The organism is Ideonella sp. FW305-24 (genome assembly GCF_058788035.1).
In genome coordinates this window covers 55,447-170,789 of the sequence record NZ_JBYTAI010000007.1, presented here as the reverse complement: position 1 = coordinate 170,789, position 115,343 = coordinate 55,447, and the positions used below count along the sequence as shown (strand labels likewise).

88 protein-coding genes (2 of these 88 only partly in view) are annotated in these 115,343 nt (G+C 68.1%); 46 read left to right on the top strand and 42 right to left on the bottom strand.

Features of this window, described 5'->3' with window-relative positions; all coding sequences use genetic code 11:
* From AC3WR5_RS19750 to AC3WR5_RS19730, 5 genes are all read left to right on the top strand, one after another.
* Nucleotides 1-1,897, top strand: partial view of a two-partner secretion domain-containing protein gene (locus AC3WR5_RS19750; protein ID WP_492486517.1) — the end only. The gene continues 3,263 nt to the left of window position 1, outside the view; 1,897 of the gene's 5,160 nt are visible here — the last part of the coding sequence; its start codon lies beyond the left edge, outside the window; it ends in the stop codon at nucleotides 1,895-1,897.
* A gap of 29 nt (nucleotides 1,898-1,926) precedes the next feature.
* Nucleotides 1,927-3,585 carry a ShlB/FhaC/HecB family hemolysin secretion/activation protein gene (locus AC3WR5_RS19745; RefSeq protein ID WP_492486516.1) on the top strand — a complete coding sequence of 553 codons (1,659 nt, stop codon included), beginning with the start codon at nucleotides 1,927-1,929 and terminating at the stop codon, nucleotides 3,583-3,585.
* 204 nt (nucleotides 3,586-3,789) lie between these two features.
* Nucleotides 3,790-4,401 carry a hypothetical protein gene (locus tag AC3WR5_RS19740; RefSeq protein WP_492486514.1) on the top strand — a complete coding sequence of 204 codons (612 nt, stop codon included), beginning with the start codon at nucleotides 3,790-3,792 and terminating at the stop codon, nucleotides 4,399-4,401.
* Between the two features lie 51 nt (nucleotides 4,402-4,452).
* A complete protein-coding gene (locus AC3WR5_RS19735; protein ID WP_141287605.1) occupies nucleotides 4,453-4,737 on the top strand; it encodes a hypothetical protein in 285 nt (94 codons plus the stop codon).
* A gap of 203 nt (nucleotides 4,738-4,940) precedes the next feature.
* Entirely contained in the window at nucleotides 4,941-5,282 is a 342-nt protein-coding gene (locus tag AC3WR5_RS19730; RefSeq protein ID WP_492486512.1) for a hypothetical protein, read from the top strand.
* 275 nt (nucleotides 5,283-5,557) lie between these two features.
* On the opposite strand, the gene AC3WR5_RS19725 is transcribed toward AC3WR5_RS19730, so the two are convergent.
* The 8 genes from AC3WR5_RS19725 to AC3WR5_RS19690 all read right to left on the bottom strand — a co-directional run bounded on the left by AC3WR5_RS19725 (nucleotide 5,558) and on the right by AC3WR5_RS19690 (nucleotide 14,257).
* A complete protein-coding gene (locus tag AC3WR5_RS19725) occupies nucleotides 5,558-6,145 on the bottom strand; it encodes a superoxide dismutase family protein (RefSeq protein ID WP_492486510.1) in 588 nt (195 codons plus the stop codon).
* Nucleotides 6,146-6,290: 145 nt separating this feature from the next.
* The gene (locus AC3WR5_RS19720; RefSeq protein ID WP_141287602.1) at nucleotides 6,291-7,013 is read right to left on the bottom strand and encodes an ABC transporter ATP-binding protein; all 723 of its coding nucleotides are present in this window, start codon (nucleotides 7,011-7,013) and stop codon (nucleotides 6,291-6,293) included.
* An 11-nt stretch (nucleotides 7,014-7,024) separates the two neighbouring features.
* Entirely contained in the window at nucleotides 7,025-8,953 is a 1,929-nt protein-coding gene (locus AC3WR5_RS19715) for a branched-chain amino acid ABC transporter ATP-binding protein/permease (protein WP_492486508.1), read from the bottom strand.
* A gap of 4 nt (nucleotides 8,954-8,957) precedes the next feature.
* Complete coding sequence (locus tag AC3WR5_RS19710) at nucleotides 8,958-9,833, bottom strand: branched-chain amino acid ABC transporter permease (RefSeq protein WP_141287600.1); 876 nt, start codon at nucleotides 9,831-9,833, stop codon at nucleotides 8,958-8,960.
* A 335-nt stretch (nucleotides 9,834-10,168) separates the two neighbouring features.
* The gene (locus tag AC3WR5_RS19705; protein WP_492486506.1) at nucleotides 10,169-11,416 is read right to left on the bottom strand and encodes an ABC transporter substrate-binding protein; all 1,248 of its coding nucleotides are present in this window, start codon (nucleotides 11,414-11,416) and stop codon (nucleotides 10,169-10,171) included.
* A 175-nt stretch (nucleotides 11,417-11,591) separates the two neighbouring features.
* Nucleotides 11,592-12,251 carry a response regulator transcription factor gene (locus AC3WR5_RS19700; protein WP_492486505.1) on the bottom strand — a complete coding sequence of 220 codons (660 nt, stop codon included), beginning with the start codon at nucleotides 12,249-12,251 and terminating at the stop codon, nucleotides 11,592-11,594.
* Nucleotides 12,232-13,644, bottom strand: coding sequence for a cache domain-containing protein (locus tag AC3WR5_RS19695; protein ID WP_492486504.1), 1,413 nt, complete (start codon nucleotides 13,642-13,644; stop codon nucleotides 12,232-12,234). Before AC3WR5_RS19695 ends, AC3WR5_RS19700 begins: the two co-directional genes overlap by 20 nt.
* 115 nt (nucleotides 13,645-13,759) lie before the next feature.
* Nucleotides 13,760-14,257: a GNAT family N-acetyltransferase gene (locus AC3WR5_RS19690; protein WP_492486502.1), complete on the bottom strand. Its 498-nt coding sequence runs from the start codon at nucleotides 14,255-14,257 to the stop codon at nucleotides 13,760-13,762.
* A gap of 236 nt (nucleotides 14,258-14,493) precedes the next feature.
* Between AC3WR5_RS19690 and AC3WR5_RS19685 the strand changes: the two genes are divergently transcribed.
* A complete protein-coding gene (locus tag AC3WR5_RS19685) occupies nucleotides 14,494-15,153 on the top strand; it encodes a DsbA family oxidoreductase (RefSeq protein WP_492486804.1) in 660 nt (219 codons plus the stop codon).
* A 32-nt stretch (nucleotides 15,154-15,185) separates the two neighbouring features.
* Here AC3WR5_RS19685 and AC3WR5_RS19680 read toward each other — a convergent pair whose 3' ends face one another.
* Entirely contained in the window at nucleotides 15,186-17,075 is a 1,890-nt protein-coding gene (locus tag AC3WR5_RS19680; RefSeq protein ID WP_141288139.1) for an ATP-binding cassette domain-containing protein, read from the bottom strand.
* 317 nt (nucleotides 17,076-17,392) lie between these two features.
* Between AC3WR5_RS19680 and AC3WR5_RS19675 the strand changes: the two genes are divergently transcribed.
* A complete protein-coding gene (locus tag AC3WR5_RS19675; protein WP_492486500.1) occupies nucleotides 17,393-19,300 on the top strand; it encodes a GGDEF domain-containing protein in 1,908 nt (635 codons plus the stop codon).
* A gap of 32 nt (nucleotides 19,301-19,332) precedes the next feature.
* Here AC3WR5_RS19675 and gshB read toward each other — a convergent pair whose 3' ends face one another.
* Nucleotides 19,333-20,295, bottom strand: coding sequence for a glutathione synthase (gene gshB / locus AC3WR5_RS19670; protein ID WP_492486498.1), 963 nt, complete (start codon nucleotides 20,293-20,295; stop codon nucleotides 19,333-19,335).
* Between the two features lie 221 nt (nucleotides 20,296-20,516).
* Here gshB and AC3WR5_RS19665 point away from each other — a divergent pair, with 221 nt between their 5' ends.
* Nucleotides 20,517-21,251, top strand: coding sequence for an outer membrane lipoprotein (locus AC3WR5_RS19665; protein ID WP_492486496.1), 735 nt, complete (start codon nucleotides 20,517-20,519; stop codon nucleotides 21,249-21,251).
* A 68-nt stretch (nucleotides 21,252-21,319) separates the two neighbouring features.
* Here the strand turns inward: AC3WR5_RS19665 and AC3WR5_RS19660 are convergent, their stop codons facing one another.
* From AC3WR5_RS19660 to AC3WR5_RS19635, 6 genes are all read right to left on the bottom strand, one after another.
* The gene (locus AC3WR5_RS19660; protein ID WP_141288174.1) at nucleotides 21,320-22,492 is read right to left on the bottom strand and encodes a benzoate/H(+) symporter BenE family transporter; all 1,173 of its coding nucleotides are present in this window, start codon (nucleotides 22,490-22,492) and stop codon (nucleotides 21,320-21,322) included.
* A 183-nt stretch (nucleotides 22,493-22,675) separates the two neighbouring features.
* Nucleotides 22,676-24,559 carry a potassium transporter Kup gene (locus AC3WR5_RS19655; protein WP_492486494.1) on the bottom strand — a complete coding sequence of 628 codons (1,884 nt, stop codon included), beginning with the start codon at nucleotides 24,557-24,559 and terminating at the stop codon, nucleotides 22,676-22,678.
* 121 nt (nucleotides 24,560-24,680) lie between these two features.
* Nucleotides 24,681-25,976, bottom strand: a complete 1,296-nt coding sequence (gene gshA, locus AC3WR5_RS19650) for a glutamate--cysteine ligase (protein ID WP_492486493.1) — start codon at nucleotides 25,974-25,976, stop codon at nucleotides 24,681-24,683.
* Nucleotides 25,977-26,256: 280 nt separating this feature from the next.
* The gene (gene amt / locus AC3WR5_RS19645) at nucleotides 26,257-27,783 is read right to left on the bottom strand and encodes an ammonium transporter (protein WP_141288171.1); all 1,527 of its coding nucleotides are present in this window, start codon (nucleotides 27,781-27,783) and stop codon (nucleotides 26,257-26,259) included.
* Nucleotides 27,784-27,904: 121 nt separating this feature from the next.
* The gene (locus AC3WR5_RS19640; RefSeq protein ID WP_492486491.1) at nucleotides 27,905-28,243 is read right to left on the bottom strand and encodes a P-II family nitrogen regulator; all 339 of its coding nucleotides are present in this window, start codon (nucleotides 28,241-28,243) and stop codon (nucleotides 27,905-27,907) included.
* Between the two features lie 60 nt (nucleotides 28,244-28,303).
* Entirely contained in the window at nucleotides 28,304-28,654 is a 351-nt protein-coding gene (locus AC3WR5_RS19635; RefSeq protein ID WP_492486489.1) for a hypothetical protein, read from the bottom strand.
* Between the two features lie 302 nt (nucleotides 28,655-28,956).
* Between AC3WR5_RS19635 and AC3WR5_RS19630 the strand changes: the two genes are divergently transcribed.
* The 11 genes from AC3WR5_RS19630 (at nucleotide 28,957) to AC3WR5_RS19580 (ending at nucleotide 46,633) form a co-directional block, all read left to right on the top strand.
* Nucleotides 28,957-30,474: a YifB family Mg chelatase-like AAA ATPase gene (locus AC3WR5_RS19630; protein ID WP_492486488.1), complete on the top strand. Its 1,518-nt coding sequence runs from the start codon at nucleotides 28,957-28,959 to the stop codon at nucleotides 30,472-30,474.
* Between the two features lie 227 nt (nucleotides 30,475-30,701).
* The gene (locus tag AC3WR5_RS19625; RefSeq protein WP_492486486.1) at nucleotides 30,702-31,793 is read left to right on the top strand and encodes a glycosyltransferase family protein; all 1,092 of its coding nucleotides are present in this window, start codon (nucleotides 30,702-30,704) and stop codon (nucleotides 31,791-31,793) included.
* Nucleotides 31,790-32,773, top strand: coding sequence for a glycosyltransferase family 29 protein (locus AC3WR5_RS19620; protein WP_492486485.1), 984 nt, complete (start codon nucleotides 31,790-31,792; stop codon nucleotides 32,771-32,773). The genes AC3WR5_RS19625 and AC3WR5_RS19620 overlap by 4 nt, the downstream gene beginning before the upstream one ends.
* A 202-nt stretch (nucleotides 32,774-32,975) precedes the next feature.
* The gene (locus tag AC3WR5_RS19615; RefSeq protein ID WP_492486802.1) at nucleotides 32,976-35,636 is read left to right on the top strand and encodes a glycosyltransferase; all 2,661 of its coding nucleotides are present in this window, start codon (nucleotides 32,976-32,978) and stop codon (nucleotides 35,634-35,636) included.
* A 202-nt stretch (nucleotides 35,637-35,838) separates the two neighbouring features.
* The gene (locus AC3WR5_RS19610) at nucleotides 35,839-36,630 is read left to right on the top strand and encodes an ABC transporter permease (RefSeq protein WP_492486483.1); all 792 of its coding nucleotides are present in this window, start codon (nucleotides 35,839-35,841) and stop codon (nucleotides 36,628-36,630) included.
* Between the two features lie 9 nt (nucleotides 36,631-36,639).
* The gene (locus AC3WR5_RS19605; RefSeq protein WP_492486482.1) at nucleotides 36,640-37,407 is read left to right on the top strand and encodes an ABC transporter ATP-binding protein; all 768 of its coding nucleotides are present in this window, start codon (nucleotides 36,640-36,642) and stop codon (nucleotides 37,405-37,407) included.
* Nucleotides 37,404-38,519 carry a KpsE/RkpR family capsule polysaccharide export protein gene (locus AC3WR5_RS19600; protein WP_492486480.1) on the top strand — a complete coding sequence of 372 codons (1,116 nt, stop codon included), beginning with the start codon at nucleotides 37,404-37,406 and terminating at the stop codon, nucleotides 38,517-38,519. The genes AC3WR5_RS19605 and AC3WR5_RS19600 overlap by 4 nt, the downstream gene beginning before the upstream one ends.
* Before the next feature lie 5 nt (nucleotides 38,520-38,524).
* On the top strand, nucleotides 38,525-40,225 hold the full coding sequence (locus tag AC3WR5_RS19595; protein WP_492486479.1) for a polysaccharide biosynthesis/export family protein: 1,701 nt from the start codon (nucleotides 38,525-38,527) through the stop codon (nucleotides 40,223-40,225).
* 60 nt (nucleotides 40,226-40,285) lie between these two features.
* Entirely contained in the window at nucleotides 40,286-44,575 is a 4,290-nt protein-coding gene (locus AC3WR5_RS19590) for a hypothetical protein (RefSeq protein ID WP_492486478.1), read from the top strand.
* 47 nt (nucleotides 44,576-44,622) lie between these two features.
* Nucleotides 44,623-45,405 (top strand): sulfotransferase family protein, encoded by a 783-nt coding sequence (locus AC3WR5_RS19585; protein WP_492486476.1) that lies wholly within the window; start codon nucleotides 44,623-44,625, stop codon nucleotides 45,403-45,405.
* Between the two features lie 124 nt (nucleotides 45,406-45,529).
* On the top strand, nucleotides 45,530-46,633 hold the full coding sequence (locus AC3WR5_RS19580; RefSeq protein ID WP_492486475.1) for a glycosyltransferase: 1,104 nt from the start codon (nucleotides 45,530-45,532) through the stop codon (nucleotides 46,631-46,633).
* 35 nt (nucleotides 46,634-46,668) lie between these two features.
* On the opposite strand, the gene AC3WR5_RS19575 is transcribed toward AC3WR5_RS19580, so the two are convergent.
* The 3 genes from AC3WR5_RS19575 to AC3WR5_RS19565 form a co-directional block, all read right to left on the bottom strand.
* Nucleotides 46,669-47,886 carry a DUF1501 domain-containing protein gene (locus AC3WR5_RS19575; RefSeq protein ID WP_492486474.1) on the bottom strand — a complete coding sequence of 406 codons (1,218 nt, stop codon included), beginning with the start codon at nucleotides 47,884-47,886 and terminating at the stop codon, nucleotides 46,669-46,671.
* Between the two features lie 29 nt (nucleotides 47,887-47,915).
* Complete coding sequence (locus tag AC3WR5_RS19570; protein ID WP_492486472.1) at nucleotides 47,916-49,379, bottom strand: DUF1800 domain-containing protein; 1,464 nt, start codon at nucleotides 49,377-49,379, stop codon at nucleotides 47,916-47,918.
* A 131-nt stretch (nucleotides 49,380-49,510) separates the two neighbouring features.
* Nucleotides 49,511-50,482, bottom strand: a complete 972-nt coding sequence (locus AC3WR5_RS19565; protein WP_492486471.1) for a sulfotransferase family protein — start codon at nucleotides 50,480-50,482, stop codon at nucleotides 49,511-49,513.
* Here AC3WR5_RS19565 and AC3WR5_RS19560 point away from each other — a divergent pair.
* From AC3WR5_RS19560 to AC3WR5_RS19540, 5 genes are read left to right on the top strand one after another with little or no spacing between them, the layout of a single operon-like run.
* Nucleotides 50,381-51,352: a DUF6478 family protein gene (locus AC3WR5_RS19560; RefSeq protein WP_492486469.1), complete on the top strand. Its 972-nt coding sequence runs from the start codon at nucleotides 50,381-50,383 to the stop codon at nucleotides 51,350-51,352. The two genes, AC3WR5_RS19565 and AC3WR5_RS19560, sit on opposite strands and share 102 nt — an antisense overlap.
* Nucleotides 51,349-52,278: a hypothetical protein gene (locus AC3WR5_RS19555; protein WP_492486467.1), complete on the top strand. Its 930-nt coding sequence runs from the start codon at nucleotides 51,349-51,351 to the stop codon at nucleotides 52,276-52,278. Before AC3WR5_RS19560 ends, AC3WR5_RS19555 begins: the two co-directional genes overlap by 4 nt.
* Nucleotides 52,279-52,328: 50 nt before the next feature.
* Nucleotides 52,329-53,636, top strand: a complete 1,308-nt coding sequence (locus tag AC3WR5_RS19550) for a glycosyltransferase family protein (protein ID WP_492486466.1) — start codon at nucleotides 52,329-52,331, stop codon at nucleotides 53,634-53,636.
* Entirely contained in the window at nucleotides 53,633-54,619 is a 987-nt protein-coding gene (locus AC3WR5_RS19545) for a hypothetical protein (RefSeq protein WP_492486464.1), read from the top strand. The genes AC3WR5_RS19550 and AC3WR5_RS19545 overlap by 4 nt, the downstream gene beginning before the upstream one ends.
* A complete protein-coding gene (locus tag AC3WR5_RS19540; RefSeq protein ID WP_492486462.1) occupies nucleotides 54,616-55,779 on the top strand; it encodes a glycosyltransferase in 1,164 nt (387 codons plus the stop codon). Before AC3WR5_RS19545 ends, AC3WR5_RS19540 begins: the two co-directional genes overlap by 4 nt.
* A gap of 12 nt (nucleotides 55,780-55,791) precedes the next feature.
* On the opposite strand, the gene AC3WR5_RS19535 is transcribed toward AC3WR5_RS19540, so the two are convergent.
* Nucleotides 55,792-56,091, bottom strand: a complete 300-nt coding sequence (locus AC3WR5_RS19535; RefSeq protein ID WP_492486460.1) for an antibiotic biosynthesis monooxygenase family protein — start codon at nucleotides 56,089-56,091, stop codon at nucleotides 55,792-55,794.
* Between the two features lie 168 nt (nucleotides 56,092-56,259).
* On the opposite strand from AC3WR5_RS19535, the gene AC3WR5_RS19530 reads away from it, so the two are divergent.
* Nucleotides 56,260-57,399, top strand: a complete 1,140-nt coding sequence (locus AC3WR5_RS19530) for a 3-deoxy-7-phosphoheptulonate synthase (protein WP_492486458.1) — start codon at nucleotides 56,260-56,262, stop codon at nucleotides 57,397-57,399.
* A 101-nt stretch (nucleotides 57,400-57,500) separates the two neighbouring features.
* Here the strand turns inward: AC3WR5_RS19530 and AC3WR5_RS19525 are convergent, their stop codons facing one another.
* The 3 genes from AC3WR5_RS19525 to AC3WR5_RS19515 form a co-directional block, all read right to left on the bottom strand.
* Nucleotides 57,501-59,834 carry an ATP-binding protein gene (locus AC3WR5_RS19525; RefSeq protein WP_492486456.1) on the bottom strand — a complete coding sequence of 778 codons (2,334 nt, stop codon included), beginning with the start codon at nucleotides 59,832-59,834 and terminating at the stop codon, nucleotides 57,501-57,503.
* Nucleotides 59,835-59,942: 108 nt separating this feature from the next.
* Nucleotides 59,943-60,224: a BTH_I0359 family protein gene (locus AC3WR5_RS19520; protein WP_492486454.1), complete on the bottom strand. Its 282-nt coding sequence runs from the start codon at nucleotides 60,222-60,224 to the stop codon at nucleotides 59,943-59,945.
* A 53-nt stretch (nucleotides 60,225-60,277) separates the two neighbouring features.
* On the bottom strand, nucleotides 60,278-61,336 hold the full coding sequence (locus AC3WR5_RS19515; RefSeq protein WP_492486452.1) for a DUF3108 domain-containing protein: 1,059 nt from the start codon (nucleotides 61,334-61,336) through the stop codon (nucleotides 60,278-60,280).
* Between the two features lie 95 nt (nucleotides 61,337-61,431).
* On the opposite strand from AC3WR5_RS19515, the gene AC3WR5_RS19510 reads away from it, so the two are divergent.
* From AC3WR5_RS19510 to AC3WR5_RS19470, 9 genes are all read left to right on the top strand, one after another.
* Nucleotides 61,432-62,400: a fumarylacetoacetate hydrolase family protein gene (locus tag AC3WR5_RS19510; RefSeq protein WP_492486450.1), complete on the top strand. Its 969-nt coding sequence runs from the start codon at nucleotides 61,432-61,434 to the stop codon at nucleotides 62,398-62,400.
* Nucleotides 62,401-62,404: 4 nt separating this feature from the next.
* On the top strand, nucleotides 62,405-63,481 hold the full coding sequence (locus tag AC3WR5_RS19505; RefSeq protein WP_492486448.1) for a TraB/GumN family protein: 1,077 nt from the start codon (nucleotides 62,405-62,407) through the stop codon (nucleotides 63,479-63,481).
* A gap of 22 nt (nucleotides 63,482-63,503) precedes the next feature.
* Nucleotides 63,504-64,169, top strand: a complete 666-nt coding sequence (locus tag AC3WR5_RS19500) for a PhaM family polyhydroxyalkanoate granule multifunctional regulatory protein (RefSeq protein ID WP_492486446.1) — start codon at nucleotides 63,504-63,506, stop codon at nucleotides 64,167-64,169.
* A 36-nt stretch (nucleotides 64,170-64,205) separates the two neighbouring features.
* A complete protein-coding gene (locus AC3WR5_RS19495; protein ID WP_492486444.1) occupies nucleotides 64,206-65,411 on the top strand; it encodes an FIST signal transduction protein in 1,206 nt (401 codons plus the stop codon).
* 198 nt (nucleotides 65,412-65,609) lie between these two features.
* A complete protein-coding gene (locus tag AC3WR5_RS19490; protein ID WP_492486442.1) occupies nucleotides 65,610-67,115 on the top strand; it encodes an FAD-linked oxidase C-terminal domain-containing protein in 1,506 nt (501 codons plus the stop codon).
* A 152-nt stretch (nucleotides 67,116-67,267) separates the two neighbouring features.
* On the top strand, nucleotides 67,268-68,407 hold the full coding sequence (glcE, locus tag AC3WR5_RS19485; RefSeq protein WP_492486800.1) for a glycolate oxidase subunit GlcE: 1,140 nt from the start codon (nucleotides 67,268-67,270) through the stop codon (nucleotides 68,405-68,407).
* A gap of 7 nt (nucleotides 68,408-68,414) precedes the next feature.
* Nucleotides 68,415-69,701: a glycolate oxidase subunit GlcF gene (gene glcF, locus AC3WR5_RS19480; RefSeq protein ID WP_492486440.1), complete on the top strand. Its 1,287-nt coding sequence runs from the start codon at nucleotides 68,415-68,417 to the stop codon at nucleotides 69,699-69,701.
* A 258-nt stretch (nucleotides 69,702-69,959) separates the two neighbouring features.
* Nucleotides 69,960-70,703: a substrate-binding periplasmic protein gene (locus AC3WR5_RS19475; protein ID WP_492486438.1), complete on the top strand. Its 744-nt coding sequence runs from the start codon at nucleotides 69,960-69,962 to the stop codon at nucleotides 70,701-70,703.
* A 12-nt stretch (nucleotides 70,704-70,715) separates the two neighbouring features.
* Nucleotides 70,716-73,544, top strand: coding sequence for an ATP-binding protein (locus AC3WR5_RS19470; protein WP_492486436.1), 2,829 nt, complete (start codon nucleotides 70,716-70,718; stop codon nucleotides 73,542-73,544).
* Between the two features lie 21 nt (nucleotides 73,545-73,565).
* Here the strand turns inward: AC3WR5_RS19470 and AC3WR5_RS19465 are convergent, their stop codons facing one another.
* On the bottom strand, nucleotides 73,566-74,645 hold the full coding sequence (locus AC3WR5_RS19465) for an ABC transporter substrate-binding protein (RefSeq protein ID WP_492486434.1): 1,080 nt from the start codon (nucleotides 74,643-74,645) through the stop codon (nucleotides 73,566-73,568).
* Nucleotides 74,646-74,653: 8 nt separating this feature from the next.
* On the opposite strand from AC3WR5_RS19465, the gene AC3WR5_RS19460 reads away from it, so the two are divergent.
* From AC3WR5_RS19460 to AC3WR5_RS19445, 4 genes are all read left to right on the top strand, one after another.
* A complete protein-coding gene (locus tag AC3WR5_RS19460) occupies nucleotides 74,654-74,899 on the top strand; it encodes a hypothetical protein (protein ID WP_170201027.1) in 246 nt (81 codons plus the stop codon).
* Nucleotides 74,900-75,004: 105 nt separating this feature from the next.
* Entirely contained in the window at nucleotides 75,005-75,505 is a 501-nt protein-coding gene (locus tag AC3WR5_RS19455) for a hypothetical protein (RefSeq protein ID WP_492486432.1), read from the top strand.
* Between the two features lie 112 nt (nucleotides 75,506-75,617).
* Nucleotides 75,618-76,082 (top strand): hypothetical protein, encoded by a 465-nt coding sequence (locus AC3WR5_RS19450; protein WP_492486430.1) that lies wholly within the window; start codon nucleotides 75,618-75,620, stop codon nucleotides 76,080-76,082.
* Nucleotides 76,083-76,203: 121 nt separating this feature from the next.
* Nucleotides 76,204-76,824 (top strand): hypothetical protein, encoded by a 621-nt coding sequence (locus tag AC3WR5_RS19445; RefSeq protein WP_492486429.1) that lies wholly within the window; start codon nucleotides 76,204-76,206, stop codon nucleotides 76,822-76,824.
* Nucleotides 76,825-76,871: 47 nt separating this feature from the next.
* Here AC3WR5_RS19445 and AC3WR5_RS19440 read toward each other — a convergent pair whose 3' ends face one another.
* From AC3WR5_RS19440 to AC3WR5_RS19420, 5 genes are read right to left on the bottom strand one after another with little or no spacing between them, the layout of a single operon-like run.
* Complete coding sequence (locus AC3WR5_RS19440; RefSeq protein ID WP_492486427.1) at nucleotides 76,872-77,879, bottom strand: GNAT family N-acetyltransferase; 1,008 nt, start codon at nucleotides 77,877-77,879, stop codon at nucleotides 76,872-76,874.
* Nucleotides 77,866-78,468, bottom strand: a complete 603-nt coding sequence (locus tag AC3WR5_RS19435; RefSeq protein WP_492486426.1) for a helix-turn-helix domain-containing protein — start codon at nucleotides 78,466-78,468, stop codon at nucleotides 77,866-77,868. The genes AC3WR5_RS19440 and AC3WR5_RS19435 overlap by 14 nt, the downstream gene beginning before the upstream one ends.
* Nucleotides 78,469-78,528: 60 nt before the next feature.
* Nucleotides 78,529-79,308 carry a SapC family protein gene (locus AC3WR5_RS19430; RefSeq protein ID WP_492486424.1) on the bottom strand — a complete coding sequence of 260 codons (780 nt, stop codon included), beginning with the start codon at nucleotides 79,306-79,308 and terminating at the stop codon, nucleotides 78,529-78,531.
* Nucleotides 79,305-93,113, bottom strand: coding sequence for a filamentous hemagglutinin N-terminal domain-containing protein (locus AC3WR5_RS19425; RefSeq protein WP_492486422.1), 13,809 nt, complete (start codon nucleotides 93,111-93,113; stop codon nucleotides 79,305-79,307). Before AC3WR5_RS19425 ends, AC3WR5_RS19430 begins: the two co-directional genes overlap by 4 nt.
* A gap of 18 nt (nucleotides 93,114-93,131) precedes the next feature.
* Nucleotides 93,132-94,862 carry a ShlB/FhaC/HecB family hemolysin secretion/activation protein gene (locus AC3WR5_RS19420; RefSeq protein WP_492486420.1) on the bottom strand — a complete coding sequence of 577 codons (1,731 nt, stop codon included), beginning with the start codon at nucleotides 94,860-94,862 and terminating at the stop codon, nucleotides 93,132-93,134.
* A gap of 308 nt (nucleotides 94,863-95,170) precedes the next feature.
* On the opposite strand from AC3WR5_RS19420, the gene queE reads away from it, so the two are divergent.
* Together queE and AC3WR5_RS19410 are read left to right on the top strand one after the other, a co-directional pair.
* Entirely contained in the window at nucleotides 95,171-95,806 is a 636-nt protein-coding gene (gene queE / locus AC3WR5_RS19415; RefSeq protein ID WP_492486419.1) for a 7-carboxy-7-deazaguanine synthase, read from the top strand.
* Nucleotides 95,803-96,168 carry a 6-pyruvoyl trahydropterin synthase family protein gene (locus AC3WR5_RS19410; RefSeq protein WP_141286843.1) on the top strand — a complete coding sequence of 122 codons (366 nt, stop codon included), beginning with the start codon at nucleotides 95,803-95,805 and terminating at the stop codon, nucleotides 96,166-96,168. Before queE ends, AC3WR5_RS19410 begins: the two co-directional genes overlap by 4 nt.
* A 148-nt stretch (nucleotides 96,169-96,316) precedes the next feature.
* On the opposite strand, the gene AC3WR5_RS19405 is transcribed toward AC3WR5_RS19410, so the two are convergent.
* The 6 genes from AC3WR5_RS19405 to AC3WR5_RS19380 form a co-directional block, all read right to left on the bottom strand.
* Nucleotides 96,317-96,637 carry a hypothetical protein gene (locus AC3WR5_RS19405; protein WP_492486417.1) on the bottom strand — a complete coding sequence of 107 codons (321 nt, stop codon included), beginning with the start codon at nucleotides 96,635-96,637 and terminating at the stop codon, nucleotides 96,317-96,319.
* A 76-nt stretch (nucleotides 96,638-96,713) separates the two neighbouring features.
* Nucleotides 96,714-97,064 carry a hypothetical protein gene (locus AC3WR5_RS19400; RefSeq protein ID WP_492486415.1) on the bottom strand — a complete coding sequence of 117 codons (351 nt, stop codon included), beginning with the start codon at nucleotides 97,062-97,064 and terminating at the stop codon, nucleotides 96,714-96,716.
* Nucleotides 97,065-97,258: 194 nt separating this feature from the next.
* Nucleotides 97,259-97,843 carry a hypothetical protein gene (locus AC3WR5_RS19395; protein ID WP_492486414.1) on the bottom strand — a complete coding sequence of 195 codons (585 nt, stop codon included), beginning with the start codon at nucleotides 97,841-97,843 and terminating at the stop codon, nucleotides 97,259-97,261.
* 254 nt (nucleotides 97,844-98,097) lie between these two features.
* Nucleotides 98,098-99,540 (bottom strand): Fic family protein, encoded by a 1,443-nt coding sequence (locus AC3WR5_RS19390; protein ID WP_492486412.1) that lies wholly within the window; start codon nucleotides 99,538-99,540, stop codon nucleotides 98,098-98,100.
* An 84-nt stretch (nucleotides 99,541-99,624) separates the two neighbouring features.
* On the bottom strand, nucleotides 99,625-100,659 hold the full coding sequence (locus AC3WR5_RS19385) for a GGDEF domain-containing response regulator (protein ID WP_141290835.1): 1,035 nt from the start codon (nucleotides 100,657-100,659) through the stop codon (nucleotides 99,625-99,627).
* A 98-nt stretch (nucleotides 100,660-100,757) separates the two neighbouring features.
* Nucleotides 100,758-101,396 carry a TetR/AcrR family transcriptional regulator gene (locus AC3WR5_RS19380; RefSeq protein ID WP_492486410.1) on the bottom strand — a complete coding sequence of 213 codons (639 nt, stop codon included), beginning with the start codon at nucleotides 101,394-101,396 and terminating at the stop codon, nucleotides 100,758-100,760.
* Between the two features lie 55 nt (nucleotides 101,397-101,451).
* Here AC3WR5_RS19380 and AC3WR5_RS19375 point away from each other — a divergent pair, with 55 nt between their 5' ends.
* A complete protein-coding gene (locus tag AC3WR5_RS19375) occupies nucleotides 101,452-102,957 on the top strand; it encodes an FAD-dependent monooxygenase (protein WP_492486408.1) in 1,506 nt (501 codons plus the stop codon).
* 4 nt (nucleotides 102,958-102,961) lie between these two features.
* On the opposite strand, the gene AC3WR5_RS19370 is transcribed toward AC3WR5_RS19375, so the two are convergent.
* Together AC3WR5_RS19370 and AC3WR5_RS19365 are read right to left on the bottom strand one after the other, a co-directional pair.
* Nucleotides 102,962-103,942: a DMT family transporter gene (locus tag AC3WR5_RS19370; protein WP_492486406.1), complete on the bottom strand. Its 981-nt coding sequence runs from the start codon at nucleotides 103,940-103,942 to the stop codon at nucleotides 102,962-102,964.
* 29 nt (nucleotides 103,943-103,971) lie between these two features.
* Nucleotides 103,972-104,631 carry a LysE/ArgO family amino acid transporter gene (locus tag AC3WR5_RS19365; protein WP_492486404.1) on the bottom strand — a complete coding sequence of 220 codons (660 nt, stop codon included), beginning with the start codon at nucleotides 104,629-104,631 and terminating at the stop codon, nucleotides 103,972-103,974.
* 98 nt (nucleotides 104,632-104,729) lie between these two features.
* Between AC3WR5_RS19365 and AC3WR5_RS19360 the strand changes: the two genes are divergently transcribed.
* From AC3WR5_RS19360 to AC3WR5_RS19350, 3 genes are all read left to right on the top strand, one after another.
* Complete coding sequence (locus AC3WR5_RS19360) at nucleotides 104,730-105,647, top strand: LysR family transcriptional regulator ArgP (protein WP_492486403.1); 918 nt, start codon at nucleotides 104,730-104,732, stop codon at nucleotides 105,645-105,647.
* 102 nt (nucleotides 105,648-105,749) lie between these two features.
* Nucleotides 105,750-106,550 (top strand): ABC transporter ATP-binding protein, encoded by an 801-nt coding sequence (locus AC3WR5_RS19355; protein ID WP_492486401.1) that lies wholly within the window; start codon nucleotides 105,750-105,752, stop codon nucleotides 106,548-106,550.
* 7 nt (nucleotides 106,551-106,557) lie between these two features.
* A complete protein-coding gene (locus AC3WR5_RS19350) occupies nucleotides 106,558-107,367 on the top strand; it encodes an ABC transporter permease (protein ID WP_492486399.1) in 810 nt (269 codons plus the stop codon).
* 5 nt (nucleotides 107,368-107,372) lie between these two features.
* Here AC3WR5_RS19350 and AC3WR5_RS19345 read toward each other — a convergent pair whose 3' ends face one another.
* Entirely contained in the window at nucleotides 107,373-108,326 is a 954-nt protein-coding gene (locus AC3WR5_RS19345; RefSeq protein ID WP_492486397.1) for a LysR family transcriptional regulator, read from the bottom strand.
* A gap of 95 nt (nucleotides 108,327-108,421) precedes the next feature.
* On the opposite strand from AC3WR5_RS19345, the gene AC3WR5_RS19340 reads away from it, so the two are divergent.
* Both AC3WR5_RS19340 and AC3WR5_RS19335 read left to right on the top strand, forming a co-directional pair.
* The gene (locus tag AC3WR5_RS19340; protein ID WP_492486395.1) at nucleotides 108,422-109,642 is read left to right on the top strand and encodes an MFS transporter; all 1,221 of its coding nucleotides are present in this window, start codon (nucleotides 108,422-108,424) and stop codon (nucleotides 109,640-109,642) included.
* A gap of 56 nt (nucleotides 109,643-109,698) precedes the next feature.
* Nucleotides 109,699-110,727 carry an ABC transporter substrate-binding protein gene (locus AC3WR5_RS19335; RefSeq protein ID WP_492486394.1) on the top strand — a complete coding sequence of 343 codons (1,029 nt, stop codon included), beginning with the start codon at nucleotides 109,699-109,701 and terminating at the stop codon, nucleotides 110,725-110,727.
* A gap of 16 nt (nucleotides 110,728-110,743) precedes the next feature.
* Here AC3WR5_RS19335 and AC3WR5_RS19330 read toward each other — a convergent pair whose 3' ends face one another.
* The 4 genes from AC3WR5_RS19330 to AC3WR5_RS19315 form a co-directional block, all read right to left on the bottom strand.
* Nucleotides 110,744-111,871, bottom strand: a complete 1,128-nt coding sequence (locus AC3WR5_RS19330) for a lactonase family protein (protein ID WP_492486393.1) — start codon at nucleotides 111,869-111,871, stop codon at nucleotides 110,744-110,746.
* A 250-nt stretch (nucleotides 111,872-112,121) separates the two neighbouring features.
* Entirely contained in the window at nucleotides 112,122-113,588 is a 1,467-nt protein-coding gene (locus AC3WR5_RS19325; protein WP_492486391.1) for a sensor histidine kinase, read from the bottom strand.
* On the bottom strand, nucleotides 113,585-114,304 hold the full coding sequence (locus AC3WR5_RS19320; RefSeq protein WP_492486389.1) for a winged helix-turn-helix domain-containing protein: 720 nt from the start codon (nucleotides 114,302-114,304) through the stop codon (nucleotides 113,585-113,587). Before AC3WR5_RS19320 ends, AC3WR5_RS19325 begins: the two co-directional genes overlap by 4 nt.
* 201 nt (nucleotides 114,305-114,505) lie before the next feature.
* Nucleotides 114,506-115,343, bottom strand: the 3' portion of a protein-coding gene (locus AC3WR5_RS19315; RefSeq protein ID WP_492486387.1) for a TonB-dependent receptor. 1,970 nt of this gene lie beyond the right edge of the window; the window shows 838 of its 2,808 coding nt (coding positions 1,971-2,808); its start codon lies beyond the right edge, outside the window; its stop codon occupies nucleotides 114,506-114,508.

Genomic DNA, 115,343 nt, shown 5'->3' with positions numbered 1-115,343 from the left:
CAGCATCACAGGCTCGCACGCCAGCGGCCTTGTTTACGGCAGCACCGAGGTCGGTGGGCTGGTGGGGCACAACAACGGCAGCCTGGGCGGCGTCTACGCGACGGGTGCCGTCACCGGCTACGGCAACGACACTGGCGGCCTGGCGGGCAGCAACAGTGGCAGCGTCAACGGCGCCTACGCCACCGGTGTGGTTGTCAGCTACGGCAGCAGCGCTGGCGGGCTGGTGGGCAGCAGCGGCGGCAGCATCGGCAGCGTCTACGCGACCGGTGCCGTGTACGGCTATGGCAATGGCAACGGGACTGGCGGGCTGGCGGGCGTCAACAGCGGCAGCATTGACGGCGCCTATGCCACCGGTGCCGTCATGGCCTACGGCACCGGCACCGGCGGGCTGGCGGGCAGCAACAGCGGCGTGCTGAGCAATGTGTACGCCAGTGGTGCGGTCTCGGGCGCGTACGTCGTTGGCGGCCTGGCGGGTGCGAACAGCGGCAGCATCGCCAGCGCCTACGCCACCGGCAGCGTCTTGGGTTACACCCAGCTGGGTGGCCTGGTTGGTCTCAACTCTGGCGCAGGCCAGGTGACCCGCTCGTTCTGGCTCACGGCCAACACGGGCACCGGCATCGGCAGCAACCAGGCCAGTGTGGACAGCCTGACCCATGGCCTCAGCGACGCCGAGGCCAGGTCCACCGCCACCTACACGGCGGCCGGCTGGTCGCTGGACGACGTGGGCGGCAGCGGCACCGCCTGGCGCTTGTACGAAGGCAGCACGATGCCGCTGCTGCGCAGCTTCCTCACGCCGGTCAGCGTGTCCTTCACGGCAAACGGCAAGGTCTACGACGGCCTGGCCGCCGCGGGCAGCACCAGCAGCTACACGCTGTCCCAGCCCGGCGCCTCGCTGCTGGGCAGCGGCGTGCTGAGCTACGCCAGCAGCAGCGACAACGCCGGCAGCTACAGCGCCGGCAATGGTTCGCTGCGGGTGAGCGGCCTCTATTCGACGCAGCAGGGCTACGACATCGCCTACAGCGCCAACCTGGCGATCAGCCAGGCCGCCCTCGTCGTGTTCGGCGCCCATGTCGCCGGCAAGACCTACGACGGCACAAGCACGGCCAGCGTCAGTGGTGGCTATCTGCACGGCTTGGTCGATGGCGACAGCGTGGCACTCAGCCAGAGCGGTAGCTTCAGCGACAAGACCGCCGGCACCGGCAAGACCGTCACCGAGACCTTCGCCATCAGCGGCGGCGACGCCGGCAACTACGTGCTGATGAACCCCTCGGCCATTGCCCGGGCCGACATCGCGAAGGCGCTGCTCACCGTCTCCGGCAGCGCGGCCACCAACAAGACCTATGACGGCACGACGCTGGCGCAGGTCAGCGGCGGCACGCTGGCCGGCGTGATCGCGGGCGACAGCGTCACGCTCAGCCAGAGTGGCACGTTCGCCGACAAGAACGCTGGTCTCGGCAAGGTCGTAACGGTGACAAACAGCCTGGGCGGCGGCGACGCGGGCAACTACGTCGTCGCCAACGACAGCAGCAGCGCCAACATCGCCCAGGCCCTGCTGACCGTGACCGGCGCCCAGGCGCAGGACAAGGTGTTCGACGGCACGAAGACCGCCACGGTCACCGGCGGCACGTTGACCGGGCTTGTCGCAGGCGACGACGTGGCGCTCAGCCAGACCGGCCAGTTCGTCACCGCCTTGTGGGGCCACTACAAGCCTGTCGTCGAGACCTTCGCCATCAGCGGTGCAGACGCGCAGAACTACCAGCTGACCAAGACCCAGCAGCTCGGCCTGGCAGACGTGTTCAAGCCGGCCACCGTGACCCGCGCCCAGCAACTGAAGCTGGTCGCTTTGCTGAAGGGCCTGGGCCTGACGGTGCTGGAAGCCGACGCTGCAGCGCGCTGAGTTCCGATTCATCCTGGGTTGTTGTTGCCGTGAGAAGCTTGTCCCCGAACCGCCTGGCGCTGTATGCGCTGAGCCTGGCCACCAGCGCCGCGCTGGCCGCACCTGATGCCGGCCAGTTGCTGCAGGAACTGCGCAACAACCCGCCGCCGCGCTCGGCGCCGAGTGCATCGCCGCCGCTGAACGTGGACGCACCGGCGCCTGGCGCTGTGCCTGAGGGCGGCGTGCGTGTGCGGGTCAGCGGCTTTGTGCTGCGCGGCGTGCAAAGCCTGCCCGAGGCCGGGCTGCAGGCCTTGCTGGCCGATGCCATCGGCCGTGAGCTGAACCTGGCCGAGCTGAACCAGCTGGCCGGCCGGCTCACGCGCGCCTACCGCGAGGCCGGCTACCTGGTCGCGCGGGCCTACCTGCCGGCGCAGGAGGTGCAGGGCGGGCGGGTGGAAATTGCGGTCGCCGAAGGCCGGCTGGGCAAGGTCGAGCTGCGCAACCGCGCCGAGCTGCAGGGCGACGCGCTAGCGCCGCTGGACCTGCTGCAGCCGCAGGCCGCGCTGCGCGAGCAGGACCTCGCGCCGGTGCTGCTGTCACTGCGCAGCCTGCCGGGCACGCGCGTGCTGTCCACGCTGCGGCCGGGCGACACGCCGGGCGCTTCGGACCTGCTGGTGGAAGTGGACGAAGGCCAGGCCTTCGAGGCCGACGCCGCGCTCGACAACCACGGCAGCGACAGCACCGGCGACCAGCGCCTGAGCCTGAACCTGTCGTTCAACAACCCGCTGCGCCTGGGCGACCAGCTCAGCCTGCACCTGCTGCGCAGCCAGCTGGCCCAGCGCTACGCCGCCGCGTCCTACCAGTTGCCCGTGGGTCCGCTGGGCACGCGCGTGGGCCTGTCTGCCTCGCACATGGACTACCGGCTCGGCAAGCAGTTCGCCGCCCTCGGCGCCTACGGCCTGGCCAGCACGCTGAGCTTCTACGCGCGCCACCCGCTCGTGCGCAGCCAGACCGACAACTGGAATCTGCAGCTGCAGTACGACGACAAGCGTCTGGTGGACATGGTGGCCAGCACCGAGACCCGCAGCACGCACCGCATCAACCTCGCCAGCCTGAGCCTGCAAGGCCAGTGGCAGGACGGCTGGCTGGCGCTGCCGGCCATGAGCGACCTGAGCCTCGGCCTGCAGACCGGCCAGGTTCACATGGACGCCGTCAGCACCTTCATCGACCAGCTCAGCGCCAACACCGGCAAAGGCTTCAGCAAGCTCACCGCCAGCCTGCAGCGCCAGCAGCAGCTGCTGCCCGAATGGACGCTGGCCATGGCCTGGCGCGCCCAACGCGCCGACCACAACCTGCCCTCTGCCGAAAAGATCAGCCTCGGCGGCGCCAACGGCGTGCGCGCCTACCCCGAAGGCGAAGCCAGCGGCGACGACGGCTGGGTCGGCAACCTGGCACTGCGCTGGCAGCCAGCGCCGGAATGGCAGCTGCAGGCGTTTGCGGATGCGGGGGTGGTGCAGGTCAATCACCAGCCGTGGAGCAGCACGGGCAGCAACCGGCGTCGCCTGGCCGGCGCTGGCGTGGGCGGGGGCCTGCAAGGCAGCGGCTGGGCACTGGACCTGTCAGCGGCCTGGGCCACGGATCGGGAGGCTGCGGTCATCACGCCCAAGCGCAGCCCGCGGGTTTGGGCCAGCCTGTCGGTCGGCTATTGATTGGCGCATTGACTGCGCGGCAGGCCTGAGCAACTGGTTCCGTGGCCGCCAGATCCGCAGCGGCGCCCACCGGCTCCGTGCGGCCCGGCCAAAGCAGTTCCGCGCTTGGCAAGACGATGCCGCGCCCGCAGAATCCCCAACAAGCGCCGCTTTTGACGGTGCTGTGATGTCGAGACTGAACGCACTTCGACAGGGGGAATTCAAATGGATCAAGGACTGGTGCCGGCAAGGCTGCTGCCTGTTACTCGGGCGTGCCTGATGATATTCGGCCTTTTTTCACCAGTTATACCGCGGTGGATGGCTCGGATGCTTGCATTTTTGCGACAAACATTTTTCCTCACGGTTCTGGCCGGCATCTCAAACATGGCCGCGGCCAGCGCTGTTTGCCTTGACCGCGATTCCGGCCAGCCGACCGATCTCACGAGCATCGCGAACAAGCTCCGTGACCTTGACCATGGGCCGTTGACCAAGGCCGCTTCGTTGAGCGTCGATATCAACTACGATGGTGCAAACGAACTCATCGTCAAAAGTAACGATGGAACGTGCGGCACCGGAGGTTGCTTCTTCTCGGTTTTTGATGGGAAGACGGGCCGCAATCTGGGTGAGCAGTTCGGCGGGATGCTCTATTTTCACGAACCATTGATCAATGGTTGGCCCGTGCTTGAGGTCTACGGGCACTCAAGCGCCGAATCGGGGACATTCGCCACATGGGTCATGGAGGGCGGAAGGTATCTCGCCGTCGCCGATGTATTCCTCCAAGGTGCACTGCTCAAGCAACACGTCGACAAGCTTCAGTCCATGTGCAGCATTCCGTGAGCGAGGCGAGTGACGTCCAGCTAAGCACAACCCTTTCATTCCTCAGGTGTCATGTCGGCCACTTTCGCCATCGTCGCAGTCATCGCGGTCACAATCATCAACTTAGCCATTGTTGCGGCGAGTTCGGTATTTGCGATTCACGGAGACGGAACTCCTGGCGAGATGTCTCTGGTGCTCGTTGTCGGCTCTCTATGGGTCCTTGCCTTTGCGGCCCGCTCGATCTTCACGGTCACCAAGGGAGCGCGCGGTCAGGCAGTGAGTACATCGGCAAAAGCAATCCCCTATGCTCTTATGGTGCTGGTTCTGTCTCAATTCTTTATTCCGCTATTTAACTGAGGCTCGTGGAAGTCGAGGCCACGTGCGAGTCGAGAGTCAGGTGTCCCATTTCCCGTTCCGCTTTCGGTTAAAGTGACGAGCCGGACCTCGCGCCTTTGACCCGCGTCCCTCACGGAGGAGCCGCATGACTGAATCAGTGCCTAAGGTGGTTTACCGAGGTGAATCAATGATCGAAGGTTGGCCTGAAAGAATTCGTCAAGCCCATGAGCTGCGTCCTTCGAATTGCCTCTGATAAATTGGACCTGATCCTGGGTTGGATTTCTTTGAAGCCTTATCGGCTCCAGGGTGGGACGGCACATTTTCAGGTCAGTGAATGCGACTTCGACAATCTGCCAGGGCAAGTGAGAGACGCTGTTTCCTTCCTCAGTTTACGAAGGCACGAGATCGCTGCGCTCATGGCGGCGTCGACGGCCAGCGGCGTCCTCGACTTCGCGGTTGAAGGTGCGGGCTCTGAAGTTCGTTTCGCTGCGCTGCCCGCTGTACTGGTGCGCGAAGCGGGCGCGCTTGGCTTGGCACTGGAACTTTCGCAGTATCCGAAGGAATAGCCGCCGCCACCGTGGTTCAAATAAATGGGGTCAGAGTCAATTTATCTGCGTGTCGGGCGAATGCCGCTTTTGACGGTTGAGAAAGATAAATTGACTCTGACCCCATTTATTTGTGCGCTGACCTGCCCTTGTTTCCTCCCGATTTGGTTTTCACGAATTCGGGTTATGCAGGCGGGGCAGTCGCCGTTTCGGGCCTGGTGGATCTGGCGTTCACCGCTTCCCGTGCGGCCTCGCGTAAGGCAAGGCCGCCGAAGTCAGCGGAATTGAGCTTGGGCTCAGTGCCCTGCAATCACGCCGCAAGCCACCCGTCCACCCGAATTACCCGTCGGCTGCGTCGCGTAGTCGTCAGGGTTCGCGTGCACGATCACCGAGTGGCCGATGACGCTGGTGGGGCCGGCGGCGACGGTTGGGCCGTCGAGCATGAAGTGCTCATCGACGTTGCCGCTGGCGTCTGCGGTCAGGGCGGGAATGTCGCCGGCGTGGTGCGGGCCGGTTTGCGGGCCGTGGGGTTGGCCGGTGGGGTTGAAGTGGCCGCCGGCGCTCATGCCGTCGGGGCTGGCGCAGTCGCCCTTGTCGTGCAGGTGGAAGCCGTGCACGCCAGGGGCCAGGCCGCTGAGCTTGGCGTGCACCATCAGGTGCCCGTCTTTCTCGTGGAACATCACGATGCCGCGCACGTTGCTGCCGGCAATCGGTGTGAGCGTGGCCACGGCCATCGAGGCCATGTGGCCCATGCCTTCCATGCCCCCCATTCCGCCAGCACCGTGCTCATGCGCGGGCGGCGCGGCGCAGCCTGAGGCCAGGGCGGCTGCGGCGAGGGCCAGTGGCGAGATCAGGCGGGCGAGCGACGAGCTTGAACGGGTCATGAGGCGGCTCCTTGTGCACGAGGTGCTTGTTGGGATCGCCGACTATAGGAGCGCCCGTGGCAGGGCCACAAGCCGCCCAGCGCAAAGAGGCGACGGACTTCGGTGCGCCAAGGCCCCGAAAGGCGCCTCGGGAGCTGCCCTGCGCTCAGTGCCCGCCGCCCAGGTAGGCCGCCTTGACGGCGGGGTCGTTGCGCAATTTCTCGGCCCTGCCGTGCACTGCGATGCGGCCGTTTTCCAGCACGTAGCCGTAGTCGGCCACGGCCAGTGCGGCGGCGGCGAACTGTTCGACCAGCAGCATGGTGGTGCCGGCGGCTTTCAGGCGCTCGATGATGCGGAACACCTCGTCGACCAGGATGGGGGCGAGGCCCATGGACGGTTCGTCCAGCAGCACGACTTCGGGGTTCAGCATCACCGCGCGCGCCATGGCCAGCATCTGCTGCTCGCCGCCGGAAAGCGTGCCGGCGAGCTGGGTGCGGCGTTCCTGCAGGCGCGGGAACAGCGCCATGGCTTTTTCCAGGTCTGCCGCCACGTCGCCCTTGGGCCGGCTGCCGGTCAGGCGCGGGAAGGCGCCGAGCAGCAGGTTGTCGGCCACGCTCATGGTGGCGAACACGCGCCGGCCTTCGGGCGAGTGGGCCAGGCCGAGGCGGGCGATGTGGTACGGCTCCAGTCCGTCGATGCGCTTGCCGTTGAGGTGGATCTCGCCGCCGGTGGGCGCGATCATGCCGCTGACGGCGCGCATCGTCGTCGTCTTGCCGGCGCCATTGGAACCGATCAGCGTGACGACCTGGCCCTTGGGCACGTCGATGGAAATGCCGTGCAGGACCTGGACTTTTCCGTAGCCGGCGCTGAGGTTGTGGATGGTGAGCATCTTGTTGTTCCTCAGCTGGCCTGGCCGCCCAGATACGCTTCGATGACTTTTTCGTTGGCCTGCACTTCAGCAGGCCCGCCCTCGGCGATCTTCTGCCCGAAGTCCAGCACCGAGACGGTGTCGCACAGGCTCATCACCACGTCCATGTGGTGTTCGATCAGGATCACCGTGACGCCGTGTTCGCGGATCTTCTGGATGATGGCGCGCAGCGCGACGATGTCGGGCGCGGTCAGGCCGGCGGCGGGTTCGTCCAGCAGCAGCAGTTGTGGGTCCAGCGCCAGCGCCCGGGCAATTTCCAAGAGGCGCTGCTGGCCGTAAGGCAGGTTGCGCGCCTCTTCGCCGGCCAGCTCGCCCAGGCCGACGAAGCGCAGCAGCGCCAGCGCGCGCAGCCGCGCGGCGCGGTGTTCGCGCAGGTAGCGTGGCAGGTGCAGCGCCACGTCGATCAGGTTAGAACGGAAGCTGTGGTGCAGGCCCACCATCACGTTGTGCAGCGCGCTCATTTCGCCGAACAGCTGCACGTTCTGGAAGGTGCGGGCCACGCCGCGCTGGGCGATCTGCGCCGGGCTGAGGCCGGCCAGCGAATGGCCTGCGAACGCGACGCTGCCGGCGGTGGGCGTGTAGATGCCGGTGAGCACGTTCATCATCGTGCTCTTGCCCGAGCCGTTCGGGCCGATCAGGCCATGGATGCTGCCGCGCTTGACGTTCAGGTCCACGTTGTTCAGCGCCTTCAGGCCGCCGAACTGCATCAGCACGCCGCTCGCGGCCAGCAGTTGCTCGCCGGTGGCACCACCGGCCTGGGTCAGCGCCTGTTGGCCGGGCGCAAGGGCTGCGACCTCGGCCGCCTCGTGCGAGGCATGGCTGCGCAGGCCCAGCGCGCCGCGCACGAAGCCGACGATGCCGTCCTGCAGGTAGTACACGACGAACAGCGTGATCAGCCCGAAGATGGACAGCCGCCAGTCGGTCATGCTTTGCAGCTTGAACGACACGGCGGCCAGCGCGATGGTGCCGATCACAGGAATGGCGGCGCTCTTGGGCTTGATCTTGCCGCGCTGCACGGCCACGCCTGCGGCGATGGCGACGATCACCGCCAGCGCCACCGAGGCGGTGCGGAACATCGCCAGGTCGTCCAGCAGCTTGGGCAGCAGCACGATGATGGCCGCACCCAGCAGCGAGCCGATGCGGCTCTTGCGCCCACCCATGATGACGGCCAGCAGGAACATCACCGTCAGCTCGAAGTTGTAGGTGTTGGGCGAGATGTACTGCTCGGAGTAGGCGTACAGCGCGCCCGCCAGGCCGGCGAGGCCGGCGCTGATCACGAAGGCATAGACCTTGTAGCGGTAGACCGAGACGCCCATGCAGTCCGAAGCCACCGGGCTGCCGCGCAGCGCCTCGAAGGCTCGGCCCAGGTGTGAGCGCAGGATGCGGTGCACCACCAGCAGCGAGGCCAGCAACAGCACGCCCACCAGCCAGTAGTACTCGGTCTCGTCCATGGTGTGGCCGAAGACGCTGGGCTTGGTCAGCGTGATGCCCATCGGCCCTTCGGTCAGGAAGCTCATCTCGTTGATTAGGATCTGGATGATGGTGCCGAAGGCCAGCGTGACCATGGCCAGGTACGGCCCGGTGACGCGCAGCGCCGGCAAGGCCAGCAGCGCGCCGAACACGGACGCCACCGCGATGGCCGCCGGCAGCGTGACCCACAGCGGCGCGCCCAGTTTCATCACCAGCACGCCTGCGGTGTACGCGCCAATGCCGAACAGGCCGGCATGGCCCAGCGAGACCTGGCCGGTGTAGCCGACGACGATGTCCAGACCGAACAGCACGATGGCGTAGATCAGGATGGTCTCGACCAGGTGCACGTAATACGGGTTGCCGACCATGGCCGGGAAGGCCGCCAGCAGGGCGATGCCCACGGCGATGGCCGCGATTTGAGGTGCCTTCATTGCGTCAGACTTTCTTGATCGCCGTCTTGCCGAACAGGCCGGCCGGCTTGAGCGCCAACACGATCAGCAGCAGCACCAGGCCCGGCACGTCCTTGTAGCCGGTGGAGAGGTAGAAGCCCGTGGTCGTCTCGGCAATGCCGAGGATCAGCCCGCCAACGACGATGCCCATGCCACTGGTCAGCCCGCCGATGATGGCGACCGCAAAGGCCTTCAGGCCCAGCACCGCGCCCATGGTGGCGCCGGTCAGCGTGAGCGGGGCGATCAGCACGCCGGCAAACGCGGCGGTCAGCGACGAGAGCGCGTACGAGAAGGTGATGACCAGGCTGGTGTTGATGCCCATCAGCTTGGCCGCGTCCCGGTCATTGAAGGTGGCGACCACGGCCTTGCCGTAGATGGTCTTGCGGTTGAAGAACTCGACCGCCAGCATCATCGCCAGTGCGCCGAAGACCACCAGCAGCTCCATCGGCAGCACGTTGGCGCCGAGGAATTTCATCGGCGACTCGGGCAGCGGCGACGGGAACTTCAGGTCGTCCCGGCCCCAGATGTTCTCGGCCACGTTCTTGAAGATGATGCCCAGCGCGATGGTGGACATGATCCAGCCGAACTCGGACTTGATCTTGATGGCAGGCCGCACGCCGATGCGCTCGACCACCGCGCCCTGGGCCGCGCCGAACAGGCAGACGATGGGGATCATCAGCCAGTAGTTCACGCCCAGGCCGACCAGCGTGAGCCCGACCAGCGCGCCCAGCATCAGCGCGTCGCCCTGGCCGAAGTTCAGCGTGTCCGAGGTCGCGAAGGTCAGCTGGTAACCGAACGCGATGACCGCGTAGATCATGCCCAGCGCAATGCCGCTGAACACGAGTTGGGTGAGGATCTGCATATCGCCTCTTCTTCATTGCTGGGACGGGCTGGTAACTCAACCCTCTGGCCGAGCCGAATCCACATGTCCGTTCGGGCTGAGCCTGTCGAAGCCTTGCGTGCGAGCCGAGCGGCCCTTCGACAGACTCAGGGCGAACGGAGTGACGGCGCTCAGGGTGAACGGTGGAGCGGTGCGCCGGCCCTTCGACAAGCTCAGGGTGAACGGAAAACAAGGCACCTCTCCCCCGTTCGGGCTGAGCCTGTCGAAGCCTTGCGGGCGTGCCGAGCGGCCCTTCGCAGGCTCAGGGCGAACGGATGCGAAGCGCGGGGCGAACGGTGTGGGTGGCTGCGGTCGGCCTACTTCTTGACGGCCGTCAGCGCGCCCTTGGCGTTGACGTCCTTCACGCGCACTTCCGAGGCCTTCTTGAAATCGGCTTCATAGGCGTAGACCACGCGCTGGCCCTTGACCTCGCCAAACACCGGGATGTTCACGGTGATGGCCTCGTGGTCGGTCTTGGTGAAGGGCTTGTTGTAGGTCGTGACCACGCCGTCCACCGGCGCCTTCAGGTCTTCCAGGGCTGCCTTGACCTTCGGGCCTTCGGTGCTGCCGGCCTGCTTGATGGCGGCAGCCAGCAGGTAGATCGAGTCGTAGCCCTGCGCGGCCGAGACGGGCGAATCGATGCGGCTGTTCTTCGGGTTGAAGGTCTTCAGGTACGAGACGATGAAGGACTGGCGCTTGGGCGTCGTCGGTTCCTGGATGAAGGTCTGCGGCATGCGCGCGCCTTCGCCGCCGGGGCCGGCGTTGTCGATGTAGTTGGCCATCGACAGCGTCCAGCTGCCGATGATGGGCACCTTCCAGCCCAGCTTGGTCATGCCGTTGGCGATCTGCGCCAGCTCGGGGCCGATGCCGTAGGTCAGCACCGCTTCGGCGCCGGCTTCCTTGGCCTTCAACAGCTGCGGCGTCATGTCGACGTCCTTGATGTTGAACTTCTCTTCGGCGACCGGCTTGATGCCTTTGAGCTCCAGCGCCTTCACCAGGTCCTGCCGGCCGAGCTGGCCGTAGTTGGTCGAATCGGCCAGGATCGCGAGCTTCTTGTAGCCGCGGCGGGTGACCGCCTCTTCGACGATCATCGGCGCCTGGATGCTGTCGTGCGCGGCGTTGCGGAAGATGTAGTTCTCGGGCTGGTTGTCGAACTGGTGGGTGATGGCCGAGCCGGTGGCCACGTTGTTCATCACCGGAATCTTGGCTTCCTGGTAGAAGCGCTGCGAGGCCAGCGCCACGCCGGTGTTGATGTAGCCGACAGTGGCGGCGACCTTCTCCTTGTTGATCAGCTCCTGGGCGATCTGCACGCCGCGCTCGTTCTTGGCTTCGTCGTCACGTTCGACCAGCTCGATCTGCCGGCCCAGCACGCCGCCGGCCTTGTTGATCTCTTCGGTGGCCAGGCGCACGCCGTCGCGCATCGAAACGCCCATCGAGGACGAACCACCGGTGAACGGCCCTGCCACGCCGATCTTGATCGGGTCGGCGGCTTGTGCGCTGGCGAAGGCCGCGGCCAGCGCCAGGGTGATGAGGGGCAGGCGGAAATGCGTTGCTTGCGAGATCATCGGCTTGTCTCCGGATTGTGTAAAAGCGAGTGGAACGAGTGTGTAACTCCGCGCATCTGCGCGCCACCGCTGCAATACCTAGAGCCGATTCGCGGCTTTACGCACTCGTTTGCCCGCTCCGGTGAGACCCGATCAGGGAAAGCACCGCAACCTTTGCGGCACTGAAAAGCCGTGCTCAGCCACCGGTGCGCGCGGCGTTTTCGACTGCGTACTTGATCAGCTCGGCCTGGCCGGCGAGGTTCAGCTTGCGGCGGATGTTCTGCCGGTGCGACTCGACGGTGCGCACGCTCAGGTTCAGCGTGTTGGCGATCTGCTTGCTGGCCAGGCCCTGGCCGAGGAAGCTGAGCACGTGCTGTTCGCGATCTGACAGCAGCGGCCGTGCGCTGGGGCCGCGGAACAGGCGTGCAGCCATCGCCGGGCTGAGGAAGGTGCCGCCGGCGTACACGGTGCGGATCGCGTGCAGGATCTCCGAGGACGGCGAGTCCTTCAGCACGTAGCCGCGCGCGCCGGCCCGCAGCGCGCGCTGCGCGATCTCGGTGCCGTCGTGCATCGAGAGCATCAGCACCACGCGCTCCGGGTCCTCGTCCAGCAGCCTGGCGGTCAGCTCGATGCCGCTTTCGCCACCCTTCATGCCCACGTCCATCAGCACCACGTCGGGCGCGCCATCTGGCGGGCAGTCGCGCAGGCGCGCGAGGGCTTCCGTGCTGTTGCCGGCCTCGGCGATCACCAGCAGGTCGTCGGCCATCGCGAACACGGCCTTCAGCCCATCGCGCACGACCGCGTGGTCGTCGACGATCATCAATTTGATCGGGCGTTCAGGGCTGTCGGTTGGCATTGGGTTCCTGTCGGGAAAAACGAGTGATCACGGCCTTGGGCACGTTGGCCAGCAGCAGCGTCTGGCCCGGGTGGGAGCTGATGCTGAGCGTGCCATCGATCGCGGCCAGGCGTTCGCGCATGTGGCGCAGGCCCAGGCCGCGGCTGGGGTGGCGCTGGAAGAATTCGGTGTCGAAGCCGCGGCCGTTGTCCTGCACGCGCAGCTGCAGGCTGGCCGGCGTGAAGTCCAGCTGCAGCTCGACGCGGGAGGCCGCGGCATGCTTCTCGATGTTGGCCAGCGCCTCCTGCGTGACGCGGAACAGCACGGTCTTGATGGCCTCGGGCAGGTCTTCGACCGCGCCGTCGGTGCGCAGCGTGAAGCGCGTGGCGCTGTCGCCCCACATCTCCTGCGCCATCTGCGCCAGCGCGGCCGGCAGGCCCAGCGTGTCCAGCATCACCGGGCGCAGCCGGTGCGACATGCCGCGCACCTCCACCAGCGCGTCGCGCAGCCTGTCCACCGCACGCTGCAGCGCGGTGCGCGCAGCCAGCGCACGCTCGTCGCCCAGCTCGGCGGCGTTCAGGCGCTGCAATGCGGATTCGGCCAGCAGCTTGACCGAGACCAGGGTCTGGCCGGTGCCGTCGTGCAGCTCTCGTGCGAGGTAGGCGCGCTCGCTTTCCTGCGAGCTGACGAGCTGGCGCGTCAGCAGCGTGAGCTTGGCGTCGGCCAAGCGCAGCTCGTGCATGTTCAGCCACAGGCCCACGCCGAAGATCAGCAGCAGCCCGGCCACGCTGATGCCGGCGATCCAGCGGGTCGTGGTGTTGACGCTGGCGGCCAGCTCCTCGTCCAGCTGGGCCAGCACCTGGTCCACGTCGTCCACGTACAGCCCCGTGCCGAACCACCAGTGCCAGCGCGGTAGCGGCGTGACATAGGCGACCTTGGCCGCGTCGGCATCGCTGGAAGGCTTGTGCCAGCTGTAGTCGACAAAGCCGCCGCCGGCCTTGGCCTTGTCCATCATCAGCTGGATCGGGAACTGGCCGTAGGCGTCGCGCAGGCGCCGCAGGTTGCGGCCCACCAGCTCGGGCTGGCGGGCGTGCATCAGGTTCACGCCCTCGTCGTTGTAGAGGAAGAAGTAGCCGTCGCTGCCGTAGTCCAGTGCGGCCAGCTGCCGCATCACCTGCTGCTTGATCTCGTCGTCGTCCCTGCCGGTGTTGTAGAGCGGGCTGATGGTGCTCAGCGCCATCGCCACGAAGTGCCGCAGCTCCGAACGCGCCGCTTCCATGTACGCGCTCTTGACCAGCGCCTGCTGCCGCTTGGCCAGCAGTTCCTCCTGGTGGCGTTGGGCCACCGCGATCAGGCTCATGGCCGCGATCAGCGGCGTCATCGCCAGCAGGACGACCTTGTGGGTGAGGCGCATGCGTCAGTCGAAGGGGTACACAGAACGCTTCACGACGCAGCCGGCGCAGGGCCGTCCCAAGGCGGCTGCGCAACCCGCTCGGCGGGTGGCTTCGCGTATTCGCGAAGCCGGGTGCTCAAAGTTCGGCTTTCAGGTAGTGGGCGCCTGGAACGGGGTTGAAGTAGTAAGGCGGGATCTCTTCAAAGCCCAGCGAGGTGTAGAGGCCGCGGGCGGATTCCATCTCGTCCAGCGTGTCCAGCAGCATGCAGGAGTAGCCGGCCTGGTGGGCGTTGTCCATCAGCGCCTGGGCCAGCAGCCGGCCCAGGCCGAAGCGGCGGAAGGCGCGGCGCACGTAGAGCCGTTTCATCTCGCAGGCGTTGGCATAGTCGGCCTCGGCGCAGGGGCGGAAAGCGCCGCAGCCGGCCAGTGCGCCGTCCACATAGGCCAGCAGCAGGTGGCCGGCAGGGCCGGCGTATTCGCCGGGCAGCGCGGCCAGCTCCTGCTCGAAGTCCTGGAAGGCGAGGTCAATGCCCAGGCCGTCGGCGTATTCGCGGAAGATGGTGCGCGTCGCGTCCAGCGCGTCGGGCGTTTGCGGGCAGATCAGCAGGATCTCGGGTGGGTCGTTTAGGGACACCGGGCGTCGGGCGGCGAGCAGCGCGCCAAAAGCAAGCGGAAGCGCCAGTCTAGCGGGCAGAGCACCCATCGGGATCCTCCAAAGGTTCGGGATTCCCCGCCAAGAGACATGGGGCACCCGGTCTCTCGGAATACGCGAGACCACCCGCCGAGCGGGTGGCTTGGCCGCTTGGGGCGGCCCGGCGCGGCCAAGCCCCAAGTCCTGCCGCCAATCAAGGCTTTGCCATGCCCGGAACAATGGCGGTCATGAAGATCGACTTTGTCTCCGACGTTTCCTGCCCCTGGTGCATCATCGGCCTGCAGTCGCTGCAGCAGGCGCTGGAACGCATCGGGCCCGAGCTGCCTGTCTCGCTGCACTTCCAGCCTTTCGAGCTGAACCCGCAGATGGCGGCCGAAGGCGAAGACATTGGTGAGCACCTGCAGCGCAAGTACGGCGCCAGCGCGGCGCAGAGCGAAGCCAACCGCGAGAACATCCGCCAGCGCGGCGCGGCGCTGGGCTTCGAGTTCCGCATGGACAAGCGGGCCCGCATCTACAACACCTTCGACGCGCACCGCCTGCTGCACTGGGCCGGCGAGCAGGCAGACGGCCTTCAACTGGCGTTGAAGAAAGCCTTGTTCAGCGACTACTTCACCGAAGGCAAGAACCCGGGCGACTTCGCGGTGCTGCTGGACGCGGCCGAAGCCGTGGGCCTGGACCGCGAGGCCGCCGAGACGGTGCTGAAGAGCGACACCTACGCTGTCGAGGTGCGCGAGCTGGAAGCCTACTGGCAGCAGGCCGGCATCCACTCGGTGCCGGCCGTCATCATCAATGACCGGCACCTGATCTCCGGCGGCCAGCCGCCGGAGGTGTTCGAGAAGGCACTGCGGCAGATCGCCGCCGAAACCACTTCGGCCTGAGCCCGCAGGGCGCCGGGCCGCCGGGTGCACGATCAGCCCCGCGTTGACAGTGCTTCCCAGCGCTCCATCGCTTCGAGCAGTTCTTCGTCCAGCGCTGCATGGCGCTGCGTGACCTCGGCGATGCGTTTGGCGCCCTGGCTGTAAAGCTCGGTGCCGGCCAGCATCGCGGCCAGCTGGGCCATCTCTTTTTCGATTGCGTCGATGCGCGCCGGCAGCTCACCCAGTTCGCGCTGTTCCTTGAAGCTGAGCTTGCGCTTTTCGGCGACGGGCTGCGCTGCCACCGGCGCGGCAACCGGTGCCGGTGGCGTGGGCGCAGGGGCCGAGGAACGCGCGGCCTGCGCACGAACCTGCGCGGTGCGCGCGGCCTGGGCCTGCCAGTCGGCAATGCCGCCTTCGTACTCGCGCCACTGGCCATTGCCTTCGGCGACCAGCGTGCTGGTGACGACGTTGTCGACGAAGCGCCGGTCGTGGCTGACCAGGAAGACGGTGCCGTCGTAGTCCTGCAGCAGCTCTTCGAGCATTTCCAGGGTTTCGATGTCCAGGTCGTTGGTCGGCTCGTCCAGCACCATCACGTTGGCCGGGCGGGCGAACAGGCGGGCCAGCAGCAGCCGGTTGCGCTCGCCGCCGGAGAGGCTCTTGACGGGCGAGTTGGCGCGCGCCGGGGCGAACAGGAAGTCGCCCAGGTAGCTCATCACGTGCTTGCGCTGGTTGCCGATCTCGATCCACTCGCTGCCGGGGCTGATGGTGTCGGCCAGCGTGGCCTCCATGTTCAGCGCCTCGCGCATCTGGTCGAAATACGCGACCTGGATCTTGCTGCCTTGCAGCACGCTGCCGCTGTCGGGCGCCAGCTCGCCGAGGATGAGCTTGAGCAAGGTGGTCTTGCCGGCACCGTTCGGGCCGATCAGGCCGATCTTGTCGCCGCGCAGCACGGTGCTGGAGAAATTGCGCACCACCTGCTTGTCGCCGTAAGCCTTGTTGACGTCTTCCAGCCGCGCGACGATCTTGCCGCTGGCGCCGCCGGTGTCCACGTCCAGCCGCACGCCGCCGATCACGTCGCGCCGCGCCGCGCGGGTCTCGCGCAGCTTCTCCAGCCTGCCGATGCGGGCCACGCTGCGGGTGCGGCGGGCTTCCACGCCCTTGCGGATCCAGACTTCTTCCTGCGCCAGCAGCTTGTCGGCCCGGGCGTTCTGCAGCGCCTCGGCTTCCAGCTCGCGCTGCTTGGCGGCCTCGAAGGCGGCGAAGTTGCCGGGGTAGCTGCGCAGCTGCCCGCGGTCCAGCTCGACGATGCGGGTGGTCACGGCGTCCAGGAAGGCGCGGTCGTGGGTGATCAGCAGCAGCGCGCCGCGGAAGTTGTTGAGCAGGCCGGCCAGCCAGTCGATGGCGTTCAGGTCCAGGTGGTTGGTCGGCTCGTCGAGCAGCAGCACGTCGGGTGTGGCGACCAGCGCGCGGCCCAGCGCCACGCGCTTGCGCAGGCCGCCGGAGAGGGTGTCCACGACGGTGTCGGGGTTCAGGTCCAGGCGGTGGATGGTCTCGTCCACGCGCTGCTCCCAGTTCCAGCCGTCCAGCGCTTCGAGCCGGGTCTGCAGCGCGTCCAGGTCCTCGCCGTCGGCATGGGCCTCGTAGCGTTCGCGGATGGCCTTGGCCTCGGCCACGCCTTCGCTGATGGTCTCGAAGATGGTGGCGCCGGGGCGCAGGTGCGGCTCCTGCGGCACGTATTCGCGGCGGATGCCGGTCTGGATCTGCATCACGCCGTCGTCCGGTTTCTCCAGCCCGGCGAGGATCTTCAGCAGCGAGGACTTGCCGGCGCCGTTGCGGCCGATCAGGCCGGTGCGCTCGCCCATGTCCAGGGTCAGGTCGGTGCCGTTGAGCAGCGGCACATGGCCAAAAGCGAGGTGGGCGTTCGAGAGGGTGATCAGGGCCATGGGAGCTGCCGGAGGCAAAAAGCAAGAAGGCCGGCCGGTCGGCACGGAAGGTGGCGCAGCGCGCGCAAGCCACGCGCCGGCCAACCGGGGATTATCCGGGCTGGACAGCGCGCCGTGTTGGCTGCGGACATCGGCCGCCAGTTGAAGCTGCAGCCAGCCGGCCCCGGCGCGACTTGTTGGCGGTCTGGCCCGATTTGAAATAAATGGGGTCAGACTCCCTTTTCCGTTCCGCTCAAGTCAGGCCGCCAGGGGCCGAGAAAGGGGGTTGGACACCTGACATGCCTGTTTTCCCCCTCCTTTCTCCTGGCGCCGCCGCCATGGCTGCGCTGCTGCGCGCCGGGCTGCTGGTGCTGGCGTTGCTGTGGGCCTGCGGCGTGCAGGCGCGGCCGGCGATCTGGCAGCAGCAGGACGCGCTGGTGTTGGACGATCCTCACGCCGCGGAGCGTTGGACGCAGCACGAACTCGCGGCCGCGCGAGTCGCCGGAGATGTCGATGCCGAGTTCTGGCTGCTGCTGGGCGCCGCGAGCGTGCAGGACCAGCTGGAAGACACACCCGCGCAGCTGGCGCTGCTGCACCAGGCCGAGGCATTGATGAATGCCTGGCCTGGGGCCGGCGAGCTGCACAAGGCCTGGCTGGCCCAGGCGATGATCCTGGCAGACCTGCGGGAGAAGCCTGCCGCCGAGATCGCCGCGCGCATTGCCGCGCTGCGCCGCCAGATCGAACCGCTGGAGGCTTCGGACCTGCAGTGCGAGCTGGCGTCGCTGGACATGTGGGCCATGGTGTACGCCGGCAACAATGACGAGGCCTGGGTGGCTGGCGAGGCGCTGGAGCGCTGTGCGCATGCGGTGGGCAGCCTGGACCAGGAAGTCTCGGCGCTGCTGCAACTGGGCAGCTTGACCAGCCAGGTCAGCGGCAAGGTGCCGGCAGCCGGGCAGGGCGAGGACTATTTCCGCCGTGCGCTGGCGCTGCTGGGCGACCGGCCGGCGCGCTTCATGCGCAGCCTGCTGGAATGGCAGCTGGGCAATGCGCTGGTGTATTCGCGCCAGCTGCAGCAGGCCCGGGACCACTACGAGGCTGCGCTGGTGCTCAGCCGCGACCTGCAGGACGAGGCAGGCATTGCGGCGGCATTGATCAAGGTGGGCGAGCGGGTGCTGGACGACGGCAATGCCGAGGCCAGCCTGAGCATGGCGCGCGATGCCCAGGCCCTGATGGAGGCGCAGCACAACGAGGGCCGGCTGATGGCGGCACACGTGCTGGTGCTGCGCTCGTTGACGGCGCTGCGCCGGCCGGACGTCCTGCAGGCGATCGAGCAGGCAAGGCCGTTGGACGCGCCCGAGCGCATCGCGTCACGCCGCATCGAACTGGCCACGGCGATGGCCGAAGGCTTTGCGTCTCAAGGCCTCTACGCCAAGGCCTATGCCGAGCTGACCCGCGCCAACCTGCTGCGCAACGAGGCCAAGGAAACCTTGCGCGACAGCCAGATGCTGCGCCTGCAGGCGCGCTACGAAGGCGCGCGCCTGGACGCGGAAAACGCCGACCTGCGCCGCCGCTCCGAAACCGCGCACCTGGAGCTGGTGGCACAGGCTGCCACACGCCGCGCCTTGTGGGCCGCACTGCTGGCTTTGCTGGTGATGCTGGCTGGCGCCGCAGTGCTGGTGGTGCGCGGCTGGCGCAAGCGGCGTCACCTGGCCAAACTGGCCTTGCGCGACGAGCTGACCGGGCTGCCGAACCGGCGCGCGATCAAGGCTGCTGGTGAGGCGCAGCTCGCGCAGGCCCGCCAATGGCAGCTGCCTTTCAGCGTGGCGCTGATCGACCTGGACCATTTCAAGCAGGTCAACGACCGCCTGGGCCATGCCGCCGGTGACGCGGTGCTGCAGGCGCTGGCCGCAGCGGCCGGCAGGGTGCTGCGCGGGCAGGACCGGTTGGGTCGCCTGGGTGGCGAAGAGTTTTTGCTGCTGATGCCGGGTACCACGCTGAGCGAGCTGAACGCGGTGTTCGACCGGCTGCGTGCGACTTTTGCCGCCTGCGAGATCGCTGGCCTGCCGTCGCCGCACGGGGTGCGGTTTTCGATGGGCGGCGCCGAATGGCAGCCGGGCACCGACTCGCTGGCTGCGCTGATCGACGCTGCGGACCAGGCGCTCTACGTGTCCAAGGCCGCGGGCCGGGACCAGCTTTCGCTGGCCGAGCCGGCGACGGTGCTGCTGCGCATGGCTGTGCCGGCCTGACGCCAGCCGGCTCCGACGCCCGGTCCGACCGGTCAGCCTCGGCGCGCGCCAGTTTCCAGGGCGTCCACGAACAGCGCCGCCACGTCCACGCCGGTCTGGTTGGTGATTTCCTGGAAGCCTGTCGGGCTGGTGACGTTGATCTCGGTCAGGTTGTCGCCAATCACGTCCAGGCCGATCAGCATCAGCCCGCGCGGCGCCAGCACCGCGCCGATGGTGCGTGCGATTTCCTCGTCCCGCGCACTGATGGGCTGGGCCACGCCCTTGCCGCCGGCCGCCAGGTTGCCCCGCACCTCGCCGCCCTGCGGAATGCGCGCCAGGCAGTGCGACACCGGCTCGCCGCCAATCACCAGCACCCGCTTGTCGCCGGCTTCGATGGCTGGCAGGAAGCGCTGGACCATGATGGTCTGCGCGCCGTCGCGGTTCAGCGTCTCGATGATGCTGCCCAGGTTCAGCCCGTCGTCCTTGACGCGGAAGATGCCCATGCCGCCCATGCCGTCCAAGGGCTTCAGGATGATGTCGCGGTGCTCGGCGTGGAACTCGCGCACGTCGGCAGCAGCGCGGGTCACCAGCGTGGGCGGGGTGAACTGCGGGAATTCGAGGATGGCGAGTTTTTCGGGATGGTCTCGCAGCGCGCGGGGCGAGTTGAAGACCCGCGCGCCTTCGGCTTCGGCGCGTTCCAGCAGGTGGGTGGCGTAGAAGTATTCGCTGTCGAACGGCGGGTCCTTGCGCATCACCACGGCGTCGAAGCTGGCCAGGTGGCGCACCAGTTCCGGGCCGGCTTTGAACCAGTCGTGCACGTCTTTGCCGGAGCGGCCGGTCAGCGTGACCTGGCGCAGGCGCGCCTGCACGGAGCCGCCGCTGCGCCAGTGCAGGTCCTGCGGGCCGCAGGCAAACAGCACATGGCCGCGCCGCTGGGCTTCGCGCATCATCGCGAAGGTGGTGTCCTTGTAGGTCTTGAAGTGATCCAGCGCGTCGGCGACAAAAAGCAGGTTCATGGCGGCAGCCCGTGACAAACTGAGGCGCAGTGTGCCCTGAAGCGTCAGCCGTTGCCGGCGGGTTCGGGCTTGACCTCTGGCGGCTGAAGCATTCTGATACCGGTTGAGCGTCAGCCGAACGGCCTGGATTGCGTTATACCCACAGGCTTCAAGCCTTCAACGTCGTACCCGCAGGTACCCCACAGTATTTGCCCCACAGCCTCCCGGAGGAGCTGACAACAATGAACCCCTCAACCACTGTTCCCTCGTCTTCCGCCAGTTCCGGCCTGCCGCGCGCGGTCTGGGTCGCTGGCGGCCTGATGGCCGTCGCCATCGCGGCGCTGGCCGGCACTGTCGTCTGGCAGCGCAGCCAGATCTCTGCCGCGCCGACCAGCGAAGTGGCCACGCTGCCGGCCACCCCCGCAACCTTGCTGGACGATGCGGCCAGCGCGCCGATGGCGGCCGCACCGGCGCCAGCGCCGCAGCAGGCCGAAGTGGTCGAGCCGGCCGTGAAGCCAGTGGCTGCCGTCAAGCACGCGACGCCGAAACCGACGAAGCCTGCCAACGCGTACCCGGCTGACACCACCACCGCCAAGGCGGAGGACTACCCGGTCGAAGCACCGTCGGCACCGCCCGCACCGGTGATCTGCGCGACCTGCGGCACGATCGAGTCGGTCGAGACGGTGACGGTTGAAGGCAAGGGCTCTGGCGCTGGCGCCGTGGCTGGCGGCGTGGCCGGTGCCGTGATCGGCAACCAGTTCGGCAAGGGCGGCGGCCGCACTGCGGCCCGCCTGCTGGGCGCGGTCGGTGGCGCGTTTGCCGGCAATGCCATCGAGAAGCACGCCCGCACCGAAACCGTCTACCGCATGCACGTGCGCATGGACGATGGCACCCGCCGCACCATCACCCAGCCGCAGCCGGTCTCGGTCGGCACCGCGGTGACGGTGGAGGGCAATTCGATGCGCGTTGGCCACTGAAGCCGGACGGCATCTGCCAATGAGAAAAGGGCCTGCGGGCCCTTTTCTCGTGGCGGGACGAATCTCCCTCAGCCAGCCTGCCGTCTGGCGCTGCTGAGCAAGGCCACGGCACCCGCGATGACGCCCCAGAACGCCGAGCCGATGCCGAAGAAGCTCAGGCCCGACAGCGTGACCAGGAAGGTCAGCAAGGCCGCGTCGCGGTGGCGTTCGGCGTTCAGCGCGTTGGCCAGCCCGGCGCCAATCGTGCCCAGCAGCGCCAGCCCGGCCACCGCGATCACCAGTTCCTTCGGGAACGCGCCCAGCAGCCCGGCCACCGCACCGCCGGCCAGGCCGACGACGATGTAGAACACGCCCGCCGCGGCAGAGGCCATGTAGCGTCGCGCCGGGTCTTCGTGCGCCTCGCGGCCCATGCAGATGGCTGCGGTGATGGCTGCCAGGTTCAGCGCGTAACCGCCGAATGGCGCGAGCAGCAGCGAGGCGACGCCGGTGGCACCCACGGTGGGGGAAACAGGAATCTGAAACCCCGCGGCCCGTTGCGCCGCCACGCCGGGCAGGTTCTGCGAAGCCATGGTCACGACGAACAAGGGCAGGCCGACCCCGATCAGGGCATGGGCTGAGAACTGCGGGGTGGTCCATGCCGGCCGGGCCCAGCCCCAGGGCACGTCGCCCAGGTGCAGCAGGCCTTGCGCCGCTGCCAGTGCGATGCCGGCTGCCAGCACGCCGGGCACCGCATAACGCGGCCACCACCGCCGTCCCGCGAGAAAGGCCGCGGCCATGCCCAGCACCAGCAGCGGCTGGGCATGGCTGGCCAGCACCGCGTCCAGCGCAAAACGCGCCAGCACGCCGGCCAGCAAGGCCGAGGCAATGGCCATCGGGATGCGGTCCATGATGCGTTCGAACCAGCCGGTGTAGCCGACGATGGCGATCAGCAGCGCACAGGCCATGAAGGCGCCAATCGCCTCGGCCATCGGCACGCCCTGGGTCGCGGCAATCAGTGCGGCGCCCGGCGTGGACCAGGCGGTCAGCACCGGCTGGCGGTACCAGAGCGACAGGCCCAGGCTGGTGAAGCCCATGCCCAGCCCGAGCGCCCAGATCCACGAGGCTGTCTGCGCTGGCGTCGCGCCCAGCGCCTGGGTCGCGGCGAAGATCAGCGCGACCGAGCTGGTGAAGCCGACGAGCACGGCGACGAAGCCCGCCACGACGGTGGAGAACGAAAGGTCCCGCAGAAGAGATCGTTTCATCGGTGATGGCGCAGCAACAGCACGTTGCGGCCGAAGGGGATTCGGCGCCGGGCCGCCCCAAGCCGAATCGCGCCCCTCGGGGGCAGGAGCGCAGCGACTGGGGGGCCGAGGATTCGGCGCCGGGCCGCCCCAAGCCGAATCGCGCCCCTCGGGGGCAGGAGCGCAGCGACTGGGGGGCTCAATTCAAATCTCGACCTTGGCGCCCAATTCCACGATGCGGTTCGAGGGCAGGTTCAGGAAGTCGGCCATGTCGGTGGCGTTGCGGTGCATGCTGGCGAACAGCTTCTCGCGCCACATGGCCATGCCGTCGCCGAAGGTCGGGATCACGGTTTCGCGCGACAGGAAGTAGCTGGTGTCCATGTCGTCCATCGGCACACCGCGGCCTTCGAGCAGGCGCAGCGCCTCGGGCACGTCCGGGTCGTTCTTGAAGCCGAAGTTCAGCGTGATCTGCCAGCAGTCATGTCCCATGGAATGGATGGACAGGCGCTTGTCGAAGCCAACCCAGGGCACTTCGTGATGCCGCACCGTGACGAACAGGTTGTGCTCGTGCAGCACCTTGTTGTGCTTGAGGTTGTGCATCAGCGCATTGGGCGTGAGGCCTTCCTCGGCAACCAGGAAAACCGCCGTGCCGGACACGCGCACCGGAGGGCTGACGAACACCGCTTCGAGGAAGCCTTCGAGCTCGATGGCGTCGTCGCGCACGCGGTGACGCATGATGGTCCGGCCCTGTTTCCAGGTCAGCATCAGCAGGAACATGCCCGAGCCGATCACCAGCGGGAACCAGCCGCCGGCGATCAGCTTGAGCAGGTTGGACAGGAAGAAGGTCAGGTCGATGACAAAGAAGAAACCGGTCACCGCGATGCACAGCAGCAGCGGGTAGCGCCAGCCGTAGCGGATCACGAAGAAGGTCATCACCGTGGTGATGGTCATGTCCAGCGTGACGGCAATGCCGTAGGCCGAAGCCAGCGTGGACGAGCTCTTGAACAGCGCCACCGCCAGCACGATGAAGACGAACAGGCCCCAGTTGACGAAGGGCACGTAGATCTGGCCGGTGTCGCGCACGGAGGTGTGGCGGATCGTCATGCGCGGCAGGATGCCGAGCTGCATGGCCTGCTTGGTGACGGAGAAGGCGGCCGAGATCAGCGCCTGCGAAGCGATCACGGTGGCGGCGGTGGCCAGGAACACCAGCGGCAACTGGGCCCAGGCCGGCGCCATCATGTAGAACGGGTTTTCGACCGCCTCCGGGTGCTCCAGCAGCATCGCGCCCTGGCCGAAATAGTTGATCACCAGCGCCGGCATCACGATGCTGTACCAGGCAATGCGGATGGGCTTGCGGCCGAAGTGGCCCATGTCGGCATACAGCGCTTCGCCGCCGGTCACGCACAGCACGACCGCGCCCAGTGCGACGAACGACACCAGCGGCTGGTCGATGCAGAACCTTGCGGCATGCAGCGGGTTCAGCGCCACCAGCACCGCGGGGTTCTCGATGATGTGCGGCAGGCCCAGCCAGATCAGCACGCCGAACCAGACCAGCGTGATCGGCCCGAAGAATTTGCCAATGCCGCCGGTGCCAAAGCGCTGCACCGAGAACAGGCCGGTCAACACGATCAGCGTGATCGGGATGATGAAGCTGTGCAGCCCGGGCGCCGCGACCTCCAGGCCCTCGACGGCAGACAGCACCGAGATGGCCGGCGTGATGACGCCGTCGCCATAAAAGATCGCGGTGCCGAACAGGCCGACGACCATCAGCACCCGCCGCAGCCGCGGCCGGTCGCGCACGGCCGTCGTGGCCAGCGCCAGCATCGCGATCAAGCCGCCTTCGCCGTTGTTGTCTGCCCGCAGGATCAGCAGCACATACTTCAACGAGACGATGATGGTCATCGTCCAGAAGATGAGGCTCAGCACCCCCAGTACATTGCCCTGCGTGGCCGGCACATGCCCCGCATGAAAGACTTCCTTGAGCGCGTACAGCGGGCTGGTGCCGATGTCGCCATAGACCACACCCAGCGCGGCCAGCGTCAGGGCGGCCAGCGCGGCGGGTGACTTTGGGGTGGCGGATGAACTCAAGCGCGGACTCGGCGAAACGGAGCCGCTATTGTGCGCTGCCTACCTGCGCAGGAAGCGTCTTTCCAAGCCTGCCTGATCGTGGTAGGCAGGCCCTGGTTCTGGGGCGTGCCAGCGCGTGATTTCAGTCGTAAACCTCGGCGTCCGGATCGGTGGCTTCGAGTTCGTAGGACGCGGCCAGCATGGCCAGGCGGCCTATCACGCCGTACATGTAGAAGCGGTTCGGGGCGCTGGCGCCTGGGCGGCTGCCGGGCTTGGGCAGCAGGTGGCTGTCGGAGAAGGCGAGTGGTACGAAGCTGGCGCCGGGGGCGTTGAGGTTCTCGTCGATGCCGCGGTCGGCATGCACCCGGTAGAAGCCGCCGACGACGTAGCGGTCGATCATGTAGACCACCGGTTCGGCGACCGCGTCGTTGACGCGTTCGTAGGTCGGCACGCCTTCCTGGATCAGTACGTCGGTGACCTCCTGGCCGTCCTTGATCACGCCCATCTTGTTGCGTGTGCGGCGGTTGACCTCGTCAAGCTCCTTGGCATCGCGCACGGTCATGATGCCCATGCCGTAGGTGCCGTTGTCGGCCTTGACGACGACAAACGGCTTCTCGTTGATGCCATATTCCTTGTGCTTGCGGCGGATCTTGGTCAGCAGCGCGTCGACCTGAGTCTGCACCGCGTCGATGCCGGTGCCGTCGGCCCAGTTGACCGGGCCGCAGTGCGAGAACATCGGGTTGATCAGCCACGGATCCATGCCCAGCAGCTTGGCGAATTTCTTGGCCACTTCCTCGTAGCTGCGGAAGTGATTCGTCTTGCGGCGCACGGCCCAGCCGGCATGCAGCGGCGGCAGCAGGTACTGCTCGTGCAGGTTTTTCAGCACGTCCGGAATGCCGGCCGACAGGTCGTTGTTCAGCAGGATGGTGCAGGGGTCGAAGTTCTTCAGGCCCAGCCGGCGCTGGCCGCGCTCCAGTGGTTCCAGCGTCAGCATGCTGCCATCGGGCAGCTCCAGCGTGCTGGGCTCGGTGATGGTCTCGTCCAGCGTGCCCAGGCGCACGTTCAGGCCGGCCTGGCCGAAGATCTGCACCAGGCGCTGCACGTTCATCAGGTAGAACATGTTGCGGCTGTGCTTCTCGGGGATCAGCAGCAGGTTCTTGGCTTCGGGGCAGATCTTCTCGATCGCCGCCATCGCGGCCTGCACCGCCAGCGGCAGCATTTCGGGGGTCAGGTTGTTGAAGCCGCCCGGGAACAGGTTGGTGTCGACCGGCGCCAGCTTGAAGCCTGCGTTGCGCAAGTCCACCGAGCTGTAGAACGGCGGTGTGTGCTCCATCCATTCGAGCCTGAACCAGCGTTCGATCGCCGGCATGGACTCCAGCATGCGCTGTTCCAGTTCATTGATCGGTCCGGTGAGGGCGGTGACGAGGTGCGGAACCATGGTGTTTTCTGGCGTGTGCGGCGGCGGGATACAGCGGGGCGCGGGCAAGCACGACAGGATGGGTGTGTGCCTGGGGGCGAGGGGGAATTCTGGCAGATGGCGGCCCGGGGTCGCACAAGAGGCGCAGAACGATCCGCGTTTTCAGATCAGGGCTGGCGTGCCAAATTGCAAGATTCGCCTGTGCGATGCGGATAAAAAAAGGGACTGCCTGGAAAGGCAGTCCCCAACTCGCTCCGAACTTGTGAGCGACAGCGACTTCAGGCGCTGTCGCTGCTTGGCATCACTTGTTGTAGGCAGTCTCGCCGTGAGAAGAGATGTCCAGGCCTTCGCGTTCCTGGTCTTCCGGCACGCGCAGGCCAATGACCAGATCGACGATCTTGTAGGCGATCAGCGAGACCACGCCCGACCACACGATGGTGATCAGCACGGCCTTGGCTTGCACCCAGACTTGCGATGCGATGCTGTAGGCATCGGGGGTGATCATGCCCACGGTGACCCAATCGGCCACGGCGCTCGGGCCGCCGAGGTTCGGCGAATTGAACACACCGGTCAGCAGCGCACCCAGGATGCCGCCCACGCCGTGCACACCAAACACGTCCAGCGTGTCGTCCGCGCCCAGCAGCTTCTTCAGGCCGGTCACACCCCACAGGCAGGCGAAGCCGGCGATCACGCCGATGATCAGCGCACCGCCCACACCGACGTTGCCGGCTGCCGGCGTGATGGCGACCAGGCCGGCGACGGCACCGGACGCAGCGCCCAGCATCGAGGCCTTGCCCTTGTGCAGCGCTTCACCCACCGACCAGGCCAGCACCGCAGCGGCGGTGGCGACGAAGGTGTTCATGAAGGCCAGGGCAGCAAAGCCGTTGGCTTCCAGCGCCGAGCCGGCGTTGAAGCCGAACCAGCCCACCCACAGCAGGGCGGAACCGACCATCGTCAGCGTCAGGCTGTGCGGGGCCATCGATTCCTTGCCGTAGCCCACGCGCTTGCCGATCATGTACGCACCGACCAGACCGGCGACGGCGGCATTGATGTGCACCACGGTGCCGCCGGCGAAGTCCAGTGCACCCATTTGCCAGATGTAGCCCGCCTTGGCGTTCATCGAGTCCACCACGTTGGCGGCGGTGTAGGCGTCCGGACCCATCCAGAACCAGACCATGTGCGCGATCGGCGCGTAGCTGAAGGTGAACCACAGGGCCATGAACAGCAGCACGGCCGAGAACTTGATGCGCTCTGCAAACGAGCCGACGATCAGTGCGCAGGTGATGCCTGCGAACGTCGCCTGGAAGGCCGCGAACACGATCTCGGGGATGTAGACGCCCTTGCTGAAGGTCGCGCCGTTGGCGAAGGTGCCGGCGGCGTTGTCCCAGATGCCCTTGAGCATCAGGCGGTCGAAGCCGCCGACGAAGGCATTGCCTTCGGTGAAGGCCAGGCTGTAGCCGTAGATGACCCACAGCACGACGATCATCGAGAACGTGACCATCACCTGCATCAGCACCGACAGCATGTTCTTGCTGCGGACCAGGCCGCCGTAGAACAGCGCCAGGCCAGGCACGGTCATCATGATCACCAGCAGCGTGGAGACCATCATCCAGGCGGTGTCGCCCTTGTTGGGCACGGGGGCCGGTGCGGCGGCAGCGTCAGACGCGGCCGGTGCAGCTTCCGAAGCGGCGGCTGCAGGTGCTGCAGCGGGCGTGGCTTCGGAGGCCGCGGTGGCGACAGGCGCCGAAGCGGCGTCCTGCGCCAGGGATGTCCCCGCAAAGCCCAGGGCGGCGAAGCCCAGGGCGAGGGAAGCAATCAGCTTTCTCATGGTGTGTGTGTCTCTTGGTCGGTGTGCTGGCGGATCTCAAGGAAACGAAGGGCCGTTCCCGAGTTTTCTTGACCCCCTCGGGGGGCCTGACGCGAAGCGGCAGGTCTGGGGGCGCTCAGTATCAGAGGGCGTCTTTGCCGGTCTCGCCGGTGCGGATGCGGACGACTTGCTCAAGGGAGGAGACAAAGATCTTGCCATCGCCAATCTTGCCGGTGCGGGCGGAGGATTCGATGGCCTCGATCACGCGGTCGACCAGCGCGTCGTCCACCGCTGCTTCGATCTTCACCTTGGGCAGAAAGTCCACCACGTACTCCGCGCCGCGATACAGCTCGGTGTGGCCCTTCTGACGGCCGAAGCCTTTCACTTCAGTCACCGTGATGCCTTGCACGCCGATGGCGCTGAGGGCTTCACGCACTTCATCAAGCTTGAAGGGCTTGACGATGGCAGTCACCATTTTCATTGTCTGCTCCAGAGGTTGGGGCTGGCAGCGAAGGCGCCACCAGCCGGGGGATTCAATCGATCAGAGCCCTTGCTTCATGGCAGGAGCGCAAGCGAATAGCGTTGGGCCGGCGTCGCACAGCCGGTTCGGGGTCGCGCCGAGCTTGTCTTCGGTGGCATTGCAAGACCGGTGCCTTCCATGGCCCCGCTTGGGCGAGCGGGTGAAGCCAACACGAGGGTCGGCGGTCCAGCCTTCGGCGAACTTGTAATTCGCGCTCAGATCGAGATGGCCCGGGTTCTGGGCATCCTGGATATCGAAGCTCTTGTCATTTGCACGCCACACGCGGAGGACGCCAGCGCTCAGGCCGGCATCTGCATTCACGTGCAAGGTCAAAAGACTCGGCGCGGCAAGCGCCGTCTGGGACTTCTTCATGCAACTGCTCCGGGGTACTGTGAGTCCGCGGCTTGTGTGGGGTTGGGTCGAGCTCAGCGGCTGGGTAGCTGCAGCTTTCATGCCCGCAGCCGCGCAAGCAGGAAAACAGGCTTGGCGAGCTTTCAAGCCGGCTCCGCCGGACATGGGAGGCCCAAGTTGGTGCTGTGTGGGTACAAGATCGGCACCGAAGTTGTGCGCTCTTGCGTTTTCTCCCTCCAGAGCGGGATTGCCCGCGCGGTTGCCGCGTTTGGACAATGGCCGTCATCCCAGCATGGGCACAACGAACAACCAGGGAGGGCCGCATGACGCTGGCCGTGATCAGCAGCCGCGCGCTTGATGGCGTGCAGGCGCCACCGGTACAGGTGGAAGTGCATTTGGCCAACGGCCTGCCCAGCTTCACGCTGGTCGGCCTGGCCGATACCGAGGTGAAGGAGGCGCGGGAGCGGGTGCGCGCCGCGCTGATGGAGAGCGGGTTCCAGTTTCCGCACAACAAGCGCATCACCGTCAGTCTGGCGCCTGCGGACCTGCCCAAGGAGTCTGGCCGCTTCGATTTGCCGATCGCGCTGGGCATCCTGGCTGCCCAGGGCGTGGTCGATCCGGCCCGCCTGGCGCGTTTCGAATTTGCCGGGGAACTGTCGCTCGCCGGTGGTTTGCGCCCGGTGCGCGGCGCCATTGCGCTGGCGCTGGCGGTGCGGCAGGCCTCGCCTGGCTGCTGCCTGGTGCTGCCGACCGAAAGCGCGCGGCAGGCAGCTCGGGTGCCAGGGCTGGACATTCGCGAGGCGGCGACGCTGGCCGAGGTGGTCGAGTCGCTGCTGCCGGACGGGCAGGCCCTGCCGCGGGCGCTGGGCGAGCTGGATCCGCCCTCGCGGCCCGGGCCCGACCTGGCCGAGGTGCGTGGCCAGTCCGCTGCTCGCCGAGCGCTGGAGGTGGCCGCGGCCGGCGGACACAGCCTGTTGTTGATCGGTCCGCCCGGATCCGGCAAGTCCATGCTGGCCCAGCGGCTGCCTGGCTTGCTGCCGCCCTTGGACGATGAAGAGGCGCTGGAGAGCGCCGCCTTGTGTGGCCTGGGGTCTCATGGGCTGGAAGCCGGCTGGCGCACGCGACCGGTGCGTGCGCCCCACCACAGTGCGAGTGCCGTGGCGTTGGTCGGGGGCGGCTCGCCACCCAGGCCGGGTGAGATTTCGCTGGCCCATGGCGGCGTCCTGTTCTTGGACGAATTGCCCGAGTTCGCCCGCACGGCCTTGGAGGCCTTGCGCGAGCCGCTGGAGACCGGGCACATCACGATTTCCCGCGCCGCCCGCCAAGCCCGGTTCCCGGCGCGCTTTCAGCTCGTTGCCGCGATGAACCCTTGTCCTTGCGGCTGGCAAGGCGCGTTCGCGGCCACGGGGCGCGCCTGTCGTTGCTCGCCAGAGGCCATCCTGCGGTATCAGGCGCGCTTGTCCGGCCCGCTGCTGGACCGCATCGACATGCAGGTCGAAGTGCCGGCGGTGCGGCCTGCAGAGTTGCTGGACGGTGCGATGGGGGAATCTTCCGCCCTCGTGGCCGAGCGCGTGCTGCAGGCGCGGCAGCGCCAACACAGCCGCCAGGCTGGCCTGAATGCCGCGCTGGATGCTGGTGCGCTGGACCGCTTGGTCGACTTGGAGCCGGCCGCAGCGGCGTTTGTGCGCGCTGCGGCCGAGCGGCTGGGCTGGTCCGGGCGCGGGCTGCACCGGGTGCTGAAGCTGGCGCGCACCATTGCCGACCTGGCGGGATCGCCCACGGTCTCGGTAGCGCAGGTCGCCGAAGCCGTCCAGTACCGGCGCGCGCTGCCGGGGGCTTGAGCGCTGCGGTGGCGCAGCTGCTCTGCCGTGGTGCGGCAACATGCCGGGTTGTGTGAAGCAGGTTTGTGCGCAGCAGCACACACATTAGGGGGTGTGCCTGCAGCCGCTTCGCTGGCACCCTCCCTTAAACTTGACTTTTCGATGAAGCACGAGCCCGCGGGCACGCGTTGCGTGGGTGGCGGTTTAGATCGTTGCCTGTTGTCTGTTCGTTCCGGAGTCCGCCGCCCGTGTCACGTCCGCTGGCCATCGCCTTTCTGGCCTGCAACAAGAACCCGGCGCGGTTCCGCGAGGACGCGTCTTTTGTTTATCGCTGCGAGAACCTGGCGGCAGCGCTGGCCAAGCAAGGCCACAAAGTGCTGTGCGAGCATTTCACGCGCTTTGACTGGGCCTCCAGCCCCGACCTGGTCGTGTTCCACCGCCCGCAGCTGACGCCCCGCCTCTGGCTGTTGATGAGCTGGCTGCGCCAGCGCGAGGTGCGGCTGGTGGCCGACGTGGACGACCTGATCTTCGATCCGGCAATGGCGCACCTGAGTCCGGCCGTGCTGAGCGGCCGCGCCGAGCGTGCGGCGATCGAGCGGCGCTTCAAGCGCCATCGCCAGGCCTTGCAGCGTTTTGCCTACATCACGGCGTCAACCGAGCCGCTGCGCGACGAATTGCTGGCGCTGCCGGGCCTGGCGCAGCGTGCCCATGTGCAGGTCGTGCCGAATGCGGTGCACCACAGCTGGAGCGCTTTGGGCCGGCAACTGCACGAAGACGAAGGCGGCCCCGAGGCCCTGATTCGCTACTTGCCCGGCACGCGCAGCCATGACCGCGACTTCGCGCAGATCGCAGCACCGCTGGCCGCCGTGCTGCGCGAGCGACCCGGCCTGCGGTTGGAAATCGTCGGCCCGCTGGATGGTGAACTCGCGCTGCCGCCGCACCAGGTGACGCGGCATGAGAAGCTGCCTTTTGACCGTTACCACCAGGCCGTGCGCGGCGCGCGGGTCAACCTGGCGCCGCTGGAAGACACGCGATTCACGCGCTGCAAGTCGGCGCTGAAGGTCATCGAGGCCGGTTTCTGGAACGTGCCCACGGTGTGCTCGCCGCTGCCGGACGCCCGGCGCCTGGCCCATGCCGGTGCCTTCGCCGCCAGCACGGCAGCCGAGTGGCGCCACTGGTTGACACGGCTGCTGGACGACGACGGCTTCCATGCGCAACAAGCCACCGGCCTGCGGGCGCGGGTGATGGCGCATGCGAATGTGCACAGCGTCGCTGCCGATTGGCTTCAGGGTGTGATGCAGGCGCCGCGTCAGCCCGCTTCCGCGGCGCTGCGGGCGTGAGCAACGCCTTCCAACGGGCCGGTGGGCCGTTCACCGCAGCGGGCCGCGGGGCCGGATTCTGGCGTGCCTGCCTGGGCTTGCCGGTCAGCGGCTGGTGCGCCTGGCAGCGGCGCCGCGGTCGATATCGGCGGCGCTTGCTGGGCTGGCGCTGGTGGGTGTTCCGCAGTTGGCCGCGCCCGGCCAGCTTGCTGCAGCTGGCCCTGTGTCGGCGCGACTTTGGGCTGCCTTTGCCTGCGCGCTGGCGTGCGCCCTTGACGGCCGCATTGCCATCCTTGCCGCCGGCCGCTGCCCGGCGCGCCCGAGACCTGCTGGCGGCCGACGGGGGCGCGGCACACCAGGCCATGCTTGACCGGCGCCAGGCTTTTGCCGACTGGCTGGCCAGCCGGCGCGCGACCGGTGGCCTGTGCCTGGTCGGCAATGCTGCCGGCCTGCGCGGCAGCGCGCTGGGTGCGCACATCGATGCGCATGCTGCCGTGTTGCGCTTCAATCGCTGGCAGCCAGCTGCCGCGGACGGAACAGCTGTGTCACGACTGGACGTCGGCAATGCCTGGCAGGTCTGGGTGTTGGCGCCGGACCTGCGGCAAGCGCCACCGCCCGGCCTGTCCTGGGCCATGTTTTCGGGGCCGGACCCTTGTGCAGCGTTGGCGCGCTGGCCGCAGGCGCAGTCCCTGGAACAACATGCCGTGCCGGTGCTGACCGTGCCGCTGGCTGTCTGGCGCGCACTGGTGCGCGAGCTGCAGGCGCCGCCCAGCGCTGGTGTGCTGGTGCTGGCCTGGCTGCGAGAGCTGGGCGCGGGATGGCAGGGGCTGTCCAGCGCAGGCATCGGCTGGGGCGCCACGCCGCAGGGGCGGCATCACCTGCTGGCCGGGCATGGCGCGGGCCGCCGCCATCGTTGGGACGCTGAACGTGCGCTGCTGCAGCGCTGGCGGGCCGAGGGCCTGCACGATCTGGCGCCGTTGGCGCAGCGGCCTGCTGCATGAGGTGTTTGCCGCGTGTCCACCCCGGACGGGGGACGGCCTGCCCGGCCAAGTGGGATACATTCGACAGAGGCTTTGCCCGGCCCGGCGGGCTGTCCACACGAGCGCGACGCTTGCCGCCGACACAGCTGCGTAGCGCTCGCGTTCGTGCTGAATTCATGTCAACGAAGATGTCGGGAAATCACAGAGGTCGGCCTTGATCGAAGTGCCGCAACGGGCGCTGGATGCCAAGGTGATGCTGCACAGCATTCGCCTGCTGCGTGCGGCTGCCCGTCTGCTGGGCAAGCGGCAACGCGCGCTGTTGAATTTCGAGGTCGAACTGACCCGCCTGCTGGGCCTGTTCGACCGGGACCACTATCTCGCGCAGATCGAGCTCGCCAGCCTGAACGGCATGACGCCGCTGCGCCACTACGTGCTGCATGGTGACGCGGCAGGCCTGTCGCCCAGTCCGCTGTTCGACATCCGCCACTACGACGCCCACTGCGGGCCGCGGCATGGCATCAACCGGCTGCTGCACTACGGGCTGGTGGCCAGCTACAAGGGGCTGTCGCCCACGCCCTGGTTTGACATCGACTACTACCTGCGCAGCAATCCTGATGTTGGCGCGCGGCCGATCGATGCGCTGAACCATTTCCAGCGCTGGGGCTGGCGAGAGGGGCGTAATCCGTTGCCGGGCCTGGACATGCGGCGGCTGCTGAATTCGCGCCCCGAGTTGCGCATGGTCAAGGGCAGCGTACTGGCCTTGTTCGGTTCGGAGTGGATGTCGCTCTACATGCAGGAAGGCGCCAACCAGGCCACCTTGCGTGCGGTCGAGCGCCTGCCGCATTCGCGCGAGCCCGACATGCTGGACCCTGCACAGTGGGCCAATGTGCAGCCGCGCCGGTGGGCCAGCGCGCCGGTGGTGGACGTCTTCGTGCCGGTCTACGGTGGCCTGCAGGAGACCTTGCGCTGCCTGCACAGCGTGCTGACCGCGCCGGTGCGCACGCCGCATCGGCTGGTGCTGATCAACGACGCCGGTCCGGTGCCGGAGCTCAATGCGATGCTGCGCAGCCTGGCTGCACGTGACCTGTTCGTGCTGGAGCAGCATCGCAGCAACCAGGGCTTCGTGAAGACGGTCAACCACGGCCTGCGGCTGTGCCGCGACCGCGACGTCGTGATCCTGAACAGCGACACCGTGGTCTACAACGACTGGCTGGACCGATTGCTGGCGCATGCTGCCGAGCACCCGCGGCTGGCGAGCGTCACGCCCCTGTCGAACAACGCGACCATTTGCAGTTACCCCGAAACCCTGGGCGACAACCGCATTCCGCTGGAGCTCACGCCGCAGGAGATCGACCAGCTGGCCGCCGAGACCAACCGGTTGCAGCATGTGAAGGCCCCCACCGGCGTCGGCTTTTGCATGTACATGCGGCGCGAGGCGATCGCCGACATCGGCGGCCTGGACGAACGCAACTTCGGCCGCGGTTACGGCGAAGAAAACGACTGGTGCCAGCGGGCGATCCGCCGCGGCTGGTCCAACGGCATCGCCTGCGACATCTACGTGCGCCACGTGGGCTCGGTCAGCTTCAAGGGCGAGGCGCTGGAGCGCACCCAGGCGGCGATGAAGACGCTGGCCAGGTTGCACCCCAAGTACGAGCCGGACGTGGTGCGCTACATCGCCGATGACCCGTCGTGGATGCACCGGGCCCGGCTGGACCTGGCACGCCTCGCGCGACAATGCACGCAGCGCAATGTGCTGCTGGTCTGCCACAACCGCGGCGGCGGCACCGAGCGCCACCTGCTGGAGCAAAGCCGTGAACTGCTGAACGAGGGCTGCGGTGTGTTCGAGCTGCGGCCTTCGCCGCAGGCTGGTTGCGTTTCGCTGCTGCACCCGGGCCTGTTCGGTTTGCAAAACCTGGCCAACCTGCCGCTGCGGCCAATGGACATGCTGGTCGAGGCCTTGCAGCGGCTGCAGATCCATGAGCTGCACATCCACCACCTGATCGACTTCCCGTCCGAAACCGGTGCGCGGCTGATCGAGGCGGCGCAGCGCCTGGGCATCGAGATCCGGCTGGCCGTGCATGACTACTACACGCTGTGCCCGCGGGTGAACCTGGTCAACCTGGAGGGCCGGTTCTGCGGCCTGCCCGGTGACGACGACTGCAACCGCTGCCTGACGCAGGACCAGCTGATCCAGCAGACCGGCACGATCCAGGTCTGGCGCAGCCAGGCGCGCCGGCTGCTGGAGGCGGCTAAGCTGGTCGTCGTGCCGTCCGAGGATGTGGCACGCCGGCTGACGATGCTGGCGTCCAGCAGCGCGGTGCGGGTCGCCCCGCACGAGGCGGATCCGCCGCCCAGGGTGTCGGCCTCGGTGCTGGTGCCGGCGGGTGAGCCGGTGCGGCTGATGGTGATCGGCGCGATCAACCGCATCAAGGGTTACGACGTGCTGTTGGGCTTGGCCGAAGCTGCGAGTCGGCGCGGCTTGCCGCTGGAGTTCTCGCTGCTGGGCTATTCGTCGGACGACGGCCGCCTGGCCGGCGCAGGTGTCAAGCTGCTCGGTCGGTACTTCGACAACGAACTCTCGGAGAAGATCAGCAGCTTCGATCCGCACCTGATCCTGGTGCCCTCGGTCTGGCCTGAGACCTACTGTTATGTGCTGTCCGGTGCCTTGCGCAGCGGCCGGCGCATCGCGGTGTTCGACCTCGGGGCGCAGGCAGATCGCGCCCGGCTGCACGATGCCCAGCACTTGGTGCTGCCATTGCGTCTGGCCGACGAACCGGAAGAACTGGCCGAGGTGTTGCTGCGGGCGATGCGTGCACCGGACCCGGTGGGTGCGGCGCTCGGGCAGCAAAGCGCTGTGCGCACGGCCATGCGCCGCGAAGGCTGAGTCACTTGCTGTCACGTGCCTGTCGCCGGCCTGTCGCGTGCGGCAAGCCGTGGCATTCGCCTCGCAAAGCTGCACTTTCGCGGCTTGGCTGGCACAGGTGGGCTAGGTTAAAGTGCGAGACGCGCTGCCTTGAGGTTTTCTCGGGCGGCGCGCTTGCTTCTAGGTCTGCTTCAGCTCCTAAGCATTTGCTCTGCTCGTCACCGTGATCAAACGAACCTCCTGGCAAATTCAACGCGCCGTGATCTTTGCGCTGCTGATGCGCGAGATCAAAACCCGATTCGGCGGTCACTGGACGGGGGTGGTCTGGATGCTGGGGGCGCCGCTGGCGCAGGTGTTTGCGCTGGTGGCGGTCAACACCTTCTTGCGCGGGCGATTGAGCCGCGGCACCTACGACTACGCGATCTTCCTGATCGTGGCCCTGATTCCCTACCGACTGTGTGCCGGCCTCTGGTCGCAGTTGATGAATGGCATCAATTCGAATGTGGGGCTTTTCAATTACCGGCAGGTCAAGCCTTTCGACACGCTGATCGCGCGCACCATCCTGGAGGTTGCAACTGACCTCGTCGTGTTCGTGTTGACGTTGCTGGTTCTGGCGCGACTCAACTATTCGCCAGTCCTGCCTGACAGCCTGATCGGCTACTTGGGCAGTTGGGCGGCTTTCATCCTGTTCGGCTCCGGCATGGGGTTGGTGCTGTCGACGCTGATCGGGCCACTGCCTCGCCTCGGCCTGGCGATTGGCTTGCTTTCGCTGCCACTCTATCTGACGGCCGGGGTGATCTTTTCGGTCCACAGCTTCACCAGCGAAGCGCGCTACTGGCTGTTGTTCAACCCGCTGCTGCATCTGGTCGAGTTGGCCCGCGCTGCCTTCCTGCCAGGCTATCTGCCGTTGCAGGGCGTCAACCTGGCCTATCCGATGATGTGGACGCTGACCTTGTGGGCCATCGGGGTCTGCATGTACTGGTTGCGCCGCGAGCGGCTGGCTGCCGGCGACTGAAGGTGCACCATGATTGAGCTGGTCAACCTCACCAAGTACTTTCCCACGCCCACCGGGCGGCACTACGTTTTCAGGGACCTGAATTTCACCTTTCCCGACGGAGCCAGCATCGGGCTGATGGGGCGCAATGGCGCCGGCAAGTCAACGCTGATGAGCATCATCGCCGGCGTGGTTTCGCCGGACAGTGGCCGGGTGCGGACCAACAACACGCTCTCCTGGACCGTCGGCATGGGCGGTGGCTTCCAGGGCTCGCTGAGCGCCCGCGACAACGTCCGGTTCGTCTGCCGGCTCTACAGTTCATCTCCCGCAGAGACGCGTGAGAAGGTCAAGTTCGTCGAGGATTTCGCCGACATCGGCAAGTTCTTCGACATGCCGATGAAGACCTATTCTTCGGGCATGCGCAGCCGCGTGACCTTCGGGCTGAGCATGGCTTTCGAGTTCGACTACTACCTGATCGACGAAGGCATGTCGGCCGGCGACCCCATCTTCAAGCGCAAGGCTGAGGCGGTCTTCAAGGAGCGCGTCAAGAATTCGAACCTGATCCTGGTATCGCACGTGGTCCGCGACATCCAGAACATGTGCGACGTGGTGGTGGTGCTCGAAGACGGGCGCGCCACGCTCTACAGCGATGTGAAGGAAGGTCTGGAGATTTACCAGAACATGCAACAGCGCCAAAAATCTGCGCTTGGCCGGGGCCCTGTGGCGCCGGCGGCGCTTCCCCCCGCGGCACCCTTGCCTGCCGGGGCCGACAACTCCTTGCCGCCCGCCGCACCATGAAGTTCTTTGACATCGTCACGCCACGCCGCCTGGGCCTGGCCCTGTTTGTGGTGCCCGCCGTGTTGGCCACGGTCTATTACAGCGTCATCGCCGTTGATCGGTATGCCAGCCATGCTGTCCTGAGCATCCGCGACACCTCCTCCGGCGGGTCCAGCGGTGGCGGGCTCTCGGCTGCGAGCCTGCTGCTGGGGGGCGGTGGGGCCCCGGTTTCGCTGTCGGATGCCTACATGCTGGAGAGCTACATGCACTCCATGGCGATGCTGCTGAAGATGGACAAGAAGTTCAATCTGCGGGCGCATTACAGTCAGCCCAAGCTGGACGTGTTCTACCGCATTTCAGACGATGCGGGGCGCGAGCGGTTCCTCGACTATTTCAACAGCCGCGTGTCCATCACGCACGATGAGATCTCCGGGCTGCTGACGGTTGAAGTGCAGGCGTTTGATCGGGAATTTGCGCAGAAGCTGGCGCAGGCCATGATCGACGAGGGTGAAAGTTACATCAACGAGAATGCCCACCGAGTCGCCCGCGACCGCATGGCGTTTTACGAGGGTGAGGAAGCGAGTTCGCTGAAACGAGTGCGCAGCGCCAAGGGCGATGTGCTGGCCTTCCAGACAAAATACAAGTTGCTGGATCCGCTGTCCCAGGCCGTGGCGGCCAACACGCTGACCGCCAGCTTGCAGGCAACCCAGGCAAAGCAGGAGGCCGACCTGAAGGCCGCGGAGGCCTTCATGAGCCCGGACAGCCTGCAGGTGCGCAGCTTGCGCAGTCAACTTGGGGCGACACAAGCCCAGTTGGAGGTGGAGCGACTGCGTGCCACAGCAGCGGTCAATGGCAGCCAGTTGCCCGCGCTTGCGATCGAATACCAGGGGCTGCTGCTGCAAGCCGGCTATGCCGAGGACGCCTACAAGAGTGCGTTGCTGTCGGTGGAGCAAGCCAGGCTGGAAGCATCGCGCAAGCTCAAGACAGTCCTGGTGCTGGAGTCGCCAACCTTGCCGGACCTGGCCCTCTATCCGCGCCGCATCATGGATTGGCTGACCGTGTTGGCCGTTTGCACCATGTTGTTCGCCATCGTCCGCCTGATCTATGCCACGGTGCGTGAGCACCAGGATTGAATGTCATGACCAAGTCTTTTGTCATCGCTTCGCTGACTGCCCTGTGCGTCATGGTGGTGTCGCCCCTCGTGCAGGCACAGCAGGGCATCACCTTGCCGCCGGGGGTGACGCTGGGTGCGCAGAGCCCGCAGGGTTCCGCAGCGCAAGGCGTGGTTCTACAGGCTCCCTCTGTGACGCCACCGCCAGCCAGTACGCCTTTGCCAGCCATGCCGAGTGATGGCGGGATGGGCAAGCCGGTGGTGTTCGGTTCGCAGATCTTCAGCGGCCGCTTTGCGCAGTCCAGCAGCGGCTTCAATCCTGACTACCAGATCGCCGTCGGTGACCGAGTCAGCATTCGCATGTGGGGCGCTGTCACCCAGGATGGCGTGCAGACGGTCGACGCGCAGGGCAACATCTTCCTGCCGAACGCTGGCCCGATTCGCGTGCTGGGTGTGCGCAATGAAGACCTGAACCGGCAGGTCGATGAACTGGTCAAGAAAACATTCAAGGCCAACGTCGGCGTTTACGCGACGCTGGAGGCAGCCCAGCCGGTGAAGATCTACGTCACCGGTTTCGTGCGAGCTCCGGGCCTCTATGGCGGCCTGTCGTCGGACACTGTGCTGACCTACCTCGACCTGGCCGGCGGCATCGATCCGGACCGTGGCAGCTATCTCTCGGTGCAGGTGCTGCGCGGCGGCAAGCCGCGGGCAACGTTCGATCTCTACCGCTTCCTGCTTGACGGCAAGATCGACCGCATTCAACTGCAGGACGGCGACACCATCGTGGTGAAGCCGCGCCAGTACGCGGTCATGGTGCAGGGCGAGGCCCAGAATGCCTACGTGTTCGAGTTGCCCCGGCAATCGGTTCCGGCATCCGAGATTTTTGCCCTGGCGCAGCCCAAGGCGGATGCCACCCATCTCAGCATCGTGCGCAACACCGGGGTGGAACTGAAGAGCGAGTACTACCCGCTGGGCAGCGCCTCGAATGTGCAGATCCAGAGCGGCGATCTGGTGACCTTTACCGCCGACAAGTACGCCACCACCTTGCTGGTGAGAATCGACGGCGCGCAACTGGGTGAGCGTGCCCTGGTGATGCCCAATGGGGCAAAGCTCAAGGATGTGATCGCACGGCTGTCGCCTTCACCGCAAGCTGACCTGAGCTCGCTGCAGCTGTTCCGAAAGTCCGTGGCTGTGCGGCAGAAACGTTCGCTCGACATCTCCCTGCACAACCTGGAAACCGCCGCGCTGACGGCACGTTCTTCGACCAGCGAAGAAGCAGCGCTGCGTCAGGTCGAAGCCAACCTGATGCTTCAGTTCATCACCCGGGCCCAGCAGATACAACCCTTGGGTCAGGTGGTGCTGAGTGATCGCGAGCAGGCCGATCAGCTGCCGCTGGAAGATGGTGATCTGGTGGTCGTGCCTGAGCGCAGCAACATGGTGCTGCTCAGCGGCGAAGTGCTGTTCCCGAACGCGCTGGTGTACCAGCCCAATGCGGCGGTGGACGACTACATTGCCCTGGCTGGCGGCTACACCCAATCGGCCGACACCTCCAAGCAGATCCTGTTGCACCGCAATGGCAGCGTGGCGCCCCCCGGCACCACGCCCAAGCCGGGCGACGAGATCATGATCCTGCCGAAGATCGAATCCAAGAGCATCGAGGTGGCGCGTGGCATCACGCAGATCCTTTACCAGATCGCGATCGCGGCCAAGGTGGCGATTGGGTTCTGATCACGCTGCACGCCAAGCGCCTGGCTGTGATGGCGAGCCTCACCCGGCAAGGGCACTTTCATGATCTTCTCGCGCGCTCGATCAACCCAAGGCAAAGGTTCTGCTGCGCCATCTGCTCGAATCGTGCTCGAACAGCAATGGCCTGGCCTGCTGGTGGGCTGGTCGGCGGATGCCGCATTGGCTCCGGGCAACCTTGAGTTTCTGCATCAGGGCAGCCTGCTGCCAGAGGTTGTCGTCTGGCGGCATTCGCGCGCCGACGTGCGTGCAGCGATCGGCGGCTTGGGGGAAGACGGCTACGGCTTTGCTTGCTACCTGCCGGGCCATCTGGTTGGACGGGCAGCCAAGGGTGAGTTGAGTCTGCGCCAGGGCGATCTCGAATTGCCCTTGGCCCGTGGCGGCACGTTCGATCAATGGGCGGCGTTTTTGCGAGAGCAACCCTCGGGCGATGCTCGCGAAGAGGCGCTGCTGTGGTTGATTCATCATGTGGCGGAAGCAGGTGGTCCGTCCAACGTCCTGTCCCCGGACGGCGCGGCCTGGCTGACGCGCGAGGCGGGAGAGAGGTTCCTCGCCGGTGAGCTGGTACCGCAAAGCCGGACAATGCCCGGTCAACTGCGTCAACCAGTGCGGGGGCAGGTGGAGGCGCTGAACGGTCTTGTGCTCACGGGGTGGGCGCATTTCGATCGGGCCGCGGGTCGCCGACTCGGCGTGAGGACGCCCAGCGGCTTGTTGCTTGCCGGCGTGATTCGCAACCATCGCGATGATGTTCGGCAGGCCTTGGGCCTCGCAGACCCGATGCTGGGATTCGAACTCGAGTTGCCGCCGGAGATCTGGGCGCAACGCGACACACTGGGCGCGTGTCAGTTGCGCGTCGCGGTTGATTTCAGATGTCTGCCCGCGGCTGCGGCTTGGCGCATCGATCTCCCGTACCTGATCGGCCATTGGGAGCGTTTGGCTGCCTCCTCCCTGGAGGCGCTCGCTGCGCCCGAAACCCAATATCAAATCATGTTGGCGTTGGAGCACCTGGTGCCGGCAAACGTGTGGGGCAGCCTGCCATCCGCGGTGCAAGGTTTCGCCCGCGAGCAGGCGGAACGGTTCAGGCTCACCGGACTGCTGCCAGCAGCGTCGATGCCTGAAGTGCGGACCGGCAGCGCCTTGCCCTCCACCGGTGACGCGGCGCTGTGGGCGCTGCAGCGAGACTTCAATGCCGAGATGGGCCTGCCTGATGCGACGCCCGCCAGTAGCTTGGGTGTCGTGCTGGCCCGGCATGGCGTGCCGGGCGAGGTTCAGGATCGATTCCTGCTGGGGCTGATTCCGGTGTTTGCGGGCATCCGTGAATACGCCAGCCTGCGGCCCTTGCTGCCCAGCGCAAAGCTGAGGAATCAGAGGCGAAGTCATGACACCTGGCTGCTGTCCCAGTCGCTGCCCGAGTTGGTGGCGACGGCAGATTACAAGGCCGCTGCACGCTTGGTTGACCGCATCATCAAACGCATGTCGGGTTGGCTGAACACCGAGTGTGTGGGTCAGGCCGCTGGCGATCTTCTGCGCCATGCATCCGGTGCCTCCATCGTGAGCACAGAGTTCCACGCATTGGTCGACCGGCTGCTTGACTTGTTCGAGGCGCTGGGCCGGGCCGGCTACTGGGGGCGCCTGCACGATGCGCACATCGTGGATGCACAAGTCTCGTTGCTGTTGATGAACACCATGCTGCCGGTGCCGATGGCCAGCAAGGTACTTCAGTCCTGCCTGCGCTTGTTTGCGCTTGTGCCTGATTTCTGGGACCGGCTGGATGTGCGTTGGCCGATCAACCTGCCGTTGCCCAGCGTGCTGGTGGTGGCCAAGCGTGATTTTGAGGTGTTGCGGCAGGGGTTGGGCACCCGTCTTGTGATCGAGCAGGCGCGAGGCTTGTTGCTGCAATTGCAGCCGTTCTCGGCAAACGGCAATGTGGATGCGCCGCAGTTCGCGCGCGACATCCTCCAGGCAGCAATGAGTCAACTGGCCCCAACCTCCCCTGGTGCCATGCAGCCGCTATGGGCGGCCCTTGCAAGCATGGGGCAGTCCGAACCTTTGCGGCTGGCAGCGCATCCGCTGCTTCCGGAGGGGCTGCTTGCCGGGCGCGACGATCTGCCTGATCGCGTGCGGGCGGTGAGCGGTGTGACACCGCTGAACGGGCGAAATGAGTTGCGTGCGCTGCTGCTGCAACTGCGCCAATGCGAGGCGGATGCTTTGCCGGCGCTGCCTGCTTTGACCGCGTGCCGGCGGCTCAATGGTGTGCAGCATGATTTCGTGGGCATCTTGATGGCCGCGCTTCGCTGGCGGTTGGGACTGTCAAGATGGGATGACAGGCAAACAGCAGCTGAGTTGGGAGAGCTTCGCGCAATGTGGGTGGCTGCGCACGCGCAACTGCCCGTCACACCTGCAGGCGTGCTGCCCGCTGCGCTGGCACAGGCGCTGTTGCTGTTGCATGCCGCTTCAGGCGTCTCGACCGGTGTGGAGGGCGTTGTTCAGGAATGTCGGTCGAGGCTGCCCGCCACCGACGACTTGGCCTTGGCGGTCCCGTCATCATTGGACCTTCAGCTGGCGGCGCCTGGTCTGCTGTCGCGTACCCTGGTGGTCGTCTACTCCTGCCGCGCCAATCTTGCGACGAGGGTCCAGCGCATCCGGGAGACCTGGGGCCAGGATCTGACCGCGCGCGGCATTTCTTGGTTGGTGGCCGTGGGCGACGGGCACAACCTTGTCGAAGCGGATCGGGTGCTCGGGCTGAGCGTGGGCGACCACTACGAGGACCTGCCGGCCAAGAGCCTTGCGCTCATCGAGTGGGTCTGGCGGCACACCGACTTCGATCACCTCTACAAGATCGACGATGACTGCCATCTGGCGGTGGACGCGTTTTTCGATCTTTGCCCACATTTGGGGGCGAACTTCCTCGGACGGCCACTGCACCGGGGCGAAGGCGCAACCGACAGGCGTTGGCATCAGGCGAAGTCACGCGATCCGCGAGCTGCACAGGCGATCGACAAGTCACCCGAGCCCTCGCTGTATGCTGATGGCGGCACAGGCTATTTGCTTTCGCGACTGGCCATGGGACGGCTGTGCCTGCTGTTGCGCACCACGTCCGGTGCCCGGCTGACGCGCAGTGCATTCATGGAGGACAAACTCGTTGGCGATTTGTTGCGGGCGGCCGGCGTGCCGTTGTCGGATGCGGGGTATGAGACCCTCTTGCGGCGCAAGCACGGCCCCGGCGCGGTTCCAGTCAACAGCTGGCAGAACCTGTTCTACCCAGGGCCGCTGAGCCCCACCCTGCTGACCCATCTCGATGACGCGGATGCCATTGAGACCGTCCATCGAGGGGCTGCGCTGCCGACCCTGAAGCCGTCGCGGATCTGGCCCACTTGCCAGGCACCCGATCTGTCCGAGAAGAACGGGGGAGCGCCCTGCCAGTTGGAACTGCTGTCTTCCGTGGCGGGCATTCAGGCACTGCACGAACATCACGGGGTGGTGGTCATTGCCGTTGCCCGCAATGAGCGGCTGCTGGTTCGGCACTTCCTGGCCCACTACAGAAGCCTGGGTGTCCGGCATTTCGTGTTGATTGACAACCTGTCCGATGACGGCACCCGTGAGTTCCTGCTGTCGCAGCCAGACGTGGTGCTCTATTCGGTGGACTCGGAGTATCGACACTCCCGCTACGGCGTTGCATGGCAGCAGGCCGCTTTGGCCGCCCATGGCCTGGGGCGCTGGGCCGTGCTCGCGGACCTCGACGAGTTCCTGGTGTACGAAGGTTGTGAGCAAAGGCCTCTGGTGGATTGGCTGCAGGCCCAGTCCGACCTGGGTTTTGATGGTGTGCGCGGCGGCATGGTCGACATGTATCCCGGGGGGCATCTGGACAGCGCCGATTTCGAGCGCATGTCGCCGTTCGAAGCTGCACCCTACTTTGACCGGCAGCCGCTGCTGGCTTGGCGGCTGGGGAGTGGGTGGTATTCCAATGGCCCAACCTCGGTCAGCTCGCTGCGACATCGGCTGATTGCCGGATCGGCACCCAACCAGTACACCTCGCAAAAGCTGATTGCCTTGCGCTACATGCCTTGGGTCCGCCTGTCGCAGGGCTTGCACTATGCAGCAGGCCTGAAAGTGGCGCCGGAGCCGGCCTGGTTCGCGCATTTCAAGTATCACGCTGGTTTTGCGCGCAAGGTGCAGGAAGAAGTCGCCCGCAAGCAGCACTTCAATGGCGCAGAGGAATACCGCCAGTACATGTCCCTCGTGGCCGAAGCCTCTGGGGCGCTGTTCTCCGAGTCGCACTCGGTGCGCTACGTGGACAGCAGTTCCTTTGCGGGCTTACTGCCGCATGCGGGCTAAGAGGGAATTGGTGTCAATTGGCACCAGGATAGGAAGAACCCGAGACCATGGCAGCTGAACCGTTTTTCCTCGTGGGCTGTGTGCGGTCCGGGACCACGATGCTTCGCAACCTGTTGCGTTGCCATCCGAACTTGGCTTGTCCTGAGGAGACGCATTTCTATCGCTGGGGCGAGCCTATGGGAACGGAGGGCTTGCGGCGCATGCTGTCGACGAATCCGGTGCTGCGTCAACATCGGCGCATTGACGGCATCTGGGAAGAAGAGTTCCTGCGCATGTTGGACCGCAGCACCTCCCGCCCCGATCTTTACGAGCGTTACATGCAGCGATACATCGGGCGCAACAAGCCTCAGGCCACGCGATGGTTCGACAAAACGCCGCAGAATGTCTACGGCGCGATGCTGATGGCCTGCTCAATGCCGCAGGCGCGATTCGTCAACATCGTGCGCAATCCACTCAATGTCGTGGCCAGCCTTCGGCTGGGCAAGGTCATGAAGGTTGAGAGCCTGCAGGGCGCCATCAACTACTGGACCGAGGCCGAGCACATCATGCGAGGCCTGAAACATGCATTTCCAGAGCGTGTACTGGAGATGCGCTACGAAGACCTGATGGCAGACGTGTCAACCCATACGCAGCGCCTGTTGGCATTCCTTGGGGAGCCTCACGATCCGGCCTGGTTTGCAGGCTTTGTGCTAAGCCCATCGGACCATCGAGATGCCGAGGTGCTGTCGCCCGAAGAGACCTTGACCGTGCAACAGGCTTGCCAAGCGGGCATGCGGCGGCATGGCTACCTCTCCGACCTTGATGGCGGGAACGCCAAGACCGCGGCCTGACGGTTTGCCGCAGCCTGTTGCACAAACGAGCATCACGGCAGCGACGCGACCTCGCGTCCTGCTGGTCTGCTTCAATCGACTGGCGCCCGCAGACCAAGGCAATTCCCGGCGGGTCCTGCAACTGTTGAGCATCTACCGCAGCGCTGGCTGTGAAGTTGACCTGCTGTATCACGCGGATGAAGGCCATGACCTCGGGTTGTCCCAGGCCATGCATGCTGCCTTCGCGTTGGTAAGGGTGGTCCCGTCGCACGCCAGCAAGCGTGTCGGGGCGGATCACATCTGCCATCTCGCAGACTGGTATGACCCGCTGCTGGCGGCCGCGGCCCTGGAAATGCATGGACTGCGTGGCTACCGGGCCGTGCATGTCAACTACATCTGGTATGCGCCCTTGCTCCAGTGCTTCGGCCCTGAGGTTGCCAAGGTTCTGGACAGTCACGATGTCTTCGCGGATCGGGCCACCAAGCACCAGGAAGCGGGCTTGCCGCCCGCCTGGTTCAGCACCACGCAAGAGGAGGAGGACCGCGCTTTTGCCATGGCCGATGTGGTTCTCGCAATTCAGCGGGAAGAAGCGCGCGAGATGGCGACTCGAGGGCACCGGCACATCCTGTACCTGCCTTGGACGGAAACGGCCATGCGGGAATTCGTGGCTCGGCCCGGCGGCCCACGCGAGGGGGAGGTCGGCCATTTGCTGACGCTGGGTTACCTTGGCAGCAGCAACATGTGGAACGCGCGCAGCCTGCAGGCTCTGGTACAGGCGCTGGCGCCGTTCGCGCGCAGCGGGCAAGTGCCGTTTCAGATCATCGTGGCAGGCAGCCTGGCCTGGCACGCCATGAAGCTCGGCAACATACCGGGCTTGGTGCCGCACGGCTTTGTCAACGACCTGCCTGGCTTCTACGCATCGGTCGACCTGGCACTCAACCCCATGGTGGGCGGCACCGGGCTGAAGATCAAGACGGTGGAGCCGCTGGCCTATGGCTGCCCGGTGCTCGCCACGCAGGCCGGCATCCATGGCTTGAGCCAAGTGTGGCAATTGCCGGTGTTCGAGTCGCCTGCCGAAATGGCGGAATTCCTGGTCATGGAGCTGGCGCCGCGCGCAGCGGAAGGCCTGGGCCGGCTGCGAGAGCAGGCATTTCGCACGCGCGTTGCCTGGCAGGCAGAGTGTGACCGGCAGGTTGGCCAGTTCATGCGGTGGCTGTCCCATCGTCTGCGGTTGCCTGCCCAGGCCTGATCGGCATCGCAGCGCTTGCCGCTGCCGGGGACCGCTCAGGCACTCAACAAGCCATCCCAGGGCTTGATGGCCGGCGAACCGGGGAAGACCTCGCGTTCGATCACGGTGCTGGAGATTTTCAAATGGTCGCCCAGCAGGGCTTTCATGGGCGCGCGAATGTCGACCGTCACCTTCAGGTCCCGGCCCTCGAAGCGCTGCGCAGGCGAGAGACCTGGCCAGTCGGCGATCACTCGCCCGCCGCGAACCGCGCCCCCTAGCAAGAAGGACGCGGCTCCGGTGCCGTGGTCGGTTCCGCGCGTGCCGTTGACTTCGACCGTGCGGCCGAATTCGGTGGCAACCATGACCACCGTTCTTCGCCAGGCATCCTTGGCAGCTGGTGCTGTCAGCCCTGCGCGCAGGGCGGCCAGCCCGGCGTCGAGTTGCCGCAGGTTGGCAGACAGACGACCCTTGGGCGCGGCTTGGTCGGCATGGCTGTCCCAGCCTTCGATTTCCAGCACGGCGACCTGCGGCCCCTGGTCCTGCGCCAGAAACTCGGCTGCGCGTGTGCAAAGCGCCGGGAACGCTGCGGCGGCTTTGCCGCCGGCCATGTCACTGGCCATGGCGTCGCTTTCGGGGCCCTCGCGCAAGCCTCTGGCGCGCTGCAGTGCGCCAGCCAGCGCCGCGTCGTCGCCATACATGCGCGACAGGCGCTGCAACAGGTCATCTGGGGGGTCTGGCAGGCGTGACGGTGCCCAGGTGTCGATGTTGCGGCTGCCGCGCAGCACCAGCGGCACGGCCGTGTTCATGGCCAGACCCTTGCGAGCGTCCGCCTGAAGCGCACGCCCCAGCCAGCCGTCCTTGAGCTGGTAAGGCTGCGTGCCACCGGACTCCAGCACCTGCTGGGCGTCGAAGTGCGAGCGTTCGTGGTACGACAGGCCGACGGCGTGCAGCACAGCGGCTTCGTTGCGCTGGTACATGCCGTGCAGTTCGGTCAGCGCCGGATGCAGCGCGAACACGCCTTGCAGCGGCAGCGGCGCGCTGGCGTATTCGGCCAAGGGACCGCGAGCGCTCGCGAAAGCCGGGTCGCCGATGGCTGGCACCGCATACAGGCCGTCCAGCCCGCCGCGCAGGATCACGAAGGCCAGCCGCGGGCCGCCAGGCTGGCCGGGTCCGGCCAAGGCCAGCGTGGACGCTGCGCCCAGCAGGGCACCTGCGCCGGCGGCGAGCAGCAGGGCACGTCGCGAGAACGAAGGGGATGAGTCGAGTGAGGGCATGACCATTCTCCTGACGAGGCGCGGCAGCTTCAGCGGCGCTGGAATTCGGGCGACATCAGCAGCAGCGACAAGGCCTGTGCGCCATCTGCTGCCCGGGCGAGTTGCTGGCCGGTCTCTGCGCTCAGCAGCGGCCCCATGCCGTCCCGTGCCAGCAAGCGGGCGTCCAGCGCGGTGCCGAAGCGGGTCACCAGCCCAGTGCTCCATTCGATGCGCTTCCACAGCGCGTCCGGCCCCAGCCAGTCCTCGGCCTTGTCGGGCCAGCCTGCAGGCGAGGGTGGCTCGTGCAGCACCTGGCCCATCACCGAGACCTGCCCGTCGCGGGCGGGCTGCAGCCAGCGCTGGTCCAGTCGCAGCATGCGGGCGCTGGAGATGGCGAATTCTTCGGGCGTCTTCAGCTTGACCAACTGCGGCTGCCATGCTTGCGGCGAGGCCAGCAAGGCCTGGTACATCGCTGGCAGCTCGCCCTGGCTGTCGAGGTAGGCGGTGGCCAGGCGGCTGACCAAGGCGGGCGGTGGATCATCGGCGACGAAATGCCGGGCCAGCTTGGTGGCCAGGAAGTGCGCGGTTGCCGGGTGCAGCGACAGGTCGTGCAACACCATGTCCAGCGCCTGCTGGCCCGCAGGGTAGGTCTTGCCAAGCAGGTGCTTGTCGCCGGGCTCGTGCCGGTTCGGCTCGAACGCCACCGGCGTGCTGGCATCTGCGCGGTCCGCCGTGGTCCAGCCTGTCAGCACGCGCGCAAATTCGGTCACGTCTGCCTGGGTGTAGGCGACCTGCCCGTTGCTGCCAGGTCGGCTGCTTTCCGCACCCAGCGTGTGCAGTTCCAGCACCTCGCGCGCCAGGTTCTCGTTCAGGCCAGTGGCCTTGGGCTTCTTGTCGCCCGCAGGCTGGCGCATCGCGGCCCGCGAATGCGGGCCCACCGAGCGCTGGTTGTCCAGGTAGCGAAGCATCGCAGGGTGAAGTGTCGAGGCGCGCAGCAGGTCCTGGAACTTGCCGGCGATGTGGGGGCGGATCGCGTCGCGCTCGAATGCGCCGACCAGGCCGCGGACCTTGGCCGCCTGGCCAGACACGCTGAAGTGGTTGATCCAGAACAGCGCCAGGCGTTCGGCGAAAGGGCGCCTGGTTTGGCTGGCGGTCAGCAGCCGGGCGTAGACGTCCTGTGCCGCGATGTCGCGCTGCGCTTCGCGGGCGGCGGCGTCCACGCGATTGGGATCATCCTTTTTCTTGCCAGGGGACATCTCGGCACGCGCCTTGGCATGGGCGGCCATCGCGGCTGCATCCGGAATCGCCACGCCCTGGCGTGCCGCCTTGCGGGCGGTTTCGGCGCGCGCCCGCATCGCTTCAGCGGTGCTGGCCAGCGCTTCGCCCTGCTGTGGGTCGGCCGGGCCGATCTGGGCCTGCAGCCAGGCCAGCGGGTCGGGGCCGACCACGGCCAGATCGGGCTCGCCCAGGCCAAAACGGTGCGCGGCCAGGGCTGTTTGAAGCGAAGGGGACATCGGTCACTCCGGTTGCGGTCCGCAGGCCATCTCCCGCCGACCGCTGCCTCGTGGCAGACCGTCCCCAACGTTTGAAACCCCGGTTGCGCCGACACGGCGATCAGGCCGGGCCTTCGGGGTCATGCCTGGGATCAGGCCTTGGGCTTGGCCTCGTGGCCTTCGGCGGCTGGCTTGGTCACCCGTGGCGGAGTGGCCGCCTTGCGTACAGCCTTGGGGCCGGCGTCGGGCTTGCTCGACATTGAGTCTGGGGGCGCCGAACTTGCTGCGGCATGGGCCTCCCGCCGCTTGAGGCGCGTGGCCTCGCGTTGGCGCTCCGCTTCCATTTCCTCTTCGGTGCCGTAGCCGTGCATCAAGCGACCGGTCTGGCACAACGAACGGACCTTGGCGAGCTCCTCGTCCGTCAGGATGCCGGCATCCTCGTGCCGCACCTCCTTTGTCACCACGTCGGCAAAATGCGCCGCATCGAAGGGCTCGCCAAGAAAGGCCAGCACGTCTCGAATGCCATCCAGTGGACTGGCCGTGAACGCCTCATAGTTCAGCGTGAGCACGCGCTTCGGGTAGGCCCGCTGCAGCAGTGCCAGGTTTTCGATGGCCTCGTTCCAGTAACTGCAGGCACCGACCAGGTCGTCCATCTTCATGACCTTGCCGATGCGCAAGCTGGCGACCACGTTGACAGGGTTGCGCACGATGTGCAGGAACTTGCCGCGTGGAAACTCGCCGGCCAGCATCGCTGCGCCATAGGCGTTTTGCGGTGACTTGTCGAACCAGCGCTTGGCGGTCGGCTTGCGCACTTCGGCAAAGCGCTGGATGTAGCGCGTGCACAGATCGGCCCGGCTGGTCGAGTCATTCAACATGGTCTCGAATTCCGCCTCGCTGATGCCATCCAGTTCGCGGTGGCGGCGAAGGACGGGATTCTTGGTCACCACATGCCGATAGCCGGGGCTGCCAAATGGATCGCTCCAGCGGAAGAAATGGGTTTCCTCAGGGCTTGCCAGATTGGGATGCAGCCGCAGGATGTTGCGCAGCATCGTGGTGCCAGAACGAACGCAGCCAATGATGAAAAATGGCGTGTTGGAGGGCCGAGGGGAAGCGGCAGACGTCATGGAGGGTTCAGATGGGGGCGCAGCCGGGCATGCGTTGGCAGCATATCATCGCGACTCGGCACGCTGCTTTCCATCGAAATCCCGTCGAGAGGCCTGCCATTGACCCGGTTTGAGGTGACAAAGTTGAAACCAGTCGATCCATCACGCGTTGTCAAGCTGAGGCAGCTGACGCTGGAACTGCGTTCATTGCAGGATCGCATGAACAAGACAGTGGAGGAGCTGTGTGCGCTGGTGGGCGCCGGACCCTGGCAGCCGTTTGACGAGCCCGGCGTGCGGCAAGAGCTGTTGTTTGCGCCCCCATGTTTCCATGCGCCCGAGGCGGTGCCGGTCCGCCAGCAACCGGACAACGGCGCCGAGGTGGCTGCGGGCTGCGTGCTCTACAGCGACCGCCGAGGCGGCTACCTGCAGGTCTTGCAGCAACCGCTGGCTGTGGGAACCGATGTCACCGCGGGTTACAGCCTGGTTGTGCAGGTCGCCGAATTCGACGGGACTTGGCTGTCACTGGTATTCGACGCACAGCCGCTGCTGGCCCAGAGCCGTGCTGGCAAGGCACAGCTCAGGCTGTCGGCGCAGGCGCTGACCGAGCCTGCGATGCCGGTCAAACTGCGCTTGAGCTGGACGGCCAGCGGGCAGAAGCAGGAGCGCGACTTCGAGCTGCATGCCAATGCCCACATGAGCTTTGAAGCCGACCTGGGTCACTGGGTGCCAGCGGAAGTGTCACAACTTGCTTTCCACGTGATCTTCACGCCTGCGGCGCGCAGCACGCTGAGCTTGCGTCGGCTGGTGGCCACACTGGTGGTCGATGAAGTCGCGCTGCCGGTGGTGGCCGCTGCGTCCGATTCCGATGGCATTTTTGAGGTGGCGCCGTGAGCGCCGCCGCGGTGACGGCGCGTGGCGCGCGCATCGACTGGGGCAAGGCCCGTGTGATCGGTTTTTCAGTGCCTGCCGATGCCGGCGAAGTGTTCGACGTCGTCGAGCTCGCGCTGGACGACCGTGTGGTGGCCACCGCGGTGGCCAATCGCTCGGTGTTCGAGCTGGCGCAGGCCCTGGCAGGGCTGCCACTGCCGTCGCGCGAAGCGTGTGCGTTCGAGCTGCGCGTGCCTTCGGGCAGCCTGCTGCCATCGCAGTTGGGCCAGGACAGCGTCCGGCTCACGGTGCGCAGCACGCGTGGCGACCTCGTGTTCGAACATGCGCTGCAAGGCCCGCAGGAATTGCTGCACATGGCCGACGGTGCGCCGTTGGACCTGCTGTACGAAGTGCAGTTCCGCGGTGTGCGCGATGGCGCATTGCACGGGGTAGTGCTGGACAAGCTGGGAAGCGGCAGGCAGCCAACGCTGTACTGGCGACTCAACGAAGGGCCCCCGGAGCGGTTGTGGCTGGACAGCGCTGGCGACGCGCGCGCGCATTTCTTCCTCTGTGACCTGCCGGTCAAGGTGCTGAGCGAAGGGCGCAATCTGCTGCACGTGACCGGCCGCGATGGCCAGCCGCTGGCGGTCTACCCGATCCAACTCGGGGCGCAGGGCGAGAGCGAACTCCAGCGCCGCGTGGTGGCGCTGGAGGCCCAGGTCGGTTTCCTGAACCACTTGATGATGTCCCAGCCCAGTGAGGCTCTGCCAGCCCGGTTGGCGCTGCTGAAGAGCGAGATCGTCGGCATCTGCTCCGAGATGCTGACGATGCAGCGGGCCAACTTCGAGCGCGAGGCCCTGGCTGCGGTGGAGATGGCACTGGCCGCCCGCGCAGCGCCGGCAAGCCCGCCGCCGGCGCTGAGCCGGCTCGGCCTGCGCCTGGGCCGATGAGACGGCGCCAGCCGGCGACGCCGAAACAGGCGGCTGTCGCTGAAGCGAGCGTGTTGCGCGCTCGTCGCCGCCTGTACGTGTTTTCGCCGCTGCCACCGCAGCGCAACGGCCTGGCCGACTACTTGGTCGAGTACCTGGCCCTGTTGGCGCAGGACTTCGACCTGCATACCGTGACACAGGCCCGGTTTCTGCCGGACGCGCAGCAGGCGCTGGCCGCGCTGCCGATCACGGTGCTCAGCGAGGCGCAATTCCTGGCCCTTCAGCCCGACCCCGCAGCGCAGACGCTGTTCAACCTCGGCAACAACGGCGACTGCGTCTACATGCTCGATCACCTTCGCGCCTTCCCCGGCGCAGTGATCGTGCACGACGTGTCCTTGTTCTACCTGCACCAGCTGGCATTGCAGCGCGCCCGGGCCGACAGCCTGTTCGGGCATTGGCTGGCGGAAGAGGGTCATGCAATTCCCGGTGAGTTCCTGCAGCGTGACGGCGCGCTGCACAGCACGCCCGGCTTGCTGTACCAGGAGTGCCTGATGCTTCGCCGAGTGGTCGGCTCCGGGCAGGGCGTGATGGTGCACACACGCTATGCCGAGCGTCGCCTGCGTGGGGCGGTTCACGGTCTGCCACTGGGCGCCGAGCAGGGGCGCCCGTTGCTGCGCATGCCGCACTTCGTGCTGCCACCGCCGACACTGCCGGCGGATCGTCGCGCCGAGGTGCTGGCGAAGTTCAGCGTCTCGGCGGATGCGTTCCTGATGCTGGTGCCGGGCTTTCTGACCGGCAACAAGATGCTTTACGAAGTGCTGGCTGCCTTTCGTCAGGTCCAGGCGCAGTGCCCTGGCAGCCAGCTGCTGTTGGCTGGCGAGGAGCGGGCCGATGAATACCCGGTGTCGCAGCGCATTGCCGCCTGGTGGCCCGAGGGTGATGGCCCCGAGGTCAGTGGTTACCTGGACGCAGAGGAACTCGACGTGCTGCTCGGTCGTGCGGACCTGTCCTTCGTGCTGCGCTACCCGACCTATGGCGAGTCGTCCGGCATCCTGCCGCGCGCGGCACTGGGTGGCGGGCAGGTTTTGACTGTCGACATCGGCGCCTACCCCGAGTTCCAGTCGCCTCAGGTCCGGACGGTGCCGGTGGGCGGCCCCTGTGTGCCTGCGCTGGTCGAAGGCATATTGCGCGCCTTCCGCCAGTGGCAGGGTGACACCGCGGCTGCCCGCGCGGGTCGGCAAGCCGAAGAGGCCACGCGGCAACAGGTATTGGCGCCCGCGCTGCTCTACCCGGGCCTGCGCGATTGGCTGGATCAGTCGTGGCGCATGGCGCAGCCCGTGGGCGCGGCTCCTGCACCGACCGTGGGGGCCGGATCTTGAGCAGCGCTGAAGCCTGGCTGGACCTGATCGCCGCCGCATTGGTGCCCGCGGCCACCACCGCCGGGCCGGCCGTGGTCGTGCACGAGGACCACCGCTGGCTGCCGGTGCTGGAGCAGGGCCTGCCCACCACGTGGTTGCAGCCTCACCAGTCGCCGTGGGCGGACTTCCATGCCGCTGCGCATCGCCTGCCGGCGACCCGCCTTCGCCTGGGCCTGGACAAGCGCGCTGGCGAAGCGCTGGAATTGGTGCGGCGCGCAGCACTCGGCTTGCTTGTTCTGCCCCACCGTGCCGAATCGCTGCAGGCCCTTCAGCCCTTGATGGCTCAGCTTCGGTTCGATCAACCCTGGCTCGTCGCCGGCAAGGAGGACCTGCCGGCTTGGGACAGTGTCGAGGGTGCGTCGCGTCAGTGGCTGGCCTTGCCCGCGCCCAGGGGCTGGCGGCTGCTGGTGGGCCGTCCGCTGGCGGCGGCAGGGCAGGCATTGCGGCTCGAAGCGGGCTATGAGCTGTCGCTGGCCAGGCGTTTGCTGGCGGCCTCGGCGGGCCGCGCACCGGCAGGCCTCTCTTTGCAGGCCTCGGAGTCAGGGGCATGCCCGCGCCTGCAGTTCCGCCCGGTCGCGGTGAATTGCATTGCCACGCTGGCCGAGCCCATGCTGCATCATGTGCTGGTGCAGGATCGCGCCGTGTTCGGGCCGCGCGGCGAAGCCAGCGTGGTCCTGCCCTGGGCGGCGGCGAATCGCGCACGGCTGCTGCTGCGCAATGTGCGCAGCCGCATCGACGATCTGCATGCCGCGTTTCAGGGCCTGGACCTGCCGCCGGCCGCGGTCCACTACACCGAGCACGGCGCGCTGGTGGATTTCACGTTCCCGGCGGCCAAGCCTGGCGGGCAGGCCTTGCTGCACCTGACCTTGCCCCCGACAGCCTTGCCACCTGACGACTTCTGTGACATCGGCGCCGCCGAATTCAGCCTGGAACTGCAGCCATGACAGTGCAGCGGCCCCGTGTCCTGCTCGTGACCTTCAACCGCCTGATGCCGGCCGACCAGGGCAACTCGCGGCGCATCATGCAGCTGGTCGGTGTCTATCGCCGGCTGGGTTACGAGATCGACCTCGTCTATCACAACGAGGAGGGGCTGGACGCAGGGCTCTCACAGGCCATGCAGGCCGAGTTCGGCCGAGTCCAGGTGCTGGCTTCGCGGGCGTCCAAACGCATTCGCGAGGGCCATTACGCGCTGTTGTCCGACTGGTACGACCCGGCGCTGGCGCAGGTCTGCCATGAGATGCACCGCCTGCGCGGCTACCAGGTGGTGCACGTCAACTACGTCTGGTATGCGCCCTTGTTGAAAGGCTTTGGCCCCGAGGTCGTCAAGGTACTGGACAGCCACGACCTGTTTGCCGAGCGCAGCGAAAAATACCGTCGTGCGGGCATGAAGCCGAGCTGGTTCAGCACCACGCTGGCCGAGGAAGACAGCGCGTTCCGCATGGCGGACGCGGTGCTGGCGATCCAGCGCGGCGAGGCGCAGGAAATGGCGGCGCGTGGGCATCGTCATGTCCTGTACCTGCCTTATGTGGAAGCGCAGGTTCGCCCATTCGAGCCGCCGGCGCAGGTGCCGCGGCTGAGGCTGGGTTACGTGGGCAGTGGCAACGACTGGAATGTGCGCAGCATGCAGGCCTTTGTTGCCGCGCTGGCGCGCAAGGCGCCGGTGCTGCCGTTCCAGGTCGCGGTGGCGGGGGGCATCTGCCGCCATGTGCGCGAGATGCCGGGGCTGGTCAACATCGGCTTCGTCAAGGAACTGGGCGGCTTTTACGACGCGATCGACCTGGCGCTGAACCCGATGGTGGGCGGCACCGGCCTGAAGATCAAGACCGTGGAGCCCTTGTCCTTCGGCAAACCGGTGCTGACGACCCCGTCCGGCGCAGAAGGCCTGGCCCACCTGTGGACGCTGCCGGTGCTGGACTCGCCCGAAGCCTTGGTGGACTACCTGTTCGACACGCTGCTGCCGGACCCGGTGGGCTGCCTGGCAGCGCTGCACACCCAGGCGGTGAGCAGCCGGGCCGCGCTCGACGCGGAGTACGCCCAGCAAACCGGCCGTTTCTCGCGCTGGCTGGCACAGCGCGTCAGCGCCATGGCCCTGGCCAGCGCCTAGGGCCGTTTCCGTTCAGGACTGCGTGACCAGCTCGAAGTGTTCGACCGTGGGCGGGCTGGCGAAAAACGGGCCGACGATGGCACGCCAGTCGGCGAAGGCCGGCGACTGGCGAAAGCCCACGGTGTGCGCTTCCAGCGTGTCCCAGACGATCTGCAGCACATAGCGCTCTGCACTCTCAATGCCGCGGTGAACGTTGAAGCGCTGCACGCCTTCCACCTTGCTGATTACCGTGCTGAGGGCCGTCTGGATGGCTGCTTCGAAAGCGGCCTGCTGGCCCGGATGGATGCGGATGTCCGCGAGTTCGAGGATCACGCTGAGGCTCCTGAAGTAAAAAAGCAGCGAGACGGAGAAAGTCTGCTGTGACAAAAGACGAAGGCCCGCGGGCCGCTCGTTCTGGGGCCCAGTGTGCCGTGCGCCGCACGGCGCTGGGCCGGCGGGGATAATCGCAGGCTTTTCCGGCCAAGCCCACAGGAGCCCGCGTTGAACCGTCCCGATGACTGGCAGCATGATCACGAAGTGGGCGGCGATTCCTTGCTGCCCCCGCCCGCCACCCACGACACCACGCGGGTCGACGACCTGCGCATCGGCGCGGTCCGCCCGCTGATTTCGCCCGCCTTGCTGCTGGACGACATGCCGGCCCCGGCTGCGGCGCAAGCGGTGGTCGAGCAGGCTCGCAACCAGCTGGCCGCGGTGCTTTCCGGCGAGGACGACCGGCTGATCGTCGTCGTCGGTCCGTGCTCCATCCACGACCACGAGCAGGCGCTGGCCTATGCACGCAAGCTGCGCGTGCTGGCCGACGAACTGGCTGGCGAGCTGAAGATCGTCATGCGCGTCTACTTCGAGAAACCGCGCACGACGGTGGGCTGGAAGGGCTACATCAACGACCCCCGGCTGGACGGCAGCTTCCGCATCAACGAAGGCCTGCGCCGCGCCCGCCAGCTGCTGCTGGACGTGGCAGCGCTGGGCCTGCCGGCAGGCACCGAGTTCCTGGACCTGCTGAGCCCGCAGTACATCGCCGACCTGGTCTCCTGGGGCGCCATTGGCGCACGCACGACGGAGAGCCAGAGCCACCGCCAGCTGGCCTCCGGGCTGTCCTGCCCGGTGGGCTTCAAGAACGGCACCGATGGTGGCGTGAAAGTCGCGTCTGACGCCATCGTTGCCGCCGCCGCGCCGCATGCCTTCATGGGCATGACCAAGATGGGCCAGGCCGCCATCTTCGAGACCCGCGGCAATGCCGACTGCCACGTCATCCTGCGCGGCGGCAAGCAGCCCAACTACGGCGCCGAGCATGTGCAGGCCGCGTGCGAAGTGCTGCGCAAGAGCGGGCTGCGCGAGCAGGTCATGATCGACTTCTCGCATGCCAACTCCGAGAAGCAGCACCGCCGGCAGATCAACGTCGGCGAGGACGTGGCCGCGCAGATCGCGGCTGGCGACCGCCGCATCACCGGCGTGATGATAGAAAGCCACCTCGAAGAAGGCCGGCAGGACCTGGTCGCCGGCCAGCCACTGAAGACCGGCGTCTCCATCACCGACGCCTGCATCGGCTGGGCCGACACCGAGCCCGTGCTGCGCACGCTGGCCCGCGCGGTCGCAGCCCGCCGCGCCCGCGCTGCCGCCTGAAAATTCTTCGATGCCCCATTCGAGGCGCTAGCCGATCAGCCATCGCCGCCGCGGCTTGAATCCGCGCTCACCACCGGGCGCCCTGCGGGACGGCGCGCAGTTCAGCGCATGAAACCAATGCCGCGGCGCTGGCGCACCTCGGGCTTGACCCGGTGTTCACTTTCCAGCTGGGCCAGGAATTCGTCTGGTGCAAAGGGCGCGCCGAGGATCTGCACCTGCTGCTGCACGGCGGCGAAATCGCCGGGTACCAGTTGGTCCAGCGCGGCCAGGCGCTGGCGCTGCTCGCCGGTCAGCGCCGCAGCCTCACCCGCCAGCGCTTCGGCGGCGAACATCTGCTCGCGCTGCTCGGGCCGCAGCGCCAGGAAGCGCACCTTGAAGGCAAAGCGCCGCAGCGCCGCCTCGTCCAGGTCCTCGAACAGGTTGGTGGTGCAGATGAAGATGCCGGCGAAACGCTCCATGCCTTGCAGCATCTCGTTGACCTCGGTCACCTCGTAGTGCCGCTCGGCCAGGCGCCGGCTGCGCAGGAAGCTGTCGGCCTCGTCCAGCAGCAGCACCGCCTCTTCGGCCGCGGCTTCCTCGAACATGCGCGCCAGGTTCTGCTCGGTCTCGCCCACGTATTTGCTGACCAGGTCGCTGGCCTGGCGCTGCAGCAATGGCTTGCCCAGCTCGGCCGCCAGATGTTCGGCCAGCGCGGTCTTGCCGCTGCCGGGCGGGCCGAAGAAGCACAGCGCGCCGTGGCCGCGGCGGCGCAGCGCCTCGATGATGGCGGCCGGTGCGAAGCGGCTTTCCAGGTTCAGCAGGCCAAGCTGGTAGTCGGTGACGATGCTGCGCGCCGGCCGGCCGCCGCCAGCGTCGTGGCCGAGCGCCTTGTCGGCATGCGCCAGCTGGCGCTCGATCAGGTATTCCATCGTCGGCTGGCCGGCATGGGTGGCCGCAGCATGGCTTTGGGCACCGGCGCCGGCCAGCTGTGCAAAACGCACGGCGGTGCGCAGCTGCGCCGGGGTCAGGCCGCGCCGGCTGGCGAGCTTGGCGGTGAAGTCTGCACTCACATTCGATCCTGCCAGCGCACGCATCACCAGCGCCTCGCGCGCGCCCGGTGGTGGCGAATTCAGCTCCAGGTGGTACTGGTAGCGGCGGCGGAAGGCCGGGTCGATCTGCTCGATGCGGTTGGTCACCCAGATCACCGGCACCGGGTTGCTCTCCAGTACCTGGTTGACCCAGGCCTTGCCGGAGACGCTGGCGCTCGCGCTGTCCCCCGCGTCCAGCCTGGCCAGCAGCTGCGCGGTGTCGCCATGCAGCGGCGGGAACACGTCTTCCACCTCGTCGAACAGCAGCGCGACCTGCGCGTGGCCCTTCAGGAAGGCCTGGCTGATCTGCAGCGAGCGGTAGCGGTCCCGGCCTGAGAGTGCGTTGCCGTCGCGGTCGGCATGCTCCACCTCGTACAGCGCCAGCCCGGCAGCCTGGGCGCAAACCTTGGCCAGCTCGGTCTTGCCGGTGCCGGGTGGCCCGTAGAGCAGGATGTTGACGCCCACCGCGTGCTGCGCCACCGCCTCGCGCAGCAGCCCGGCCAGCACCTGCACGTCGTCGGCCACGAAGGAGAAGTCGGCCGGCTTCAGTTCGGTGGCGCGGGCCGGGCGGGTGAAGACGGCCATCAGGTCGTCCGGCCCGCGGTATTCGCGCATCAGCACCGTGGGCAGCTGTTCGCTGACCTTCATCAGGTCCGCCAGGTCGGTCACGTTGTGTTCGGAAATTAGGTTCTCGACCATGCCGATGCGCTCCAGCCGCGAGCCGGCGCGCAGCGCCTCGGCGACTTCGCGTGCGTCCACGCCGGCCACGCGCGCCAGCGCCGCGTGCGCCTCCTGCGCGCTGGAGACCTTGAACTCCAGCAGCAGCCCGCGCAGCTCGCGCTGGTAGCGTGCCAGCGTGCCGTACAGCAGCAGCGCGCGCTCGGCCGGGTTCAGCTGCAGCAGCTGGCCCAGAGCGGCAATGTTCTGCTGCACCAGGGTCGAGTGCTTCTGCAGGTCGCGCGCCAGCCAGTCGGCGGTGGCGCTGAGCACGGCCATCAGGTCCTTGGGCGTGTCCTTGAGGTAGTCGTCCAGGTAGAAGAACAGCGTGCCTTCTTCGTACGGGCCGTTCCAGGCGCCGTGGCGGGCGAGGAAGGTGGCGTCGTCCAGCCGCTCATGGCCCAGCCAGGGGCCTTGTGGCAGGCCGCGGCGCTGCAGGAAGCGGCGCAGGCGGTGCAGCACCGCTTGCGGCCAGACCAGGTGGCGGCCCGTCAGGCTCAGCAGCGCGCTCCAGTCGCGCCGCAGCGGGAAGCGGCTGACCTGGGCCAGCGTGAGCGCGAGCACGAAATGCGAGCACATGCGGTCCAGCACCGGCGCCTGGCTCAGGCCTGGCGACAGCAGCAGCTGGGATTCCGGCACACGTTCGACCATGGATTGCCTCGCAGCAACGGGCCATGCGGCCCGGCGAGGCCGATCTTGGCGCAGCCGTGAGGGGTCGGCAAGCCCCGGGCGGCCTGCCTTCAGCTCGGCAAGATGGCGTCAGTGCAGCGCCATCGGCTGCTGGGCCAGGCCGGCGTAGGTCGCGACAAAGGCTTCCAGCGTGTCCTCGTCGGCCTCTTCCTGCACCAGTGCCTGGGCGCGGGCGCGGAAACCACGGGCCAGTTCACCGTCGAGGAAGACGCCCTTGCGGGCCGCTTTGTCGACGATCTCGTAGCCGCTGGTGCCGCTGTCGGAAGGCTCACCCGCCTGGGTGCCGCTCGCCAGCTCGGCCACGTCGATCTCCAGCACGGCAAAGCTGTCGGAGTTGTAAAGCATGTGCATCAAGGCGCTCCAGTGGGGGTCTTGCCCTGCAGATGCCGGCCCGCCGGCCGAATTCAAGGGCTGGTGCTGTGGCCGGGCGGCGGCGCCGAGGCGGAAGTCTCGGCTGGCGGTGGCAGGCCGTCCAGCAGCGTCAGCGTCAGGCTGTTCTCTCCCGGCACAGTGGTGAAGCGCAGCTGGGCCGGCAACATGTCGCGTTCGCGCGCCAGCCAGACCTCGATGCGCTGGTCATACGGCCGCTGCGGCTCGCGCACCAGCCGCCAGGCGGGCAGCGGGTGGGCCTGGTTCGGCAACTGCAGCGGCGGGCCGGCCTGCACCTCGAACTGCCAGAAGTCCAGGTCGCCGCGCACCGTGGCCACCGGCAGCGTGACCAGCGTGCCCACGCCCACTCCCAGCCTGTCGCTCCCCGCGAGCGCCTGCACGATCATCGGCAGCTGCAGCAGCCAGCTGGCCCTGTCCTGCGTGCCTGGCATCAGGCGCTGCATGCCGCTGGGGCCGGAGAAGCTGATCAGCTGCTTCTCGCGCTGGAAGTTCACCGCATGCTGGTCCTTGCCGCGCTTGCGCTCGACCATGCGCACCGGCAGCAAGCCCTGGTCACCCAGCTCGCCGCTGCTCTGCCAGTCCTGCTCGCCTCGCCCGCCTGGCAGGCTGACCTGCCAGTGCAGCGTGTAATGCTCGCCCTGTGCATCGGGCTGCCACAGCAGCTCGGCCTGGCCGGGTTGGCCGTCGTTGCGCTGCGCGCTGTAGCGCAGTTGCAGAGGCTGCGGCAGCGTGAGCGTCGGCAGTTCCGGCATCAGCCCGCCGATGTCCGGCAGGCCGGGTTCCGCGCCTTCTTGCGCGATGTTGTCCGGCGAAGTCTCCAGCGCCGCGGAGGCCGCGGTGCTGGCCACGGCAGGCGGCCGGGCCGCGGTTTGCGGCGGTGGCTTCGGCTTTGTGGCCGGTTGCGCGCTTGGCGCGGCCGCGATAGGCGGCGGCAGCCGCACGGCGGCCAGCGTGACGCTGGCGCTGCGCTTCGTTGGCACCACCGGCGGCGTCCAGCGCCAGTCGCGCCAGTTCGGTGCCAGCAACAGCAGCCCGTGCGCCAGCAGCACGGCGGCCACGATGCCCAGCAGCACACCGCGATGACGGGGGGCGGCGGGCGAGGGCGGAAGGGCGTTCTGCGTGGTCACAGGCGCATTGGACAATACTGTCGCGCCACTTCCGCATTCTGATGAAACTCGCCACCTACCAAGACGGCTCGCGTGACGGGCAACTGGTCGTCGTCTCGCGCGACCTGAGCACCGCCCACTACGCCACCGGCATCGCCAGCCGGCTGCAGCAGGTGCTGGACGACTGGAACTTCCTGTCGCCGCAGCTGCAGGACCTTGCCATCACGCTGAACCACGGCAAGGCCCGCCATGCCTTCCCGTTCGAGCCGGCCAAATGCCTCTCGCCACTGCCGCGCGCCTACCACTGGGCCAGCAGCGTGGCCTACCTGCAGCATTTGCGGCTGGCCCATGCGCAACGCGGCGAGGCCTTGCCCGAAGCCCTGCTCGGCGAGCCGCTGCTGGCCCCGGCCGCGAGCGACCAGTTCCTCGCGCCCTGCGCGGAGCAGCGCTTCGCTGGCGTGGACGGTGGGCTGGACTTCGAGGCCGGCCTGGCGGTGATGACAGGCGACGTGGCCGCTGGTGCCTCCAGCGCGCAAGGCCTGGACGCCGTGCGCCTGCTGCTGCTCAGCACCAGCTGGTGCCGGCGCGAAGCTGCTCCCACGGGTGCCGGCCTGCTGCCGGGCCGGCCGATGACCGCCTTCGGTCCGGTCGCCGTCACGCCCGACGAACTCGGCGAGGCCTGGCAGGGCGGCAAGGTTTCGGCCACGCTGCAGGTCAGCTGGAACGGCCGCAAGATCGGCCAGTGCGACACCGGCAGCGACATGAGCTTCCACTTCGGCCAGCTCATCGCCCAGCTGGCGCGCCAGCGGCCGCTGGGGGCCGGCAGCCTGGTCGGCAGCGGGCCGGTCAGCAACCAGGACCCGGCCAAGGGCGTGGCCTGCCTGGCCGACCAGCGCGCCCGCGAGGCCCAGGCCGGCGAGGTGCGCACCGCCTTCGCGCAATACGGCGACACGCTGTACGTGGACCTGAAGGGCCGCGACGGCCTGAGCGTCTTCGGCGCCGTTGAACACAGCGTCACCGAGGTGGAATAAGCGCATGCCCTTGCCGATCCGCCGCCTGTTGGCTCACTGCGCCCTGCTGCTTTCCGCGTGCTTCGCCTTGCCGGCACCCGCCGCCGATCCCGTCGCCGAGCTGCCCGCCTCGGCGCCTGCGCCAGCGGCGTCCCAGCCTGTCGACCCGGCCTGCCCGCCAGCGCCGGTCGAGCCCACCGCCGAGGAAGTCCGCCAGGCCATGGCCCAGGCGCGCGACCATGGCCTGCTGTGGAAGCTCAAGCGTGATGGCCGCACCTCCTGGCTCTACGGCACCGTGCACGTCGCCCAGCGCGACTGGATGTTCCCCGGCCCTGCGGTGATGGCTGCGCTGCGTGGCTCGCAGGAACTGGCGCTGGAGCTGGACCTGCTGGACCCGCTGATCATCGAGCGCCTGACCGCGCTGACCCGCCAGCCGGCCGACGGCCCGCTGTTGCCCGCCGCGCTGGCCGAGCGCCTGGGCAAGGCCGAGCAGCAGGCCTGTCTCGGCGGCGTGCTGCAAGGCCTGCGGCCGGAGATCCGCGTGGCCACCTTGACCGCGCTGGTGCTGCGCAGCGAAGGCCTGGACCCGAGCTGGGGCGTTGACAACTTCCTCGCCGGCATGGCGCATGGCATGGGCAAGAAAGTGCACTCGCTGGAAACCCCGGAGCGCCAGATCAAGCTGCTGCTGGGCGACGACGCCGCGGCGCGCGCCGCCATCGTTGGCGAAGGCCTGGACGAACTCGCCCAGGGCCAGGCCCAGCGCACGCTGCGTCGGTTGGTCAACGCCTGGGCCGCGAGCGACTACGCCACGCTGGCTTCCTACCCGCAGTGGTGCGACTGCCTCAACAGCGCCGAGCAGCGCCAGGCCATGCGCAAGCTGCTGGACGAGCGCAACGTGGCGATGGCCGCGGCCATCGCCCGGCTGCACCAGCGCGCGCGTGGCGTCTTCGTCGCCGTTGGCAGCCTGCACATGATCGGCCCGCACGGCCTGCCGGCGCTGCTGAAGGCGCGCGGCTACGAAGTCGAGCGGGTGAGCTTCACCGCGCCCCCGGGGCCGGGCGCAGAATCGGCATCGTCAGGCCGTGCGGCCCCCTCGAAATAGAAACCAACAGGAGACAGCGCCCATGTCAGAAACCCCCTCGTTCATGAAGATGGTGCCAGGCTTCGAGTTCCTGCAAGGCATGGTCAAGAACGCCGGTGCCGCGATGCCGGCCATGGGCCAGTGGGTCGCGCCTACGCTGAACCTCGAAGAGCTGGAAAAGCGCATCAACGAACTGCGCACGGTGCAGTTCTGGCTGGAGCAGAACGCGCGCCTGCTGGGCACCACCATCCAGGCGCTGGAAGTGCAGCGCATGACGCTGTCGACGCTCAAGACCATGAACGTCTCGATGACCGACCTGCGCGAGTCGATGATGCTCAAGCCGCAGGCCGCGGCGCCCAGCCCGGCACCCTCGGCGTTCGCTTCCGCTTTTGCCTCGCCACCACCACCGCCGCCACCGGCTGCGGCGGCGCCTGCGCCCGAACCTGCGGCTGCTGCGCAGGTCGAAGGGCCGCCTCCTGGCGTCGTGGACCCGATGCAATGGTGGAGTGCGCTGACCAAGCAGTTCGGTGAACTCGCTGCTTCGGCGATTGCAGAGACGCCGCGCCAGGCCGCCACCACGCCCGCGCCTGCGGCCGGCGCCAGGAAGACCGCCGCGCCGCGCAAGGCCGCGGCCCGCAAGCCTGCTGCGCCCAAGGCCGCAGCGCCTGCGCCGGCAGCCAAGGTCCGCAAAGGCCGGGCGGGCCATTGAACCCGTTTGTGTTTTCCCCCACGATGAATTGCCACCATGAATGACACCGGCTTGTCAGGCTTTCTGCAAGCCCATGCCACCCACCCCGACGCCCGCATGGCGCTGGCGCTGGTGGCCGCGCAACTGGAAGCCCAGCGTCAGCTGCGGCCCGAGTTCCGGCCCACCTTGGCGCTGATGTACCTGACCGAAGCCTACGCACGCCAGGCCGAGGCCTTGCTGGCCGATGCGCAGGCGCGCTGGCCCGGGCTCAGCGTGGTCGGCACCATTGGCACCGGCGTGGCAGCCTGTGGCGTGGAGTACCAGGACGAGCCGGCGCTGGTGATGCTGATGCTGGACCTGGCGCCCGCCAGCTTCCAGGTTTTCAACGGTCGCCGCCCGCTGGACGAAACCTGGCAGACCGGCGCCTGGAGCGCGCTGGTGCATGCCGACCCGGCCACGCCCGAGCTGGCCGAGCTGCTGGTCGAACTGGCCGAGCGCACGGGTGGCCGCTACCTGTTTGGCGGCTTGTCCAGCGCACGCCAGGTGCACACGCTGCAGCTGGCTGACGGCGTGTTCCGTGGCGGCCTCTCTGGCGTGGCTTTTGGCCGAGAGGTGTCCTTGCTGTCACGCGTGACCCAGGGCTGCGTGCCGCTGGGCCCGGTGCGTACGGTCACCCAGTCCGACCGCAACCTGGTGCTGCAGCTGGACGGCCAGCCCGCACTGCCGCTGCTGCTGGCCGACCTGGGCGTGGCGCTGACGCCGCCCGAGCCACTGATGCAGCGCCTGCGCACCACGCTGGCAGGCCTGACCGACGCTGGCGAGCAGGCGCGTGGCCTGGGCGGCCAGTTTGGCCAGCACACCCGCGTGCGCCACCTGATCGGGCTGGACCCGGGCCGCCAGGCCGTCGCCGTGGCCGACCTTGTGCAACCCGGCATGCAGTTGGCCTTCTGCAGGCGTGATGCCGACGCCGCCCGGCGCGACCTGGTGCGCATCTGCGCCGAGCTGCGCGAAGAGGTCGAAGGCAGCGACGACCTCGAAGCCAGCGGCCTGGTCGGCCCCCGCCAGCGCATGGCCGGCGCGGTCTACATCAGCTGCACCGGCCGCGGCGGCGCCCTGTTCGGCGGCAGCTCAGCCGAACTGCAGCTGGTGCGCCACGCACTGGGCGAAGTGCCGCTGGCCGGCTTCTTCGCCGCCGGCGAAATCGCCGGCCACGACCTCTACGGCTACACCGGCGTACTGACGGTGTTCACCACAGCAGCCTGAGCCAGGCCCTCGCCACCGAGTGCCGCGCCGCCGGGGATTCCCCCGATTTCAGTTGGCATTGTTTCGACCGGCCTGCCTGCGCCAGCGCAGTAAAGTCGGGTATCGCCCTTTTGCGGGGCGCCTGGGCACCAGGCTGGTGTCGACCAGCTGCTGCTAGCCTTTTGCTGCTGATGCCCTCTGACAAGGGGCTGCTTTGCGATGACAGCTGTGACCGATGGGGTTCTTGCCGGGACGGGGCCGGACCGGCGTGCCCGGCAGGCCGAGATCGTGGCGGCACTGCAGCCGCTGCTGCCTGCGCATGCGCTGCTGTGGCAGGCCGAGGACACGGTGCCGTATGAGTGCGATGGGCTGACGGCCTACCGCGAGCGGCCGCTGCTGGTGGCGCTGCCGGAAACCGAAGCGCAGGTGGCGGCGGTGCTCAAGGCCTGCCATGGCCTGAACGTGCCGGTGGTGGCGCGCGGCGCGGGCACCGGGCTTTCCGGCGGGGCGATGCCCCATGCAATGGGCGTGACGCTGGGGCTGGCGCGCTTCAACCGCATCGTGCAGATCGACAAGTACAGCCGCACGGCGGTCGTGCAATGCGGCGTGCGCAACCTGGCGATCAGCGAGGCGGTGGCGCAGCACGGGCTGTATTACGCGCCCGATCCGTCGAGCCAGATTGCCTGCACCATCGGCGGCAACATCGCCGAGAACTCCGGTGGCGTGCACTGCCTGAAATACGGGCTGACGCTGCACAACGTGATGAAGCTGCGCGGCTTCACCGCCGAGGGCGAGCCGGTGGAATTCGGCGGCGACGCGCTCGACGCGCCGGGTCTGGACCTGCTGAGCGTGGTGGTTGGCAGCGAGGGCATGCTGGCGGTCATCACCGAGGTCACGGTCAAGCTCACGCCCAAGCCGCAGCTGGCGCGCTGCATCATGGCCAGCTTCGGCGACGTGCGACATGCGGGCGACGCGGTGGCCGCCATCATTGCCGCCGGCATCATCCCGGCCGGGCTGGAGATGATGGACAAACCGATGACTGCGGCAGTGGAGGACTTCGTGCATGCCGGCTACGACCTGGACGCCGCGGCCATCCTGCTGTGCGAGAGCGACGGCACGCCCGACGAGGTCGAGGAAGAGATTGGGCGAATGAAGGCTGTGCTGGTCGGTGCCGGCGCCACGCGGCTGTCCGTCAGCGAGAACGAGGCCCAGCGCCTGAGGTTCTGGAGCGGACGCAAGAACGCCTTCCCGGCTTCGGGCCGCATCAGCCCGGACTACATGTGCATGGACTCGACCATTCCGCGCAAGCGCCTGGCCGACATGCTGCTGGCGATTGCCGGGATGGAAAAGAAGTACCGCTTGCGCTGCTGCAACGTCTTCCATGCCGGCGACGGCAACCTGCACCCGCTGATCCTGTTCGATGCCAACGACCCGGACCAGTTGCACCGCTGCGAACAGTTCGGCGCCGACATCCTGGAGACCAGCGTGGCGATGGGCGGCACGGTCAGCGGCGAGCACGGCGTGGGCGTCGAGAAGCTGAACTCGATGTGCGTGCAGTTCAGCCCCGAGGAGCGCGAGCAGATGCTGCGCCTCAAGGCGGCCTTCGATCCGGCTGGCGTGCTGAACCCCGGCAAGGTCATCCCCTCGCTGCACCGTTGTGCCGAATACGGCCGCATGCATGTGCGCAAGGGCTTGCTGGCCTTTCCGGAACTGGAGCGCTTCTGATGAGCGAGCCCTCATCGACAGAGATGAACCAAGCCACCGGCCCGGCAGCGGATGCGGTGCCGCGTGACCTGCCGGCCGCCGTCGAAGCCAGCACCGAGATTGCTCTCGGCGCGTCAATCTCGGCCGAGGCGGGCGCCCCAAGCGTGCCGGCCATCGAGCCGGCGCTGCGCCGCATCCTGGACGTGGTGCGCGAGGCGGCGGCGCACGAGCGCGCGCTGTGCCTGCGCGGCAGCGGCAGCAAGGACTTTCTCGGCGGCCCGCTGCTGGGCGAGCCGCTGGACCTGCGGCCGCTGCGCGGCATCACCTCGTACGAGCCGACCGAGCTGGTGGTGACCGCGCGCGCCGGCACGCCGCTGGACGAGCTGGAAGCGGCGCTGGCCGAACACGGCCAGTGCCTGCCGTTCGAGCCGCCGCGGCTGGGGCGCGATGGCGCCGGCCAGCCGCTGGGCGGCACGGTCGGCGGCATGGTCGCCTCGGGCCTGGCCGGCCCGGCGCGTGCGGCGGCAGGCTCGGTGCGCGACCACGTGCTGGGCGCCTGCCTGCTGAACGGCCGCGGCGAGCTGCTGCGCTTTGGCGGCACGGTGATGAAAAACGTCGCCGGCTATGACGTGTCGCGCCTGCTGGCCGGCTCCATGGGCGTGCTGGGCGTGATCTGCGAGGTCTCGCTGAAGGTCTTGCCGCGCCCGCCCGCCACGCGCACGCTGCGCTTCGACATGGACCAGGCCAACGCGCTGCGCCACCTCAACGAATGGGCCGGCCAGCCGCTGCCGCTGCAGGCCAGCGCCTGGTGGGACGGCATCCTGGTGCTGCGCCTGGCGGGCGCCGAGGCGGCGGTGGCCTCGGCCGCACGGCTGCTGGGCGGCGAGGCCATTCCGCCGCCGCTGGCCGCGGGTTTCTGGGCCGGCCTGCGTGACCAGCGCGACGAATTTTTCCTGCACGCCGAGGCCGTCCTGGCGGCGGGTGACGGCGAGTCCACAGGCTTTTCGTTGTGGCAGCTGTCGGTGGCGCCGACGGCGCCGCGGCTGGAGGTGGCCGGCGAGACGCTGCTGGAATGGGGCGGCGGCCGGCGCTGGCTGCTGAGCCGCGAGCCGGCCGGGCGGGTGCGCGAAGCGGCGCTGGCCGCGCGCGGCCATGCCACGCTGTACCGCCGCGGCGCAGGCACCGCGGCACCGGACGACGGCGCCATCTTTGCGCCCTTGTCGGCCCCGCTGCTGCGGCTGCACCAGCAGCTCAAGGCCGCCTTCGACCCGCAGCGCATCTTCAACCGCGAGCGTCTTCATCCGCAGCTTTGAACGACCGATGCAAACCCACTTAGCTCCCGAATTCGCCGGCACGCCAGACGGCGAGGCTGCCGAGGCCATCCTGCGCAGCTGCGTGCACTGCGGCTTCTGCACCGCCACCTGCCCGACCTACCAACTGCTGGGCGACGAGCTGGACGGGCCGCGGGGCCGTATCTACCTGATGAAACAGGTACTCGAAGGTGCGCCGGTGACCACGGCCACGCAGACCCACCTGGACCGCTGCCTGACCTGCCGCAACTGCGAGACCACCTGCCCGAGCGGCGTGCAATACGGCAACCTGGTGGACATCGGCCGGCGCATCGTCGAGCAGAAGGTCGAGCGGCCGGCGGGCCAGCGTGCGCTGCGCTGGCTGCTCAAGGAAGGGCTGACCTCGCCGGCTTTCGGCCCCGCGCTGGCCGTTGGCCGGCTGGTGCGCCCGCTGCTGCCGGCTGCGCTGAAGGCCAAGGTGCCGCCGCGCGCCGGCCCGCAGGCCCACCGCTGGCCCACGCGCCAGCACCCGCGCAAGGTGCTGATGCTGATGGGCTGCGTGCAGCCTGGGCTGATGCCCAACATCAATTCGGCCACGGCCCGCGTGCTGGACGCCGCCGGCATCCAGACCGTGGTGGCCGACGAGGCCGGCTGCTGCGGCGCGATCCGCAGCCACCTGAACGACCACGAGGGCGGCCTGAACGACATGCGCCGCAACATCGACGCCTGGTGGCCGCTGGTCGAGGGTTTGGGCGGGGACAGCAAGGTCGAAGCCATCGTGATGAATGCCAGCGGCTGCGGCGTCACGGTCAAGGAATACGGCCACGCGCTGGCCCGCGACGCCGACTACGCCGACAAGGGCGCGCGCATCAGCGCGCTGACACGTGACCTCAGCGAGCTGCTGCCGGACCTGGTGCCTCGGCTGCAGCCGCTGCTGCAAGGCCGGCTCACGCGCGAGCAGCAGGCGGCCGGCAAGCCGGTGCCGCTGGCCTACCACCCGCCTTGCACGCTGCAGCATGGCCAGCAGCTGCGTGGCGGCGTGGAAACCCACCTGGCCGCGCTGGGCTTCGACCTGCGCACCGCGCCGGTGGACAGCCACCTGTGCTGCGGCTCGGCCGGCACCTACGCCATCCTGCAGCCCGAACTGTCTGGCCAACTGCGCGAGCGCAAGCTCAAGGCCCTGGCCGGTGCGCCGGGCGACACCATCGTCTCCGGCAACATCGGCTGCATCCAGCACCTGGGCGCAACCAGCGCGCGGCCGGTGCGGCACTGGGTTGAGGTGCTGGACGATGCGTTGAGTGCCGCCATCGGCCAATGAAGCACCCGATGAACCTGACTTATTCACACGATCGCCCCCTGTTGGTGCGGCCCTGGCTGGCATAAAGTCGGGCGCAGCATTGCGGAGGGCGTGCAGGTGAGGCAGCAGCAGGATCGGCCATGCCAGCGCCGGGCAGGGTGGCACCAGGGGGTGGGCTTTTGGCTTGGCGGGATAGCGCTGGCCTTTGCAGGCAGCGCCTGGGCCGCAGGGCAGCCCGCGGGTGAACCAGGCCCCGCCGCGTCCGCCGCCGCGCCTGCCGTGGCCCCGGTAGCCGGCCGCCCGGCCAAGCCGGACTGCAACCGCAGCTACAGCCTGGCGCTGCACGAGCACGGCCTGTTGTATTCGGCCCAGACCGGCCAGGGCATCGACCAGGACATGGCCACCGAGCTGGCGCGCCGCAGCGGCTGCCGCATCAGCGTCTCGGTGATGCCGCGGGCCCGCATCTGGCAGCTGATCGAGGCCGGTTCGCTGGACTTCAGCCTCTCGGGCATCACCAATGAAGCCCGAGACAAGTACGCCGCCTTCGCCTGGTATTTCGCCAACCCCTACCACCTGCTGGTGCGCAAGGACGCGCATGTGCGCAGCATTGCCGAGTTCGAGCGCAACGACCGGCTGCGGCTGGGCGCCATCCGCAGCTTCCGCTACAGCCCGCAGGCCAACGAACTGATGGACGGGCTGGCTGCCGACGGGCGCGTCAGCTATGCCACCGGGCTGGATCCGCTGTACGAGATCCTGCTGGCCAACCGGGTGCAGGCGCTGATCATCGAGCCCTTCGACTTCCCGATGGTCGAGGGCGGCCGCTTGCGCGAGCAGACCACGCTGCTGTCCTTCGGCGACCCGCCGGTGCCGCATGGGCTCATCATGTCGCGTCGCGCGCTGTCCGCCGCCGAGCAGGCCGCCTGGCGCGCGCTGGTGGACGAGATGCGGGTCGACGGCACGGTGCAGCGCATCTTCGAGAAGTATTTCAAGCCCGACATGGCGCGCAGCCTGACCCAGTTCTGAGCCGCCCACCCGATGCCGCCGCCCTCGCTGTCCCGCTGGTTCCGACGCGCCAGCCATTGGCTGGGTCAGCGGCCGCGCGGCGACGCCGCGCAGGCCTGGTGGCTGCGCGCCGGCTGGCTGCCGCTGTTCGTCGGCGTGCTGTCGCTGGCGGTCACCGGCTGGCTGTGGCGGCATGAATACCAGGTCAGGCGCGAGCTGCTGCAGTCGGCCTTCCATGCCTCGCTGCGCCAACTCAGCGGCCGCATCGACCAGCGCCTGGCCAGCTACGAGCAGATGCTGCGTGGCGCGCAAGGCCTGCTGGCCGCGAAGGGCCCGCTGAGCCCGCCCGAATTCGAGCGCTACATGGATTCGCTGCTGGCGGGCAGCAATCACACTGGCTTGCGCGCGCTGGCCTATCACCCGGCGCCGGGTGTGCCGGCCGAGCTCGCTGGCACGCGCCTGTCAGCTCCCGGCCAGCCGGGCGACCCTGGCCATTTCGCCGGCAACCCCTGGCTGGACCCGCAGCTGCGCCCGGCCATGCTGCAGGCGCGTGACGCCGGCCAGGTTGCGCTCAGCGGCCGCGTGGCACTGGTGCCGCGCGCGGGCCATCCGACCGGCAGCGGCTTCCTGATGTTCCTGCCGGTCTACCGCGGCGAAGCGGGCTCCCGGCAGGACGGCGGGCTGGCCACGCCCGGCCTGGGCCTGGCGCCGGCCGCCCGGCAGGCGCGGCTGGTGGGCTGGGTCTGGGCCACGTTTTCGGTCGAGGACATGATGTCCAGCCTGTACGGCGAGCGTGTGCCCGGCCTGGGCTTGAGCCTCTACGAAGGCGTGACACCCGAGCCCGGCGCACTGATGTACCAGGCCAGCGGCAGCCAGCCCGACGAGGGTAGCGACGCCGTGGCCGCCAGCGCGCCACCGGAGGACGACGGCAGCGCGCCGATGGAAGCCCAGGAATACCTTGCGCTGGCCGGCCGCAGCTGGACCCTGGTGGTGCGCAGCGAGCCCGAGTTCGAGCGCCGCATGGGCGGCGGCGCCACCCGCGCCATCGCCGCCGCCGGCCTGGTCCTGAGCCTGTTGCTGGCGGTGCTCACCTCGCAGCTGCAGCGCGGCCGCGCCCAGGCGCTGCGGCTGGCGCGTTTTGCCACCGGCGAGCTGCGCGAGAGCGAGGCGCGCTACCGCCGCATCGTCGAGACCACCAGCGAAGGCATCTGGATGCTGGACGCCGAAGGCCGCACCAGCTTTGCCAACCCACGCCTGGCCTTGATGCTGGGCTGGCCGCTGCGCGCACTGCAAGGCCAGCCGCTGGGCGACTTTCTCGCGGCCGACAGCCCGCCATTGCCACAGCTGCCGTGGCTGCACGAAGGCGCGCCCGCCCCTGGCGGCGACCAGACGGGCCCGGCCGCCGCCTTGCCCACGCTGCAGTGCGAGCTCTGCCTGCGCCGAGCCGATGGTCAGCTGCTGTGGGCCGAGCTGTCGTTCAGCTGCATTCCGGCCGCGGCCGGCCAGCCGCCGGGGGCGCTGGCGATGGTCAGCGACATCACCGCGCGCAAGCAGGCCGAGCGCGAGCAGGCCAGGCTGGAGGCGCAGCTGCGCGAGTCGCAGAAGCTCGAAGCCATCGGCACGCTGGCCGGCGGCATCGCGCACGATTTCAACAACATCCTGGCCGCCATCCTCGGCAATGTCGCGCTGGCCCGCCAGCAGCTCGCCACCATGGCGAAAGGCGAAGCGGTCGCCGCCCAGGAAACGCCGGGCCGCCCCAAGTTTCCTGATCCCCCTCGGGGGGCGGGCGGGGAGCAGCCCAGCCCTGGGGGCCTTCATGAATGCCTGGGCCGCATCGAGGAGTCCGGCAGCCGCGCGCGCAGCCTGGTGCAGCAGATCCTGGCCTTCAGCCGCCAGCAGGCGCCTGCGCTGCTGAGCCAGCCGTTGCAGCCGCTGGTCGAAGAGGCCGCCAGGCTGTTGCGCGCCACGCTGCCGGCCGGCGTGCAGCTGGAGCTGGTGCTCAGCAGCACCCCACTGCCGGTGCGAGCCGACGCGACGCAGATCCAGCAGGTGCTGATGAACCTCTGCACCAACGCCTGGCACGCGATGAATGGCCGCGGCAACGGGCGCAACAGCGGCCGCATCGAGATCGGCCTGGCCGCGCAGTCCCTCAGCGCGCCGCTGCCCGAGCGCCTGGCTGGCCTGGCGCCCGGCGACTACGCTAGGCTCTGGGTGAGCGACGACGGCTGCGGCATGTCGGCCGACACGCTGGCGCGCCTGTTCGAGCCCTTCTTCACCACCAAGGGCGTGGGCCACGGCACCGGCCTGGGCCTGGCCGTGGTGCACGGCATCGTGGCCACCCACCGCGGCAGCATCACGGTCGACAGCAGCCCCGGCGCTGGCAGCTGCTTCACGCTCTACCTGCCACTGGCCGATGAACCCGTCGCGCAGCCGCCCAGTGCGCCAGCCCCGGCGCCTGCCGGCACCGCCGGCCAGGGCGAACACGTGCTGGTGGTCGACGACGATCCTGCGATCGGCCTGATCGTCGAACGCCTGCTGCAAACCGCCGGCTACCGCGTCACCTTGTTCGAGCAGTCGCCTGCCGCGCTGACCGAACTGCGGCACAACGCTGCGGCCTACGACCTGCTGCTCAGCGACTTCAACATGCCCGAACTCTCGGGCCTGGAACTCGCCCAGGCCAGCGCCGAACTGCGTCCCGAACTGCCGGTCGTCATCAGCTCAGGCTACCTGTCCGACGAAGTGCGGCAGGCGGCCAGGGAGGCCGGCGTGAAGGCGCTGCTGCAGAAGGAGTTCAGCGTGGAGCAGCTGCCGGCGCTGGTGCGGCGGGTGCTGGACGAGCGGCCGAAGAGGCCGCCTGCTTGACCCGCAGCCTCGGCGGCAGGCTCAGCGCCGGACCTTGCAGTCCTCCGTCAGCACCGTCAGTTCAACAAAGCGCGGACCCGCGCGCTCCTGCGGCGAAAAGCCCACGCGCACGCCGCCGAGGTCCAGGTCGCGGAAGCTGTCCAGCGCCGCGGCCAGCTTGGCCGACGTGGGATTGGGGCCGGCCCGCTTGAGGCCTTCGACCAGCAGCTTGGCGTTCAGGAAGCCTTCCATGGCCGCGAAATTGACCGGTGGCGGCGATTCCATGCCTTTGCGCGATGCCTGGAACTCGTTGACCACGGCCACGCCGATGTTGGTCGGGTGCGGCACCACCTGCGAGATCGCCACGCCGCGGCACTCGCTGGCCAGCTCGGTGAAGAACTCCTGGCCGTTGACGTTGGACACGGCAATGAACTGCGGGTGGGACCCTCTGGCCCGCATCGCGCGGATGAACAGCGCGCAGCCCTTGGGCGTGCAGGCCATCAGCACGGCCTGTGGCTCGGCCGCGGCAATCTTCGCAACGGCAGGCGCCACCTGCATGTCCTGCCGGTTGAAGCTTGCCGAAGCGACCTCAGTCATCTTCTGCGACTTGATGGCTGTCTCGAAGTGGTCGCGAACTTCCTTGCCAAATGCGTCTTCCTGGAAGAACACCGCCACCCGGCTGATGCCCATGGTGCCGATCTGCTGCACGATCTTGGCCGCCTCGTCGGCGTAGCTGGCGCGCAGGTTGTAGACGTAGTCGTTGCCTGGCTTGCGCAATGCCGCCGCACCGGTGATCGGGGCCACCAACGGAATCTTGCGTTCCTGCACCATCGGCAGCACGGCCTGCACCGTGGGCGTGGAGCGGTAGCTGAACAGCGCGATGACGTTCTTGTCGTCGATCAGCGTCTTGGTGTTCTCCACCGCGAGTTTCGGGTCGCGCTTGTCGTCCAGCGAAATCAGGCGGATCTTGCTGCCGTTGACCCCGCCGCGCGCATTGACGGCCCGGAAATACGCTTCCGCGCCTTCCACGTTGTCCTTGGCGGAAGCCTCCCCCGAAAGCTCGGCCGACTGGCCGATCAGGATGTCACTGGCACGGGCCAGCGGCGCGGCGGACAACAGCATGGCGGAACATGACAACAGGCCTGCGTGCAGCAGCCTGGACAGGCGGCGGGAAAATGGCATTCGGCGCTTTCGATGAAATCAACCCCAGATCCGGCCGGCATTGTGGCTGCGACGCCATGCGAGGTGTTGGGCACGGTGTTGCTGGCAGGGAACATTCGGCCTCGGCGCCGCCGACATTCGCCATGCAAGGCAAATACGTGCTGGGGTTTGCGGCAGCGCATGAACGAGCTCATTTCTTGCCGTTCAATGTCTGAATCGATCTGCCAGCCTTCTTCTGTTGGGGCGGGCTTCGCGTCGACTTGACGGAGGCCGGCTCGCTCGATAAAACGAGCGCCAGTCGAAGACGGGAGGGAGCCGCATTGCGACAAGTCAGGGTGGGTGGCGCGAGCAAGGCCGAACTGCTGGCCCAGCTCGAGGCCGCAGGTGTGGCGCTCAACGAAGCCGGCAAATCGCTCTTTGCAGACGAGCGTTTCACGACCTCTGCGGTGACTTCGCTGCGGGAGGTCGTCGAGCTTGCCGTTGCCGAATTGGGCTTCGCCGAGGGGGCGACCTGGGCGCAAGTGATCGAGCGAGCGATGAGCCAAGGCCTGACGCCGTGCCCGCTTGAACTTGGTCCGCATCTCCGGCTCCAGTTCCTCGACCAGGCCGAAGGCTTTGTCGGGCAGCCGGTCACGCAGCACCGCGCGCCACCGGGCTCGCTGACGGTGGCGTCGCTGCCGATTACCGAAGATGACGACACGCCCAAAGGCTTCTACCTGCGGCGGATCGACGGCGTGCTTTGGCTGCGCGGCTACCGGTCCGGCGCCGATCACCTCTGGAGCCCGGAAGACCGATTTGTCTTTTGCCGGCTCGGCACCTGAGGCTTGTACACGGCGCCTTTAAACTGTTGGGACACACGGCGCTGTCTCTTCGACCGCCGTCGGTCTTCATAAAAGCAGGGCTCAGCCGGGGCCGCATCAGGAGGGAGTTTCCATGGATGAATCCGTTTCGTCGCCGCAGCCCACGGCCGTCGCCTTGTCGCCCCGTGAGTTGGCCGCGTCACTGCCGGTCGTGCGGTCCGCTGCACGCTGGTTCTGGTGGATCGCCGGGCTGTCGCTGGTCAACACCGTGATGTCCCAAACGGAGGCCAACACCAGCTTCGTGATGGGATTGGGCATCACCGCCATGTCCGACGCGGTGTTCGCGTCGAACAAGCTGATCGGCTTTGGCATCGACGCCTCTGTGCTGGCCTTCTTCGCGCTGATCGGCCTGCTGGCCCAACGCGGCCAGCTCTGGGCCTTCTATATGGGCACCGCCGTCTATGCGCTGGACGCGCTGATCTACCTCCGCTTCGAAGACTGGATGCCTGCCGGCTTCCACGCGCTGGCGATCTTCTTCATCGTCAAGGGCGTGATGGTGCTGCGCGAAGCCTTGAAGAAGACCACGGGCCAGCGCTGAGGTCGGCAGCCACGGTCGCTGATTCGCGTGTCGTCTTGCGGCGAGTCCTGGCCATGTCATGTCCGCTTGGGCTCACATCCATTCCGTTCACCCAATTGTTTCTTTGTCCTTGGAGGTCTTCTTGAACTTGCGTCCGTTGTTGTTGTCCGTGCTGCTGGTGGTCTTGGGAGGCTGCGCCAGCGAGCCGCCGCCCAAGCCGCGCTTTGTCGAGTCTGCCAGCCAGACCCTGGCACCGCCGCCGCCTGATCAGGCGCAGATCGTCTTCGTGGAGCCGATCAACGCCATCCAGGGCTTGATTCCCGTGGGCATCTTCGAAGTGGATGGCGACAAGCGTTCGCTGTTGGCCACTACCGGTGCGCACAGCAAGGCTGTCGTGCTGTTCAAGCCCGGCCATCACCTACTGATGGCCACCCAGCCTGGCGTGGGGCACTACCTGGATGTGAACGTGGAAGCAGGCAAGCGCTACTACGTGCTGGTTCGCTTCATCTATGCCAATGGCTTCCAGCTGCGTCCGCTGCGGCCAGCCGGCAGTTCCGACTACACCGTGCAGAACAAGGCCTTCGCGAACTGGCTGGCTGAAACGCGCTTTGTCGACAAGACACCCGCCAGCGACGAATACTTCGAGCGGTGGAAGGACCGCGTGGCCGAGAGCCAAGCCGATGGCTGGAAGACCTGGCTGGCCAAGACGCCGCAGGAGCGCGCCGAGCTGACGCTGAATCCGGAAGACGCTGTCTCGCGCTGACAGATAAGTGATCGGCGGCACGCCAAGGCGTGGACCGGTTTGGCGCCTCAATCGTCCAGCGCCAATCCCAGGCACACCGATTCCGCCCGCCCGACATATCGCCCCCATGGCGCGCATTCGGTGAACCCCCGCGCCGCATAAAACCGCAGCGCCCGTGTGTTCGCGCGGCGGGTTTCGAGGCGCAGTTCGCGGAAGCCTTGGGTCCAGGCTTCGTGGCTCAACCAGGCCAGGACGGCTTGGCCGATGCCGCGGCTGGATTCGCTGGCGTACATGCGCTTGATCTCCGCGCAGCGGGTCGGCCCTTCTGCTGCGGGCAACAGGAGCGGGCGGAAGGCGCCGCAGCCGATGGCCTTGCCTTCGCCATTCCAGGCGAGGGCGAAGGCGCTGCTGGTGGGCGACCAGTCGGCCAGGCCGGCGCGGCCGTCTGAGCCGTACTTGCGCAGCAATTCTGCGGAGAGGGCGTCGAGCAGCGCTTGTGCTTCGGGCGCCTCCGGTGTGCTGGGGCGGACCTGCAGCCCGGCGGTGCCCAGGCGCTTGAACATCACGCGTGTCGCCCCTGCGCCGCCTTCGGCCGTCTTGGCGTAGTCCGGGATGAAACCGCAGCGCTGGTAGCCGCGCTGCCAGTACAGACCTTCGGCGGGGCTGGCGCGCCAGGTGTCCAGCACGATCAGGCGCCGGCCGCGGCGGGCCACCTCGGCTTCGGCGGCGTCCATCAGCCGGCTGGCGATGCCGGCGCGGCGGGCCTCCGGATGCACCATCAGCTTGACCAGGTCCACCCGGTGCGCGCCGTTCTCCGGCTGTTGCCAGACGACCTGCACGCTGCCGACCACGCGGCCCTGCTGAAGCGCCCACCAGCCGCTGCGCTCGCCGCGCGCCGCCGCCTGGCTGCAGTTGCACCAGAAGGCGAGCGCAGTTTCTTCGCCTGGCGTGTTGACCCAGCCGATGCTGGCGCCGGCGGCCACGCTGGACTGCAGCAAGGCTGCAAGCTGGTCCAGTTGCACGGGCGTCAGTTCCGCCGGCCAGGCTTCGATGCGGGTGACTTCAGCTGCTGACATGGCAGATCGCGATCAGGTAGTGGGCCGGCTCGCTGCCGGTGGACTGGAAGCGCGAGCTGCCCCACAGGCGGTAGCGCAGGCTGTCGCCGGGCTGCAGCGGGTGGGCCTGGTCCTGCAGCGTCAGCGTCAGGCCGCCGGACTGCAGCCACAGGTGGTGCTCCAGCCCCTGCACGCTGGGTTGCTCGTACAGCACGCTGGCGCCGGGCGGCAGCTCGCCCTCGATCAGCTCGCCGACAAAGCCCGCGCCGGGCGGCGAGACCATGCGGCGCCGGAAACCCGTCTCCGGGTCCACCCACAAGGCTTGCTCGCTGCGCGGCAGTGGCCGCACCGGCGCGTTTTCCAGCTCGGCCAGCAGGCGCGACATCGGCAGCCCGTAAGCCGCGCACAGCCGGTTCAGCAGGCTGGCGCTCGGGCTGGTTTCGCCACGCTCCAGGCGCGACAGCGTCGCCCGGCTGATGCCGGTGCGCTGGGCCAGGTCGTCCAGTGACCATTGCTGGCGCTGGCGCAGGCTGGCCAGGCGTTCGGACAGGCGCTGGTCCAGCGTGTCCTCGGTCGTGGTGTCAGGTGGGTTCTCAGAATTGATCGCCATTTCCCGATTGTGGAACAAATTCCATGAATTGGGAAATCCTCCCAATCAAGAGAATGAGGGTCAATGACGCATGGTGCCGGCGGGCAGGCCAGGGATGGGTGGCGCGGCCTCACGTGCCAGGTCGATCAGCGTGCGCCAGTTGTCCAGCGACTGCAGGTGGGCGTAGACCGGGGCCAGCCAGCCCTTGTCGCGCCACTGCGCCAGCGTCTCCGCCGGCAGCTGGTTGAAGCGGGCTTCGTCGATGACCTGGAAGCCGTCCAGGCGCAGGGGGCGGCCGTCGTGCAGCGTGATGTCGGCATGCCGGTCCACCAGCAGGCCGGCGTCGGCCACGGCCTGGCAGAAGGCCTGCGTCAGCAGGTGATGGGCCTGGTAGTCGCGGCAGAAGGCCAGTGCGCTGCGGGTCATCGCGGTGGGTTGGCCTTCGCTGTCGAAGAGCGCGGGCGCATCGGCGCCGACCGCCACGGTGGCGGCTTCGTCAATGCACAGCGTGAGTTCCTGGCGTGCACTGTCCTCCAGGAAGATGAAGGGGTAGCGGCGCAGGTAGGCCGGCACATGCGGGCCGGCCAGCCAGCGGCCGCCGGCGTCCACGCACAGGTTCTGCCGCGCGCGCAGGCCCAGCACTGCGCTGGCCTGCGGCAAGGCGTCCCCGGTGAAGACGATGGGCAGCCGGCGGCCGGTGGCGGCCATCTCGGCCGCCAACAGCGGCACGGCATTGGCCTCGGCGGCAAAGCCGTAGAGGCCGTTGCCGGCGAAGCCCAGGCCGCTGTGCAGGCCGGGCTGCAGCACCCGGGGCTGGCGGTAGAGCAGGGGCAGCGATGCGGCTGCAGCGTGTTGCGTCATGGCTTCTTCTTCTTTTCTTCGTCGGTGTTGCCGCCGCCGTTCTCTGCGTTGCCGTTGCCGGGCAGGCCTGGCAGCAGGTTAGGCGAGAGGGCGGCGCTCAGCGTCAGCACCTGCGGCGCGGCGTACACGCCCAGCGCGTTCGGCGCCAGGCCGGCGCTGGTCACCACCTGGGTGAACAGCGAATTGGCGCCCGGCGTGCTGGGCACCACGCTGACCGGCACCGTGGTGGCCACCAGCCGGTTGATGACCTCCACCGGGCCCCAGGGCGTGCCATTGATGAAGTACGGTGCGTTGACCAGCGCGCTGTCTATCATCGAGGCCACGACCGCGCCGCCCTTGCCATTGACGCGGCCGAAGAGGGTGGCCGAGGTGGCGTCGGTCACCGTCAGGCTGGCGACGTCGATCTGGTGCGCGCTGTTGCCGTCGTCCAGGCCGATCAGCAAGGCACCGGCCGTGCTGCTGTAGGGCAGGCCGCTGCCAGCCACCGGGCCGTGGCCGGCGGCCAGCGTCAGGTGCGTGGCCGGGCCGCTGAGGCCGCTGATGGTGATCGTGCCTTCGGTTTCGATCAGCGCTTCGCCGCTGGGCAGGCTGGCCGGCGCCGCGAGCGTGATCGGCCCCTTGGCCACCCGCACCGAGGCCGGCAGCACGATGCCTGCGCCGCCGCTCTGCGTGAAGCCGGTGGCGGCCTGCACGTTGGCCTGCGAGGCAAAGCTTGCGGTGCCGGCGCTGTCGGTGTTGACCAGCGCGAGCGCGCCATTGGTGGCCGTGACCGCCTGGGCGAAGCTCAGGCTGCCGCTGCTCAGGTTCAGGCCACCTGCGCCATCGGCCGTGAGCGTGCCGAGGAAACGCGTCAGCCCACCGGTGTTGACGCTGACCTGGTCGGCATGCACGTTGCCGGAGAAGTCCAGCGTGGTGCCGGCATGCACCGTCAGCGCGCCCAGCACGCTGCTGGCGCCCACCGCGCCGCCCAGCGCAATCGCGCCTGCGTCGCTGCTCAGCGTCAGGTTGGCGTGGCTGGTGCTGTCCACGGTCGAGCCCAGGGTCAGCCCGCCCGCGCTGCTGTGCAGCACGGTGTCGCCAGCCAGCTGGACGGCGCCTGCGTACTGCTGGTCACCCAGCGTTGTGACATCGCCACCCAGCGCGCTGCTGCCGCTGACGGCCAGGCCGGCCAGCGCCTGCTGGGCGCCCAGCGCGCCAAGGCTGGCGTCGCCCACGATGTTCAGCTGGTGCGCGCCATCGGCGCCGGCTGCCAGGTTGACGCTGCTGCCGGTGAGCGTGGTGTCGGCGCCCAGCACTGCGCGTTCGCCCCAGCTTTGCGCGCCGGTGGTGTCGACCGAGCCGCCGTTCAGCGCCAGCGTGCCGGCCGCGTCGGTGCTGACCGATGCCGCCTGCACGGCGCCGCCCAGCGTGGTGGCGCCGCTGCTGTCCAGCTGCAGCGCGCCCAGGCGGGTGGCCTGGCCGACCGGGCCGGCCAGCGTGATCGCGCCGCTGCCGGTGCTGATCGTCAGCGCCGCGGTGCCGTCGACCGAGGCGATGCCAGGGCCGCGGTTCCGGCTGGCGCTGGCCGCGTTGGCGGCTGCCAGGGTGACGTCGCCCCCCTCTGTTTGCAGCGACTGGTCGGCCGTCAGCGTGACGCTGCCGCCATAGGTCTGCGAGCCAACGGTGTGGATGCTGCCGCCCAGCAGCGTGGCCGCGCCGCTGATCGACAGGCCGGCCAGCGCCTGCTGGGTGCCCAGCTCGCCCAGCGTGGCCTCGCCCGCGATGTTCAGCTGGTGCGCGCCATCGGCCCCGGCTGCCAGGTTGATGCTGCTGCCAGTGAGCGTGGTGTCTGCGCCCAGCACCGCGCGCTCGCCCCAGCTTTGCGTGCCTGTGGTGTTGACCGAGCCGCCATTCAGCGCCAGCGTGCCCGCTGCATCGGTGCTGACCGAAGCGGCCTGCACGGTGCTGGCGAAGGTGGTGGCGCCGCTGCTGTTGACCGTCAGTGCGCCCAGGCCGGTGGTCTGGCCGACGGCGCTGGCGAAACTCGCATCGCCGCTGCCGGCGTTGACCGTCAGCGCTTGCGCCCCGTTGATGCTGCTGTCAAAGGCCACGCCTTGCCCGCTCAAGGTGCTGGCAGAGGCCAGCGTGACCGCGCCGGCATAGTGCTGAGCGCCGCTGGTGCTGACATTGCCGCCCAGCTGCGCAGCGCCGTTGACCGTCAGCGTGCTCAGCGCGGTGTTGCCACCCACGCTGGCCAGCGTCGTGAGGCCGCTGCCGGCATTGACCGTCAGCGCATGCGCGCCGTCCAGGCTGCCGGCGAAGCTGATTGCGCCATTGTTCGTCGTGATGCTGGTGTCGGCGGACAGTGTGGTGGCGCCGCTCACCGTCAGCGAAGCCAGGTTGGTGAGGCTGTCGCCCAGGCTTACCGTGCTGCCTTGCAGGCTGGCCGCGAAGCCGCCTGCGGTCAGCGTGCCGTCCAGCACCAGCGCGCCGCTGCGGGCCAGCAGGCTGCGGTCGCCGGCCAGCGTGGTGCTGCCATGCAGCGCAATCGCGCTGCCGCTGAGGTCGCCGTTCAGCGTGGTGGTGCCGGTGTAGCTTTGCGCGCCGCTGCTGCTCACGCCCTGCACGCTGATGTGCTGGCCCTGCAGCGTCACGTTGCCGGCCTGCGTGATCGCATGGGCCACGCTCACATCGCCGCCGGTGCTGGTGAGCGACAGGCTGCCGCCGTTGCCGGCCGAAAGGCCGGTGGCGCTGGTGATGTTGCCGCTACCGGCCACCGAGATGCTGCCGTCGGCGGTGCTGAGCTGGCCCAGCGTGACCGCAGCGGTCGGCGCCAGCCAGATGTCGCCCGTGCCGCTGACCTGGGCCGAGACCAGCGCGGCGCTGGTGCCGAAGGTTTGGCCCGCGCTGCCGATGCCGTTGGCGCTGGCCAGGTTCAGCGTGTGGCTGGTCAGCGTGGCCGCGCCGCTGGTCAGTGCGCCGTGGCTGGCCGTCAGGTTGATCGTGCCGTTGCTGCCGGCATTCACCGTGGCCACCGTCAGGTCGCCATTGCCCGCCGTCAGCGATACGGTGCGGCTGGTGCCGCCTGCCACGACCGAGCTGGCGCTCAGGCCGTTGCTGCTGCTGGCGCTGATGTCGCCGTTGGTCGTGGCAAGCGTGGTGCTGGCTAGCGTGCCGGTGTTGTTGACCGTCAACGCGCCGGTGCCGGTGAGCTGTGCGTCCAGGCTGCCCACGGCGGTCGTCAGCTGCGTGCTGCCGCCTGCCGCGCCGCTGCGCAGCACCAGGCTGCTGGCGTTGACCTGCAGGTTGCGGCCGTTGCCGGAGGTGATGACGTCGGTGCTGCCGCTCAGGCGCACCGCGCCGGTGGTGGTGATGGCGGAGGTTGGCAGCACCAGCGTGCCGCCCGCCGTCAGCGCCAGGTTGCCGCCAGAAAGGTGGATGCCGGCGCTGGCGTCCAGGTCGCCTGCGGTGGCCACATAGGCCGAGCTGCCGCTGCCCAGCGACAGCGCGCTGCCGCCCAGGCTCAGCGTGCCGGTGCCGATGTTGTTCACCGAGACCACGCGGTTGCTGCCGGTGGTGCCCAGCGCACTGATGCTGCCGACATCGAGCTTCACCGGCGTGCCGGCGCCGGTGGCCAGGTTGCTCACCACGCCAATGTCGCCACCGGCCAGCAGGCTGGCACTGTGGCTGCTGACCTGCGTGCCGCTGCCGCTGGCCAGGATGGACCCGGCGGACGACAGGCTGACCGCGCCGTGGCTGGCGCCGGCCGAGACGTTGACCAGCGTCAGGTCGCCGCTGCTGGTGCTGATGCTGACGTCGTTGCCGCTGGCATCGGTTTGTGCTGCCACCAGCGTGGCGGTGGTCGGGCCGGCGGTGCTGAGGGCCACCGCGCCGTTGCTGGCGACGATGACACTCAGCGTCACGCCGCTGGCGTTGTTGTCGTCGATGTAGATGCCGTTGGCGCTGCTGGCGCTGAGCGAACCGGCGGTCGTCTGCAGGCTTTGCGCAGCGCTGCCGACACCGGCGGTGCCGGTCAGGTTGACGCTGGCGCCGGCCACGCGGGTGTTGCGGTTGCCGTCGTCCTGCACCGAGCTGCCAGTGCCGGTGGCGCTCACCGTGACCGAGCCGCTGCCTGCATTCACGTTGCCGAGGATCAGCGCGGTGCCGCCGGTGCTGGTGGTGACCGAGATCGCGCCGCCGCTGGAGCGTGCATTGGCCAGCAGCAGGTCGGCCGAGCTGGTGATGTTGATCGCGCCGCCGTTCGAGTCCACCGAGGACAGCACCGAGGGCGCTGCCGCGTTGAGGTAGATCGCGCCGCCGCCGCTGCTCACCTGCACCCGCTGGCCGCTGGCGGCCATGCGGTTGCTGCTGTCGCCCACGCCGGTCGCGCCGTGCAGGCTGACGTCGAAGCCCTCGACCAGCACGCCCGGGGTGGCGATGATCTTGCCGGCGTTGGCCGACAGGTCCACCGCGTTGAAGCGCGCATTGCTGCCGCCCGAGACGCTGCCCACGGTGATGTCGCCAGCGCTGGCGGTGACCGTGATGTCGTTGCCCAGCGCGTCGGTGGCCGAGCTCATCGCGCTCAGCTTGATGTTGCCGGCCGCGGTGACCCGGGTCGCGCCGTTGTTCACCGCGGTGGTCAGGCCGCCGTTCAGCGTGCCGGTGCTGCTCAGGTAGAGCGAGCCGGTGCCGGTGACGCTGGCGCTGATGGCATTGCCGGCCGAGCCGTTGACCAGCACCGGCGCGAGCTCGGTGCCAATGCCGTTGGCCGCGCTCAGCGTGATGGCCGCGCTGGACGAGCCACCGGCCAGCGTGCTGCTGCCGGCCAGGATGCTGCCGCCGCTGGCGGTCAGGCTCAGGGTCTTGTTGCTGCCGTAGCTCAGGCTGCCCAGCGTCAGGTCGCCGCTGCTGGCGGTCACCGCCAGGTCGCCCGAGGTGCTGAGGCTGCCCAGGCTGAGCGAGCCGGCCTGGCGCAGGAACAAGCCGCCGCTGCCGCTGCTGGCCGTCACGCTGTCCACCGCCAGGGCCAGCGTGCTGCCGCTGCTGCCGATGTGGCTGCTGCTGCCGTAGGACTGCAGCGTCAGGTTGCCGGCGGTGATCAGCGAGCTGCCGTTGATGGCGTCGATGTTGCCGTCGCCGCTGCTCAGGTAGGCCTGCAGCAGCACCGCGCCGCTGCCGGCGTTCAGGCTGCCGATGCTCAACGAGCCAATGCCCAGGTAGGTGAAGTCCACGCCCGTGCTGTCGCTCAGCGTGCTCAGCGTGGTGAGGTTGCCGCTGTCGCTGGCGCTGAAGCTGAGGCCGCTGGCAATCACGCTCAGCGTGCCGCTGCTGCCGGTGCCGGTGTAGTTGGTGCGGTCGATGCTCAGCGTGCTGAGGTCGGCCGCGTCGGTCACGTAGATGCTGCCGGGCGTGTTGAGCGTGAGCTGCGGCGTGTTGAGGTTCAGGCGCGTGCCGCTGCTGCCAATGCCGTTGCCGGTGCCGTAGCGGGCCGACAGGTTCACGCTGGTGCCGGTGATGGCGTTGCTGCCGTTGATGCCGGTGATGCTGCCTTGCGACGAGCTCGCCGTCACGGCGCCGCCGCTGGTCACGGTGCCCAGCGACAGCGTGTAGCCGCTGCTCAGCGTGACGGCCGCCGGGGCCGTCACCGAGCTGGCCGCCAGGTTGTAGCTCTCGCTGATGGCGATGCTGCCGCTGGCGCCGTGCGCCGCGCTGGCCGAGGCCGTCATCGTGGTGGTGCCGCCGCCATTGGCCGACAGGCCGACGGCGCTGGTGTTGCCGATGGAGCCGCTTGCGGTCAGGGCCACCGTGGTGGTGTTGTAGATCGAGCCGCTGAGGATGGAGCCGCCCTGGTTGTCGATGCTGACGGCGTTGCCGCCGGCATTGATCGAGCCCAGTGCAATGTCGCCAACGTCGTTGGCCATGTTGATGCCGCCGGTGGCGCTGATGCTGCCCAGCGTGGTGCGGCCATGCAGCGCCAGGTTCACGCCGCCGCCCTGCGCGGTAGCGCTGACGCTGTTGACCGTGGCGTCGATGCCATTGCCGCTGCCGCTGGCGCCCACGGCGCCGCCGTAGCTCACCATGCTCAGCGAGGCCGCCTGCACCTGGGTGTTGGGGTCGCCATCGCCGAGGATGCCGCCGCTGCTGGTGCCGGTCAGCGCCACCGTGCCAGTGCTGCCGAGGTCCAGGCTGCCGACCTGCATCGCCCGGTCGCTGGTGAAGCTGAAGGCCAGGCCCTGTGTGTCGTCCAGGCTGGTCAGCGCGGTGCCGGTCACGCTGTCGGTGGCGCTGAAGAGCTGGTAGGCCGCGCCGCTGATGGGGGTCGAGACAATGCTGTAGGTGCCGCCGTAGCCCACCGGGTGCGTGGTGTTGATGGCCAGCCGGTCGATGTGGGTGTCGGACTCGACGTTCAGCGCGCCGGTCACATTGAAGCTGACCAGCGGTGCCGTCAGGTGGATGGGGCTGCCCACGCTGCCGATGGCGCCGCCGTTGCTGGCATAGAAGGTGGCGCTGCCGGCGGTGATGCGGTGGCTGCTGTCGGCATCGCCGAGGATGTCGCCGGCGCTGGTCAGGCTCACGGTGCCCGAGGCGGTGACATCGACCACGTCCACCGCCTGGTCGCGCCGCGTGCTCAGCGAGAAGTTCAGGCCGGTGCTGTCGGCCACGTTGTTGAGGTGGGTCGTGCCGTTGTCGCTGATGTCGAAGCTCAGCGAGGGCGCCGTCACCTGGTAGACCGGGGCCGTGCCGCCAGTGGTCTGCGAGCTGGTCAGCGACAGGCTGCTCAGATCCTGCGCATTGTCGGCAAAGGCGTTGGCGCCGGTGGCGATGGCCAGGCCCAGTGCATCGGTCTGCATGCGGGTGCCGCTGCCGCCGGCCGCGCCCACCGAGCCGCTGGCCGACAGCGTGATGCTGCTGGCCGTCAGCAGGCTGGTGCCGTCATTGGTGATGGCAGTGCCACTGCCGGTGCTGTAGAGCCCCAGTGCGCGCCCGGCCTGGGCGTTGACGCTGCCCAGGTTCAAGGCCACGTCGGTGCTCAGCGTGAAGTCCAGGCCGCTGCTGTCGAGCAGGTTGGCCAGGTGGTACTGGTTGCCGCCCACGCTGTCGCTGAGGTTCAGCGTGAGCCGCGGTGCGGTCACCGAGATGGTGTTCTGCACGCCCGGCGTGCCGTGCGTGGAGGTCATCGTCAGCGCGTACAGGTCGGACGCGTTGGCCACGTCGATGTCGGCACGCGAGACCAGCGTCAGCCGGCGCACGTCGGTCAGCACCGTGCCGCTGGCGCCGATGGACTGGTTGGCGCTGAGCTTCAGCGTTGGCGTGGTGAACAGGCCACCGCTGCCCTGCAGCAGCGAGCCGCTATTGGTTGCCACGTCGGCCGAGCTGCCGACGCTGTTGGCCAGCAGGCTGAGGTTGCCATTGTTCGAGAGGTACAGCGTGGAGCTGAGGCTGCTGGCCAGCGTGCTGGCTGCCGTGTACAGCGGCGTGCTGCCCTGGTAGCCGAAGGCGCTGCCGCCGTTCAGGCTCAGGTCGCCGGTGGTGATGCTGGGGCTGCCGGCATTGGCACCGCTGCCGCCCTGGATGTAGCTGCTGCTGTTGAGCTTGACCTTGCCGCCGGCGCCGGTGTTGACGCTGCTGGCGGTGATCACGCGGTCGGCCTTGAGCGTCAGGTCCAGGCCGCTCTGCGAGATGTTGGCCAGCTGGAAGGCGTTGTTGCCCAGGGTGTCGCTGATGCTGAAGGTCAACCCGGTCGAGCTGATGCTGTAGCTCTGGGTGCTGGCGCCGCTGGTGTTGTGCCGGGCATCCAGGGCGAGACTGGTCAGTGTGGTGCTGTTGGACACGCTGACATTGCCGCCGGTGGCGATGCTCAGGTTCTTGGTGTTGGTGCTGAGCGTGGCGCCCGCGCCCACGCCGCCGTTGTAGCCCGTGGCCGACAGCGTGACGGTGCCACCGGTCAAGCTGCCGCTGCTGCGGTTGATTTGTGCGGCGGTGCCGGTGGGCGCGCTGCGCGAGGTCAGCGAGATCGAGCCCGTGGTGCTGGTGCCGGCGTCTATGGTGGCCAGGCTCAGGGCCCTGTCCACGCTGTAGCTGAAGTCCATCGCGCCGGAAACGGCCAGCCCGATGCTTTGGGCGGCGCCGTCGGTGATCGCGAAGCTGTTGAGGTTGCCGGCGCTGACGCCGTAGCCGTAGGTGGCTGTGGAGACGCCGTGCGTCAGCGTCATGTCCAGCTTGGCGAGGTTCTGGGCGTCGCTGACGTAGACATCGGCGCTGCCGTTCAGGATCACGGTGGGCGAGTCGACGCGCAAGGCCGTGCCGCTGCTGCCAATCGAGCCGCCGCCGGCCGTGCTGGAGGTGGCGGTCAGCAGCACGCGGTTGCCGGCAATGGTGCCGGTGCCGCTGTCGCTGCTGATGTTGCTGTTGGCGCCGCCGCCGCTGGTGGCGAGCGTCACGTCGCCGGTGGCCGTGATGGCGCCGACCTGGATGTTCTTGTTGGTGCTGAAGCTGGTGTTGGTGAGCGCCGTGCCGCTGAAATCCAGGCTTTGCGTGCTGCCGCTGTCGGTGATGCCAAAGGTCTGGCCCGCAGCGGTGATGTCGAACACGCTGGCGGTGCCGGCGGCAGTGGTGGTGTTGGTGCTGGTCAGCGTCAGGTTGGCCAAGGCGCTGTCGTCGGCCACATACATGTTGCGGCCTGCGCTGGCGGTCAGCGAGGTCGTGCCCTGCAGCGCGATGGCATTGGTGCTGGTGCCGATGGCATAGGCGCTGCCGGCGGTGAGGCCCACGGTGCCGGCGGCAATGTAGGAACCGGAGGCCGCGTCGTTACCGATGTCGGTGGTCGAAGTGAGCGTGGCCGAGCCGGCGGCGCCCAGGTCGAGCTGGCCGACCTTGACGCTGCGCTGGCCGCTGAAGCTGAAGGCCAGCGGCGTGCTGCTGCTGACCTGCTGCAGGTCGTGGCTGCCGGCATCCTCGCTGATCACCACGCTCTGGCCCGCGGCCGTGCCGATGCTGATCGTGCCCGCAGAGCTGGCCGAGCGCGTGAGGCTCAGCGTGTCCAGCGTGGCGCTGTCGTTCACCGCCACATCGGTCTTGGCGCTGACCAGCAGCTTGGGCGTGGCGACGTTCAGCGCCGCGCCGCTGCTGCCCACGCTGCCGAGCGCCGCGGCCAGCGTGACCTGGTTGCCGCTGAGGCCGGTGCCGGTGTTGGCATCGTCCAGGATGCTGCCGCTGCTGGCGGTAACGGCGATGGCGCCCGGTGCGCTCAGCGTGCCCAGGCTCACGTTGCCGCTGCTCTGGGTGTGGGTGATGCCGCCGCTGCTCGTGGCCACGCTGGCCAGCAGCAGCGCGCCGCTGTCGCGCAGGAAAATGTCGCTGCCGGCACTGGCGCTGAGCGTGCTGCCGGCGGTGCTGGTCATCACCAGCGGTGCGCTGCTGGTGCCGATGCCCTTGGCGGCATTCAGCGTCAGGCTGCCGGTGCCAAAGCCGATGCTGTAACCGATGGGGCTGTAGATCGCGCCCTGCGCCGAGGTGAGGCTCACCGCCTGGTTGGTGGCGGTGAGGTAGCCGCCGAGCGACACATCGCCTTCGAGCGCGTTGATCACCACGGCGCCGGTGGCGGTGATCGTGCCCAGGGTCAGCGTGCTGGTGGTGTTGGTGCTGCCGGTGGGCATGGGCACTTCCACATACACACCGCCGGCCGTGGCGCTGGCCGCCAGCGTGCCGGTGACCACGTCCATGTGCTCGCTGTCGCTGGCGCCGACGGCGCTGCCGGCCAGCGTGGTGCTGTTGGCCAGCACGCGGGTGTTCTTGTCGCCGTCGTCCTTGATCGCGCCGCCGGTGGAGGCGAAGCGTGCGGTGCCGGTGTTGGTCAGGTTGATCGTGCCCAGCGTGATGTCGCGGTCGCTGGTGAAGCTCAGCGACAGCGAGGAGTTGTCGGTCAGCGTGCTCACCAGGTGGCCCGCCGCAGAGTCGGTGACCGCCAGCTTCAGCGACGGCGCGGTGATGGCCATGCCGTAGCTGGTGCTCGCGTCCGGGTGCGAGCTGGCGATGGTCAGCGAGCTGAGGTCGGCAATGTCGCTGACGTAGAGGTCGCCGCGCGTGGTCAGCACCAGGCTGCCGGCGTTGGCGCCCATCGGGTGCAGCGAGCTGCCGATGCTGCCGGCCGTCGCGCTCAGCGTCAGCGTGCTGCCGGCGGTGATGCGGCTTTTGGCATTGCCGTCGTCCACCAGGTTGCCCTGCGTCGCCGTCAGGCTCACCGAGCCTGCGCCCTGCACCTGCCCAATGATGGCGCCCTGGTCACCGCTGAAGGCCAGCGAGCTCAGCGGCACGCCCACCAGGCGGTTCAGCGTGTACTGGCTGCCGTTGTCGGTGACGTCGAAGCTCAGGTAGTCGGAGCTGACCTGCAGCGTGTTGACGCTGCCCGGCGTGGTGTGCCGGTTGGTCACGCTGAGGCTGGTCAGCGTCTTGTCGGCGTTGGCCACATACAGGTCGCCGGTGCTGGTGGCGGCCAGGCCGGTGGCGCTGGTCTGCAGCGCGTGGCTGGCGCTGCCAATGCTGCTGCTGGCGCTGAGCGTTGCCGTGCCGGTGCTGATGCGGGTGTTGCTGTTGCCGTCGTCGAGGATGGCCCCGGCGCTGGCGGTCAGGCTGACCTGGCCGGAGGCCGAGGTGCTGACGTTGCCAACGGTGATGTCGCCGCTGCTGTTGGTGATGCTGACCAGGCTGCTCGGCGTGGCGATGCGGTCCAGCGTGACGGCGCCGGTCTGCGTGATGCTGATGCTGCTGGAGCCCGCCTGCACGTCCAGGTGCGAGGCGGCGGTGCGCACCGAGACGCTGCCGCTGTTGGCGGCGTTCAGCGTCACGGTGTTGCCGGTGATGGCGCCGCTGCTGCCGGAGATCGAGCCGCTCAGCGTGGCCAGGTTCACGTCGCCCAGGCTGCCGGCGTTGACGGTGCCGATGCTCATCGAGCCGGTGCCGGTGGCCGTCACCGTGATGTCGTTGCTGGCCGACGAGGTGCCGGAGCTGAGCGAGGTCAGCGTGCTGCTGCCGCCAACGGTGATGTCGATTGCGCCATTGCCCGAGCTGATGCTGGACAACACGCTGGAGGTGGCCGAGGTGGCGGCGTAGATGCCGCCGGAGGCCGCGCTGGCGCTGAGGGTGCTGGCATTGGTCTGCAGCCGGGTGCCGGCCGAGCCGATGGCGCCGCCGGCGCTGAGCTGCAGCGTGCCGGCGCCGATGCGGGTGGTGGCGTTGCCGTCGTCCAGCAGGCTGCCGCCGCTGGACGTCAGCGCCAGCGTGGCGGTGCCGGCGTTGACGCTGCCGGCGCTCAGGCTGCCGGTGGCGCCGATGGCCGAGCTGCCGGTGGCGTCCAGCCGGTCCAGCGCCAGCGCGCCGGTGTTGGCGACAAACGCGCCGCCGCTGCCGGCGCTGGCCACCAGGTGGCCGGTGCTGGTGTTGATGGCCTGGCCGCTGGTGCCGACCGCGCCGTTGTTGCCGTTGCTGCCCTGCGCGGTGAGCGTGACGCTGCCGGCCGTCAGCGCGGTGCCGGCCGTGCCGGTGAGGTTGCCGCCGCTGCTGCGCAGGTCCAGCGTGCCGCTGCCAACGTTGAGCGTGCCGAGCTGCAGCGAGCGGTCCGATGCGAGGCCGAGGTTCAGGCCCGCGCTCTGGCTGACCTGCGTGACGCCGAGGCTGCTGCCATCGGCGATCTGCAGCAGCAGGTTGGGCGCGCTGACCTGGTAGGCGTTGGCGGTGCTGGGCGCCACGTGGTTGGCGGTGAGCGACAGGCTGGCGAGTTGCGTGTCGCTGCCGGCCACGATGTCGCCACCCGAGGCCAGCGTGAGGTTGGCGGTGTGGGTGTGGATGGCGTTGCCGTTGGCGCCGATCGAGCCGCCTGCGGCGCTGAGGGTGACCGCGCTGCCGCTGAGCAGCGGCGTGCTGCTCGCGGCGTTGCGGATCGAGCCCACCGTGCTCTGCACCGTGACCGCGCCACTGCCGGCGTTGATCGCGCCGGCGAGTTGCACGTCGCCGGTGGCGTTCAGCGTGATGGCGCCGCCGTTGCTGGTCAGCTTGCCGATGTTGCTCAGCGTGCTGCCAATGCCGAAGGCTTCCAGCGTGATGCTGCCGCCTTGCGTGCGCAGCTCGGTGCTGGGGTCGACGAACTGGATGCCGCCGTTCTGCGTGGACTGCAGGCTCACGCTGTGGCCGGCGGTGGTGGCGAAGTTGATCAGGTGGTTCGCCATCGCGTCCACCGTGATCTGGCCGGTGGCCTGCAGCGTGATGTTGCTGCTGCCCGAAAGGCTTTCGAGCAGGCCGCGCGAGACGGTGTTCAGCGTCGCGCCGCTGCCCTGGTTGGCATCGCCCGCGGCCACCGTGGCGTCGGTGGCATTGCCGTCCTGGCTGCCGCCGGAAGCCGAGTCGGTGATGCGCAGGTCGGTCGGGTCCAGCAGCAGGTTGCCGGTGGCGCCGTGCGTGGCGCGCAGGTCCACATTGCCGCTCAGGCCGATGTTCTTCTGGCTGGAGATTTCGGCAAAGCCGCCATTGCCGCCGGCCTCGCCGCCGCGCGCCGAGATGCTGCCGTCGAACACTGTCGTGTCGGCCGACCAGGCGGTGATGCTGCCGCCGTCGCCGCGGGCGAGCGCATCGGCCTTCAGGCTGGCGCTGGCTTCGACCGTGGTGGTGTTGCTCTTGCCGGCGTAGCCGCTGGCGCGGCCCTGGCTGCCCAGCGCGATCTCGCCGCCGCCGACCTGGCCGGAGACGTCCAGCAAGGCGCCGGAAACGACGCGCACCGCCTCGCCGGTGACGGTCACATGGCCGCCAGTCTGGCCGGTGGCCGACACGCTGCCGCCCACCACCACGCCGCCGTGCTCGCCGCCGCCCTGCCCACCAGCCAGCACAATGCGCCCGCCCTGGTTGCCCACGGTGGTCGCGGCGATCACGCCGCTGGTGTTGATCACGTTGTCGATCACGCCCTGCACCGCGTTGGCCGTCAGCAGCACGCTGCCGCCGTCGGCGCGGATCACGCCGGTGTTGCTGACCAGCGCCGCGACCGGCTGGCCGTTGGCGTCCACCGGGTGTTGCGTGACGGCAGAGCCCGCACTGAAGCTCAGTAAACCGTCGCCCTGGAAGTCCAGCGTGAAGCGCTCGGCGCCGGCCAATGCGATGCGGCCCAGGCGGGCCTGGATCACGCCGCTGTTCTGCACGCTGGGGGCGACCAGCGCGGCCAGGCCGCTGTCCTTGATGCTGATCTGCCCGGCATTGACGATGCCGCCGGTGGCCAGCGGCGAAGGCGTGTTGAAGTTGAAGCGGCCGGCGAGGAAGTCGCGGTCGCTGATGTTCGAAGTGGTGGCCACCAGGCCGCCCACGTCCACCCGCGAGCCGGCGCCGAAGACGATGCCGTTCGGGTTCACCAGCATCACGGTGCCGGTGGCATTGAGCTGGCCGAAGATGGCGCTCGGGTCATTGCCCAGCACGCGGTTCAGCGTCACGCTTTTCAGCGAAGGCTGGATGAAGTTGACCGTCTCGCCAGCGCCGATGTTGAAGCTGTCCCAGTTGATGATGGCCTTGCTGCTGCTCTGCTGGATGTCCAGCGTGGCCGGCACGCTGCTGACGATCTGCACATTGCCGGCCACCACCTGCGCGCCGCTCGGGTTGGCCAGCGCCAGCCCTGGCGATGCGGCAGCGCCGGCCAGCAGCGCCAGCTGCGTGAAGGCCACGCCGTGTCCGCGGTTCAGGTGCCAGCGCAGCGCGCGGCGCACGCGGCGGGGCAGGCGAACGAACAGCAGGTCGCGGGCGAAGCGGGCACGCGCGTCGGGGGCGCGGGAAGTCGGGGTGCGATGGGTCGTCATGGAGGAACCTGCTGAATTTCAGAATTGGGCGCTGAGGGTGGCGAACACGCGGGCGTTGCGGTTGCCCTCGGTTCGCACTTCCGTGCGGAAGGGTTTGGCCATTTCGAGTGCCGCCATCACACCGGGCAGCAGGTTGGCGCGAGCGCCCAGACCCCAGGAGGCAAGGGCGTGAGGCCCGCTGATGGGGTTGCCGTGGGACGTGGCGCGCAGCCGGCCGCCGTCCATGAAGCTGTAGACCTGGGCGCCGTTGGGCAGCGCTGGCATTTCCGGGCTGTAGCGCAGTTCCAGCGCAGCCGCCACGCCCTGGTCGGCAGAGATCTCGCCATCGTTGTAGGCGCGGCCGAAGCTGGCGCCGCCGAGGGCCATCTCCTCGCTGGCCAGCAGGGCCTGCGGCGTCCATTGCGCGGCCATGGTGGCCTGCAGGCTGGTGCGGGCACCGAGCTGCTGCAGGCGCGTCAGTTCGGCGGTCAGCTTGAAGAAGTCGCTGCGGCCATTGACGCGCGAGGCAGTGGGCGCGCCGCGCTCGCTGGCGCCAGCGAAGTCCAGGCCCTTGTGCAGCGTGACGCGGGCGGCGGTGATGCCGTCCCAGGCGTCGGTGAGGTCGTAGCTCAGGCCCACGCGCAGGATGCGCAGGCGGTCGCGCGTGAACGCGGTGCCGGCGATGTCGGTGTCCACGTTGCGGGCCTCGAACTGGCCCACCAGGCGCAGGTTCTCCAGCCGCGAGCGGATCACCGGCTGCGTCACCGTGGCCTGGCCGGAGACCACCTTGCTGCGCACATCCAGCGGGTCCAGCTCCAGCCCGGGGTGCGAGCGCGCCAGCGAGGCGCTGAGGCCGAAGGTGGTGCCGTCATCGCTGAGCAGCGTGTCCCAGCCGCCGGAGACCGAACTGCTGCGGTCGAAATGCAGCGAGCTGTGGGCGCTCAGGGTCAGCCGGTTGGCGCCGCTGCCCAGCGCGTTGAACGCCAGGGCTGCGCCCACTTCGCCGCGGCCCAGGTAAGGCGAGGCGCGGTTGTCGATCGAGGCCGAGCCGTCGAAGGCCTGGCGGGTGGTGCTGACGACCAGCGTCGAGCCGCCCAGCGCGGTGGCCGAAGGCTCCAGCGTGGCGCGCACGGTCAGGCCGGGCAGGTCATTGGCCAGCAGCAGCCGGCGCTCGATCTCGGCCACGCTGATGGGCTTCACGTCCTTCAGCGGCGCCAGCAGGCGCTGCACCGCTGCGGCGGCCGGGCCCACGGCCTCGTCGACCACGATGGTGCTGACGTAGCCCTCGACCACCTGGATGCGGAACACGCCGTCTTCAATCGTCTGCTGCGGCACGATGACGCGGGTGGTGACGTAACCGGCCGAGCGGTAACGCAGCTCCAGTGCCGCCGCGACCTCGAAGGCGCGGGCCACGCTGATGGTCTGGCCCAGCAGCTCGGCATACAGCGCCCGCAGGCTCTCGGCCGGGTAGGCGCTCACGCCGGTGATGTCCACCCGCTGCAGCGTGAAGCGCAATTGCTCGGCCCCCTCCGGTGCACGGGTGGCTGGGGCCTGCGGCACTGCGACGGCGCTACCCGGGGCCGGCGGCACCAGCTGCGGTGGTTTCAATGGCTCTCGGCCGGGCTCGGCGCCGGGCGGCAACTGGGCCGGCACGGCGACCTGGGACCAGGCTGGCGCCAACGGCAGCGCCAAGGCCATGGCCAGCGCCAGCCGGCGCCATTGGAAAACTGCAGTTGCAGGGTGGCGGACGGGGCGGCGGCGAAGGCTCATTCGGTGCGTTGCGGTTGGGTACAGCGGGACCGTGGAGGGGAAAGGGACGGCAGGTTCGGGTCGGTAAGCAGTGTTCGTGGAGACAGTGCGGTGATATCCCTCGAGCTGCGCTTGTGTTACCGCCCTTTCCTCGATTGACATGGGTGTTCCGGCCGTATAGCGCCGCTTCGGGCTCGACCGGCAATGCCGCTGCGGACATTTGCCACAACCTTGCGGCCCGGCCCTTTTCCCTCGATGGCGGACAATCCCAGGTCGTTTGACTTCACTGACCCGGGCGTCGCCTGTTTTGCGGCCCACCCGGCTTTGCCATGACCTACAGCGTCAAGGAAATCTTCTATACCTTGCAGGGCGAAGGGGCCAATGCGGGCCGCGCCGCGGTGTTCTGCCGCTTCGCCGGCTGCAACCTCTGGACCGGCCGCGAGGAAGACCGCGCCAGCGCCGTCTGCCAGTTCTGCGACACCGACTTCGTCGGCACCGATGGCACGCTGGGCGGCAAGTACCGCACGGCCGAGGAGCTGGCCGAGCTCGTCGCCGCCCAGTGGCCGGCGAACACCCGCGGTCAGCGCCTGGTCGTGCTCACCGGCGGCGAGCCGCTGCTGCAGGTGGACGCGCCGCTGATCGAAGCGCTGCATGCGCAGGGCTTCGAGATCGCCGTCGAGACCAACGGCACGATTGCCGCGCCGCCGGGGCTGGACTGGGTCTGCGTCAGCCCGAAGGCCGGCAGCACGCTGGTCCAGAAACAGGGACAGGAATTGAAGGTTGTCATTCCCCAGGCCGGGCTGGACCTGGATGCATTGGCCGAGCTGCCGTTTGCGCACCACTTCGTGCAGGCCATGGACGGCCCGCTGGCGCGGCGCAATGCCGAGATCGCCACGGCGCACTGCATGGCCGACCCGCGCTGGCGCCTGTCGGTGCAGACGCACAAGGTGCTGGGCATCCGATGAAATACGAACTCAGCCAGCGCTTCTATTTCGAAGCCGCCCACACGCTGCGCCGCACCGTGGACGTAGAGCCCAGCCTGCGCATCCACGGCCACACCTACATCGCCGAAGTCACGCTGGCCGGCCAGCCCGCGGCCGATTCCGGCATGGTGGTCGACCTCGGCCACCTGCGCCGCGCCATCGAAACCCTGCGCCTCGAACTCGACCACCGCCTGCTCGACGAAGTCCACGGCCTCGGCCCCGCCACGCTGGAAAACCTCTGCGCCTACATCTGGCGCGCGATGGAACTGCTCTACAGCAGCAAGCTCGCCCGCGTCGAGGTGCGCCGTGAAGCCAGCGGAGATGCCTGCCGGCTGGTTCGCTGAGGGCTGGGGCTGCTCGCTTCAGCGCGGCGGGATCGAAAGTCGTGGCGCAAGGGGCTGCTTCAGGGTCCGCAAGGCGAGCCATCGAATACCGGCTTTCGACCCAAAGCGGATGTAGCCAGTGGCGGATTCGACGCAAGAACGCAGTCGGTCAAGGGCTGTAGCGAGGATCGCTTCGAACCATTTCGCGCAGGTCGTCCCAGATTTGAATTCGAGCCGGAAATGTAGATTGGCGACCCGCGACCTCCCGCGCCAGATCTAACGCCGCCGCAAAGACAGCGAAGTCGGAAGCAGTGAGGGCCTTCGCGCTGATGAAGTCCATGCCGCCCTCATCGCAAGGACGAAAAACCTCGTCTCGAACGGCTTCACTGCCAAAAGAAAAGCCTTCGCGCAGGTACTGCACGAGATAGTCAAACTGCGTCGAACTGACCGGCAGCCTGACGTTTTGTGAGATGAAGATCGTGCCTGCCATTTTTTGGTTCGAATCAATGGCAGGCAGCCTACCGCAAAGCAGTCAAGCTCCCGCTGCAACTCCTGGCCGTTGGCGGCTACTCCGACGGATCGCCATAGCCGCTCATGACGAAATGCCAGACGTCTTCCACTGATCCACGATGCCAAGCGTCTTCGTCTTCAGGGTTCCAGAGAAATGCCTCTTGAGCGGCTGGACTCCAACCAAAGATATTGCCGACTCCATCGTCGCCGAACCAAATGACATCTGAGAGGGCGGCTGGGTAGGGCGCTTCTTCACCGCGCAGCCATTGGTTCATGCTCCGAATGCAGTTTTGCGTTCCATTCTCCAACGGTCTGACCAACCACATGCCGTCCGATGGACGATGGCCTGCTTCAAGATGCGCGCGAACCATTTCTGGAAGGTCGGCAGCGTCGAACTCGAATGTCATGTGTGTATCACCGAAGTTTTGAGCGGCACGATTCTGACCTAGAGCGCATGCCGTCCCTAAGCCCGAAACCGCCTACCGCGATCGTCCGCTTCTGGCCGAGAGCTGAGATATCACGCGACCTGGAACTGTCTTCAGTGGCGCCGAAGAAGTTGCCGCGTAGCAGATGCTGTAGCTCGCCGGGAGCGAGGTGCAGCTTATTGGCCGGCATCGTGCAGAACCTCGACGGACTCGCAGATGACGAATTGATTGTCGAGTGTCAGTGCCATCGCCGAACTGCGCAAAGCACGCGACTCACTCATCTGGACCGTCAAGAGCGAGTCAATCGCAGCGGCGAGCGCCGCCATCGCAAAGTGCGGCCCGCGGGCCAGAAGTCCATAGCCGCCTACCAAGTGCTTCCGCAGTTCCTCGGGGCGACCGTTCAAATACGTGGCCGGGTCTCGCCAACCGCGCAACTCCGATGCGATCACGGCGTGCGCCAGGTAGAACACCTCCTCCGGTGATCTGGGCGCAGAGGAAAAGAATATCTGAGACTGCGGTCCGTTGTGGTCCGTAAGTAGCACGTGTTCTTCAAACTGCGCAATGTTCCCTACATAGCCTGCAGTGACATTAAATTCCTTGGGCTGCACGCACTTGAGTTCGACTTGTCGTTTTCCCTCGGGAATGACAAAGCCGTCGTACTCGATCCTCAAACGAAGGTCGCCGGCCTCGTCGAACGACACCGAGTTCACGCGGGCATCAAGGTCTTCATGAACCGTATCGATGAACGTCTGTAGCTTCATGCCGAACAGCCTACCCTAAAGCCGCCAGCCGTCACTGACCGCAGGCCGGCTCAGGCGCCCGCGAGAGGCGGCTGCTCTTGGTCTTAAGTTCAAGGGTTGGGCCGCGCCCAACGCGCGAATTCTGGCGCAGTCGCATGCACTCGTGCCGGTCCATGCGCATCCCTTGGAGTGACCTGCGCCGAGTTCTTGGCGGTGGCTCCGTCGTCGGTTTCAGGCGCTTGGGGGCCGCTTGGGCGGGGTCTTTAGGCGCAGGCTCAGGTGGCGCGCCACTGCGCGTGCCAAGCCTTGAACATCGATGGCCGGATGGCGTAACGGGCGAAGTTGCCTTCGTGCAGGCTGGCCAGTTCGATTTCGACCACCTGGTTGAACATGGCCTGGTCCTCGGGCGCGACATGCGCGGCGGACCAGCCGGCAATGCGCGCTGCCGCTTCCGTCTTGCGCACGCCCGAGCGCACCAGCTCGCCCACCAGTTCGCGCAAGGCCAGGCGGTGCCGCATGCGAAACGGGTCTGGCTCGACCAGGGACTGGCGCACCGCGGCGTAGCGCGCGGCGGAGCGCTCGCAGGCCCAGATGAAGACCTCTTTCAACAGCGCGGTGCTGTTCTGCTCGTACACGCTCAGCGTGGCCTCGGTGTAGAGCTCGCGAGGCACATCGGTGAAGGCCAGCGGTGCGAGGTTGGCGCGGATCAACGGGATGTTGGCCGCCAGGCGCGAGACGCGTTTGTTCACGTCGTCGAACGGCTGCAGGTAGGGCAACTGCACCATCACGAACAAGGCCTGTTCGTACGGGTCCGCAATCGCGGCGGCGGTGGCCAGGATCTGGCCGAAACATTCTTCGATCAGGAACGGCACTTCCAGTGGATGGAAGGTCGAGCCTTCGATGCCGACCGCGATGTAGCGCAGCCGGCCGGCGGCCAGCGGGTCGGCCAGCAGGTTGTTGGCCAGCATCGCGTGCAGGTTGAGCAGTGTGTAGCGGTTGAAGCCGATGTCCTCGGGCTGGCCGACCAGGAATTCGATCGCGTCCTTGTGGTTCAGGATCATTTGCGCTTCGAGCTGGCCGCGGCCAGGCGCCTCTTCGCCCAGCTCGATCAGCCGGCGTGTGTCCAGCAGCGAATAGGTATTGCCTTCGAGCCGGCTGGAGTTCCAGGCCAGGTCGATCAGCAGGCGGTTCAGGATCTGCCGCGCATAGGTGCCCGCTGGCTGCGGCGCAATGCCGGGCTGGCCGACCTGGCGCAGGTGCGCGCGTTCGCTGGCCGTCAGGTAGAAGCTTTGGCCCGGCCGGTAGCTTTCCAGGAACTCGCGCCGGTAGCCCACCGGCTGGCGCCGCTGCAGCGGCTGTCGCACCTGGTCGCGCACGGCCTGGGCGGCTGCGGACAAGGGCAGCTCGACGGTGGCTGGCGGCGCGGGCTCTGCGGCGAGATGTGCCGGTACCTGGACGGGCGACGTGGGCTGCGCGTAGGGCGCCGAGGCGGCTGGCGGGGGGATGAATGCCGGCAAGCGGTAACGGGCCCAGCGGCCTTCGCCTTGCCGCAGCAGCCGGCCCTTGTCCACCAGCAGGCGCAGCCTGTATTGCAGCGTGCGCAGAGGTGGCGGGGACGCCAGGGATTGCAGGATCTGCTGCGCCGAGCGGGCCTCAGCCTGGCCGCCCAGCGCGGCCACGATGGCGGTGAGATCGTCTTCCGGTAGCGGCCTGGCCACGGCGGTGTTCTTTCATGCGCAACAATTCAACCAGTATGCGCAATAGATAGGCCATGCGCAACATTTGTTGCGCGTAGAGACTGCTCAGAACATCTCGGCCGAGCTGCCCTGGTCGCGGTCGTAGTGGCCGGCTTCGGCATGGCCGGTGTTGGTGTCGGCCTGGGTTTCGAAGCAGAAGAAGCGGTCGCGGCCCAGGGACTTGGCGGTATAGAGCGCAGCATCGGCGCGCGACAGCAGCGACTCGATGGTGGTCGAGCCATCGGGCACGCAGGTGCTGATGCCTCCCGAGACGGTGACGCAGCGCTTGCCTTCCGCCGGATGCGGCAATGCCAGCTGGCGCATGGTTTTTTGCAGGCCCTTGGCGAACAGCATGGCACCGGAGTGCGAGGTGCCGGGCAGCAGGATGACGAATTCCTCGCCACCGAAGCGGGCGGCCAGGTCTCGCGGGCGGCGGCAGGTTTCGCCCAGCAGCTGGCCAATGCGGCGCAGGCACTGGTCGCCCTGCAGGTGGCCGGCGGTGTCGTTGTAGAGCTTGAAGTTGTCGACGTCGACCAGCATCAGCGTCAGCGGCTGCTTGTCGCGCCGCGCGGCGCGCAGTTCCTCGTCCAGCCGCACGTCCAGGCCGCGGCGGTTGGTCAGTCCCGTCAGCGGGTCGCGCACCGAGAGGGCCTGCAGGCTGGCATTGCTGGCCTTCAACTGATCGGTCAGCTGCACCAGCTGGCGTTGCTGGCTGCACAGGCGCTGCATCGCGCGCAGCTTGGCATGCAGCACCACGGGAGAGACGGGCTTGAACAGGTAGTCGTCCCCGCCGGCCTCGATGCCGGTGGCCAGGTCGCCGTCGCCCACCAGGCCGGACAGGAAGATGATGGGCGTCCAGCCTTCGGGTTCGGTCTCGCGCATCTTGCGCGCCGCCCAGTGGCCGTTGTGCTCCGGCATTTCCACGTCCAGCAGCACGGCGTCTGGCCGGCACTGCACGAACAGCCGCACGGCGGACTCGGCGTTGTCGGTCTCCAGCACCTGGTGGCCCCGGGCTTGCAGCTCGGCTGAAAGCACCATGCGGTGCGATTGCTGGTCATCGACCAGCAGGATCTTCAGAGCAGCCTCCGTGTTTGCAGCCATCGCGTACCACCTTCGCGGGGGGAGTCCCGCATGGACCACTTTTATCGGACGATGGCGGCGGAAATTGAGGTCCCTGTGTGCAAACCCCTGCCGCTGGTTCAGGCGTAAGGCGTGCCCGCCATGGCAGCTTTCAGTGCAATGCTGCCCTTGTCCACCAGCGCGAGAAAGACGGCTTTTGCTGCCTCCGCATCTTGCTTCTGGTCAAAGGTCTGATGGGCCTGGAGGAAGGCCACGCTCCAGGTGGCCAGCAACAGGCCGGCTGCCAGATGGGCGTCGGGATCAGAGGCTTCGCGCCCCGCGCATTCGGCGAGCGACAGCGTGACGAGCTGCGCCAGTTCGTCGCGTATCGCCCTGGCCCTGGCCTTGAGGGTTTCGCTGCCCGCAATCGTCTGCACGAAGCCTTGGCTCAAGGCCGAGAACTCGACGTATGGGCGCTGCTCGGCCACCAGCCGGTGCGCGAGCAGGCGCAGCGTTTCGATGGGCGTGACGCGGGCATCGCGCTGGCGCAAGGCGTTGCGCAAGACTTCGCGGCCTTCCTCGTCGCGGTCAAAAAACATGTCCTGCTTGCGGGGGAAATGATTGAACACCGTCATGCGGCCAACGTCTGCGGCAGCCGCGATCTCGTCCACCGTCACCTGATCGAAACCGCGTTCGAGGAAGAGGCGCGTGGCGGCGTCCGAGATGCTTTGCCTTGTGACGAGGCGCTTGCGGGACCGGCGGTCGGGTGAGGTTGACATCGAAATATTGTACCGAGTACATTAAATGTACTTAGTACATGTTTGGGTGAAGTCCATGAGTGAGCAGGTGGATGTGGTGGTCGTGGGCGCGGGACCGGTCGGGCTGCTGACCGCCATCGAGCTGACGCTGGGTGGCGTTCGCGTCCTGGTGCTGGAGCGCCTTGCCGCACCCAGCCGTGTTGCCAAGGCCTTGGGCATTGGACCGCTGGCCGTTGAGGCCTTGCAGCGCCGCGGCATGGCCGAGGCCATCGCCGCCGCAGAGGCACGCACCTTGGCCTTGATGAACCGGCCCGCCGCGAGTGCGCCAGGCCCGCGCTACACCGGTCATTTCGCCGGGCTGTCGCTGATCCGTGCGGACGCGCAGAAAGCGCCTGATCGGCGCGGCCGCCCGGTGGATCAGCTGGCCGTGGAAACCATGCTGGGCGAGCTCGCGCTGTCCCTGGGGATCGAGCTGCGCCGCGAGTGCGACGTCACCGGCTTTGTGCAGCAGGCGGGTGGGGTTGACGTGGCCTGGTCATCCCCGGCGGGCGACGGCCATGTCCGCTGCGCCTGGCTGGTGGGTTGTGATGGCGGCCGCAGCCGCGTGCGCAAGATGGCCGGCTTTGCCTTTCCTGGCACGCCGCCCACGCTGACGATGTACCAGGCCGTGCTCGATGTCGACCTGCCCGAACGTCTCGCGCCCAGCGGCTGGCGCCGCACCGAGGCGGGCGTGTTCTCCTACGGCTTCCTGCCGCGCCGCCTGGTCATGCTGGACTTCAGCGGCCCGCCGGCGGACCGGGACGCGCCTGTCGCCGCGGCGGAGATCGAAGCCGTGCTGCGCCGCATCAGCGGTGCGGATGTCCGCGTGGCGGCACTGGAAAGCGCCAGCAAGTGGACCGACAACACGCGGCTTGCCGACAGCTATCGCCGAGGCCGGGTGCTGCTGGCCGGGGACGCGGCGCATGTGCACACGCCGTTTGGCGGCCAGGGCATGAGCCTGGGGCTGGTGGACGCGGCCAACCTGGGCTGGAAGCTCGCGGCCGTGGTGCGCGGCGAAATGCCCGACAGCCTGCTCGACACCTACACCGCCGAGCGGCGCCCGGTCGCCGAAGCGGTGCTGGCAAACACGCTGGCCCAGGCGGCCATCATGCGGCCCGATCCCCAGGCCGGCGCGATGCGGGCGCTCATGGCCCAGCTGCTGCAATTCGATGACGTCAACCGGATCATCGGCGAGATGACGAGCGGCCTGTCCACGCGCTACGAGTTGGGGCCCACGCGGGACGAAGTCGGCCGGCTGGCGGCGGACAGGGAGATCCGCCACGGCAACGACAGGCGCTCGCTGTACGCGTGCATGCAAGACGGCAGGGCTGTTCTGCTGGATGCCTCGACCGACGGCAAGGCCTCCCGGCTGGTGGCGGCGAGCACGCAAGGCATCCGCTGCGTTGCCGTCGATGCAGGCCCGTCCATGTTGATCCGGCCAGACGCCTGCGTCGCCTGGGTGGGCGAAGGCAGCGGCACGGCAGGCCTGGTTGACGCGCTCCGGCGCTGGTTCGTGCCTGGGCTGGCGGAGGTGTCCGTCTGAGCTTTCAGTGCGGTGCCGGCTCGGCAATCGCCGGTGGCTCGGGCTTGACGCGCAAGGCCCACATCACGCCGCCGATCAGCAGGGCCACGCCGGCCAGCGTGGCGGGCGCCGGCCATTCGCCGCGCAGCAGGTAGGCATAGCTCAGGGCAGACAGCGTCTCGAACACGATCAGTTGCCCGGCCAGGTGTGGCGGCAGGCGCTGGCTGGCCTCGTTCCAGCACAGCGTGCCCAGCCACGAGGCGAACAGGCCGATGGCGAACATCAGGCCCAGGTAGGGCAGCGGGCGCGGGCCCAGCGGCATGGCCCAGGGCGCATCGGTGGCCGAGAAGAAAAGCCAGGTCCCGGCGTAGCCGATCACGGCCAGCGGCAGTGTCGTCAGGCCCTGCGCCGTGGCCCAGGTCCTGGGGCTTCTGTCCGCATGCGCGCGCAACCAGTCCGCGTTGCGCAGTGGGTACCAGGTCCAGCAGATGACGCCGCCAATCGCCAGCAGCGCGCCCAGCGCGTAGCGCGCCAAGTCGGCCTGTGGGTCGGCCTGCAACTGGGCCAGCTCGGTGCGGTTGACCAGCGCAATGCCCAGCGCAATCAAGCCCAGCGACGGTGCCAGCCGCGCCCACGGCAGGCGTTCGGACGCAACGCCCTGGCTGCCGGCGCGCAGGTTGGCGCAGATCGCGATCACGACCGGCAGCGTGCCGATGATCATGGTCGGCAGCGGCCCGCCGGCGCGCTGGATCGCGGCCGACAGGCAGAGGTAGTAGATGACATTGCCGACCAGCGAGAGCTTCAGCGCTTCCAGCCAGTCGGCACGGCTGAGCTGGCGCAGCGCCGCGCGGTCGAACCAGGCCAGCGGCAGCGCGATCAGGCCAAACGCCAGGTAGCGGCCAAAGGACAACATCACGGCCGGGTAGTCGGCCAGCAACAGCGGCCCGACAAACACCAGGCCCCACATCAGGCCGGCGGCCAGCGCAAACAGGGTTCCGATCAACATAGGGGCGCGAGCGTACCTGTTCTGCCAGCTCAAGCCGCAGCGACCCCCGTCGCCAATGGAATGAGTTGCCAGGCCATCAGCAGCATCACCAGGCCGATCAAGGCGTCGAAGACCTGCCAGGCCCATGGCTTGGCAAACAGCGGCGCCAGCTTGCGCGCGCCAAAGCCCAAGGCAGTGAACCAGATCAGGCTGGCACTGCTGGCGCCGACGACAAAGGCAGCGCGCGCCGCGTCGCTGGTCTGCTGCGCGCCGACCGAACCCATCAGCAGCACCGTGTCCAGGTAGACGTGCGGGTTCAGCAGCGTGAAGCCGGCCAGTTGCAGCAGTGCGGCGCGCAGGCTCAGCGATTCGCCCTGGGCGGCTTGCAGGGCTGAAGGCTTGCGGGCCTGCCACAGCGCGCGCAGCCCATACGCGAGCAGGAACAGCACGCCGGCCGCGGCCATGGCCTGTGCCAATTGCGGTCGCGCGCCCAGCAGGCCGGCCAGGCCGGCGACGCCCAGCGCGATCAGCACGGCGTCCGCCAGCGAGCAGGCCAGCACCAGCGGCGCCACGTGTTCGTGGCGCAGGCCCTGGCGCAGCAGGAAGGCGTTCTGCGCGCCAATCGCGACGATCAGCGAGCCGCACAGCAGCAGGCCCTGCAGCGCAGGGCCGGCGAGGGCGTTGAGTTGGAAAGAGGGCGCGAAGGACATGGGCCGCGCAGCATGCCCAAGGCCGCGGCGGGGCGCCAGTTAGACTTGCTTCAGCCCGTGAAGCGCTGCTTCGTTCAAATTTTTTTCCACTGGCTTCAATGCTCGACTACGCCCTGTTGGACGCACTGGCCGCCGTGGTGCGCGAAGGCAGCTTCGAGCGCGCCGCGCGGGTGCTGAACGTCACGCCCTCGGCCGTCTCCCAGCGCGTGCGCCTGCTCGAGCAGCGCCTGGGCCAGGTGCTGGTGGTGCGCGAGCAGCCCACCCGCGCCACCGAGGCCGGCCGCGCGCTGTGCCGGCACGCCGAGCAGGTCGCGCTGCTGGAGCGTGGCCTGGCCGAGGCCATGCCTGCGCTGTTGCCGGGCGATGCTGCGCCAACGGCGCGGGTCACGCTGCCGGTGGCCGTCAACGCCGACAGCCTGGCGACCTGGTTTGTCGACGCCGCAGCCGCGCTGGCTTCGTCTCAGCCGGTGCTGTTCGACATCAGCCTTGAAGACCAGGACCACACCGCGGAGCGCTTGCGTTCGGGCGAGGTGGTGGCAGCCGTCACTGCACTGGCAGCGCCGGTGCCAGGCTGCCGCAGCGTGCCGCTGGGCAGCTTGCGCTACCGGGCGACGGCCAGCCCGGCCTACGTGGCGCGGTGCTTCGCAGAAGGCGTGAACCCGCAGTCGCTGGCCGCCGCGCCTTGCCTGATCTTCAGCCGCCGCGACCGGCTGCAGGACAGCTGGATGCAGCTCGCTTTTGGTGCCTCGCCGCCGGTGCCCACGCACTGGTTGCCGTCCACGCAGGCCTTTGTCGATGCGAGCGTTGCGGGATTGGGCTGGGGCATGAACCCCGAGCCGCTGGTCGCCGGTTTGCTGGCTCGCGGCGAGCTGGTGGAACTGCTGCCTGGGCGCAGTCTGGACGTGCCCTTGTACTGGCAATGCCGGCAGGGTTTGCCGTTGGCAGATGCCTTGCGGGATGGTGTTTGCCGCGCAGCGTCCAAGGTGCTGCTGGCCTCTGGCGAGGCGTCTCGATAGAGGTGCCTTTGATGACACGGCGGCCTTTGCAAGGGCCGCTGAAGGTGTTTGCGAAATGCTGCGGAAACAGTGCGCTCGCTCGCCTCGCGTACAGTTCCGCCCGTGAACTCTCCTGCATTGATCGAACTGAAAGCGGTTGATCGCCGCTACGAAACCGGGCTGTTGGCGCTGCAAGGCGTGGACCTGCGCATCGCGCCCGGTGAATTTGTCAGCCTGCTGGGCCCTTCGGGTTGCGGCAAGAGCTCGGTGCTGCGCCTGCTGGCCGGGCTGGACCTGCCGAGCAGCGGCGAGGTGCTGCGCCAGGGCGCTGCGGCCACCCGCGGCCCCGTGCGCGACGCCGGCTTCGTGTTCCAGGAACCGACGCTGATGCCCTGGGCCAATGTGGTCACCAACGTCGAACTGCCGCTGCGCCTGCAAGGCATGGCCGCCGAGCCGCGTGCCGCGGCCGCGCTGGCCGCGCTGCAGCGCGTGGGCCTGGGCGAGTTCGCCGAGGCCATGCCGCGTGAACTGTCCGGTGGCATGAAGATGCGCGCGGCGATTGCCCGCGCGCTGGTCACGCAGCCGGCGCTGCTGCTGCTGGACGAGCCGTTTGCAGCACTCGACGAGATCACGCGTTTTGCGCTGAACGAGAGCCTGCTGTCGCTGTGGCTGCCGCAAGGCGAGAAGACCAAGGTGCCCGCCTTCACCGGCGTGTTCGTCACGCACAGCGTGTTCGAGGCGGTCTTCCTGAGCCAGCGCGTGCTGGTGATGAGCGCCCGGCCGGGTCGCATCATCGAGGATCTGCGCATCGAAGGCCCGCGCGTGCGCGACGCCTCGTTCCGCCAGAGCCCCGTGTTCGTCGACGCCTGCGCCCGCCTGAGCGACGCATTGGCCCGCGCGGCCGAAGAGCCTGCACTCGGCTGAGCGGCCGATGTCCGGCGCCGCCTCCGCTTCCGCCACCCGGCGCGAGCAGACGCTGCGCTGGCTGCTGCCGCTGCTGGCGGTGCTGCTGTTCCTGGGCGGCTGGGAAGCGGCTGTGGCCTGGTGGGAGATCCCGCCTTACCTGCTGCCCGCGCCTTCGCGCGTGCTGGTCACGCTGTGGGACAACCTGGGCTCGCTGATGGTGAGCTGGTGGGTCACGCTGCGCATCACCTTGATGGCGCTGGCGCTGGCCTGTGTGGGCGGCGTGGGCGTGGCGGCGGTGTTCGCGCTGTCGCGCTGGGTGGAATGGAGCCTCACGCCGTTTGCCGTGGTGCTGCAGGTCACGCCGGTGATCGCGGTCGCGCCGCTGATCATGATCCTCACCGACAGCGCCACCGCCACGGTGCTGATCTGCGCCTTCATCGTCGCCTTTTTCCCGCTGCTGGCCAATACCTTGACGGGTTTGCGCAGTGCGGACGCCGGCTTGCGCGAGCTGTTCCGGCTCTACCACGCGAGCCGCTGGCAGACGCTGCGTTTCCTGCTCGTGCCCTCGGCGCTGCCGTATTTCCTGTCCGGCCTGAAGATCGCCGGCGGCCTGAGCCTGATCGGCGCCGTGGTGGCCGAGTTCACCGCCGGTGCCGCGGGCCGCAACACCGGCCTGGCTTCGCGCATCCTCGAAGCGGCCTTCCGCACCGAGATCCCGAAGATGTTCGCCGCACTGCTGCTGGTCTCAGCCACGGGCGTGCTGATCCACGCGTTCTTCGAGTGGCTGTCACGGCGCCTGCTGCGCGGCTGGCATGACAGCGAGCGCGGGCGCTGAGGCCTTCAGTTCGCAGGCCTTGGCTTGCCGGCCGTGCCCACCATGCCGACGATGCCCGGCATGCGCTCGCGCATCAGCTCGATGAAGCGGCGCAGCTTGGCAGGGTAGAAGCGCGCGGGAGGGTACACGAGGTAGACCGGCAGCGGCGAGGCCTGCCAGTCCGGCGCGAGGTGCAGCAGGCGGCCCTGGGCGATGTCGTCGGCGACGATCCAGTGCGAGGCGATGCAGGCGCCCAGGCCGGCCAGTGCGGCCTGGCGCAGCGCGTAGAGGCTGTCGGTTGCCATGCGCGGCTGGATGGCGAAGCGCTGCTCGCGGCCATCTTCCCGGTGCTGCAGCGTGACCTCGTTGCGGTAGTAGGTCTTCAGCGCCAGCCAGGGCAGCTCGGCCAAGGGCGCGCTCGCGGCCCCGGGCCCTGCCGGCAACAGTGACGGCGCGGCGACGACGATGCGCGGCACCTCGGCCAGGCGCACGGCAATCAGCGCCGGGTCGTTCACCGTGCCTACCATCACCGCGCAGTCGATGCCTTCGGCGATGAAGTCCGGCCGGCGGTCGTGCAGCAGCCAGTCCACCGAAACCTGCGCGTGGTGCTGCAGGTATTCGGTCAGCGGTGCCACCAGCTGGTCCTGCCCGAACGCATGCGGCACGACCACGCGCAGCAGGCCGCGCGGTACGTCGGTTGCACCGCGCAGGTCGTCTTCCAGCGCGCGCCAGCTCTCCAGCAGTTCCTTGGCATGGGCGAAGCAGCGCTCGCCGTCGCCAGTCAGCTTCATGCCGTGGGTGGAGCGCTGCAGCAGCTTCAGGCCCAGCGCGCGTTCCAGCGCCTGCAGGCGCCGGCTCACGGTGGGCTGGGTGGTGCCCAGCTGGGTGGCGGCGGCCGAGAGGCTGCCGGCTTCGACAATGCGCACGAAGGTCTGCATCAGTTCGATGCGGTCGGCGCCGGGCACGGACAGGTTGGTCATGCGCCAAGCGTATAGCGAATCTGCGCGGGCCGCGACTACCGTTCTTGCTCACCCGGGAAGACACTGGCGTCAATTCGATTTTAAGGGTTTTCACCATGACCTCCATTCCTTCCGTGCATGCCCAGCCCGCGCCGGCCCAAGCCGGCGTGCCAGCGGGCCTGGTCTTGTTGCTGGCGACAGGCACCGGCCTCAGCGTGGCCTCGCTGTACTACAGCCAGCCGATGCTGGGCGTGCTGGGCGCCGACCTGCAAGCCGGCACGCGCGCCGTCGGCCTGGTGCCGACCGTGACGCAGCTGGGCTATGCGCTGGGCATCCTGCTGCTGGCGCCGCTCGGTGACCGCTTCGACCGCCGCAGCGTGATCCTGGTGAAGGCGGTGCTGCTGACGCTGGCGCTGCTGCTATGCGGCGTGGCGCCCGGCATTGCCGGCCTGGTGGCGGGCAGCCTGGCCGTCGGCCTGACGGCGACGATGGCACAGGACCTGGTGCCGGCCGCGGCCACGCTGGCGCCCGAGGCGCAGCGCGGCAAGGTGGTCGGCACGGTGATGACCGGGCTGTTGCTGGGCATCCTGCTGTCGCGCGTGGTCAGCGGCTTCGTGGCCGAACACTTCGGCTGGCGCGCGATGTACCTGGGCGCGGCGCTGGCCATCGCAGCGGTGGGCGTGGCCGTCTGGCGCGGGCTGCCGCGCTTCACGCCCACCACGCAACTGGGCTACGGCGCGCTGCTGGGCTCGATGGCTTCGCTGTGGCGCCGCCATTCGGGCCTGCGCCGCGCGGCCATGGCGCAAGGCCTGCTGTCGATGGGCTTCAGCGCCTTCTGGTCCACGCTGGCAGTGATGCTGCACAACAGCTTCCACCTCGGCAGCGCTGCGGCCGGTGCCTTTGGCCTGGCCGGTGCCGCCGGTGCGCTGGCCGCGCCGCTGGCCGGCCGGCTGTCGGACCGGCGCGGGCCGGAGCTGGTGATCCGCCTGGGTGCCGGGCTGGCCGCCTTGTCCTTCGCGGCCATGCTGCTGGCGCCGTTGCTGCCCGCTGGCGCACAACTGGGGCTGATCGTGGCCAGCGCCATCGGTTTCGACTTCGGCATCCAGGCCGCGTTGGTAGCACACCAGACCATCGTCTACGGCCTGGAGCCGGCCGCGCGCAGCCGCCTGAATGCGCTGCTGTTCACGGGCGTGTTCATCGGCATGGCCAGCGGTGCTGCGCTGGGCAGCCTGGCGCTGTCGACCTGGGGCTGGAGCGGCGTGGCGCTGCTGGCCGCGCTGGCCAGCAGCGGCGCACTGGTGCTGCGGCTGGCACAGCGGCGTGCATCCTCACGCTGATGCTGCAGCGGAACCTCGCCGCCGCTACCATGCCGCATCGTTGGAGGAGCATCACGATGACGAGCACGAACTGGACGGTGGCGGCCCTGGCCGCGGTGGCGATGGCCGGCGCCAGCGGCCTGGCACAGGCGGACGACAAGGTCGTCTTCGCGACCAACTGGAAGGCCCAGGCCGCACACGGCGGCTTCTACCAGGCCGTTGCCGACGGCACCTACAAGAAGTACGGCCTGGAGGTCGAGATCCGGCCCGGTGGCCCGCAGGTCAACAACCGGCCGCTGCTGCCCGCCGGCAAGATCGACTTCCTGATGACCGGCAACCTGCTGCACAGCTTCGACAACGTGAAGAACGGCGTGCCGGTCGTCACCGTCGCCAGTCTTTTCCAGAAGGACCCGCAGGCGCTGATGGCCCACCCCGGCCAGGGCTACGTGAAGTTCGAGGATTTGAAAAAGGCCCCGGTCGCCTGGATCGCCAAGGACGCGCAGTTCTCCTGGTGGGCCTGGCTGAAGGCCGACTACGGCTTCAGCGACGAACAGCTGCGTCCCTACAACTACAACCTCGGCCCCTTCCTGGCCGACAAGAAGAGCGTGCAGCAGGGCTACGCGGTCGAAGAGCCGATCAGCATCCAGAAGCAGGGCGGCTTCAAGCCGCTGACCTTCCTGCTGGCCGACCACGGCTACAGCACCTACAGCACCACCATCGAGACCCGGACTGAGACGGTGCAGAAGAACCCGGCGCTGGTGCAGCGTTTTGTCGAAGCCTCCATCATCGGCTGGGTCAACTACCTCTACGGCGACCACAGCAAGGGCGACGCGCTGATCAAGCGCGACAACCCCGAGATGGACCAGGCCACCATCGACCAGTCACTTGCGCTGATGAAGGAACTGGGCGTGGTCGACAGCGGCGACAGCCTGACGCTGGGCATCGGCGCGATGAAGCCGGAGCGCGTGAAGGACTTCTACGACAAGATGGTGCGCGCCGGCCTGTACAAGGCCGGCGAGGTGGACCTCTCCAAGGTCGCCACCTACCAGTTCGTCAACAAGGGCGTGGGCGTGGCCTTGAAGAAGCAGCTGGGCGGGCAACCCTGAAGTCCGGTTGGGGTCGTCAGTTCGCGGCCAGCCCGGTCGCGATGGCTGACAGACCGGTGAAGCTGGTGCCGGCGCTCAACACGCCGCCCTTGCCGATCACGAAGTTGGCAATGCCGGGCACGCCGCCGTTGCGCACGTACAGGTGCTGGCCGTCGGCGGCCACCGTGAGGTCTGCCGGCGCGGTGCCGGCGCCTGTGTTGCCGGCCACGGCTGCGCTCAGCGTGATCATGCCCTTGCTGTCGATGCGGTAGCTGGAGACCGAGCTGCTGCCGGTGTTGGCCACATAGGCCCACTTGCCGTTCGGCGTGATGGCGACCCAGCAGGCGGCGCTTTGCGTGTCGGGCACGGCAGCGCTCATCACGCGCGGCACGGCCGGCGAGCCGTCCTTGAAGCGGTAGGACGAGACCGTGCTGGCACCGGCTGCGCCGCCCACCGCTTCGCTGACCACCATCACGTTGGACGGGCTCACCGCGAAGCCGAAGGGTGTCATGCCGGGCGAGTTGGTGACGATCGGGCCCTTGAGCGAGCTGTCGGCATGCACGTGATAGCTGCTGAGCTTGTTGGTGCCTTTCTCGGTCACGATCAGGGCCTTGCCGTCTGCGCTGAAGCTGACCTGGGCCGGTGCGGCGCCGGTGGCGACCGACAGCGGTGCCACCGCGCCCGCCACCGGCGTCAGCTGGCCGTTTGCCAGCATGAAGCCGGCCACGTTGCCGGCGCCGCCGCTGTTGAGCACATAGACCTGGCCTTCGTGCTCGGTGACGCTGATCGGCGTGAGGCCGCCAGAGTCGACCACCGCGCTCAGCGTCAGCGTGTCCTCGCCCAGCGTGAAGACCGAGACGGTGTGGTTGCCGGCGTTGACCACCAGCGCGTACTGGCCGTCGCCGCTCAGCGTGACGGCGCCTTGCGAGCCCAGGCCCGCGCCCAGGCCCAGGCCGCCGGTGGTGGTGTGGGCGACCACGCCCAGCTCGCCGGTAGCGGAAGGCGCCAGCACCATCAGCTCGTTGCCTTCGGCGGCATTGCTGCTGGTGAAGAGCTTGTGGCTGTGCAGGCCAGGGACCGATACGGTGTCGGCCATGGCGCCGGTGGACGCGAAGGCAGAGATGGCCAGGCCGATGGCGCTCAAGGTGCGGCGGGAAACAGTCATGTTGATCTCCAGGAGGAAGCGAGGAATGCGGTTGAACAAAGAGGTTCCTGTTGTTCGCAAGGCCTTGTTCGCCTTGCGTTGAACCGAAGTCTCCGGTGAGGGTGCTCGCCGTTTGTTCACGCAAAGATCAACAAATCGTGAACCTTGTGCCCCTCGCCCCTCGCCCCTCGGGTACGCCGGACGGTCCCCCGAGGGGACACGGGCCGGCTTGGGAGCGGCCCGGCGCTCGGCCCGCCGTGTGCGCGGCGGGTCAGGTCCGAACGGGTGCCAGCTGAAAGGCGAAGTCGGCGCCTTGTGACGAAGGCATCAGCCGGATCTGCGAACCGTGCAACAGCAGGATGCGGCTGACGATGACCAGGCCCAGGCCGCCGGCACGGCCGCGCAGCCCGGTCTGGAAGCTCGGTCGCACGAACAGCTGTGGCCTGAGCTTTTCGGGCACGCCGGGGCCGTCGTCACGCACCCGCACTTCCACTGCCTGGCCCTGCGCCCTCAGCCGCAGCTCGATCAGCCCGCCCGGCGGCGTGTGGCGGATCGCGTTGTCGATCAGGTTGGTCAGCACCCGTTCGATCAGGCCCACGTCCGCATCGACCTGCGGCAGTGCCGGCCCGATGTCGGCCTGCAGCCGCTGGCCGCGCGCCTCGGCGGCCAGCGCGAATTTCTGGCAGACATCCTGCACCAAGTCCGGCAGGGCAAAGATCTCGCGGCTCAGCGTCACCGCGCCGTACTCCAGCCGCGCCAGTTCGAACAACTCCTGCGCCAGCCGGCCCACCTGCCGGCTCTGCCCGATGGCCACGTCCAGGTAGCGCGCCCGCTCGGCTTCGCTGAGCAGCGCGGCCTTGAGCTTCAGCGTCTCCAGGTAGCCGTGCAGCGAGGTCAGCGGCGTGCGCAGGTCGTGCGAGATGTTGGCCACCATCTCGCGGCGCTGCTGGTCCTGGTGGCTCAGGTCCTGCCACTGCGCGGCCAGGTGCTGCGCCATGTGGCCAAAGGCCTGGCGCAGGCGCCCGATCTCGTCGCTGGCCGGGGGCTCGCCAGCCAGCGCCTGCTGCGCCGCTTCGAGTCCACCCAGGCCCTCGTGGTCGAAGCGCTGCACGATGCGCGTGAGTCTTTGCAGCGGCCGTGTGATGGCGCGCAGCGCGAGCAGCCCGGCCAGCAGCGCCAGGCCGGTGATCAGCGCCATCGCACCGATGTGGGCTGGTGCATCGGCCCAGGGGTGGAGCAGCGCCTGATGCTCCTCGCCGATCAGCACCACGTAGACATAGCCCGCGAGCCGGCCGTTGGTCCACAGCGGCGCGGCGCTGAAGACTTTCTCCCCCGCGTCACTGCGCGGGTCGTCGCCCCACACCGGCAGCGCGGCCCCGGCCAGCAGGCGCTGCACGGGGCCCAGGTCCACCTGGTGGCGCTTCAGGTGGCCCGGCGGCGCGGCCTCGGCGAGGATGCGGCCGTCCGTGCCCAGCAGGTACAGCTCCACGCTGGGGTTCACGTCCATCAGCTTGGTGAACAGCCGCTGCACGTTGCGCGCATCGGGTCCGTCCGGCAGCATCAGCAGTTCATGGCCGGCGATGTGTCCGGCCAGGCCCAGCGACAGGCGCTGCACCACCTCCTGCTCGCGCTGGTCGCCGGCGTGGATCTGCAGCGCGGTCGCTGCGAGGCCGCAGGCCAGCAGCAGGCCGCCGAACAGCAGCGCCAATCGGGTGGAAAGCGACCAGCCGCGCTTCACGCCGGCACCTCCGCCGCGAAGCGGTAGCCGCGGCCCCACACGGTGAGTACCAGCTGTGGCAGCGCGGGGTTCTGTTCCACCTTCAGCCGCAGCCGGTTGATGTGGGTGTTGACCGTGTGTTCGTAGCCGTCGTGCTGGTAGCCCCAGACCTTGTTCAGCAGGTCCATGCGCGAGAACACCTGGCCGGGGTGGCGGGCGAAGAAATACAACAGGTCGAACTCGCGCGGTGTCAGTTCGATCAACTTGCCGTCCCGCCGCAGTTCGCGCGCCAGCGGGTCGATCTCCAGGCCGTGCAGCGACAGTGCGCCGGACTCATTGCGCGCGTCGCGCGCCAGCGCCTCGGTGCGGCGCAGCAAGGCTTTCACGCGGGCGGCCAGCTCCAGCATCGAGAAGGGTTTGGGGAGGTAGTCGTCGGCACCCAGTTCCAGCCCGAGGATGCGGTGCACCTCGCTGGCCCGGGCGCTGATCATGATGATGGGCGTGTAGCGCGCCATGGTCCGCGCGCGGCGGCAGATTTCAAGCCCGTCCACGCCTGGCAGCATCAGGTCCAGCACCAGTGCGTCCCAATGGCTGCGCGCCAGCAGCTCGGCGCCGAGGTCGCCGCTGGCCGCATGCATCACGTCCAGGCCTTCTTCACGCAGGTGCATCTGCACCAGCTCGGCAATCGGCGCGTCGTCTTCGACCAGCAGGACTTTTTTCGGCACAGGGTTCGGCATCGCTTGGCACGGGCAGGCGCACGCCCGCCCCAGGCCATTGTTCGGCCGGTGCGCACGCGCAGGTTTCACGTTTTGTTGAAGCTTTTCAGGCTTCGGTGAACCTTGGTCGCGCGAGCCGGCGAAACCTGACAGGCCTTGGCCACGATGAACGAAAAAAAGCCCGGCGCGCGAGCGGCCGGGCTGGTGTGGAACGAGTGAGGCTTACTTGAACCGGTAGGTCGCGCTGGCGTAGAAGAAGCGGCCGCGCGGGTCGGTGTAGCTGGGGTCGTAGCCGGAGAGGAAGTACCAGGCCTGTTGCGAGAACGGCGGCGCAGTGTCGAACAGGTTCTGCACGCCGCCGCGCAGCGTGAAGTCCTTGGTGATGTCCCAGGCGCCGGACAGGTTCCACAGTGTGTAGGCCGAGACGCGGCGATCATCCTTGCCGATGATGTGCTGGTCCTTGTAGCCCGAGAGGTAGTTGTTGGACAGCGTGGCCGAGTACGGGCCCTGTTCCCAGTCCAAGGCCACCGTGTGCCGCCAGCGCTGCACCACGCCGTCGTTGACGAACTCGCCGAGGTTGCTCACGAAGGGGTCGCCGTTGCCGGTCTGCTGCTTGGACGAAACGGTCCAGGTGCCATTCAGCCGCACGCCGAAGGTGCCGACACCGCTTTGCAACTTGCTGAGCGACAGGCCGATGTCCAGGCCCGAGATGCGCTGCTGGCCGCGGTTCTGCTTGACCAGGTCGATGTAGCAGATCGAGTTGTCGTCCGGGTCCAGGTCGTCGCCACACACGCGCATGAAGTCGCTGTCGGGGTCGCCGGCCGGGTCGTTGTAGCGGTGCACCAGGCTGCCGTACTTGTCCAGGTGGGCCAGGATCACGTCCACACCGATGGTGCTGATGGTGTCCTTCTTCTGGACGTTCCAGTAGTCCAGGCTGACACTCATGCCGCGCTGGGGCTCGAACACCGTGCCCAGCGTGAACTGGCGCGAGCGCTCGGGCTTCAGCTTGGCATTGCTGTAGTTCAGCGTGGTCCAGAGGTCGGAACAGTCGGTGACGGTG

Bases quoted from the DNA above. Each gene is read 5' to 3' on its own strand.
- AC3WR5_RS19740 (WP_492486514.1), top strand. From the start codon at position 3,790: ATGGATCAAGGACTGGTGCCGGCAAGGCTGCTGCCTGTTACTCGGGCG.
- AC3WR5_RS19735 (WP_141287605.1), top strand. From the start codon at position 4,453: ATGTCGGCCACTTTCGCCATCGTCGCAGTCATCGCGGTCACAATCATC.
- AC3WR5_RS19730 (WP_492486512.1), top strand. From the start codon at position 4,941: ATGAGCTGCGTCCTTCGAATTGCCTCTGATAAATTGGACCTGATCCTG.
- AC3WR5_RS19725 (WP_492486510.1), bottom strand. From the start codon at position 6,145: ATGACCCGTTCAAGCTCGTCGCTCGCCCGCCTGATCTCGCCACTGGCC.
- AC3WR5_RS19720 (WP_141287602.1), bottom strand. From the start codon at position 7,013: ATGCTCACCATCCACAACCTCAGCGCCGGCTACGGAAAAGTCCAGGTC.
- AC3WR5_RS19715 (WP_492486508.1), bottom strand. From the start codon at position 8,953: ATGAAGGCACCTCAAATCGCGGCCATCGCCGTGGGCATCGCCCTGCTG.
- AC3WR5_RS19710 (WP_141287600.1), bottom strand. From the start codon at position 9,833: ATGCAGATCCTCACCCAACTCGTGTTCAGCGGCATTGCGCTGGGCATG.
- AC3WR5_RS19705 (WP_492486506.1), bottom strand. From the start codon at position 11,416: ATGATCTCGCAAGCAACGCATTTCCGCCTGCCCCTCATCACCCTGGCG.
- AC3WR5_RS19700 (WP_492486505.1), bottom strand. From the start codon at position 12,251: ATGCCAACCGACAGCCCTGAACGCCCGATCAAATTGATGATCGTCGAC.
- AC3WR5_RS19695 (WP_492486504.1), bottom strand. From the start codon at position 13,644: ATGCGCCTCACCCACAAGGTCGTCCTGCTGGCGATGACGCCGCTGATC.
- AC3WR5_RS19685 (WP_492486804.1), top strand. From the start codon at position 14,494: ATGGCGGTCATGAAGATCGACTTTGTCTCCGACGTTTCCTGCCCCTGG.
- AC3WR5_RS19680 (WP_141288139.1), bottom strand. From the start codon at position 17,075: ATGGCCCTGATCACCCTCTCGAACGCCCACCTCGCTTTTGGCCATGTG.
- AC3WR5_RS19675 (WP_492486500.1), top strand. From the start codon at position 17,393: ATGGCTGCGCTGCTGCGCGCCGGGCTGCTGGTGCTGGCGTTGCTGTGG.
- gshB (WP_492486498.1), bottom strand. From the start codon at position 20,295: ATGAACCTGCTTTTTGTCGCCGACGCGCTGGATCACTTCAAGACCTAC.
- AC3WR5_RS19665 (WP_492486496.1), top strand. From the start codon at position 20,517: ATGAACCCCTCAACCACTGTTCCCTCGTCTTCCGCCAGTTCCGGCCTG.
- AC3WR5_RS19660 (WP_141288174.1), bottom strand. From the start codon at position 22,492: ATGAAACGATCTCTTCTGCGGGACCTTTCGTTCTCCACCGTCGTGGCG.
- gshA (WP_492486493.1), bottom strand. From the start codon at position 25,976: ATGGTTCCGCACCTCGTCACCGCCCTCACCGGACCGATCAATGAACTG.
- amt (WP_141288171.1), bottom strand. From the start codon at position 27,783: ATGAGAAAGCTGATTGCTTCCCTCGCCCTGGGCTTCGCCGCCCTGGGC.
- AC3WR5_RS19640 (WP_492486491.1), bottom strand. From the start codon at position 28,243: ATGAAAATGGTGACTGCCATCGTCAAGCCCTTCAAGCTTGATGAAGTG.
- AC3WR5_RS19635 (WP_492486489.1), bottom strand. From the start codon at position 28,654: ATGAAGAAGTCCCAGACGGCGCTTGCCGCGCCGAGTCTTTTGACCTTG.
- AC3WR5_RS19630 (WP_492486488.1), top strand. From the start codon at position 28,957: ATGACGCTGGCCGTGATCAGCAGCCGCGCGCTTGATGGCGTGCAGGCG.
- AC3WR5_RS19605 (WP_492486482.1), top strand. From the start codon at position 36,640: ATGATTGAGCTGGTCAACCTCACCAAGTACTTTCCCACGCCCACCGGG.
- AC3WR5_RS19600 (WP_492486480.1), top strand. From the start codon at position 37,404: ATGAAGTTCTTTGACATCGTCACGCCACGCCGCCTGGGCCTGGCCCTG.
- AC3WR5_RS19595 (WP_492486479.1), top strand. From the start codon at position 38,525: ATGACCAAGTCTTTTGTCATCGCTTCGCTGACTGCCCTGTGCGTCATG.
- AC3WR5_RS19590 (WP_492486478.1), top strand. From the start codon at position 40,286: ATGATCTTCTCGCGCGCTCGATCAACCCAAGGCAAAGGTTCTGCTGCG.
- AC3WR5_RS19585 (WP_492486476.1), top strand. From the start codon at position 44,623: ATGGCAGCTGAACCGTTTTTCCTCGTGGGCTGTGTGCGGTCCGGGACC.
- AC3WR5_RS19575 (WP_492486474.1), bottom strand. From the start codon at position 47,886: ATGCCCTCACTCGACTCATCCCCTTCGTTCTCGCGACGTGCCCTGCTG.
- AC3WR5_RS19570 (WP_492486472.1), bottom strand. From the start codon at position 49,379: ATGTCCCCTTCGCTTCAAACAGCCCTGGCCGCGCACCGTTTTGGCCTG.
- AC3WR5_RS19560 (WP_492486469.1), top strand. From the start codon at position 50,381: ATGCAGCCGCAGGATGTTGCGCAGCATCGTGGTGCCAGAACGAACGCA.
- AC3WR5_RS19565 (WP_492486471.1), bottom strand. From the start codon at position 50,482: ATGACGTCTGCCGCTTCCCCTCGGCCCTCCAACACGCCATTTTTCATC.
- AC3WR5_RS19540 (WP_492486462.1), top strand. From the start codon at position 54,616: ATGACAGTGCAGCGGCCCCGTGTCCTGCTCGTGACCTTCAACCGCCTG.
- AC3WR5_RS19525 (WP_492486456.1), bottom strand. From the start codon at position 59,834: ATGGTCGAACGTGTGCCGGAATCCCAGCTGCTGCTGTCGCCAGGCCTG.
- AC3WR5_RS19520 (WP_492486454.1), bottom strand. From the start codon at position 60,224: ATGCACATGCTTTACAACTCCGACAGCTTTGCCGTGCTGGAGATCGAC.
- AC3WR5_RS19510 (WP_492486450.1), top strand. From the start codon at position 61,432: ATGAAACTCGCCACCTACCAAGACGGCTCGCGTGACGGGCAACTGGTC.
- AC3WR5_RS19505 (WP_492486448.1), top strand. From the start codon at position 62,405: ATGCCCTTGCCGATCCGCCGCCTGTTGGCTCACTGCGCCCTGCTGCTT.
- AC3WR5_RS19500 (WP_492486446.1), top strand. From the start codon at position 63,504: ATGTCAGAAACCCCCTCGTTCATGAAGATGGTGCCAGGCTTCGAGTTC.
- AC3WR5_RS19495 (WP_492486444.1), top strand. From the start codon at position 64,206: ATGAATGACACCGGCTTGTCAGGCTTTCTGCAAGCCCATGCCACCCAC.
- AC3WR5_RS19490 (WP_492486442.1), top strand. From the start codon at position 65,610: ATGACAGCTGTGACCGATGGGGTTCTTGCCGGGACGGGGCCGGACCGG.
- glcF (WP_492486440.1), top strand. From the start codon at position 68,415: ATGCAAACCCACTTAGCTCCCGAATTCGCCGGCACGCCAGACGGCGAG.
- AC3WR5_RS19470 (WP_492486436.1), top strand. From the start codon at position 70,716: ATGCCGCCGCCCTCGCTGTCCCGCTGGTTCCGACGCGCCAGCCATTGG.
- AC3WR5_RS19465 (WP_492486434.1), bottom strand. From the start codon at position 74,645: ATGCTGTTGTCCGCCGCGCCGCTGGCCCGTGCCAGTGACATCCTGATC.
- AC3WR5_RS19460 (WP_170201027.1), top strand. From the start codon at position 74,654: ATGACAACAGGCCTGCGTGCAGCAGCCTGGACAGGCGGCGGGAAAATG.
- AC3WR5_RS19450 (WP_492486430.1), top strand. From the start codon at position 75,618: ATGGATGAATCCGTTTCGTCGCCGCAGCCCACGGCCGTCGCCTTGTCG.
- AC3WR5_RS19440 (WP_492486427.1), bottom strand. From the start codon at position 77,879: ATGTCAGCAGCTGAAGTCACCCGCATCGAAGCCTGGCCGGCGGAACTG.
- AC3WR5_RS19435 (WP_492486426.1), bottom strand. From the start codon at position 78,468: ATGGCGATCAATTCTGAGAACCCACCTGACACCACGACCGAGGACACG.
- AC3WR5_RS19430 (WP_492486424.1), bottom strand. From the start codon at position 79,308: ATGACGCAACACGCTGCAGCCGCATCGCTGCCCCTGCTCTACCGCCAG.
- AC3WR5_RS19425 (WP_492486422.1), bottom strand. From the start codon at position 93,113: ATGACGACCCATCGCACCCCGACTTCCCGCGCCCCCGACGCGCGTGCC.
- AC3WR5_RS19420 (WP_492486420.1), bottom strand. From the start codon at position 94,862: ATGAGCCTTCGCCGCCGCCCCGTCCGCCACCCTGCAACTGCAGTTTTC.
- queE (WP_492486419.1), top strand. From the start codon at position 95,171: ATGACCTACAGCGTCAAGGAAATCTTCTATACCTTGCAGGGCGAAGGG.
- AC3WR5_RS19410 (WP_141286843.1), top strand. From the start codon at position 95,803: ATGAAATACGAACTCAGCCAGCGCTTCTATTTCGAAGCCGCCCACACG.
- AC3WR5_RS19405 (WP_492486417.1), bottom strand. From the start codon at position 96,637: ATGGCAGGCACGATCTTCATCTCACAAAACGTCAGGCTGCCGGTCAGT.
- AC3WR5_RS19400 (WP_492486415.1), bottom strand. From the start codon at position 97,064: ATGACATTCGAGTTCGACGCTGCCGACCTTCCAGAAATGGTTCGCGCG.
- AC3WR5_RS19395 (WP_492486414.1), bottom strand. From the start codon at position 97,843: ATGAAGCTACAGACGTTCATCGATACGGTTCATGAAGACCTTGATGCC.
- AC3WR5_RS19385 (WP_141290835.1), bottom strand. From the start codon at position 100,659: ATGGCTGCAAACACGGAGGCTGCTCTGAAGATCCTGCTGGTCGATGAC.
- AC3WR5_RS19380 (WP_492486410.1), bottom strand. From the start codon at position 101,396: ATGTCAACCTCACCCGACCGCCGGTCCCGCAAGCGCCTCGTCACAAGG.
- AC3WR5_RS19375 (WP_492486408.1), top strand. From the start codon at position 101,452: ATGAGTGAGCAGGTGGATGTGGTGGTCGTGGGCGCGGGACCGGTCGGG.
- AC3WR5_RS19370 (WP_492486406.1), bottom strand. From the start codon at position 103,942: ATGTTGATCGGAACCCTGTTTGCGCTGGCCGCCGGCCTGATGTGGGGC.
- AC3WR5_RS19365 (WP_492486404.1), bottom strand. From the start codon at position 104,631: ATGTCCTTCGCGCCCTCTTTCCAACTCAACGCCCTCGCCGGCCCTGCG.
- AC3WR5_RS19360 (WP_492486403.1), top strand. From the start codon at position 104,730: ATGCTCGACTACGCCCTGTTGGACGCACTGGCCGCCGTGGTGCGCGAA.
- AC3WR5_RS19350 (WP_492486399.1), top strand. From the start codon at position 106,558: ATGTCCGGCGCCGCCTCCGCTTCCGCCACCCGGCGCGAGCAGACGCTG.
- AC3WR5_RS19345 (WP_492486397.1), bottom strand. From the start codon at position 108,326: ATGACCAACCTGTCCGTGCCCGGCGCCGACCGCATCGAACTGATGCAG.
- AC3WR5_RS19340 (WP_492486395.1), top strand. From the start codon at position 108,422: ATGACCTCCATTCCTTCCGTGCATGCCCAGCCCGCGCCGGCCCAAGCC.
- AC3WR5_RS19335 (WP_492486394.1), top strand. From the start codon at position 109,699: ATGACGAGCACGAACTGGACGGTGGCGGCCCTGGCCGCGGTGGCGATG.
- AC3WR5_RS19330 (WP_492486393.1), bottom strand. From the start codon at position 111,871: ATGACTGTTTCCCGCCGCACCTTGAGCGCCATCGGCCTGGCCATCTCT.
- AC3WR5_RS19320 (WP_492486389.1), bottom strand. From the start codon at position 114,304: ATGCCGAACCCTGTGCCGAAAAAAGTCCTGCTGGTCGAAGACGACGCG.